This is a genomic window from Sphingobacterium allocomposti (assembly GCF_008124885.1).
Taxonomy (GTDB): domain Bacteria; phylum Bacteroidota; class Bacteroidia; order Sphingobacteriales; family Sphingobacteriaceae; genus Sphingobacterium; species Sphingobacterium allocomposti.
This window is the reverse complement of the sequence record NZ_VNHX01000006.1, coordinates 57,672-173,014: the sequence shown is the minus strand read 5'-3', so window position 1 is coordinate 173,014 and position 115,343 is coordinate 57,672. Positions and strand designations below refer to the sequence as shown.

Sequence of the window (115,343 nt, the reverse complement as noted above, 5' to 3'; positions counted from 1 at the left end):
CTTTTGCCTTGGCAAGGTACTTCTCGGCATCGCCACCGTCGTTTTTGATAGCTTCAAGCATTTCAATCACCGCCTGGTTGGCACCTCCATGCAGCGGCCCCCATAGCGCGTTGATTCCCGCTGATACAGAGGCGTATAAATTCGCGTTCGATGATCCTACAATCCGCACGGTAGAAGTTGAACAATTCTGTTCATGATCAGCATGCAAAATCAACAGCTTATGCATCGCGCTGATAACGACCGGGTCGAAAGTTGTTTCGCCGGTTACCTCACCGAAAATCATGGTTAGGAAGTTTTCTATATACCCAAGGTTATTTTTCGGGTATACGACAGGATGACCAAGCGATTTCTTCTGGATCCACGACACGATTGTCGGCATCTTCGCAAGAAGATTGATGATTGTCTTATTTTCTTCTTCGTCTGTAGCGTTTGGGTTCAAAGACTCGGGGTAGAAAGCCGACAAGGCGCCCACAAGGCATGACAGCTGACCCATAGGATGGGACTTGGAAGGAAACCCAGCGAAGAAATTTTTCATATCTTCATGGATCATCATCTGTTTCCGGATATCAGCCCGGAATTTCTCTAACACGTCTTTACTGGGAAGCTCTCCATAAATTAGCAAATAGGCCACTTCCAGGAAAGTTGATTTTTCAGCCAGCTGTTCAATGGGATAACCTCTGTATTGGAGAATCCCCTGTTCGCCATCTAAATACGTGATGGCACTTTTCGTAGCACCTGTATTTTTAAAACCCGGATCCAGGGTAATATATCCCGATTGATCTCTAAGTTTCGAGATGTCAATAGCTTTTTCGTTTTCAGTACCAATAACAACTGGCAGCTCATAGGAAGCACCGTCTAAATTTATTGTTGCTTTATCCGACATATGTAATAATCTAGTTTCTACAAATGTAAAAAAATAGACGATAAATCCGAATATGGCGGTTAATTAAAATGACATGAGTACGTCATTTTAGGTCGGTTTTATTCTGTTGCTGTCCTTTATAGTAGCCATCTTCGGACAATGGTCGCTGCCGCAGCCCAAAGATATGATGCGATCGATAGGGCGTTATACCGTGTGAAGGAGGTGGTAATATGACGGAGGAGCAGATACGGGCGGACCGTAAGCTAAAACGGCGGCCGGACCCTGTGATCGGTTACAAAAAATAATAGTGTTTGATTTTCTTACGATTTTTTCGTAACATTGCTATAAGTTAGTATGTTGAATATGGAAAAGTTAACAATGCAGGAAGAAGAAGCCATGCTGTCCATCTGGCAGCTGGGAGGCGGATTTGTGAAAGAAGTGCTCGATAATTTAAAAGGAGAGAAGCCGCCGTATACAACGCTCGCTTCGACGATAAAGAATCTAGAGCGAAAGGGATATGTTAAGGCCGTAAAGTACGCTAACGCAAAGCGCTACGAGCCGCTTATCTCGGAAGTAGAATACAAAGCGAAATTTATGAACAATTTCGTGAGCGACTATTTTAAGAACTCGTATAAAGAAATGGTCTCCTTCTTCGTAAAAGAGGAGAAGCTGTCCTCCGAAGAGCTGGAAGAGATTATGGATATGATCAAGCACAACAAATCGTAAAGTTATGGACTCATTACTCACCTATATTGTTCAGGTCAATATGCTATTGGCCATGTTATACATGGGGTATATACTTCTGCTGAAAGACCTGACCTTCTATTCCTTGAACAGGATATATTTCATTATAGGGGCGGGGTTCTCCCTGCTTTATCCGTTTTTGGATATTAAGGCTCTGTTCAGACGGCATGCGGAGCCAATAGGTGAGTTAATAGACTTTTTCCCGACTTTTTCCACAGGCCCAGACAATGTTTCCATCTATACGCTGGAAAATCTGATTTACGCATTTCTGGGGATGGGGGTATTGGTGTTTACGGGTAAATTGCTGATACAGCTTGTCAGTTTATTACGTATACATCATCACTCGGTAGACGCCTCGTGGAAATCGTATCTGTATAGAAATGTGTTTTTCCCCATTGTACCTTTTTCTTTTTTAAATAAGATATACGTAAATAAGGATCAGCATCAGGAACTGGAACTTCAGGATATTTTTGAGCATGAAAATATCCATGTTAAGGGGCTCCATACAATAGATATCCTTTTATTTGAAATTGTCCTGATAAGTTGCTGGTATAATCCGCTCGTTTGGCTCATGCGGAGAGCCGTGCGGCAAAATCTGGAATTCCTGACGGATCAACAGGTGTTAAGCAATGGGATCGACCGGCAGACTTATCAATATTCGTTGCTGCATGTCTCCAAACAGGGAATGGCCGTAGGAATCAGTAACCGGTTTAATTTTAAACTTCTAAAAAAACGCATTATGATGATGAATAAACGGCGGTCATCCCGGCTTGCGCTGAGTAAATACGCGTTTCTGCTACCGGTGATCATTTTTTTTGCCGGGGCATTTACCGTCAGTAAAGCTGATGATCATATTGCAGGAGCCGTACAGACCGCGAAACAAACGGACCTGGAGGATATCTTTAAGCAGGATTCCGCATTGCCGATAAAAAGGGAAGATACGACGCCAGGAGCATTTGTTGAGGGGCTGCCTATAGACACTATCGGCGGGGGAGGGGAAAGCCGGACAGACTCTACCAATAGTGTTGCCGGTACCCGCATGGCTGGAGACCGGATAGTGGCCACTATCGGAGCTGTCCCGTTGGTTACCGAACGGGATACGCTTGATCTACGGGCCTCCAAGAAGCGTGTCCGGTTGTCAGGGGAGAATGCTCCATTACTGATCATCGACGGCAAGATTGATCTAAAGAGGGATTTCGAGGCGATCGATCCGAACAGCATTCAGGAAATTCATGTCCTGAAAGGTACGGCCGCGTTGACAAAGTATGGTGCTCAGGCGAAAGACGGGGCGATAGAAATGACAACGAAGGGGTACGCCGCGACATTGTCGGGGAAGGTGGAGAAACTAAAGTTAGAAAGAGATACCGTTAGGTTGCGGAGTGTCGTTGTTAAGGGGTACAAGTCGAACGGTACGCAGAACGCTGCACAACCGGACACCAGTAAAGCGAAAGCGATCATCTTCCGCGGAGTAAAGAAGGACGGAGCACAGCCACTGATCGTCGTGGACGGTGTAGCACAGGCGAAGGCATACGATCTCGGAAAGGACATATCGCCGGATAAGATTGAGTCCATTACCGTCGTCAAAGATGCCAGTGCCGAACATTTATATGGCGAAAAAGGGAAGGACGGCGTTATCATGATCACTACAAAAGCGGGCAAACGTAGCTCTGTAAAGAGAGATGTCACCTATACAGATGACGACGTGTTCTTCGTGGACGGAACCCCCGTATCTAAGAATGAGTTTAAGGCAGTCCCTGAAAAAGATATTGCCACGATAGAAACAAGCGGCGATCCGGATAAAGGAGGACGCCGGATTGAAATAAAAACAAGGTAAGGAGGACGCCCCCAACACGAGGTACGCCCTTGTCTATTTGGTGTTCAGGTTTGTCATCGTGAGCTCAATGCCGATATTTACAAAACTGTTCACCATCTTTACGGCATGATCGATAAGCGCAGGCAATTCTTTCTGCTCGTCGCTATCGAACGGCCCCAGTACGTAATCTACCTGCCGCCCTTTTGGATAGTTGTCGCCGATGCCGAAGCGTAAGCGGGGATAATGCTGTCCGCCGCAGCTCGCCTCGATGGAGCGAAGGCCGTTGTGCCCGGCAGCAGATCCTTTAGGCTTTATCCGTAACGAACCAAAAGGAATGGCTAAGTCATCTACGATAACCAATACGTTCTGTATAGGGACTTTTAATTGCTGCATCCAATAGTTTACAGCTTTTCCACTTAAATTCATGTAGGTCGTCGGCTTAATCATATATACGTTTCTGCCGCGTTGCTTGAATTCCGTATAGTAGGCGAGCTTTAAGAGAGACCACGTTGCACCCGCTTGTCTGGCGACCTCATCGGCCACCATAAATCCTATATTGTGGCGCGTATCTTCATACTCCTTACCAATGTTGCCCAATCCGACAATTAAATAGTTCATGCGTGCAAAAATAGGGATTAGACTTTAGAATCGGGAATCCAAATGTAAGGAGGGAGGAGATAAAAAAAGGCGTTGAATATATCAACGCCTTTACCTGTTCCGATTTACAACGGTTATTTTTTACCGCCTTTTGCTGCTTTTGCTGCCTCTTGCTCTGCCTGACGCAATGCACGTGACATGATCACAGACACGATTGTGTCATCAGCGTTATTAAGAACTTTTGCATTATCTAAAACAACTTGACGTACGCGGAAGGATTTGCCAACTTCCAACGATTCCATTGGAACTTCGATCTCTTGCGGAAGGCTGTTAGGCAATGCCTTAACACGCAGTTTGCGTAATTTCTGTACAAGTTTACCCCCCATTTTCACACCAGGAGATGTACCGGTTAATTTGATAGGAATGTTTACCGAAACCTCTTTGTCATCGAATAACTCTAAAAAGTCAACGTGTGTGGGTAAGTCGGTAAGTGGGTGGAATTGTGCTTCTTGAACGATAGCTTTTGTTTTTTTGCCATCGATATCCAATTCTACAAATACAACATCTGGTGTATAAAGAACCGGTTTCAAATCAGCTGCGGACACAGAAAGGTGGGTTTGCTCTTTACCACCATAAAGAACTGCAGGAATCTTTCCTTCGTAACGCAATTCTTTTGCATCTCTTTTCCCTACGTTCTGTCTTACAGAACCGCTAATAGCAATTGATTTCATGTTAAAAATATTAAATTTTGAGGTGCAAAAATAGTGTATTTTTTTTATAAAAAAAACTTTTAAATCAGATAATGGGGTCGAACGGTTCCGGCAGGAGATCTTCATCCTCCCGTTTATGTCCGCCATGCCGTCAATTGCTGTAGACTTGACATGCGGACGTTGTTTGATCCGCTGTGAACGACTTCATGCAAAAGCGGAGCCTTTTATAAAGAAACGGGTAGCCGTTAAAAGCTACCCGTTTCTTTGCTAATACCGGCAATTATTTAATATCGAACAGGTCGGAAATAGAGCCGTGTTCGTTTACATTTTTTATAGCGCTGGCAAAAAGATCTGCTGTAGATAGTACCTTAATTTTACTGCAGAATTTGGATTTTTCGGGGTGTAGCTGAATGGTATCCGTTACAATCATCTCGGCTAACACGGAGTTTTCGATCGTTTCGTACGCTTTGCCGGAGAGTACCGCGTGCGTACATACGGCGCGCACCGAGTTGGCTCCGTTTTCCATAATTAACGCTGCCGCTTTCGATAATGTTCCTGCTGTATCGCAGATATCGTCGATCAGTACGACGTCCTGCCCGGTTACGTCCCCAATGATGGACATAGACTCAATTTCGTTTGCGCGTTTGCGTCGTTTGTCACATATAACCACTTCGGCATTGAAGAACTTCGCAAAGGTGCGGGCCCGGTATGATCCGCCCATGTCCGGAGAAGCGATCGTCAGGTTAGGGAGATTTAATGATTTAATATAAGGTACGAAAATGATGGAACCATCCAGGTGGTCTACCGGTATATCGAAAAAACCCTGGATCTGAGCTGCGTGGAGGTCCATCGTCATAATGCGGTGTGCGCCGGCTGCCATAATAAGGTTCGCAATGAGTTTTGCACCGATGGCCACCCGGGGTTTATCTTTTCTGTCCTGACGGGCGAAGCCAAAATAAGGAACCACAGCTGTAATATAATGGGCGGAGGCCCTTTTTGCAGCGTCGATCATCAGTAAAAGTTCAAGAAGATTGTCGGTTGGTTGGTTGGTCGATTGGATAAGGAAAACGTCGCTTCCGCGGACAGATTCATTGTAAAAGGGCTGAATTTCTCCGTCGCTGAATTCGGATAAGGTGACGTCACCGAGCGGCTTACCATACGACTTGGAGATTTTTTCTGCTAATTCTACTGTTCCCGACCCTGCGAACAGCTTAACCGTGTTAAATTGCAAAGGCATTATGCGTAATTTTATGTTGGATTAACTCAATATTTCCAATTGTTACTTGCCAAAAGCGATGGAGGAGTTGTCCGACCTGGATTCGAACCAAGACTAAATGAACCAAAATCACTTGTACTACCCTTATACTATCGGACAATATTCCAACGATCTGCTTTTCGTGTCGGGGGCAAAGTTAGCCAAATGTTTCTGAAATCAAAATAGTTTTTATGTGCTATAAAAAGTTCAGACTGAACGGATTATAATGAAAAAAGGAGAGCGTTTTCTGCTCCCCTTTTTGTTGTCCCACCTGGATTCGAACCAAGACAAACAGAACCAAAATCTGTCGTACTACCATTATACTATGGGACACTCTTTTGTTGTCGTTCCAAGCGTTAGCTTGTTTTGACGATGCAAATATACGGCTGTTTTTATTTTCTGCAAAACTTTTTGTGCTAAAAAATGTATCTAATCTGATTTTCAGTGCGATATTTTTTGTTGTTGGCAGGGATAAAATGCAGGGGCCATATTTTGGACGAAGCGCCTATTTGCAACAAACTTCGTTAAAATGTGCAAATAATATTTAATAGTCGATTTGTATTCCTTATTTTCGAGCCATAAATTTAGGATAACCTTATCAAAATAGGATGAATTATAAAAAGATTAACGACCTTTTAGGCTGGATCTGCGCTATTGTTGCGACAGTTATCTATATTATGACCGTGGAACGTACAGTGAGTTGGTGGGATTGTGGCGAGTTTATCGCCTCGGCGTATAAGATGCAGATCGTGCACCAGCCCGGAGCACCGCTTTTTTTGATGGTTGAAAACGTATTCTCGAACCTCGCGCTGGGCGACCCTACAAAAATAGCGTTCTGGATGAATGTCGGCTCTGCCGTCTGTAGTGGTTTAACCATTCTTTTCCTGTTTTGGACAATTACGGCGCTCGCGCGTAAAGTGTTTGTAGGCAACGACCGGAATGCTGCGCTAAGTACGTTACAGATATTTATGATAATGGCTTCCGGTGCCGTTGGGGCACTGGCGTATGCCTTTACGGACACGTTTTGGTTTTCTGCCGTGGAAGCAGAAGTATATGCTATGTCGTCGCTTTGTACGGCCGTTGTGTTCTGGGCAATTTTGAAATGGGAAGTCCGTGCCGACGAGCCACAATCAGATCGGTGGCTTGTACTTATCGCCTACGTAATGGGCCTGTCCATCGGCGTACACCTCCTAAATTTACTGGTTATTCCTGCAATCGCCCTGGTTGTCTACTTCAGAAAGACGAAGCAAAGTACAGGCAGCGGTATCTTAAAAGCGCTGGGTATTGGGGTGGTTGTGTTAGGGGTTATCTTATGGGGAGTAATACAATACTCGATAAAACTGGCCGCTTATTTTGATCTTTTCTTCGTTAACTCGTTGGGTTTTGGTTTTGGATGGGGAGCTGCGGTATTTGCTATTTTGGTGATTGGCGGCTTGGCATATGGCATTATTCATTCTATCAAAAAAGCTAAGCCCCTGCTAAACATAGCATTGGTCAGTGCCGCTTTTATCCTTTTTGGATATAGTTCCTTCGCGATGATCCTCATCCGTGCGAAGGCCGATCCGACCCTGAACAATAGCGATCCGGATAACGCCTTCTCTTTCCTAAGCTATCTAAACCGCGAACAGTACGGAGATGAGCCCTTATTTAAAGGGCGCTTTTTCGATTCACGTCCCACGGGAGTGGAGGATGGGAAAAAGGTATACCGCAAAGATGGCGATAAATACGTCGTAGCCAAACGTAATCCGGTTTATACCTACGATAAGGAGACATTGTTCCCCCGCATCTATAGTGAGAAAGGTGGGCACCCCGACTACTATAGGGAATACCTCGGGCTTGGACCCAACGAGACGCCTACGTTTGCCGACAACCTGAAGTTCTTTTTTGGCTACCAGATCGGGCATATGTACGGACGTTATTTTTTATGGAACTTCGCCGGACGTCAAAACGATCAACAGGGGCATGGATCCTTTACCGAGGGTAACTGGATCAGCGGTATTACGCCGATTGATAACGCTATGCTGGGAGGACAGTATAAGCTTCCTTCTTCAGCGAAGACAGACCCTTCACGCAATACATATTTCTTCCTTCCGCTGATTCTCGGTATCCTGGGCGCCGTGTGGCATTTCGGAAAAAGGCAACGGGACGCCGGTGTGGTAGGACTGTTATTTTTCTTTACAGGCATAGCTATTGTGCTGTATCTAAACCAGACACCTTTGCAGCCCCGTGAAAGGGACTATGCATACGCGGGCTCTTTCTATGCATTCAGCATCTGGATCGGTCTTGGTCTCTTCGCCATTGCCGACTTCCTGACGAAGAAGATGAAGGCCAGAACCGCTGCCTATATAGCAACAGCAGTCGGAGTGGTCGCGGGTCCTGTTATTCTGATCGCACAGAACTACGACGATCACAACCGCTCAGAAAAGTCGCTGGCGCGGGACATGGCCCGAAATTATTTGGAATCTTGTGCTCCTAACGCCATCTTATTTAGCTATGGAGACAACGACACCTATCCGCTATGGTATGTTCAGGAAGTAGAAGGTTTCCGGACAGACGTGCGGGTAGTAAACCTCAGTCTCCTCAGTGCTGATTGGTATATGAAGCAGATGATGAAAAAGGTGAACGACGCAGATGCTTTGCCTATTCACATTGATCCGGAATTGATTAAAGATGGCGTCCGTGATGTAATCTACTACCAGGATTATAGCATTCCTAATCACGTGCCTGTTAAGGATCTATTGAATGTGATGCTTTCTGATAACCCGCAAAATAAGGTGCAGCTGCAAAGCGGCGAGTTTGTCAATCTGCTGCCAACCAAAAAGATGGAACTGGCGATAGACAAAAAGGCGGTTTTAGCCAATAACGTTGTACCTAAGGAATGGGAGTCGGCGGTTGTCGATACAATGCGGTGGACATACAGTCTTAATTATGTCAGCCGCGCGGAACTATCCATGCTGGCTATTTTGGCGAACAACAACTGGGAGCGTCCGATTTACTTTACCATTACTACACCCGAAGACAATTATATAGGGTTGGATCGCTACCTCGTGAGCGAAGGCTTCGCGTACCGCTTGATGCCGGTAGACTTCGGTCTTAAAGAAGGCGATCCTAGTTCGATAGAAAATGTCGAGCAGACGTACGATAATATAGTCAACAAATTTTCATGGGGTAACATCGGTAACGCTTCGTATGTAGATCCGGACTCCTATCGTTATATCAGCATGTATGTGGGGACCATTTATGGGCAGACGGCGCAACAGCTGCTTTCGGCAGGAGAAACTGATAAGGCCAAGAAGCTGGTGCTTAACGCTTACGACAACATGCCAAAACGGGCATATTTGATGTCGGAAGTCATGAGTTATGTGCCGTTGCTGGATGTTATGTACAAAGTGGGGGAGACAGCGAAAGCAAATGAGATCACGCGACGGAACCTGACATTCATCCGCGAGAATATGGCTTACTATGAAGCGGTCGCGGAGACGAAATCCAATCTGGAATATCGGAATATGAGATTCGGGCTGGCTTCTATACAACGTTACAAGCAGTTATTGGACGAGGTGGGACCGCCGGAACTCAAAAAGCAGTCGGACGAGCTCTTTAACGTTTATCGGCACTATTTCGAGCAAAGCGAACAGTAACATAAAAAAAGCAGTCTAAGGGCTGCTTTTTTTATGGCCGTCCGGCGATACAAGGCGTGGGATAGTGGGTGGGTCTTCTAACTACGAATTGCGAATTACGGGTGCATAAATTGCCTTTTTTGGAAAAAATACCGTAAGTTTGCCCAAATATTCCCATAATGAAACAGTCGATTTTATTAGAAGGAGCAAAATTTCAGATTACAATCAGGCGTTTATGTCAGCAGCTGATTGAAAACCACGGTGATTTTTCCAATGCCGTGCTAATCGGAATTCAGCCCAGAGGTACCTATTTGGCCGAGCGGATCCAAAAGGAAATCCAACGCATGACAGGTAAAGAGGTCCAGCTGGGTATTCTGGATATCACGTTCTATCGGGACGATTTCCGGATGAAAGGAGCTAGCCCGCTGACTGCGAACAGCACAGTTATCGATTTTATTGTCGACGGGAAGGATGTTGTGCTGATCGACGACGTTCTATGGACGGGCAGAACCATACGTTCGGCAATGGACGCCATGCAGGCCTTTGGACGTCCCGCGAAAATGGAACTGTTGGTGCTGGTAGACCGGCGATTCTCCCGCCAGATCCCTATTCAGCCCGATTACATCGGCATTCAGGTAGACTCCATCGATTCTCAAAAAGTTATTGTAAGCTGGCAGGAAGTTGATTCCGGTGACAGCATTGTGCTGGTCACGGAAAAGAAACTTCCCTAGCAGCCGCCGGCTGCAGCGATGCATCTCATTGCAGCACACGATGTGGCCCATATTGCCTTACCGACGGAACACGCATAATAGATAGTTTAGCAGAAAATACATAAAGCGCCAGAAAATCCGAATAGCATGTCAACAACAACCGAGCAGCTCAGTACGAAACATCTTTTAGGGATAAAAGACTTAAACGAGAATGATATCCAGTTGATTCTGGATACGGCGGCTAATTTTAAGGAGGTACTTAACCGTCCTATAAAAAAAGTGCCTTCGCTCCGCGATATAACTATAGCTAACGTTTTTTTCGAGAACTCAACCCGCACGCGTTTATCATTTGAGCTGGCGGAAAAGAGGCTTTCCGCAGATATCATTAACTTCGCCGCGTCCTCGTCCTCGGTTAGCAAGGGCGAAACGCTGATCGATACGGTCAATAACATTCTGGCCATGAAAGTAGACATGATCGTCATGCGCCACCCGTATGCCGGAGCCGGCGTGTTCCTGAGCCGACATGTCAACGCACAGATTGTTAATGCGGGCGACGGCGCGCATGAACATCCTACGCAGGCTCTATTGGACTCCTTTTCTATCCGCGAGCGTTTCGGCGATGTTGCGGGCCGGAAGGTGGCCATCATCGGAGATATCCTTCACTCGCGCGTCGCGTTATCCAATATCCTATGCCTGCAAAAGCAGGGGGCAGAAGTTATGGTGTGCGGACCAACGACTTTAATTCCAAAATATATAAAATCGCTGGGCGTCCGGGTGGAGCACGACCTATTGGCTGCGCTGCAGTGGTGTGATGTGGCCAATATGTTGCGTATTCAGCTTGAGCGGCAGGAGATAGCTTATTTTCCTTCCCTCCGCGAGTATACGATGCTGTACGGCCTGAACAAACAGCTATTAGACTCGTTGGATAAAGAGATTACAATCATGCACCCAGGGCCTATCAATAGGGGGGTCGAGATCACTTCCGACGTTGCCGACAGTAAACATGCGATCATCTTAGATCAAGTGGAAAACGGCGTGGCGGTGAGGATGGCTGTTCTATACCTTTTGGCTGGGCAACGGGGCGCGTAATCCTGTAACGAAATCGATAATTGTGCCCGACTATTTGAGTTGGGCATATTTTTTGGACAAAAACTACGTTATATAGTCAGTTATTAACAGGTGTTAAGAACTTTTGAGGAAAACCTGCAACTTTAGTTTTAATTTAGTATCCTGAAGTATAGCGCCTTTTTTAGAGCGATCTTCATAAAGTTAACGCGAAGATTTAGTTGTTGAATAATTCATCAGTATGAATAAGAAAATTTATGGTGTAAGTGTAGCATTGAGTTTAATGGGCTCGGCGTCTTTTGCCCAACAGACCGCTTGGCAGCAAATTAATAATGCGTATAAGTCAGGGATGGAACTGTTTGAGCGAGGCAAGTACAGCTCTGCGGCAAAGCAGTTTGATCGGGTAGAAGATATCCGGACAAAATCTACTTTGCAGCTGGACGAAACAGAGGAGCTGACGCTGATCAAGGAAAATGTCCGTTTCTATCAAGCAATATGTGCGTTGGAATTGGGCGACTCGGATGCGGAAAATCGTTTTCTAAAATACATTAAAGATTATCCTGCAAGCGCTAACTCTAAAGCCGCCTATTTCCAGATCGGTAAGTCTTATTACACAAAAAAGGATTATACGAAGGCGATCGAATGGTTCCAGAAAATCGATAGCCGCAACTTAGCGGGCGCGGAAAATACGGAATACCGGTTTAAGTTGGCCTACGCTCAGTTTATGACAGGCGATTATAAAGCTTCGAAGCCGGCGTTTGAACGCCTTAAGGACGAAAGGGGGCAATATCAGGAAGCATCGATCTACTATTATGCTTATCTCAGCTATCTCGATGCCGAGTATAAAACAGCGTTGAATGAATTTGAGCGCCTTGACGGCTCTAAAACGTATGAGACAAGTTATCCGTATTACGTAACGGCGCTTTATTTCCTCGATAAGAGATACGACGATGTGTTGAGTTATGCTTTGCCGATCTTGGAACGTACCAAACAGGAGAATGAAACGGAATTGTTCCGTATCGTGGCGGCTACCTATTTTATCAAGGGCGATCTCAAAAAGTCTAAGGAATTCTACGATAAATTTCAGGCACAAGATCAGGGAAAAACGCAGAACAACCAAGATAGCTATCAAATCGGGTATATAGCCTATAAACTGGGAGACTACCAAAAGGCAATTCAGGAGCTGGAAAAGCTGAGCGAGCCGGACGCATATTATCAAAGTGCAATGATCACGTTAGGAGATGCGTTTCTGAAAACAGGGAATAAGCAAAGCGCGCGTAACGCGTTCTTCCGTGCATCTAAATTGGATTTTGACCCTCAGCTCAAAGAGGAAGGTTTGTTTAACTACGCTAAACTGTCTTACGAGCTTGAGTTCCACCAGGTGGCATTAGACGCGACACAAGAATATCTCGATACATATCCCCGTTCTGCAAAGCAGGAAGAGGCCAAGACCTTACTAGCTGAGGTGCTATTGAGTACAAAAAATTATCGGGCAGCAGTCGATATTCTGGAGAGTATAGGAAAAAGAGGGAGGGAAGCCAACGCGGCCTATCAGAAGGTAACCTATTATAGAGGACTTGAGTTCTACAACGAGCGTGCGTTTGAGAATGCTATTTCGATGTTCATGCGTTCGGAAGCGCATCGATATGATGAGGAGATTTACGCACTCGCTACGTATTGGAAGGCGGAGGCGATGTATGAGGTGCGGAAATATGGCGAGGCAGTGACTAATTTCAACAAGTTCCTGCAGCTCCCAGCCGCCCGTAAAACTGATGTGTATAGCTATGCGAACTATGCCCTGGCCTATGCGGCGTTCCGAAACGACCGCTACAACACTGCTGCCAACTATTTTGAACGCTTTTTAGCTACAGGCGGTAAAGAAGGAATTGAAGTCAACACCAAAAATGACGCCATCGCAAGGCTTGCGGATTCTTACTTTGGGATGAAAAATTACGGACGCGCACTGGAGTACTACAACCGGTTGATCAGCTCAAAAGCGCCAAGTCAGGACTATGCGCTGTTCCAGCGGGGTATCATCCAGGGTTTACAAGGGGATAACGCAGGTAAGATAGCTACTTTGAATTCTGTTGTAAAACAGTATCCTAAATCGAACTATGCGGACGACGTGGCTTTCGAGGTGCCTTACACCTACTTCTTAATGGGCGACTACGACAGGGCAATAGCAGGACTGCAGGCCATGGTCGAGCAGTACCCTCGAAGCAGTTATGTGCCACGGGCGTTGGTAACCATCGGTCTGGTGCAGTATAACAAAGACGACAACGATGCCGCGCTGGCAACTTTCCAACGTGTCGTAGATCAATATGCTACAACAGATGAAGCCAAGCAGGCGCTTATATCGATCGAGAACATATACCTCGATAGAGGAGACGCTACCGGCTATATCCGTTATGCCACGAGCACCAATATTGGCGACCTAAGTACAGCGGAACAAGATGCGCACACGTTCAGTGTCGCGAAAACACTCTTTGATCGTGGAAACTATCAGGGAGCAGTTGAAGCGGTGAACGCTTATTTCGACAAGTTCCCTAAGCCTATTCAGGAGAAGCACGCCCGCTTTATCCGCGGCGAAAGCTACGCGCAGCTGGGCAAGGATCGGGAAGCATTGCATGATTTTAATATCATTATGAACGACTGGACCAGCGCTTATACGGAACAGACGCTGATCAGCGTTTCAAAGCTTCATTTAAGAAACAAAGCTTACAACGAGGCGGTTCAGGTTTTACGTAAACTGGAGTTGACATCCGAATATAAAGCAAACTATGGCTATGCAATCAACAACCTGCTTGTCAGTTATTTCAACATCGGGGACTATGTGGAGACGCAGAACTATGCCAAGCTCGTAAAAGAATATGAGAAATCTTCGGAAGAAGATATCGCACTTGCGCACCTTTATTCCGGCAAAGCCTATGCAGCGGCCAACAAAAGCGCCGAGGCATTAAAAGAGTTCAATCTTGCTGCGTTAAAAAGTAAGACGGTCACCGGAGCCGAGGCAAGATATCGTGTAGGCGAGCAGCAGCTTAAAGCCAAGCAATACGACAAGGCGATCGAGTCGGCCTTCGATATTTCCAACTCGTTCTCATCGTACGATTATTGGGTGGCTAAAGGCTTTATCCTGATGGCTGATGCTTATGCAGGTAAAGGAGATAAATTTCAGGCGAAGTCGACGTTGGAAAGCGTAATAGACAACTACGACAACGACAAAGACGACGTATTGAAAGAGGCGAAATCCCGTTTAGAAAAGCTGAAATAAGAAAGAAGAGTGATGGCCCGCGTCCGATACGATGGCGAGCGGCTGTCAGCAACTGAAAAAAATAATTAGATGAAACCTGCCATAGTCGACGTCCCCTGAAAAGAACAGCGAACGTGCAGGTTCCATTAGACCATTAAGAATAATTTTCTGATGAAATTGCATAAAACAGTATTTAAGAATTACGCGGTTGCTGCGTTGTTGTTCGGTTTAAGTATAGAGGCATATGCACAGACCGATCCGGAAAAGCCGGTGACTATTGATTCTTTTGATGTGGTCCGCGATTATAGGCCTATTCTTGCGGACGCCGTTAAGATCCGCCGCAGTCCGGATATGACCAACAAGCGTAGCTATATGCCTAAGCTTACTTACGGAAATATTCCGGATAAGAAGCTGGACATCAATACCGGTTTGAAAGAACTGAATGTACAGGAGACCCCGTTTTCACAGATGACGGATCAGCGAAGCAACTACGTCAAATTCGGATTGGGGAATTTTAATACCATTTTGGGAGAGGGATATTTTTCCTACGACGAGTACGAGGACCTGCGCGTTGGTGGTTTCGTGAAGCATCTTAACCAAAAAGGAAGTTTAGAAGCACAGCGGTTTTCCCGCCAGGAAGTAGGTGTTTTCGGTCGCCGTATCTTGCCTCACTTTACGGTGGATGGCTTGCTGGGGTATAACCGGTACGCGACTAATTTTTACGGAATTCCGTTTGCTGATGATGGAGTGACATCGTTAAATCCGGTTAAAGAGAAGCAGGCGTTTAATGACATCTATTTTACCGGTGAGTTAACCAGCAATTTTGATCCCAACAACGAAGATGCATTTACCTACTCGGCGAAATTGGATGCCTATTCGTTTAGTGATAAGTACGACGCAAAGGAAACCTCTTTTGCTATCTCGGCTTACCTAAATAAAAGGGTGAGGGCATTTAACATAGGGGCTAATCTAAGTGTCGACGTTAACAATGTGGATGGCACCAGCAATACATTTAATGGCGGAAAGACGAACAACTCGCTGGCCACACTGAATCCATATATCAGTTTCAAAGGTGATAACTATGCGGTGACGTTGGGCGCGAACTTTGTTCCGGAATTTGGCGACAGCAGCAGCTTCAACATTTTTCCGTCTGCAGAGATTGACTTTGCGTTAGCTCCCGAGTACCTTCATATTTTCGGGGGTGTTAACGGGGGTGTTAAAAAGGCTTCTTATCGCGAATTTGCCCGGCAGAACCCGTTTTTAGGTCCTAGTCTGGGAATACAGAACATGGTCGAGCGTTTAAACTTTTATGGCGGTATAAAGGGAAATGCAGGAGCGACATTCGGCTATAAAGTAAAGGCCATTTATCGGCAGCTCGAAGGAATGCCTCTGTTCGTCAATAGGCCATCGGCGCCTTTCCAGTTTGAAATGGTCTATGATGGAGACGGAGACAAAGCCGTTAAGCATGTGGGGCTGGAGGGCGAAATCAATGTGCGCCTCTCCGAGCTGGTGAATTTAGGCGGCCGTCTGAATATTGACCAATATACCTCGGCGCAGGAAGAGGAGGCTTGGCACACGCCGAAGCTACGTCTGGCGGCTAACGCACGCTTTAACATTTCCGAGAAGTTATATATAGATGCTGAAGGATTATTTCACGGTCTTTCTTACGCAAAAGACTGGGACGATGTCGCCGTTGGGCAGCCGCTTGGCTACAGAAGAGCCGAAGTGCCATCGTTTTTCGACCTGAGCGCCGGAGCAGAGTATAAGGCAACCAAGCAACTTGGCTTGTTTGTCAAAGCCAATAATATATTCAACAATGAGTATCAGACCTACCTTTACTATCCAAGGTTAGGGTTTAATATACTGGGAGGTTTAAATTTTTCATTTTAAACACAGAAGATCATAACTTTGCAGTTAATTAAAATAGGATGAATTTAGGGAAGAACGTTTATAATCTTTTAAAAAGGCAGTCGGAGGTCTACGTGCGTGGGTTAGGGTCGTTCAGGCGGAACCACACGCCGGCCACCTATGACGAAAAACGTCATGTCTATCTTCCTCCTATAAGTTATATTGACTTTGACCGGTCCAGCACGGTGGGGTATGAATTTGTTCAATATATACAACAACTTCATCTGCTCGAAAGGCAGGAAGCGGAAAGTCAGGTCGCCGAGGCCGTTGACGCTTTACTGCAGAAGGTCAGCGACGAGGGGCAGGCCAAACTGGATGACTTAGGCTATCTGGTTAGTTACGGCAATAGTTATGTGTTTAAAGCGTTAGATCTATCGGGGTTTAACTACGAACCGGTAGAAGCACCAGGCGATTTATTTGGTGCAACATCTGGAATGCCGGATGAAGACAATCTGGTGCCGGATGAACCGTCTTCGTCGGACACCATGCCGGAAGAAGAGCGCAAAGTTGTTCAAGAGCAGGGCGACCTGCCGGAGGAACAGCCTATCGCGGCGGAAATTATTGATCCGCAAACAGAAGAAGTGCCTGAAAAAGGGAAAGGAAACGCCGTTTGGTATGTGGTTACGGCTATTGTGGCGCTGGGCATTATGGCAGCACTCTATCTTGTTAATAGAGACCGTACGCTTCCCAAAACGGCGGATACGGCCGCTTTAGCTAAAGATACATTACACAGTCGGACGGATACCTTGGAGAATACGCTACCCTCGGACACATCGGCCCGACAGGATTCGCTGGCACAACAGGTAGTGGATAGCAGTAGCGTAACAGTAAACGATAAAAAGGAGCTTATTCCAGCCCACCATACGTGGCAGATTGTCATCGGATCGCATAAGACCCTGGCTCAAGCGTATGAACAGGCAGAATCATATAACAAAGCGGGGTATCCTCATGTACGGGTTATCCCCAGCAACCTGGCGAAAAATCGAAAAAAAGTAATTTGGGATTCTTACGAAACCAAGGAACAGGTAGATTCCGCCCTGATATACGTGCAGAAGCATATTATCAAAGATGCTTGGCCGGATAAGATTAGATAATAAGTAAATAACCTGATAACAAATATATTACAAGATTATGTCATTCATGCAAGACAATTTAACGGTGGATTCTTTGAACACAGTTCAACAGCAAGCAGTAACGTTGGCAACAACCGATGAGAATTTAAATCTGATCCAGTTGTTGATGAAGGGAGGTTGGATTATGATTCCAATCGTTTTTCTTTTATTCTTGGCTTTAGTTATCTTTTTTGAGCGGTATATTACGATTCGGAAAGCGTCTAAAGCTGATTCAGGTTTAATGTCGCAGATTAAAAGTAACGTGATGTCCGGTCGGTTAGAGGCTGCTATCGCGGTTTGTCGGTCAAGCAATTCGGCCTTAGCACGGATGTTACAGAAGGGCCTGTCGCGGGTGGGCCGCCCTATAAAGGATATCGAGGGCGCTATTGAAAATGCGGGTAAGCTTGAAGTCTCCAAGCTGGAAAAGAACATCAACATACTGGGGATTGTTGCCGGTATAGCGCCGATGCTTGGTTTCGTCGGAACGATTTTTGGAGTTATCCAGATCTTCCGCGACGTGGAAGTGGCCGGAGGTATCGACATTGGATCGGTATCCGGAGGTCTGTACGTGAAAATGATTGCTTCGGCCAGCGGATTGACGGTCGGTATCTTGGCGTACATCGGCTACCACGTGCTAAACATGATGGTGGAACGTTTAATATTGCGTATGGAAACGGACGCTGTTGAGTTTATCGATCTGTTGGACGAGCCCGGGGTTTAAAGATTTAGCATTGGAAACTATCAGGATTGAAGAGTCTTAGCTTTTTGATTTTGAACTTTTAATTTGGAAGATGAACTTAAGAAATAGACGACATAAACCGACCGCCGAGGTACACACTGCTGCGCTGAATGATATCATGTTCTTTTTGATGTTGTTCTTTTTGTTGGCATCTGCTGTTGCCAATCCACAAGTAGTCAAGTTGTTGTTACCGAAGTCAAGTGCGGGGGAGCAGTCGGTTGCCAAGAAAACGATGACCGTTTCTATTACGGCAGATCTGCAGTACCATGTGGATAAGCAAACGGTATCTTTGGACCAGCTGGAGCCCGTGATCCAAAGTCAGATCGCCGGTGGTGAGGAACTCACCATCATGTTATATGCGGACAGCTCTGTTCCAATCCAAAACGTGATTTCAGTGATGGACGTGGCGAACAGGAACAAAGTGAAGTTGGTACTGGCTACAGAGCCTAAGAAAGACTAGTTGTTAAAGAAACTGCCGTTAAACGTCGGCGCGCAGGCGCTGTCTAGCGGTGAAAGGGCTTTCGGGCTCTTCTTTTATAATGTTGATTTTAAATTTTAAAAAGCATGTACTACCAGTCGCAAGAGGAAAATAATATGCCGAAGGCCCTAGGCCTGTCTACGGCCGTGATGGGGATTTTGGTTCTGATTGGCTTTTTTATTGTTTTTGGCGGAGATGTTCCCCGTTATGGTATGGGTGGGATAATCGTAAATTATGGAACGGCAGAAGAGGGAATGGGCGACGACTACATGAGTGTGGACGAGCCTTCGATGGACGAGAATGCCAACAACGTGAAACCCGACAAGATCGACCCGACGACGACTCCGGTGCCGACGCCTTCGCAGCAGGTGGCAGACAAAGTAGTTGCTACGCAAGACATGGAAGAGGCGCCGGCGGTGCCGAAAAATGAAAAGCCCGTTAAAGCCAATGCTGATGTTTCTACGGTAGAAAAGAAGGACGCAAAGCCAGCTGTAAATCCAAATGCATTATATAAAGGCAAGAAGAACAATGCTGTAGGAACCGGCGATGGTACGGGAACGACGGCCGGAAACCAAGGTAGTAAGCTCGGCGACCCGCTGGCGAGCAACTACGGCGAAGGAGGTTCGGGCGACGGCAACATGATGCTGACCATTGCGAACAGACGCTTTGAAGTTCCGCCGCGGATAGAGGACGATGGTCAACAGGCTGGCCGCGTGGCTGTCGAGTTCAAAGTGAACAGGAGCGGCGTGGTCACGTACGCGCGTGCAGGGGTCAAAGGAACGACAATATCCAGCCGCACATTGCTGGAAAAATGCGAGCGTGCAGTTATGGGTGCCCGCCTAAACCAGCTTCCAAACGCTCCGGACTCCCAGACGGGCGTCATCGTTTTCAACTTCAAGTTAAGGTAAATGATGAAAACATATGATGAGGTAATCGAGTATCTTTTCGCTCGGTTGCCCATGTTTACACGCGACGGATCAAGCGCGTTTAAGAAGGATTTACACAACACCATTGAGCTATGTAAAGCCCTTGGTAATCCCCATCACAAATTCAAGTCTATTCATGTCGCCGGCACAAACGGCAAGGGATCGACGTCGCATATGTTGGCTTCTATTTTTTCCGCTGCCGGTTATAAGACAGGGCTTTACACGTCGCCACATCTGGTCGACTTCAGGGAGCGCATACGGGTAAACGGCGCGATGATTTCGCAGGACCAGGTGATCGCATTTGTCAATACACATAAAGAACTTATAGAGAGTGTCGAGCCGTCCTTTTTTGAGGTGACGGTGGCATTGGCGTTTGATTGTTTTGCGAAGGAGGACGTGGATATAGCCATCGTAGAGGTTGGGTTAGGCGGACGTCTGGACAGCACAAATGTCATCGTGCCAGAACTGTCTGTCATCACAAACATCGGCATGGACCATATGAATATGCTGGGAAATACGTTGGCAGAAATCGCTTCCGAGAAAGCTGGGATCATGAAGTGCAACGTTCCGGCTGTTGTCTCCGAGCGCAATGAAACCATCGCGCATATCTTCGAAGATAAAGCGAAAGAAATGGAGGTTTCATTGCGGTTTGCAACGGACGAACGGCGGGCTGTTGAAGCCAGCCGGACAGGAGAAGGTCTACTCGTACGGGTAGAGGATCTATCCACGGGACGAATCGAGGAGTGGGAAATGGCCCTTTCGGGACTTTATCAGCAAAAAAACTTACTGGGAGTTTTGACGGCCGTCGATGTAATGCGTCTGCGGGGTTGGTCGATCGCTGACGCCCATGTACGGGAAGGCTTGCAGACCGTCAAAGCGCGAACGGGACTTCAGGGACGCTGGCAGACACTAGCCACAGACCCGTGGACAATATGTGATACGGGACACAACGAAGACGGTATTCGCGAAGTAGTAGCCAACCTGCAACAGCTAACGTATAATAGCCTTCATATCATCATCGGCGCCATGCGCGACAAAGATTTAGCGCATATGCTGCCCCAACTGCCCAAAGACGCGGTTTACTATTTCAGCAGCCCGGATATGCCGCGGGCGATGTCGTCTGAAGACCTTCAAGCTGCGGCATCCGACTACCGTTTATCCGGCGATGCCTATAACTCGGTTTTGGAAGCGCTGACCGCCGCAAGATCAGCGTATACCAACGGAGACCTTATCTTTGTGGGCGGCAGCACCTTCGTGGTGGCTGAAGTGCTGAAAGAGCATACGAGCGCGTAATAAGATTATGCGCTCATAAAGTTTTTCGTGTTCCGCGCCCCCGCTCTTTCCCTTGCTGTCGCACTATAGCTTTCCGCCGCAACCTATTTCGCTAAGTATCCGCCATCTACGGGGTAGTAACTGCCCGTAACAAAGCTGGACTTATCGGAAGCTAACCACAATGCCAGTTCAGCCACCTCTTCCGGCTTTCCTAATCTTTGCATGGCGTGCTGTGAAGCTAAGTATTGTTGTGTTTCTTCGTCAAGATTGTCGTCGATTAAAGGCGTGGATATAAATCCAGGGCCAATGGCATTAATGCGGACGCCCCGGGCACCATATTCCCACGCGGCTGATTTCGTAAGGCCGACGACGCCGTGCTTCGCGGCTACGTACGCGGAAGACTGTGCAAATCCCACGCTGCCTAATATAGAAGCCATGTTGATGATAGATCCGCCAACCTTTTCGATTTCCGGCAGCTGGTAATGCATTCCATAGAATACACCATTAAGGTTTATCGCAATAACTTTGTTCCATGAGTCTATGGGATAGTCGCCTACAGTGGCTGCGGCCCCTCCGATGCCGGCGTTGTTCACGGCGATATGTAAGGCACCGAAGTTTTCTATAGCGGCATCTACAATCTTTTTATTATCCTCGGGAGATGAAGCGTCGGCTTTGATGAACACTATATTTCCATCGCCGTCGCCATTGACCATTTCATGGCCCAGCTTTTCATTCAGATCGGCGACCACCACTTTTGCTCCTGCTTTTATGAACGTTTCTACAATCGCTTTGCCAATCCCGGATGCTCCACCGGTTACAAGAGCCACCTTGTTTTCTAGCTTTTTCATATGTGTCGTTATTGATTCGTGTTGTTAATCGTATTGATGAGAGCACTTCGTGTACGCCCTGATCTATACAAGCTACGAAAAAACGCGCCGAAAACACGTGCTGTTCGGTCCGGACGCGGTAAGATGATTGAAAACTAACAAATATCGAACCTTGTGACAATTTTTTGATATTCAGGGTTTTGTTGGAAGGAGGCCCTGTTTATGCAGGCGTATCAACGTTCGATGCCATAATTGTTCTGAATGTAAGGTTGATCCGCGGTGTTGTAACCTTTGTGGCCGGGGGGAGGCGATGTAACCAATGGTCCTGTGTCTGATCTTTCATCACCAAAAGGCTGCCGTGCTCAAGCTGCAGATATACTGTTTCTTTGGTTGTCTTATGCTTAAAGCCGAACCGGCGTTCTGCACCGAACGTGACAGAAGCGATCGCGCCATGCTTTTTGAGATCTTTTTCGCCGTCGCTATGCCAGGCCATACCTTCTGATCCATCGTGATAGAGATTGCATAGGCAGGAGTTAAAGCGCTCACCGGACAGGTCTTCAACCTGGCGTTTGATTGCCAGGAGGAGTGGATGCCAGAGGCTGGCACGTTTTAATATGCCGGAGTACGTATAGCTGAAAGGTTGGTCTCCATACCAGGCTACTTTGCGTTTGGTAACAATGTGTTTGCCGAAGATGATCGCCTCATCATGCTGCCAATCGAGCGCTGCTAACAGTTGTGTGTAGTAGTCGTCAGCCTCGTCGCGGGTGAAGATTCTGCCATAATAGTTTACGGTACCGTCCTGCGGGAGGTAGTTTTTGCCGGAGTCGGCCTTCTGATCAAAGAGTTCCATCTTCATTGTTTAGTGTTAAAGCACTTTCCCACGCTATGAGCGCTTTTTTACGTACCGTTCCCCACCGATATCCGCCCAGCACGCCGGACGTCTGAATGACGCGATGGCAGGGGATGAGATAGGCTATAGGGTTGCTGCCAATGGCGTTGCCAACTGCCCGTGACGCGCGCTTATGATGAAGAGTCTCGGCCACCTGCTGATAACTGGCGAGCTTGCCGGCAGGGATCTTTAGCAAGGCTTCCCATACCTTTAGCTGGAAAGTTGTTCCGCGGAGATGAAGTTTAATTTCCTGCAGGTTATCCCAATCTTTGTTAAAGAAGGTAAGCACGGCCTGATGCATTCCCTCCTCCTTATGGGCAAACGAAGCGTTAGGATACTTGACCCGTAGTTGCCGTAATGCTTCGCCCGCATCATCTTCAAATGCGACGGCACAGATACCTTTCTCCGTAGAAGCAATAAGTGTGTTGCCGAATGGGGTAGGGTAGTAGGCGTAGGTTAGATTTAGGCTCCGTCCGCCATGTTTATATTCGGCAGGTGTCATGCCCTCGATCTTAATGAAAAGATCATGCAGTCTGCTCGTGCTCGACAGTCCCGTGTCGAAAGCTGCTTCAAACAGGCTGTTTTTTCCTTCCGACAGAAGCATCTTGGCGTGTTGCAATGTGATATACTGTAGAAATTTCTTTGGACTTGTACCGGCCCATTCCTGAAACATCCGTTGGAAATGCTCCGGACTGATATGCACGTGCCCCGCTATATCCGACAGTGAAGGCTGCTCTTTGAAATGCTGCTGGACAAAGGCGATAGCAGAAGCTATGCGCTCATAATTAACCATATGTTGTAGCTTTTCCATATTCAAAGGTCGCTTTTAGCCAGCTTAAATAAAATCCATTTCTTGCTGAAAAGCAGAAAGTGCACGGGGGGGCTATGCTTCCAGGTCATCTTCAGGGTGCTCAATGGCATTTCTGACAACCCCTTTTCCGTATTCCTGGCTATACACTTTAATGAGGACACCAATCGACGAAAGAATCAGGGGGCCGAATATCAGACCAAGCATGCCGAACATATTAAGGCCCAGTAATACCCCAAAGACCGTAATCATGGGAGGAACGTTCCCGATAGTCTTCAAAATAGTGAACCGTAATACGTTGTCTATACCTCCAACAAGGATAAAACAATAAATAAATAGTCCGACAGCATTACCTGTCTGCCCCGCGGCCAGTGTGATGGCGCAGATGGGAATATAGATGGTCATCGTTCCCAGAATAGGCACAATAGACGATATTCCGGTAAGCAGGCCAAGTAGTACGAAGTTTTCAATGCCGAATATCCAATAGCCGATCATGGCGACAATACCCTGGCAAAATCCCAATATAGGAATCCCAATTGCATTCGATCGGACCATTAGATTCACCTCGTCCCAAATTTCCCGTTTGCTTTCGCGGCTGAAAGGGAGTGCTCTGTAGAGGGTTGCTTCCATACGTTTGGCATGTACCTGCATAAAGTAAAGGACGAAGAAGGTAACTATGATGTTTACGGCGACTTCCGCCACAGAGTTAATGATGTTGGGGACATAACGGGTCAGGCGTTGTAGAAAACCGAGCAGCGCCGTGTCGGACATGTCAATATCTTTTAAAAAAGGCTTATCGCTCATGTACGTCTTCAGCGTATTGAACTTGGCGACGATTTCTTCCTTGTTTTCGAGGGAATGATTTATCTGGGGTACCAGGTAGTCTATCAAAGCCCAAATGGGAAGGACGATAAAAATAATCGAAAGGATGATAAACAGGCCGCTGGTCAGCGAACGGTTCCAGCGTCTGATCTCTGTCAGACGGAAGTAGGATTTCCGGAAGAGGATATACAGTGTGGTGGCACCTAAGAATCCCGGTAGATAATAAAGAAGATTCTTAAAAACCAATATACAGATCAGGATGATGATAATAATCAGCATCACTTGGTTGATAGAATTGTTATTGATTTGTTTGTATTTCATGACGTGCCCTTGGTGGGGCCAAAATAAGGATTTTGTTGGGTTAAAAAAACGGACGGATTCAAGTTAATTGTCAATTTTTCTTCACGTGACGGCCGTTGATCATATTTATGCTTTTATGGCTGCTATCAAAACCTGGATATGTATTTCGGGAGAAGAATTAATGAACGTCGTCACCGTAGGAGGAACTCGGGGCGATGTCGCGGACGCCTTCTTCTTCGTGTAAAGTTGGCATTCCCGAGAACATAGCACGGGAGGGACTCCACGGGCTCTTTCGTGTAGGCGGTCCGTAGGCCAGCAGGCACCTACGGACCGCAAGAAACCTTTTTAGAGTTCCGCTTTGCCGGTTTTTAATATCGACTCCATTTTTGGTTGGATGATGTCTACCATCCTTTCGAAACCGACATCTGTAGGGTGCGTACCGTCAACGGTGCCTTCAGTATCGTCACCGATCAGGTGGTCTGTCGCGATATAATGCAGGTTTTTATACCCCGCCGCCAACAGCCGCTCATATTCTTTCCTGAAGTTTGCGTTCTGGTCGGCGAGTCGCTGTTTCCTCTGCATATTGTAGTTGCCCACCTGTCGGGTGATACTTTCGATAAGCAATATCGGAACGTTCGGATGAGCCTGACGGAGACGTTGAACGAACGCAAAGGTGCGATCGGCCACCTGTTGGGGGCTGCTATTTGGAACACAGTCCATAACGATCAAATCGGGCGCGTCTATGTCGTTAAGCATATCGGCGACAGCCGGTTCCATACGTGCGCTGCCGCTTACACCAAGGTTGACCACGTTGGCATTTAGTTTTCGGCTCAGCTTGGCTGGATAGGCAAGTCCGGGACGGCTTGCCGAGGCGCCGTGTACGATGCTTGAACCATAAACAACAACTTTTTTATCAAAAGACTGTGTGATTGGTTCGAACGACGCTCCCTCGTCAATCAACAGTTTGAAGTCGACCAGTTCCTTGTACAGCGGAAAGTATAGCAAAAACTCTTTTTCCGTGTTTTCCATGTGCTCTACCATCGTCGAGGTGCTTATCGCACTGTCTAGATCCGGACGGGCTACGCCGGCGAAGTGCCATCCATCGCTCTCTTTGACATAAACGTCAAAACCGCGGGACATGATTGGGGTAGCGTTGTTGCCCAACTCCGCATCTACCGTTTCCCATGCGATCGAAAGCTTGGTGGTATTGCTTTTAAACGAGGTAAAGAGACCGGCGGAATGCGTATACAGTTTTTTTACTGCGGGCGGCAGATTCCGGTATTTCGTGGTGTCTACACGGTGAAAACGCGGAGCCGACGAGAAAGCCCTCCCCTGAACAGGGAGTCGCGAACTGAGAATGGTCTGTTGAGCCGAGGCTGCGTAGATGGAAAGGCCAAAGAATATGACGCTTACTATCTGGATAAGGTTTGTTTTTTTCATGCGGTATATGTTTTATCAAAGCTAGAAAAAACATCCGAATAAAATAAAGCCCGTCTGCAGGACGGGCTTTAGAAAAAAGGTTTTACCTTCGTATAGGTTTGAGAATGCTTAAGATTAAGCGCCTAATTGTACACGTTTGAAGGCAGTGACAGTCAATCCTTTAGATACTGAATCCAAGAACTGTGCGATATTTTTCGAAGAGTCCTTAACAAATTCCTGATTTAATAAAGTAGACTCTTTATAGAATTTGTTCAATTTTCCAGCGGCGATTTTTTCAACCATTTCTTCTGGTTTACCTTCCGCGCGGATCTGCTCTTTTGCAATCTCAAGCTCGCGCTCGATGGTATGTGCATCTACACCGTCTTTGTCGATAGCTACAGGGTTCATAGCTGCGATCTGCATAGCTACGTCCTTACCAGCCTCGTCTGCACCCGCAGCGTCAGCTGAAAGACCAACCAACACACCTAGACGGTAGTTACCGTGGATGTATGCGACAACTTTCTCGGCCGAGATCGTTTCATATTTAGAAACGTCGATCTTTTCGCCGATAACACCGGTTTGTTCGATCAATGCGTCAGCGATTTTTTTACCGTCAACTTCCAATGATTTTAAATCGTCAAGAGAAGCAGGTTTGTTTGCTAATGCTACTTCTGCAATTTTCTCAGCAAAAGCGATGAAATCAGCATTTTTAGCTACGAAGTCTGTTTCGCAGTTTACTTCAACCACAATACCTGATTTAGCATCAGCTGTAGCTTTAGCAATGATCACACCTTCGTTAGAATCACGGTCCTGACGGCTAGCGGCTACTTTAGCTCCTTTTTTACGAAGGTAGTCAACAGCAGCTTCAAAATCACCGTTAGCTTCTACTAACGCTTTTTTACAATCCATCATACCGGCGCCAGTTTGTTGACGCAATTTGTTTACATCTGATGCAGAAATTTGTACTGACATGTTTTATTTCTTTAAAAAATTTTACAATCCGAAGCGTACAAGTATAGCATTTAAGCACTACTTGGACATTAACTTTTTGTTAAATAACAAAAAACCGGACAAACGTATGCTGGCGCTCCGAAGCTAAGCTTCAAAAATGCTAACACTTGTTTATCCGGTTTAATACAGAATATTATTCTCCGTCTTTCGCTTTACGAGGGCGTTTTCCAGCGTTAGCTTCAGCAGCGTCTCCGCTATCTACTGCAGCTTTAGCGGCAGCAGCTTCTTTTTCAGCTTCCTCTTCTTTATCACGTTTACGCTCTTCCAAACCTTCTTGAATAGCTTTTCCGATAATTCCAGCGATTAAGCTAATTGATTTTGTAGCGTCATCGTTAGCTGGGATTGGGAAATCGATGTTTGAAGGGTCAGAGTTTGTATCTACCATTGCAAAGGTAGGGATGTTCAATTTGATTGCTTCGGCAACAGCGATGTGTTCTTTTTTCACGTCGATGATGAACAAAGCAGCCGGTAAACGGTTCAGGTCAGCAATACCTCCTAAAAGGTTTTCTAACTTTACGCGTTCACGTTGAATCATCAATTTCTCCTTTTTCGACAATACGTCGTAAGTACCGTCTTTTTGCATTTTGTCGATGTTCGACATCTTCTTGATAGACTTACGCACTGTTGCGAAGTTTGTAAGCATACCGCCTAACCAACGCTCTGTAACGAAAGGCATATTTACCTCTTTCGCTTGTTGAGCGATGATTTCTTTTGCTTGTTTTTTCGTAGCTACGAATAAAACTTTACGACCTGATTTTACGATTTGTTTGATAGCAGAAGCAGCTTCTTCTAATTTCGTAAGGGTTTTGTTCAAGTCGATAATATGGATACCGTTGCGTTCCATGAAAATGTACTTCGCCATTTTCGGATCCCATTTACGTGTAAGGTGACCAAAGTGCACACCTGCATCCAATAGTTCTTGATAAGTTGTTCTTGCCATTTTTTGATCCTCCTTTGATTAACGTTTACTGAATTGGAATCTTCTACGTGCTTTGCGGCGTCCTGGTTTCTTACGCTCAACCATACGGTCGTCACGTGTCATCAAACCTTTTGCACGTAAAGCTGGTTTCGCCTCTGGGTCAAGCTCTACCAACGCTTTTGCGATTGCTAAGCGTACCGCTTCTGCTTGTCCTTTGACACCTCCACCTTGAACGTTAACCTTTACATCAAAATTTCCTGCAACACCAGCTACTTCTGTAGATTGTGTAACAATGTATTGCAAAGGCAATGTTGGGAAATATTCTTTATAATCCTTACCGTTTACGGTAATGTTTCCGCTACCAGCAGCTAAGTAAATGCGGGCAACAGCAGTTTTTCTTCTTCCTGAAGTGTTAGTTGTTGACATGTTTGCTCTCCTTAAAATTTAACTGGTTTTGGATTCTGTGCTTCATGTTTGTGCTCTGTACCCGCATAAACATAAAGGTTTTTGAATAATTGACGGCCTAAACGGTTCTTTGGAAGCATACCACGAACAGCTTTCTCAATGATGCGCTCAGGATGTTTAGCCATTAATTCCTTTGGAGAAACAAAACGCTGACCGCCTGGGTAGCCTGTGTAGCGAACATATACTTTGTCGCCTAGTTTGTTTCCTGTCAATCTAACTTTGTCTGCATTGATAACAATCACGTTATCTCCACAGTCTACGTGTGGGGTGAACGTAGGCTTGTGCTTTCCGCGAATTACTTTCGCAATTTCGCTTGCCAAGCGCCCCAAAATCTCTCCTTCAGCGTCAACAACGATCCACTCCTTGTTAACGGTGTTCTTGTTGGCAGAGACAGTTTTGTAACTTAACGTATTCACTTGCTTTTATTTAATTAATTAATAAATGTATAACTCCTCTTGTAATCCCTACAATGAGGTCTGCAAAGGTACGATAAATATTTTTAAATTTAAAAATGAAATATAAAAGAAGTGCATGCATTATTCCGCCGCGATAGGATGTTGATTCACAGAGTCCTGTCCTCGCTCTGATGTTTGCCGCTCTATCGCCCCACGGCGGGGCGATAGACAACATCGCCAACACCGTCGGTTTCGTCACAAGCTCTTGACATTGTCAATATTTAACATGTTTTAAGATGGAATAAGTAAACTTTTACTTTTTTTTGCCATCTTTATAATTATAGAGTGATAGCAAGAAGGACATTAGATGAATATTTATAGAAGTGTAGTTTGCCTGGGTATATTTGCAGCGGTGTGTCTTGCGGGACCCCAGAATGCGTACGCCCAGCAGCATGTAGCAGAAGATAAGCCCTATAAGCAGGAACTGGCAGCGGTGGAAAGCAAGCTTCGTACCGGTAACATTGCTGGAGCGATAGAAAGCCTCGACCAGGTGATAGCCAAATATCCGGAGGCGGCCGAAGTGCATTACGCGAAGGCCTTGCTGTTCGGACAGGCGAGAAATTTTGAGGTTGCTATTCCTCTGGCTGAAAAGGCGTTTGAGCTCGAGCCGAAGAACCTGTTGTTTGCGAACTATCTTGTTGAACTGCATAAAGGTAATGGAGATCTACAGGGCGCATTGCCGGTGGTCGACAAAGTTATAGAGGCGTATCCGGACAACAGCTCGCTTTATCGTGAGAAAATCATGTTGCTGCACGCGAACAGACAATCCGAAGCCGCCTTGCAGACCTACGATACAACCGTTTCGCGCTTCGGAAAAACGGATACCCTCGATGTTATTAAGGCTGAAATACTCGTGGATCTCGACCGTAAGGAAGAAGCCGAGACAACACTGATGCCGTGGTTCCGTGAAAATTCCGGCATCCGGCAAGTATATAGCACGTTAGGCTACCTCTATTTGGATAAGAAAAATGTGAAACAGGCTATACAGGTGCTTGACCGCGGGTTAAAAAATACAAACGATAACCTGCTGTATTTAGACCTGGCCGACGCCTACACAGCAGATAAAAAGGATAAGCTTGCATTTGATGCACTAAAAAAGGCTTTCGACGCAACGGATGTCAACTACGCAGACAAACAGCGTGTGATGTTCACGTTGCTTAGTGGCCGGTCTACGTTTACTCTCGACCAGATTCAGGATCTGGCGAATACGCTCGTTCTAAAACACCCACGCATAGCCGATAGTCATGTAGCTAAGGGAGACGTACTGTGGAGACGGGGTAATCTGCAGGAGGCCCGTTCCCTGTTCTTAACAGCGATAGGAATTAACAGAAACCATGTCGACGCGTGGCGCATGCTCATGAACGTCGAGCTGGCGCTGAATGACGCCGATCAGGCGATCAGCCATGGGTTTGAAGCATTGGAGGCCAATCCTAACAATCCAATATTGCTGTATTTTACGGGGCTGGCCTATATGGTGAAAGATGATACCGATAACGCAAGGAAGATGATGGAGACTGCCCTGGATAACAGCGGACACGAAAACAATTACCTTCAGTCTTTGATTTATGCCGGACTTGGGGATTTATACCATAAGCTAAAGATGGTTGAGGTCTCCGATGTAGCCTATGAGGAGGCTATAAAGCTGGACAGTACGAATGCGACAGCCATGAACAATTATGCTTATTATTTGTCCGAACGGAACGAGAAGCTGGAGCTGGCAGAGGAGCTATCGAGAAAGTCGAACGAGCTGGATCCAGCCTCATCCACCTTTCAGGATACTTATGCATGGGTACTATTTAAACAGGAGAAATATAAAGAGGCTCTGCAGTGGATGGAGAAGGCGATCAAGGGGGCTAATCCATCGGCCGTCCTGTACGAGCATTATGGTGACATACTGTCTAAGGTAGGGAATAGGAAAGAAGCAGTCAGGCAGTGGGAGAAGGCGTTGGCCGCCAGCGAGGGGAGCGGAATTGATGTGGAGAAACTAAAGACGAAAATAACAACAAGGGGTTATGTGGAGTAGAGTTTATTTTTTGATCGTAATGACATTTCTTTTTGCAGCCTGCAAAACGAAACAGCGCGTCACCCTTCCGTCACACGGGACGCCGAAGGCTGTCGATAACGCCAACGTGGCTGCTATAAAGACATTTGAGCTGAACAACTTGGACTTCCATACCTTTTCCGGAAGAGCGAAGACCAAAATAGAGATGAACAAACAGGTTCATGATGTCACCTTACATATGCGTGTACAGCGTGACAAAGCTATCTGGATGTCGGTAACGGCAATCCTCGGTGTTGAAGTGGCGAGGGTGCTGATCACGCCCGATAGTGTGAAGATCATCAATAAGCTGCAGGGCGAGTATATCGGAAAGCCTTTTTCGTATATTTATCAATACACCAACGAGGGGATTACCTTCGCTACATTGCAGGACCTGCTGCTGGCTAATGTTTCTTCGAACCTTTTGCGGACGGAAAATGTGCAGGTGGCCAGCGCTTCGGACGAGTTTATCGTTGTCGGTATAAAAGATCAGCTGTCTTTCCAGTACCGTATCAACAAAACAAACAGACCTTTTAATTTCGTTCTGCAGGAGGTCGGCGGAAGCCAAAACCTAGAGGCGTTCTATAGCGATTTTGCAAATACAGGCGGGTATAATTTTCCGCAAAATATAGCGTTAAATATCGTAGGAGGAGATGTTTCGCTAAAAGCGCAGCTAAACTACAATAGGGTAGCGTTTAACGAGCCAGTGGAGATGCCCTTTTCAGTATCAGCTAGATACAAGGTGCTAGACTAAGTGGGATTTGGAAAAAAGCACAAAAAAATGTGCGGGATAATAAGGTATATCCTTATTTTTGTGGGCTTGCGTTGGCCGACATTAAGATAAAATGGTTCATGGATTTAAAAAAACTTTTATTTAGTTTCTTAATTATATGTGGTTTAGGAATCGGAGCTGTCTCTGCACAGAGCAGTGCCGAATTGAAGAAGCAGCGGGAGAAAATTGATGCGGAAATAGCGGAGTTGACGAAGGTGCTGCGGGCTAAGACACAACAGAAACTACTTTCTCAAAAGGAAGTCAACGCATTGAGCCGCCAATTAGATCTTCGGGAGGATAAGATTAACACCATAAACTCGGAACTGCGGATCATCAACAATAACATACAGTCCAACACGAAGATTGTCAACCAGCTGAAGGCTGAGCTGGAGAAGATGCGGAAGGATTACGAGAAAATGATCCTGTTTGCTTTCCGTAATAAAAACGGATACAATAAACTGATGTTCATTTTTGCATCGAAGGACTTCAATCAGGCTTTTAAGCGGGTTAAATACCTCCAGCAATTCAACGACGCGCGGAAGATAAAAGCTGCTGAGATTGAGGCAACGAAAAAAGAGATTGAGTTGAAGATTGCACAGCTTGAACGCGATCGGGAGATGCAGCAGAAGCTGTTGAAAGAGCAGGAGGCGGAAAAGGCCATTATCGCCAAGGATCGGGCTGAGCACGCTAAGGAGCTGAGCGAACTTCGTCGCGAAGAGTCAAACTATAGAGGGCAGCTTAGCAAGAAGCAGCAGGAGAAGAAACGCATTGACGCCATGATTCAGGCTGCGATCCGAAGAGAAATTGAAGAGGAGCGCCGACGCGCGGAAGAGGCACGGCGTAAAGCTGCAGAAGCTGAAGCTAAACGCACAGGCAAAACGGTGGCCGAGGTAGAAAAGGCCACACCACGTAAATCGGACAGCGAGATCTTGAGATCAACACCGGAAGCAGCGAAGCTTTCGGCAGACTTCAAGTCTAACCGCGGCCGTTTACCGTGGCCGGTAAGTCAGGGGAATATCGTGCGAAACTTCGGATTCGAAACCGTGGAACGCAATGTACGCATAGATAACTCCGATATCGCCATACGCACGGCAAGCAATGCACCGGTGAAGGCCGTGTTCGAAGGGGAGGTTGTGCAGGTGATCGGTAGCTTTGTTGTCATTAAACACGGGGAATATTTTACTTCTTATTCTAACCTGAAGACGGTCTCCGTACGCCGGGGACAGAAGGTCGGACGAGGACAACAGATAGGTACCGCAGACGAGGATCCGGATGCCGGTTATTCGGTGGTGAACTTCGGTGTATTCCAGGGACAGACAGCAATGAATCCATCGTCGTGGCTAGCAAAATAGTTACACGGATTTAAATAATTAAATTATATATTTGTAAGACGTTGATAATGAAAGCAACGTTAAGATTTTAAAACTATGTACACATCGGGATTACTATTTATCGGAACACAGGAGATTATCATCATAGTGGTTTTGGTTTTGTTACTTTTCGGAGGTAAAAAAATTCCAGAATTGATGCGGGGGTTAGGACGCGGCGTAAAAGAATTTAAAGACGGACAGCGTGAAGATCCTAACGAAAATAAGAACGATACGAACAACAGTACGCAAAAGCAGTAACTGGTGTTGACAGGGTTAAAGAGTTTCATGGCGTCGCTATGAAGCTCTTTAATTTTTTATAGGCGGGCCACATACTAAACACGTCGTATTGACGTTTATAAATCATAAATTGATATTGTCTAAATCGTATACCTAGGTAGTGAATTTATTCATAAAATAAAGCCTTATGATAAAAAACCATTTATGGGTAATACCTTTTTGTGTCCTGAGTTTATCGCAATCTACCTATGCGCAGGACATGGCCAACACAGAAACAGAGGAATTCCCATTACACCTCAAGGAGGCAACGACAGCACAACGCGACGTTATCTTTTCGAGTGTTGATTCTTTAAAGCGCTTGTCATATGCAGATGCTGTCCATACGGCAGAAGACTCGGTAATTTTCCATCGGATGCGGAAGATTCAACGAACCGTTCCGCTGGCCTTTAACGAGAAGATAAAATCCTATATAGATAAATATATTTCGCGCAATTACCATCCTTATATGTGCAAGCTACAGGGGCTGGCCGATTACTATTTCCCGATTTACGAAAGTATTCTGGCGGAAAGCAACCTGCCCGACGAAATTAAATATATATCGGTCGTCGAGTCGTCCCTGGATCCACATCTGGTATCCCGGTCAGGAGCGGTGGGCCTTTGGCAGTTCATGTATAGTACGGCTAAGGTTTATGATCTGACCATTGATGGGTACGTAGACGAACGGAAAGACCCTTACGCGGCATGCTACGCGGCGAGCCGTTATTTTAAGGAGGCCTACGATGAGTTTAATGACTGGCTGCTGGCGCTGGCTTCTTATAATTGCGGGAGAGGGGCTGTACGCCGGGCCATACAGCGATCTGGGCTTGAACGGCCGGACTTCTGGCAGCTCAGTCCTTACCTACCTCAGGAAACGCAGAACTACATTCCTAAATTCATTGCGATGACCTATGCTTTAAAACATGCTAGAGAGTATGGTATCGAATCTGCGCCGACAGCATTCTCCTGGGCGGCGAAGCCAGTGATGGTGGAAAATAACGTAGATCTTGATCAGGTTGCCAAAGCTGTCGATCTGCCTGTAGAAACAGTAAGAATGTTTAATCCCTGGTTTAAGCGCTCGGTGGTTGCGGCGAGCGCGGACAAACCCAAACGGCTGATTATTCCAGAGACGACGACGCTTAACGATAGCTTATTATATGCGGCTCTGAATAACGCTCTAAACGCGACGCCGCAGCTGGCACTGGCAGAGAGAACTGGACCCGCCGAACGTAAATATCTCGTCCGTAAAGGGGAGACTTTAAGCGCTGTGTCGCAGAAATTCGGTGTGAGTGTGCAAGACCTGAAAGCGTGGAACAGTCTTTCTTCCAACAGCCTGATAGCGGGCCGTACGCTGATTGTTCAAAAGGAGGAATCTTCGACGCTCGCTGGTGCTCCTGTCCGGCAGGACAAAGATCGGAGCCGGCTCGCAGCTGTAACCTATACGACGTACACCGTCCGTAAAGGAGACACCTTATCCGGCATTGCAATGAAGTTTAAGGGAAGCACCGTAACAAAGATAAAGGCGGACAATAATTTACAGGGAAGCGCACTCCAGATCGGTCAGCGGCTTAAGATCCGGAAGTCGTAAGGGTATTTTAAAAAGTAGAGGTGCGGCTTAGGACAACCAGGCCGCATCTTCCTCTCCATCAAATTCGCTTAAAACAACCTCCACGTGTTCTTTTAGGATAGTGGACAGCTTTAGACCATAGTAGTCGCTGAATAGTGGGAACTGATGATGCGACCGGTCGATCAATACCGCCGTACGCATCTTTTTCAGCGGAACATCCAAAAACATGCCCAGCCCGTACGCGAGGGTACGTCCACTGTTCAACACATCGTCTACCAGTACGATCACTTTGTTTTCAGCGATCGTGATTGAGCCATCTACACTTGCTTCTAATTTCCTTTTTGTCTTAGCAATGGTTACCTTCAGCAGCTCAAAAGATTTTTGAGGTGCAAGATCCCTTAAAATCTGCTGTAATCGTGTCGCGAATACATAGCCCCGATCGGCAATGCCTACTAATACAATTGATTCTTCTTCGAAATTGTCTTCCAGAATCTGGTACGCAATGCGGATAGACTTTTGGTGAATTTGCTCTTTATCTAAAATAAGTGTTCTTTTATTAGACATGTTTTGTGCTTTGTATTACCGAGGTAAAAGTACTAAATCTTTTAAAGAAAAGAGAGACGTGACACGTATATAAGTAGGTCGATCAGTTGAGCCGGAAGCTGTCTGCCGGATGTTCTCGATGGAGTGTCGATAGTGCAAGGCACCGGCTTCGTTGCGGCGGATCTTCCTACAATGTCTTTTTTCGCATACTTCCTATAGGCGGGCGCAAGCCCACTGTTCCCGGGAGCGGTGCCAGTGACAGCGTGGTATATTAACGATAAAAGGTCTGGATGTATGCCCAGACCTTTTATCTTCAGTATTTGGAATTAAGAGAAACTAGTTCAGATTTTTGTTTTCGTCTTCTGCCCCGGCATTTGCGGTCATGATCTTCTCCTCCTCAAACGGCCGGCCGCCATTGTAGTAATAGCGTTTCCAGTAGGCTTCATTTAAGTTGCTTACCATAACACCTCTGCTTGATGAGGCGTGAGCGAACTTGTCGTCTCCCAGGTAAACGCCGACGTGTGTGATATGTCTGCTACGGATTTTGAAAAAGACCAAATCTCCGGGCTGCAGGTCATTTTTACGGATTGGTTTTACGTTAGCATATTGATTACGGCTGTTGTAGCCGATCGTGGTGTTAAAAACATTTTCGTAAACCGCCAAAGAGAATTTTGAACAATCAATACCTCTTTTCGAATCTCCGCCCAGCCGGTAGGGAGTGCCTAGCCATTCGTAAACAAATTGATATAGCTTCGTGTTAGCCATAGCGTTCGATGCAACGCCCATTATTTGTGAGAAATATTCTTTAGCTAGGTTATCAGGATCGGCTGAGGTAGATTTGGTTGTTTGTGCCTGCGACACTAGACATAAGCCTATGAAGAGCATTCCTGCTACTAGTTTCTTTGTATTCATTTGTTCGCTTTAATTACAACTTTACATTTGTCTTGTATTTTCTACACAGACTGAAGCAAATCTAATACATTAAGCTTATGCATCCAAACTATTTCACGATTATTTAACGCGACTTTAACGAATTTTAACAGTTTTTCACATCGCGAATCGATAAGCCGCCCGAATAGCCGCGTAGCTATTCAGCTACTTTCTTGATATTTGTTTTGTGAAATTTTTAAAAAAAATGAAATTTTATTTGATGGTTATGAATATTATCTCCTATATTTAGACTGTTTTTCAAAATAACATGGTTTTACACTCGATTATCATATCCATTATTATTACCACCGGCAATTGTCATCGGAGGAAGTAATTCTATTGTATAAGAAAGTGTACACAAATATAGAGCCTTCCTCCAACGGGGAAGGCTTTTTTTGTTTTCACATGCGCTATTAAAATTATAAAACACTATAAAATGAAAGTATTAAAATTTGGAGGAACGTCGGTCGGTACAGCAGAAAGCATACGCGCTGTGCTTGATATTGTCAAGAGGTCGTATGACGCCGGTGAAAGGCCGCTGGTTGTTCTTTCTGCTATGTCGGGAGTAACCAACTTGTTGACAAGGATGGCCGTTCATGCTGCGGAACGTATTCCTTTTGAGGACGATCTGAAATTCTTGGAGAACAGGCATTTCGATGTTGTGCGAGGCTTGATCGCCGTCAAATATCAAAACCCTGTCTTCACGAAGCTCAAACTCATGCTGAATGAGCTCGAGGAGATATTGCAGGGCATCAGTGCCTTGAAAGAGCTGAGTTTGCAGAGCCAGGATCTGGTTGTGTCGTTCGGCGAACGCCTATCCAATTATATGGTGTCCAAAATAATGGAGCAATACATTCCCACCGCCGAATTTATCGACGCGTCGCACTATGTAAAGACCGACTCCAGCTTTGGGAATGCACATGTGAATGAAGAGATCACCCAACAGCTGATCCAATCGTTGGGACATACGCATGCGGATAAGCTTTTGTTCGTAACAGGCTTTATAGGCTCCAACGATAAAGGACGTATTACCACGCTGGGCAGGGGAGGTTCCGACTATACGGCGGCCATTTTCGGATCGGTGCTCAATGCCACCGCTATTGAGATCTGGACAGACGTAAACGGTATGTTAACGGCTGATCCGCGGATTGTGAAGAAGGCCTTTTCGCAGCCGGTACTGTCGTATACCGAGGCTATGGAACTGTCTTATTTCGGCGCGAAGGTTATCTACCCGCCCACCATGATTCCTGCGTTCCTTAAAAAGATCCCTATCGTCATCCGAAATACATTTGAGCCCGAATTTCCGGGAACAATCATCCAATTCGAAAGCGGCAAATCAGCCTATCCGATAAAAGGTATCTCGTCGATATCCGACATCTCGGTGATTAACCTTGCCGGAAGCGGGATGATCGGCAAGTCGGGGTTCAGCGGGCGGCTGTTTACTTTGCTTGCCCGCGAACAGATCAACGTTGTGTTGATTACGCAGTCGTCATCCGAACATAGCATCACGTTTGCAGTGCACCCAGACGACGCAGTCAAAGCCGTCAAACTGATAGAAGCCGAGTTCGAACTTGAGCTGGAGGCCAACAAGCTGACGTCGCCCACCGTAGAAGATAATCTATCGGTATTGGCTATCGTGGGCGAAAATATGAAACGTACCCCCGGCATGTCGGGCAGGCTTTTCTATGCATTGGGAAGAAACGGCATCAACGTACGGGCCATCGCCCAGGGATCTTCCGAATTAAACATCTCGGTAATCATCGCAAAAGAAAATTTATCCAAGGCGCTAAATGCTGTCCATGATGCATTTTTTGCGCAGCTTAAAAAGACATTGTACGTGTTTAACGTGGGGACAGGAAACATCGGTTCGACATTGTTCCGCCAGATTTATGAGCAACACGACTTTCTCCTGGAGAACAACGATATTGAAATCAAGGTGGTAGGCATATCGAACTCCAGGAAGATGCTGTTCGACCTTAACGGTATAGATTTGGCAAAATGGAGCACTATGCTGGAAAGCAGCGGCGAAATTGCCGACCTGTCATCGTTTATCGAAAGGATGAAGGCAATGAATTTACCTAACTGTGTATTTATTGATAATACTGCCAGCAACCTCCCTTCGACGTACTACGAAGAAATTTTTAAATCCAATATTTCTGTCGTAACTTGTAATAAGATTGCCAATTCGGGGGAATACGCACAATATAAGCTGCTGCACGATACTGCCCGTAAACATGGTGTTGATTTCTTTTACGAAACGAACGTTGGAGCCGGGCTTCCGATTGTGCGCGTGTTGAAGGATCTGATGCTTAGCGGCGACCGGATTCTAAAGATTGAGGCGATCCTTTCCGGAACCATCTCTTATATCTTTAACAATTTCGTGGGCGATGTCTCCTTTTATGATATAGTAAAGCAAGCTCAGGAGCTTGGTTATACAGAGCCTGACCCAAGGGACGATCTAGGAGGAGTAGATTTTATGCGGAAGATGTTGATCCTGGCGCGGGACGCAGGGCACGTGATAGAACCTACAGACGTAAATTTAGGCGCGATTCTACCGGAGTCCTGCCTGCAGGCCGCATCCGTGGACGACTTTTATACCGAACTTTTGAAAGCGGACCAATATTTCAATAGCCTGAAAGAAAGGGCGGAGGCCGACGGGAAGGTTATCCGTTACATCGGAAAACTGGAAGAAGGAAAAGTGTCTATCGCCTTGGAGATGGTGGACGAGACGCATCCATTTTACGCCCTGTCGGGAAGTGATAACATCATTTCGTTTACTACCGAACGGTATAAGGAGCGTCCGTTGGTAGTCAAAGGGCCGGGCGCCGGAGCAGAAGTGACAGCTGCCGGCGTATTTGCAGATTTAGTAAACGTTGGAGCTTAATATACGATAATGGACACACTTGCAAAAAAATATAAACAGATTGATTTCGCTAAAATAGTGGACGAAGTAAGGGTATTTGCCCCGGCGACGGTGGCTAATATGATTTGTGGATTTGATATTCTGGGGTTTGCTGTCGACTATCCCGGCGATGAAGTGCACATGTATCGAGTACCTGAACCGGGTGTACGCATACGGTCTATACGGGGCGACGACGGAAGGCTTCCGCTGGACGCCGACCGTAACACCGTAAGTGCCTGTGTTAAGGCGTTGCTTGAGCACCTGGGCCTGCAGGGGGAGATCGGCGTCGAGATAGACCTTATCAAGCATATGCCCATAGGCAGCGGGCTCGGCTCCAGTTCAGCGAGCACCGTGGCGGGTCTTTTCGCCGTTAACAGTCTATTGGGTAACCCGCTTACAAAGGATGAACTGCTGCCGTTCTGCGTGGAAGGAGAGCGGCTGGCGTGCGGGCATGGCCATGCAGACAATGTGGCCCCGGCACTTATGGGCGGCATAACGCTTGTCCGCGGATACAGCCCCCTTGATGTTATCAAGCTGCCGGTTCCGAACGAATTATATGCCGGAATTGTATTTCCGAAGGTCGACGTGCCTACGCGCGATGCGAGGCAGCTGATCAAGGAAAAAGTGCCGCTGAAGGATGCCGTGACCCAGTGGGGAAATATCGCCGGACTGATTGCCGGCTTGTATGAGGAGGATTACCAGCTTATCAGCCGCAGCATGCACGACGTCCTTATCGAGCCGACGCGGGCGATCTTAATACCTGAGTTCTATGCAATGAAGGATATCGCATTGCAGGCCGGGGCATTGAGTTTTGGTATTTCGGGCTCCGGCCCGTCGGTTGTGGCGATTTCTAAAGGTAAGGAGGGGGCAGAGAAAGCCGCCGCTCTAATCCAGGCACATCTTACCCAATGTGAAATAGAAAGTCTTAAATACGTCTCCGCCGTAAATGTCGACGGACCAAAACTTATAAAGTAAGCTGGTAAGCCACTCGGTTTTTGGTAACCGGGCTGGCCCATGAAGAAATGGTATACATATGAACACTCATGTTTCCGGGATTGAACGGAGTGAGCACGTGAATGTCATTGAAAATAAACACCATTGAAATTATACATATATGAAACTATATAGTACCAATAATAAAGATTTGCGGGTCTCCTTTCAGGAGGCTGTTTTCAACTCTCTTCCTGCGGACAGGGGGTTATATATGCCGGAAGTCATTCCGCAGTTAGATGCCGCATTCATCCGCAATATACAGCAATATAGCCTACCGGAAATCGCTTTTGAGGTGTCCAGAGCGCTTATAGGGGATGACATCCCGGCCGGAGACCTCAAGGCTATCGTTGCCGATGCCATTAATTTTGATGCCCCCGTGAAGTTTCTCGATGCAGGAACAGCCGTACTGGAACTGTTCCATGGCCCGTCTTACGCATTTAAAGATTTCGGAGCCCGCTTCATGAGCCGGGTGATGGGGTATTTTTCCAGGGAGGGCGACGCCCTGCTGGACGTCCTGGTTGCAACCTCGGGCGATACGGGAGGAGCTGTTGCGTCGGGCTTTCTTGGCGTGGAAGGGACAAGGGTTACCATTCTGTATCCCAAAGGAAAGGTCTCCAAAGTGCAGGAAGAGCAGCTAACCACCAATGGACAAAATATACGGGCGTTGGAGGTCAATGGCACGTTCGACGATTGCCAGATGTTGGTAAAGACGGCTTTTAATGACACCGAACTGAACGGCGAACTGAGGCTCACCTCGGCGAATTCCATAAATATTGCACGGCTTATCCCACAGACATTTTATTATTTCTGGGCATATGCACAGCTAAAAACGCAAGGCGTGAACGACGTAGTATTCAGTGTGCCGAGCGGAAACTTCGGAAACATCGGCGCCGGACTGTTAGCATATAAGATGGGGCTTCCCGTTAAGCATTTTGTTGCGGGCACGAACGTGAATGATACGGTGCCCCGCTTCCTAAAAGATGGCCGGTACGAGCCGCGCCCGTCGGTCCAGACGCTGGCCAATGCCATGGATGTCGGAAACCCCAGCAACTGGGTGCGGATACAGGATATGTTCGACAATGACCTACAGACGTTGCGTAACGTCATCTCGTCGTATACCTTTACGGATGAAGAGACAAAAAAAGCGATGGATAGCCTTTACACGACTTTTGGCTATATCGCGTGTCCGCATACGGCTATAGCCTACTTGGCCGCGAACGCCTATAAGCAGGCGTATCCAGGCGAATATGCTTCTGTCTTTTTGTCGACGGCTCACCCTTGTAAATTTCCGGAGGCGATATCAAGCGACGTGTTCGAGCATGTCGTGCTACCGAAAGGTGCAGAAGTTCTGGCGGGCAAGCCGAAGCTGGCGACGCCGATGGAGCCTGACTATGCTGTATTCAAAGCTTATCTATTACAGAACAAATAATATGTTTGCTTTTTCAGCTATACGGATATAAGACGGTGCATTGTGGAGGACGTGTGTGTTTAGCCGTGTTATATTACCTGCGTCCGGCTATGCTTTGTGAGTCGGAAATTCAATAGCCATGTCAGGTAAAGACGCCTTCGTACAGGCCTATCCGGGATAAGTCGAGCGAAGGCAACGCAGCTTGGCGTAGCTATTGGATTAGATTCTTTGTCAACTTCACTTTGAAACGGCCGTCATCTTCCTGAAAACGCCTCGAAATAGCCTGCTATTGCTTGGTAATTTCCGGTCGAATCAGCCATTCAAGAATCGAATGCAGCTTATTAAGGGCCGACCATCCTGTTTATAGATGAAGAATGTAACTTTTCAGGTCCAGTAATAAAAAGGAAAGACTATTTTTGCAGGAATGAACGAAATAACGCTACATAAGGGAAAAGATAAAGCCGCATGGCAATTACATCCCTGGATATTTTCCGGAGCGATAAAGCGGGTTAACGGAAGCCCTGAAAACGGAGCTGTAGTTAGCGTTTTTAATGCCGAGAGCGAATTTATAGCTTACGGAGTCTATAATGCCAACTCCCGCGTTGCGGTAAGGCTGCTGGAATGGAATCCCGACATCGCGATTGACGAGCTCTGGTGGCGGGACCGCTTGCGTCGGGCGGTGCACCTGCGGAAGCACCTGTTGACCGAAGAAAACGACACGGTGCGCCTTGTCTTCGCTGAGGCCGACTTCCTTCCGGGACTCATTGTCGATAAATACGCTGATTATCTATCAATTCAGGTGCATTCGTCGGGGCTGGAAAAAGTAAAATCGGTGATCGTCGATGAGTTGGTCGGTTTAGTCGCTCCCATGGGAATTTATGAACGTAGCGATTTAAAGTCGCGTGAGCACGAGGGATTGGCAGACGCCAACGGCCTATTGTACGGCGAACTGCCACCGGAATTCGTCCGCGTCGTTGAAAACGGCATACAGTATCAGATTAACATCGTCGAAGGTCAGAAGTCAGGCTTTTACTGCGATCAGCGTGAAAACCGCTGGCTGACTGCCCAATATTCCCGAGACAAGCGGGTGTTGGATTGTTTCTGCTACTCGGGAGGCTTTACGTTAAACGCCATCCGCCACGGAGCGTCGGCGGTAGTGTCTGTTGATAGTTCTGCCTTAGCCGTAGAAACGCTGCGAAAGAATATCGAGACAAATGGATTCGACGCATCCAACCATACCGCGATTCAGTCGGACGTAAACAAGTACCTCCGTCAGCTCGGCGAGGAGGGGCAGCGATTTGATGTGATAATATTAGATCCTCCAAAATATGCACCTTCACGCTCCACGCTGGAAAAGGCGTCGCGGGCTTACAAAGATCTGAACAGACGGGGCCTCATGCTATTGGAAAGCGGAGGATTGCTTGCTACATTTTCCTGCTCGGGCGCCATGGATATCGACACTTTCAAACAGGTGATTGCCTGGGCAGCGCTGGACGCGGGCAAAGAGATCCAATTTATCCGCCAGTTTACGCAGCCTGAGGATCATCCTATCCGAGCCTCTTTTCCCGAGGGCGAGTATCTCAAGGGTCTTTTGGTGAGAGTCGTTTAGTGCTGATGCAAATCGGGTGATCTACGCAAGGCACCCAGAGAAAGAACGATTTAGCGAAAGGCTATGGACCTGCAGGCCCATAGCCTTTCTTTATGGTTATTTGATAACATCAAGCCAGGCCTGCGCCATCAGGTTAGCTCCTGCCAATGACGTATGAACTCCGTCGGTCGTCCAATAATCGCCGCTGCCACGGCTGGCGGCCTTATCGAAAACAGTTTGATAAGGCAGGAATATCGCGTTGAACTCCTTTGCAACTTCTTTTGCGGCTTGCTGATAACCTAAGAAGTCGGGATACCAGTCGTCGTTCACGTGCTTAACCCCTTTGACACCGAAAGGTTCACCGATAATCAACCTTACATCGGGAAGCGCTTTTAATGTGCGTTCTATAAGCTGTTGATATTGCTGCTTATATTGGGCAGGTGTATTCTGGGCACCTCTGTCCTTTGTGCGCCAGAAGTCGTTGACGCCGATAAGTATGCTTAATACGGTCGGACGCAGCGCGAGGGTGTCCGTATCCCAGCGGTCAAGCAGATCAGGCACACGGTTGCCGCTAATACCGCGGTTGTAAATCTGGATGTTCTTATCGGCGTATTTATTCAACAGACAGCTGCCGGCGATCATGGCGTAGCCGTTTCCAAATGCTGCTGTGTTATTTGCCTCAAGGTTATCCCTCTTCCGCCCTGCATCGGTGATGGAGTCGCCCTGAAAGAGGATGACATCGTTGGGCTTAACGGTAATTTTTGAAGCCGGTTTGAGCGACGCGTCAGCTGCCAGAAGTCCTTCTGACATGGTCATTGTTGCCCCCAGGGCCAACAGGCCTTTAGCGAGAAATGTTCTTCTTGATTCCATAGACTAAGTAGGTTTACGTTAGCCTAAGTTAGGCTTTTTAGCAGAACTTTTCAATCCCTTCCAACACTATTTCACATGCCTCACGGATTTCCTGTTCGGTAATAGTGAGTGGGGGCGCCACGCGTAAAGCTGTGTCACAATGGAGATACCAATCGATCATAACCCCTTTTTTCGCGCAGTAGTCGCTGACGGCGTACACCTGCTCGAAGGATTCCAGTTGAAGGCACATCATTAGTCCCATCCCGCGGATCTCCCTGATTTTTGGTGTGTGAAGGAGTGTACGGAATAGGTTGGCTTTATCGTCTACAGACGCCAGCAGGTTGTTGTCCCGAATAACGTTGAGCGAAGCGAGCGCTGCTGCACAGCTCACCGGATGTCCGCCAAAGGTCGTGATATGTCCCAACATCGGATTGTCTTTGATGACGTCCATAATCTCCCTGCGGGCAACGAACGCTCCCAAGGGCATCCCGCCGCCGATTCCTTTAGCGAGCATGAGTATATCGGGAACAATATCAAAGTGCTCGAAAGCGAACATTTTACCTGTTCTTCCGAACCCTGTCTGTATTTCATCGAATATAAGGACGGCGCCAACCTCGTCACACCGCTGCCGTAGGGCCTTCATAAACGTCTTCGACGGTACGCGGACACCGGCCTCGCCTTGTATCGCCTCCAGAATAACAGCTGCGGTGTCCCCGCCGATCGCGGACAGCGAACTGCTGTCGTTAAACCTGATGAAGCTGATGTCGGGCAGCAACGGTGCATAGGCTGTTCTATAAGCCTCATTACCAATTAGGCTTAAGGCTCCTTGCGTGCTTCCGTGGTATGCTTTTTCGGCAGCAATGATCTGTCGGCGGCCGGTGAACTTCTTAGCGATTTTCATGGAGCCTTCGACAGCTTCGGCGCCGCTGTTGGTGAAATATACCGATTCAAAAGAAGAGGGGAGGTTCTCCAGAAGCTTGGTCGCAAATTGCACCTGCGGCGCCTGAACGAACTCGCCATAAACTGTTACATGTAGATATTTTTCCAGCTGTTCGTGGATGGCTTCGATAACCTTTGGGTGGCGGTGTCCGATGTTGCTGACATTAAAGCCCGACACAAGATCGAGGTAACGTTCTCCGTTAGGACCATATAGATAGACCCCTTCGGCTCTGACAATCTCGAACAAGCGGGGGGTAGCGGAAGTTTGGGCGGTATTCTTAAGAAATAGTTCTCTGTTACTGATCATCATCTGTAAAAAGACAAAAATACGAATAAAAGCGAAGGATAAGTACTGTATTGTTGCCGCGGACAGTTTAGGATTCCTCTACATAAAAAAAAGAAGCCAAATTAGCTTCTTTTATCTATTTCTTCTTTGTAGCTCCTTGTAGAGTAGCTCTCGAAAGTTCTGTTCAATGACAAAAAATTGCGACGCCCGTGAGTTTCCGATCACCTCGGCGAACTTCTTCCGAAATTCTTTTTTTATGTTCAGTTCTTTTGCGTCGTACGAGAGTACGTCACGACTGCCGGAGCCATTGAACGAATTTACACCGCGGGGCGCGGACGTGCTGTTCCCTGTCTTCGCCGATTTTAAAGCCCACATCTCTTTATTATATTGATTATAAAGGGGGAAAAAACGCTGCGCTTCCGACTGCGACAGGTTTAATTCTTTGGTGATATAGGCCACCTTTTCATTTTCAATGGCAGCGAAACGCTTTGAATCGCGAGGCTGTCCCTGCGATGGCAACGTGTACAGGATGATAGCACATAGGGTAACCAAAATATGTTTAAAACGTAACATTATAACATGTAATTTAAATAGTCCTCAATATCATCTTCTTTTATATGACTACCAACTCCTTCCGACTCTTCGGGCTGGTAGAGGTATTCCGTGATATAAAGAATATCATCACTGTCGTTTGATGACGCTAGATAGTTGATAATTTCCTGCTCCGGTATAGAAGCTAAATGAGCTTCAATATTGTCTTCGTTTTGTTCTTCTTGGTTTAAGACCGCATTATAGGAAGCTGTACCCAACACGGTGGCTACACAGGCTGCTGCTGCATAACGTATCCATTGGTCGATTCTCAGGGAACGTATAACAACAGGTTCCTTCGGCTTTTCGTTTTCCGGACTCGTCTTTGAGATAATGCTTGACGTAAGGCCGTCGAAATATTGATCTGGTACAACAAAACCGGCCGCGGGGATGTTGCTTCTTAATTTCTCTTCAAATATCCTCGCTTGAATCCGGTCCGGCAGATGGTCAAAATAATCCGCTGGCGGCGACGGCAGATCCTGTTCCGAAGGCAGGATCCTTTCGAGGCGGGTCTGCTGCTGGATGTTGGACGTTAACGCAGCAAAATAGCCCGCAGGCACTTCCCATGGCTCCGCCTTACTTAGCTGGCTCTCTAGCCGGATCTGGGTCGTAATACGCGCGTCTAATAGATCAAAATAATCCTCCGGCACCGTGAAGCCGTGCCTTTCCACGCCTACATTTTTTTCTAAACCTACCTGAGCATGTATAGACAACGATAGCCCGTCGAAGTAATTTTCAGGTACGACGAAAGGATTCAAACGACATGATTCGGGTACATTTAAACCGTCCATTCCCTCATGATATGTGTTATTTTCCTTCATAGTCCTTATTTAGAGTACAAAAGTTCTGCAGGGTTTAATCGTTCGATGCAAAAAAGTGCTCTATTTTTTTTACCGCTAGATGATAGGAGGCTTTAAGGGCTCCGACGCTGGTTCCCAGGATCTCCGATATCTCGTCGTATTTTAGATCTTCGAAATATTTCATGTTAAATACCAGCCGTTGCTTTTCGGGGAGTGTCAGTAAGGCTTGCTGCAGTTTCATTTGCGCTTTATCGCCATTGAAATAGCTGCCTTCCGCTAAGGTGTCGGCAAGGTAAGCAGAACTGTCGTCATCCAACGACATGTTCTGCTTTTGTTTTTTCTTGTTAAGAAACGTAATACACTCGTTCGTAGCGATGCGGTAAAGCCAAGTGTACAACTGAGAGTCTTCCCTGAATTTATCCAAATTCCGCCAAACCTTAACGAAGATATCCTGAACAAGATCATCGGCGTCGTCGTGATTTATAACCATCCGACGTACATGCCAGTATATCTTCTGCTGGTATTTTTTTAGTAAATAGCCAAACGCTTCCTCGCGTGTGCGTTCATCCGCAAATTTTGATATGATTAGGGCATCCTCCATTTGTCTATTACGGATTTCTTTCTTATTTTCTGGTTATCACTTTTCGTGCCGCCGCAACGATAGAAGTGGCGTTTAAGCCATATTTTTCCATGAGCTGAGCGGGTGTTCCGGACTCGCCAAAACTATCGTTTACCGCAACGAACTCCTGCGGTGCCGGATGTTTGGTCGCTAATAGCTGTGCAACACTGTCCCCTAGCCCGCCAAGACGGTTGTGTTCCTCGGCCGTCACGACGCATCCTGTTTTTGTCACCGACGCCAATACCGCTTCTTCATCCAGTGGCTTAATGGTGTGGATGTTGATGATTTCGGCCTGAATACCTAATTTTTCAAGTTCTTCCCCAGCCTGAATAGCTTCCCATACGAGGTGACCGGTGGCTATAATGGTGACATCGGTGCCTTCGTTAAGCATAACAGCTTTGCCAATTTCAAACTTCTGATCGGCAGGAGTGAAGTTAGGAACCACAGGGCGGCCAAAGCGTAGGTAGACGGGGCCTTCATGATCTGCAAGTGCGATGGTGGCAGCTTTTGTCTGGTTGAAATCACACGGGTTAATAACAGTCATGCCGGGTAGCATTTTCATCAATCCAATATCCTCGAGGATTTGGTGCGTAGCGCCATCTTCTCCGAGGGTAAGTCCCGCGTGGGAAGCACAGATTTTTACGTTTTTACCCGAATAGGCGATAGACTGACGGATCTGGTCGTAAACGCGTCCGGTAGAAAAATTCGCGAACGTTCCTGTGAAAGGGATCTTTCCTCCGATCGTTAAACCTGCCGCAATGCCCATCATGTTGGCTTCCGCAATACCGATCTGGAAAAAGCGCTCGGGAAATTCTTTGATGAAATCATTCATTTTTAAAGACCCGATAAGGTCTGCACATAGCGCCACAACGTTCTCGTTCTGCCGGCCAGCTTCTAATAAACCAGCGCCAAACCCCGAACGTGTGTCTTTTGATTCTGTATAAGTATATTTCTTCATTTATGTTAAGTCTGTAGATATTAGTACTCGGTATTTTGGAAACCTAATGTCTATTATCTTTTATCTTACATCTACTGTTAATAATCTCCGATGGTTCTTGGTAATTGATTAAGAGCCGATTCGAGCTGTTCATCATTGGGAGCTACTCCGTGCCATTTGTGCGACCCCATCATGAAGTCGACACCTTTACCCATTTCTGTGTGAAGAAGAATAATAACAGGCTTTCCTTTGCCGGTGCGCGATTTTGCTTCGTCCAATCCCTGAACGACCGCAGCCATATCATTTCCCTTTTCAACTTCGAGCACGTCCCAGCCAAACGCTTCCCATTTCGCGCGAAGGTTTCCTAAGGACAATACCTGATCTGTCGAGCCGTCAATCTGAGCGTTGTTATAATCTACTGCAGCGATAATGTTATCCATCTTGTTGTGCGGCGCATACATCGCAGCTTCCCACACCTGGCCTTCCTGCAGCTCACCGTCGCCCATTAAAACGTAAACAAGACTGTTGTCTTTGTTCAGCTTTTTGGCCTGAGCAGCGCCTATCGCGACGGACAACCCCTGTCCTAATGAACCGGAAGCTACCCGGACGCCCGGAAGATGTTCATGTGTCGTGGGGTGGCCCTGAAGACGGGAATTGATCTTTCTAAACGTTGCCAGTTCGCTTACCGGAAAATAACCGGCTCTGGCCAGCGTACTGTAGAATACCGGTGAAATGTGACCGTTCGACAGAAAGAATAAGTCTTCGCCGATGCCATCCATATTGAAAGATGGATCATGCTTCATCGCATGGAAATATAGGGCGACGAAATAATCCGTACATCCTAAGGAGCCGCCCGGGTGTCCAGACTGACAAGCGTGTACCATACGAACAATGTCACGTCTTACCTGTGAAGCGATCTGCTCAAGTTTGTTGATATCTGCACTCATTTTAAATATAATGTTTCGAATATTTTGTTGGTAAAGTTAATGATTTTTAAGGGAGTAGTTGGATAAAAGTTCAATTTCGTTTAAGAATGCAGGGGTATATGTCGAACCTTGATCCGACCTGGCTTGATTGTGGAGAGAAATCTTCGCCGACGCGCGGAAATGAGAGCTAACATGCTTCTTCATAACGGTGTTAATACACAATAGGTAAGCGCACAGTTATAAGAAAAGCGTTATTGCCAGGCAATAACGCTTTTCTATCGTTTGGGTAAATATCCTTCTATGCTCTGACGCAAGCCGTACGGGAGGAGATCCGCAACAGCCGCTGCTATCTCACTGCTCGATTCGCAATACAGAACCCCTCTACCGGCAGGACAATCTATACTGTAATCCGTGATCGCTTACAGCGCTTCTGCCACGACTTCTTCTACCTCAGGTACCATACGTTTTAATAGCCCTTCAATTCCGGCTTTTAAGGTGATGGTCGACGATGGGCATCCACTGCAGGAGCCGCGTAGCTCTACCGTGACAATACCGTTGTCGAACGATTTATAGGCTATGGCCCCTCCGTCCTGCTCCACAGCTGGACGAACGTAGTCGTGAAGTACCTGTTGTATCTTCACTTCAACATCTGATCCTTCAAAGTTTACGTCTTCGGAATGGGCAACAGGTTTAACTGACAGTTCCGACTCCACAGCCCCTTTGACGAAGTCTTTCAGTAGCGGTTCGATGTCTGACCACTCCACACCTTCTGTCTTGGTTATGGTCACGAAATTGCTTGCGAAGAACACGCCTTCTACAAAATTAAATTTAAAAAGCTCCCTCGCGAAGTCAGACTCCTGTGCTTTTTCTCTGGAAGGATAATCCAAACTTCCGTTGATTAAGAGCTTGTTAACCAAAAACTTCATGGTCGAAGGATTCGGTGTAGATTCGGTATATACGTTAATTGTTGCCATAGTTATATATTAATGGACAAAGATACATGAAAAGTGAAGTACGCCCGTCATCTGCACGTCAAAGCTATAGTGATACACCGGTGTAGTTGCCTGGAGTAATCGATTTGATCTCAGCTTTAACTTCATCGGGAACATTTAGTCCGTCAACAAATGTGGCAATCGTTTCCTGCGTTACCTGTGTATTTGTACGGGTCAGGTCTTTTAAGGCTTCATAAGGTTTCGGATACCCTTCCCGACGTAAGATCGTCTGGATGGCTTCCGCCACTACGGCCCAGTTGTTCTCCAGGTCGGCTTGAAGCGCAGCCTCGTTCAGAATGAGCTTGCGTAGGCCGCGGAGTGTAGATTTTATGGCTATAAGTGTATGGGCAAACGGAACGCCTATATTTCGCAATACAGTGGAATCGGTTAGATCGCGTTGTAAGCGCGATATGGGAAGTTTGGCAGCCAGGTGTTCAAAAAGTGCATTGGCGATGCCTAGATTTCCTTCAGCGTTTTCGAAATCGATAGGATTAACCTTATGCGGCATAGCCGACGAACCGATCTGTCCCGCGGTAATCTTTTGCTTAAAGTAGTCCATGGATATGTACGTCCACATGTCGCGGCATAAATCGATTAAAATGTTGTTTATGCGTTTCAGTGCGTCGCAGCTTGCAGCAAAGTTGTCGTAATGCTCTATTTGGGTAGTTGTTTGGGACCGCGATAGTCCTAATGTTTCATTCACGAACTTGTTCGCGAACGCTACCCAGTCTGTGCTGCCGTAAGCTACATGGTGGGCGTTGAAATTTCCCGTAGCCCCGCCAAACTTAGCAGAAAAGGGGATTTGTCTGAATAGCTCTATTTGCTTTTCGATACGTTCGACAAAAACCTTTACCTCCTTTCCGAGGCGGGTTGGCGACGCCGGCTGTCCGTGTGTCCTGGCGAGCATCGGCACTTCCTTCCAGGAATCAATAAGTCCTTTCAGTTCGGTGATAACTTCGTCTATCTGCGGAAAGTATACCTGGTTTATCGCTTCCTTCCACGAATAGGGTATAGCGGTGTTATTGATGTCCTGGGACGTGAGCCCGAAGTGGATGAACTCAAGCGAGTCGTGCAAACCGAGCTTCTCGAATTCGTTTTTCAAGAAATACTCGACAGCCTTAACGTCGTGGTTGGTGATTTTTTCCTTCTCTTTGATCCACTGCGCGTCCTCAATAGTGAAATTTTGGTAGATCGACCGCAGGCGCTCGTTTAAGGACCCGTCAAAGTGAGCCAGCTGTGGTATGCCGGATTCACATAATGCTATAAAGTATTCTACTTCTACCAGAACGCGGTATTTAATCAGTGCGAACTCCGAAAAAAAGTTGGCAAGCTCGTGGGTAGCGTTATAGTAACGTCCATCAATTGGGGTGACAGCGGTTAGGGGCGATAAACTCATGATCAAAGTGAAACTAATATGTTAACAAAATTTCGTGTTGCAACGGCATCTGTTTTGCCGGTAGCGTTATGGCAAAAGTAAGAAAAGTCGGTGACGTACCCTAAAAACTTTCATGATTGCACGGTAAGGAGTGTGGCGAAGTCAGAGAAAGTTACAGATGAGAACATGGTAATGATGTAAAGTCGTTGATTTGTGAAATCGTCGATCGTGAAGAGCGCTGCGTAGTGAGGTGAAGGATGCCTAAAAAAGTGCAAAAGCCGTCGTCGCGAGGAAGTACGACGACGAAGCAGTCTAATCGCTAATCATGAATCAGAAGGGACATTTTTTACCTCTCTTGACATTGTCTATCCTTCGGCAGGCTCCGGATGACAATGTCGGGCTGAGCGTGTTGAAGCCGAGTGGGCCGAACTCGTACGATGGACCCCCAAATAGTTTTCATCTGACGTCTAACTTCTGATTTCTCACATCTCACATCTCCCATCTCTTATCTTGTTTTTAACACAAACAAAAATGAAATATACTTAAAAAATGGAGTTTTTTTGGCCGAAAAACGTTTAAAAAAAAATGACCGTGGCCACTTTTTCAACTCAAGGTTCGTTTTTGCAGAATGACCGCGGTCATTTTAGAAAATGAACGTTCCATTTTTTTATTGACCATGGTCATTTTTGGGTTAAGAGCACAAAAAAAGCGGTGTCCATTTGGACACCGCCTTCATAAAGTATCTTTAAATACTGTTCGGATTATTGAACGTTGTTTAAAGAATCAGCGATAGAATCACCAGTAGATTTTACTGAATCAGCAACGTTGTTTAAAGAATCAGCAATAGAATCAGTAGAAGCTTCTACTTGATTAGCCAATGAATCAGCAGCTTGCTCAGTTTTAGTTTCTGCACCACCACATGAAGCGAAAGCGATAGTCAAAGCTAAACCTAAAAATCCGAATTTAAATAAATTTTTCATTTTTAATTGTCTATTTTAATTGAAACAAATTTGTTTATTTATCCTTTAATACCCAGGTACCGAAAAGGTAACCCAACTTTGATAAAAAAAACGAAAAAAAAGCTGAACATCTTGGTTATCACGCTTTTAATTATTTTCTTCTCCAAAGACAGGCGCAAATATAACACTGTTTTGTTGAATTGCAACAATAAAAGCATTTTTTTGTAAAATCCTTTCCGTATTAGGGTTCAAGTCCATCATTTCCGTAAGAAGGCACCTCGTCATGGCTATATATGAGGTGTTCCTGCAGGAGCACTGAATGGTCGGAGATGGTGGCACTTTTTGACCGACGAAACAAACACTTCCTTTAAAAAAATGTTACTTTTATAAATAAAGCCGTATAAAACCATGATAAAAAAGCTAAAGAATATTATCAGATTATTGAGGTCGGTCGACTTGGAGCAACTGGAGAAGGTAGCGAAAAAGGTTGATTTGGCGGCCGTGATGCAGGCTGTTTCCAAGATGGACGACGCGCAGCTGAAAGGCGTGATGAAGATGTTAACCAGCACGGGAAAGAAACGGGAAACACCGCCCGTGAACGCAGATTTTTATGAAGTAGAGGCGAAGCTTTCGCCCGAGGACAGGGCTCTTCAGCTAAAGGTACGTGACTTTTTGGAACGTGAGGTTAAGCCTATTGTGAACAAATATTGGCTACACGACGAATTCCCCTTTGAAATTATCCCGAAGCTGGCCGGGCTTAACGTCTGTGGATACGTGTACAAAGGGTACGGCTGTGCCGGCGGTTCGTCGCTTATGGACGGTATAATAGCGGCCGAATTCGGGCGGATAGATCCTTCTATCGCTACCTTTTTGGGAGTGCAAAGCGGACTGGCGATGGGGTCTATCTATATGTGCGGTTCGGAAGAACAGAAACAGGAGTGGCTGCCCAAGATGCAGCGTCTGGAGAAGATCGGGGCCTTCGGTCTCACCGAGCCGGAGGTAGGCTCGGCCACGGCGGGAGGGCTGACAACGACATGTCGCAAAGCCGAAAACGGCTGGGTGTTGAATGGTCAGAAGAAGTGGATTGGAAACTCGACCTTTTCCGATATCACAATCATCTGGGCGAGGGATGTTGACGATGGACAAGTTAAAGGTTTTATCGTTCGTAAGGAAAATCCGGGCTTTATGGTTGAAAAGATCAAAGGGAAAATGGCACTACGCATCGTACAAAATGGATTGATAACATTGACAGACTGCGTGGTGCCGGAAAGTGATCGGATGCCGTTGGCTAATAGTTTTAAAGATACGGCAAAGGTGTTGCAGATGACACGCGCAGGGGTGGCATGGATGGCCGTGGGATGTGCACGTGGTGCTTACGAGAACGCGCTGGATTATACGCTTAAACGTAAGCAGTTCGGAAAGCCGATAGCGTCGTTCCAGCTGATCCAAAATCATCTGGTCGAGATGTTATCCAATCTGACGGCCATGCAAACCCTCGTATTCCGGCTATCAGAGCTGCAGGATGAAGGCAAATTAAAAGATGAGCATGCTTCGTTGGCGAAGGTCTTCTGTACTCTTCGGACAAGGGATATTGTCTCGCGGGCAAGAGAAGTGATGGGAGGGAACGGAATCTTGTTGGAGTATAACGTGGCCCGCTTTCTTGCTGACGCGGAAGCCATCTATTCTTATGAGGGAACAAAAGAAATCAACTCGCTGATTGTAGGCCGGAGCATAACAGGGTTTAGCGCTTTCGTGTAACAGGAAACATAGAACACAAAAAAAGGAAGCCCAGATATCATCCGGGCTTCCTTTTTTATTACATATTTATTTGTTTTTCTTTTGCTGAGCGGCCTGTTGCTGGCGCATCATTTCTTCCATCTTTTGTTGGAAAGAAGACTTTTTTTGCACCTTTGGAGTCTTCTTATTTTCTTCGATTTTCGCCAGTATTTTCTCGTCATCGATGAACTGACGGATGATAACCTGGGTCAAAAATGTGAAGACCGCGGCAAGGAAATAGTAGTAATTTAATCCGGCAGGGAAGTTGTTCAGAACAAAGAAGAAAATCAGTGGCATGATATAGCCGATGTACTTCATCTGATTGTTTGCCGCTCCCGATGTCGCGTTGTTGTACCACGTTGTCAACAGGGTGGTCAAGGTCATCAGCACGCACATCAGGGAGATGTGGTTTATTCCAAATATAGCCGGGAAGGTAACCGGTGCGTCGTAGGTGGACAGGTCTTTGACCCAAAGGAAACTCTCTCCTCGCAACTCAAACAAGTTGGGGAAGAAGAAAAAGAACGCCAGCGTGAAAGGCATTTGCAGCAGCAGAGGCAAACATCCTCCCAACGGGTTGACGCCGGCTTGCTTATAAAGTTTCATCTGTTCCTGTTGGAGCAGCATCGGGTTGTCTTCTCCGACTTTTTCTTTGATCTCGTCCAATTGAGGTTTCAGCACGCGCATTTTAGCCATAGACTGGTAAGACTTATATGTCAGCGGGAAGAGAAGACCTTTTAGGAAAATGGTCAGAATTAGAATTATAATTCCGTAACTCAGGTGAAAGCCGTCTAGAAAGTCAAAAATAGGTACGGTAATAAACTTGTTGATCCATCCCATTGGCCCCCATCCCATGTTGATGATTTTCTGGAAGTCGTTGCCTTGGGCTTTTAATACCTTATACTGATTTGGCCCGAAGAAAAAGTTAAACGTGTAGTGGTTGTCTTTCTGTCCGGAGAACGCTAAATCGGCAGAGGCTTTATAGTGTTTGACAACATTTGGGCTGCTATCGAATTTTACGGCCAGCTCAGCGTTGTTTAACGGTTGGTTCGACGCAAGTACCGTGGAGAAGAAGTGCTGCTTAAAGGCGATCCAGTTAATTGTCTCGTCCAGCTTCTCGTTGTCGTCGCTTGTTTCCGAAAGGTGGTCTACGTTACCGTTTGCCTCTTTAAAGAATATTGTGGATTTTTCACGCTCGGACGTGCCGTTTAGTTCCTTCTGTAATAGGGTGGTTTCCCAGTTGAGCACAATACTGCTGGTCTTTACATCCATCAGATGTTGGAGGCCTACCGCTTTAACGTCAAGTCCTAAGTTAAAGTCGTTGCCCTTAATGGAGTACGTATACTCGAGGTATTGGTTGGCGCTATAGTTGGCGCGGAATGTCACCGATTGTGCCGATTCGCCGGACACGGAGATGTTTCCTCCCTGCGGGGCGAAATTCAGCTCGCTGGTATTGACGTTTTCGCCGTTTGCTTTGAATACGAAGCCGAACTTATTGTGGTTCTCTTCCAAAAGCATCAGCGGTTTGCCGTCGAAGTTCGTTTCGTTTTTTAGCTGAACAGATTTTACCTGTCCTCCACGCGAACTGATCTTCGCGATAAGTAATTCATTTTCGAGGGTGACAACCTGTTCTTCACCGAGGCGTGCTTCGCCGAAAGGTTTGCTTAAAATAGCTGAAGAGTCTATTGTATGCTGCGTAGCGACTTTTGCCGTATCCGATAGTGGTGGAAGCCCTTCCTTGACTCTTTTCAGCGAATCCTGCAGCCGCTGTTCTTGTTTTAGCTCCTGTTCGGAGGGTTTCATCAGGTAAAACGAACCTGCTAAAATTCCGAAGATAAGTACTAATCCAATTAGGGTATTTCTATCCATTTTTTACTGTTTAATTTTCAATATAACATTCGTTCCTGTTTAGCTTTTCTTGTTAGCCAAAGAAGCGGCTACAAAGCTAACAAAAAGCGGGTGAGGATTTGCAACTGTTGACTTTAATTCCGGATGAAATTGTCCGGCAACGAAGAACGGGTGGTTTTTGAGTTCAACGATTTCCACCAGTCCCGTGGTTGGGTTTATTCCAGAAGCAATCATACCTGCTTCTTCGTATTGCTTCAGGTAAGCATTGTTAAATTCATAACGATGTCTGTGCCTTTCTGAAATTTTTGTTTTTCCGTAGATGCTGTGTGCTTTTGTTCCTTTCTTGATTTCACAATCGTAAGCCCCAAGACGCATGGTCCCGCCCATATTTTTGATAGACTTTTGCTCCTCCATTAAGTTGATAACCGGGTGGGCCGTTTTGTCATTCATTTCAAAGCTGTTCGCATCGGTTAAACCCAGCACATTACGTCCGAACTCGATAACGGAGCACTGCATGCCCAAACAGATGCCGAAAAAGGGGATCTTGTTCTCCCGTACATATTTAATAGACGCCAGTTTTCCGTCGAGGCCCCGTTCGCCAAATCCGGGCGCTACTAAAACACCGTCCAGGTCTTTGAGTTTTTCATGTACGTTTTCTTCGTTTACGCTTTCGGCAGCTACGTACTGCACTTTAACTTTGGTTTCGTTGACAGCACCCGCATGAACAAAGGCTTCTACGATAGATTTGTAGGCATCGGGAAGCTCCACGTACTTTCCGACGAGGCCGATGGCGACTTCGTTTGTCGGATTTTTTAATTTACCGAGGAAGGTCTTCCAGCTATCTAAGTCAGGTTCGTTCTTCGTGGAAAGCTTGAGTTTGGCGAGTGCCGTTTTATCGAGCTGTTCTTTCAGCATGTTTAAGGGAACGTCGTAGATCGTTGAGGCATCTATTGATTCTACAACGGCATTGATATTCACATTACAGAACTGTGCCAGCTTTTTGCGGATCTCGTGTGTTAATTTGTGCTCGGTACGGCAAACCAGGATATCAGGCTGTATACCATATTCTAAAAGCGTTTTTACAGAGTGTTGTGTGGGTTTTGTCTTTAATTCGCCAGCAGCAGCGAGATAAGGCACAAGGGTAAGGTGGATCACAAGCGAGTCGCTGTTGCCTAACTCCCAGCGGAGTTGTCTTACCGCCTCAATGAACGGAAGCGACTCGATATCCCCGACCGTTCCCCCTAATTCGGTTATAACAATATCGTATTCACCCGTCTGTCCAAGGAGCTGCATACGACGTTTGATTTCGTCTGTTATGTGCGGGACTACCTGTACCGTTTTCCCGAGGTAGGCACCGGCCCGTTCCTGTTCGATGACATGCTGGTAGATACGCCCCGTTGTTACATTATTTGCTTGAGATGTCGGAACGTTCAGAAAGCGTTCATAGTGGCCGAGGTCCAGGTCAGTTTCCGCACCATCTTCTGTAACGTAACATTCTCCATGTTCGTATGGGTTGAGGGTTCCCGGATCAATATTAATATAGGGGTCGAACTTTTGAATGGTCACTTTAAAACCGCGAGCCTGGAGGAGTTTGGCAAGAGATGCTGCAATAATGCCTTTTCCTAACGACGAGGTAACGCCGCCCGTAACGAAGATATATTTACTCATAGCAATAATGGAATTTCAACTATTTTGAACCCAAAAAAAGGTTCTAAATCTGCTTTATGTACGGGATACAAAGATATGATTTTTTCGAGACTAACCGAAATTAAAAAACTTTCTTCGGTGTCTGCCGGGCGTTTTTGTTACTTCCGATCTCCGTCGCTCGGGGAAGCGCGGCGCCCGGATGGTAACCGCGCGTGGCAATGCATTTGTTGAGAGCCTTTGGCAGTGCGCCAAAGGCTCATTTAATACTTATCTTATCGATCGTAATAAATCGATCGTTGGCTGATCGAAATCAGTTTCTCCAAAGAGGGAAATGCCGGCCGCACCGTTGTTTTTGGCGAGGATGATGCCTTGCTTCAGCTCGTCAATAGAACGGAAATCAGGGATATATAATCCGGCATATAACGGGAATTTTCCGTTCAGCGTCTGCACACCTTCGGCCACCGCCGTACCGATCCAATGGATGGGCTCCTTGTAGAACCCGTGGTAAATCATGGGAAACACGGCCGACAGGTTCCAATTCGCCCAATCCTGGCGCACAATCCGTTTGGCGAGATCAGGCGTCGGGAAGACGGCTGCGGTCACGGGCTTCTTGTAGTCTTCCGCTGCGGCGCAGATACGGTTGACAATCTTATTAATCTGTCGATACCGGAAGGAGCGCCATGATAGACTCTGTTCGGGCCGCTCAACCTTGTCGATGTCAATGCCGGTTTCCTTCAGGAATGCGGCTTTACTGTATGTGCTATAGCAAAAATCATAGTCAGGAAGTTCTGTAGACTGATCCAGGTTGTAGTTTTCCCACAGATTTACGGGAAGAACAACATCTGGGTAGCGGATGTAGTCCAAATGTAAGCCGTCTATATCTTCTTTCTCCAGCTGTTCTCGCGCTTTTTCCTCCAGATAGGCAGGAACATCGGGGTGGGATGGACACAAAAACCGGTAATAACCTACGTACGGTGGGTTGGTGGCACATGACTTTCCCGACCTGCTGACGGCATAGTATTCGGGGTGTTGAGATAAGAGCTCTTTTTCGCCCCGGTTCATTGTCCACATCCAGCGGTGTGTCTCAAGGCCCTGCTCTTTGGCTAACTGAAAATGCTTCTTGCTGTAGCTTTCAAAGAAGATGCCACGGACGCCGGCCTCCCGATAACTTTTATAACGGGTCTTCAATTGAAGTTCTGTTTCCTGTTCTCCCGGCCTTGTCCACAGCCAAAAATCGAATGTAAAGGGAAGTTTGGTGTTTTCGGCTTTTGCTGAAACCCCGCTCCATTGTAGTACGGCCAGTCCCAGCCCTGCGTGCTTGATAAAGTTTCTTCTAGTAGTCATAGTTTATGTGGTAATTTCCATAGCTATCAATGGTAACAGTGGTATTCGACGCGTCGTCTTTAACTCTCAATAAATAAAAGGATTTAGCAGGGTTTAACGTGATGGAATGTGCGGTCTTTTTGAGGCCACCGGCGACCAGGTCGGTATACGCAGGTAAGGTTGTCAGCCGATCGGTGTATTTTCCGTGCTGCTTTTTGTGGATCTGCTGTAGATGGAAAATGTTCCATACCGTTTTTTCGAGGTCGGCTGTCGCCGGTAAGAGAGAAGGGTTGGTATTCTCGGTAAAACGGGGATAACCCCAGCGTTCGGGGTGATGCATGTTGATGACGCCGATAGGAGACCATACCCAGTTGTCTTCTGGAACAAGCCGGCCGTTTGCCTTCTTCCGTTGGTAGGAGTTTTTCACGATGTCATGCTGCCATTGAACCCTTGAGAAATTAATCCTCCAGAATACATCTTGTTTCGGAGGCATTTTCTTGCCGAACGTGGTTAAAGAACTGAACGGGATGGCCATCTCTATGGCCCAATATTGGTCCACATCGGCGGGATTGTTGTTCGTTCCTTCAACATGAACGGCACTTCGTAGCCCCTTGACATCCCAGTGCATAATCGCTTCGCCGCCGAGGCGATACGTCTTTGGCATCATGAGATCCATAACCGTATTCAGGGTGTTGATCTCAATCTCAAAGTAGAATGGATGCTGATCGAAAGGCTTAATGAATATTTCGAAGTCGTTGTTGTGGTAGATGATGGTGTCGCGCTGGCGCAGGTTTCCCCATACGTGCGGCTCCTCCAGCTGGGCGTAGATGTAAAGGTTATCGTCGTCCCACAGCATCTTGGCTTTGGTGTTGTGTCTGGGGACCGGCCTCGTCGGCCCCTCGATATCAATAAAGTCGGTTGTCCACGATGCTGTGCTCCATGCCTCTTCGTCTGCTTTTCCGTCAATGTGAATGGATGTGCGGGCTTTTAATGCGTTATATACGGCCGGCGTTGTCTGCATATTCTTTATCTGCTCGACGTTGAGCTGTCCTTGTGCTTCGCTTGGAAGGTGTAGAATAATAGCTGCTGTTAAGGATATTAATATGTGCTTCATGTTTGGGGTTAAAATACATAATTAAAGGCGGAGAAAGCGATTGTAACATAAATTTTGTAAGGTCTTCGGCGGAAGAGACAGAAGGAGGGGGGGTAAAAAAAAAGCTTCCACAAATGTGAAAGCTTTTTTTATGTCTTGAAGAACGAGCTGATTAAACGCGTCTACTTTTAATACGAGCGGCTTTACCGGTAAGGCCACGTAGGTAGAATAATTTAGCGCGACGCACTTTACCGTAGCTGTTTACTTCTATCTTTTGAATGTTTGGTGAATTTACAGGGAAAATACGTTCAACACCCACACCGTTGGAAATTTTACGAACGGTAAAAGTAGCGTTAGCACCTTCGCTGTTTAATTGGATCACTACACCCTGGTACACCTGAACACGCTCTTTATTTCCTTCGCGAATTTTATAATGAACGCTGATGGTATCTCCGGCTTTGAAAGCGGGAATTTCATTTTTTACTACCGCTTGTTCTTCTACAAATTTTACTAAATCCATGATTTCGAGTAATTATTAACGATTTATATCCTGTAAAAATCGGACTGCAATATTACAGCTTTTTTCTTAAATAAAAAAATACTTTAAAAGAATTTTCGCCACTCTTTTACAAGTGCGTGCAAAGGTACGAAAAAAAAATCAGCCGTACCATGGTTTCTTTTTAATTTTTTATTTTCTTCTGACGGGTTGACGTCCGTCTGTTGTTAAAATTATCTATCACGCTTTGAGCTCGTTAGCGAAATATTCGTGTATAGCTCTTGACGGAGACAAAATATGCCGTATATTTGTGCCACACAAAACAAAGGTGATACCTTTTCGGGGTGTAGCGTAGCCCGGTATCGCGCCACATTTGGGATGTGGAGGTCGTAGGTTCGAATCCTGCCACCCCGACAAAAAAGCTCGACGAAAGTCGGGCTTTTTTCGTTTCGGGGCAGGATGAGAACCGTGGGTTCGATTCGCGGCCATGCCGAAATTTTTTTGCTGGGGTAGTGTTTTTTTTAAGCATACAATTTCATCCTCCGATGTAGGAAAAGGTTGTGTCCCTTGCTTCCCCTAGATGCTTCTAACAGCTTTTAATTTAGCATTGAAAGATTCTGTTGAGGCATTTGTACGTCTATTGTCGATGTAATGCGGAATATTTTGGTCGGCTGTATATCTGGTTACATTCTTAAAAGATGTTATACCGCATTCTCAACAGTTGTGCCATAGGGTCAGTTTGGTAAAAGCTACTTTCTTGTCTTTGCATTTATTGAAGATATCGCCAAGGGTTATTCCCAGGTCATGTGCCTTTTTTAGGAGAGGAAACCGTAGAAATAAGAGTTCTGCCCGGTGTTTCTGACTCTCCGTCCATCTTGTGGGATGCTTGAATAGCAGGTATCTTGACCTTGCCAGCAGCTGTTTGAGGGTATCACCATTGGGCAGTACTTCAGGATCATAAGGAACACCGTTTTTACGTGCCCGGGCAATCTTTTTACTTTCTTCATCCAGCACCTGCCAGCGGTATCTGATACGTAGTTCCTGAACAGCATCATAAGCAAGCTTCTGTACATGAAACCGGTCAATAACCCGTCTGGCATTCCTGAAACACCTACGGATAGCCTTTGCCATATTGGGAGCCATATCCATCGTTACTTCCTTAACTTTGTTTCTTAGCCTGAGCGGAATACGTTCTAATACAGCGATAATATCTTCTGCCCTTGTTCCTTTAATGGCAGCTACAATGGTTCCCTTTTTGCCCTTGCAGGCTTTGCTGCTTACGATGGTGTAGAGTTCGCCATTGCTAAAACTGGTTTCATCGATACCCAGCTGCGGGGATATATTGTTAGGGAATACAGTCCAGTACTCCGCATGAGGTTTCTGGTCCCAGTCATGAAAGTCGCTCAGGTGATTCTTATACTGATCCTGGAGCTGTTTGCCATCCAGCTGGAACAGAAGCCCCAAAAGATGGGCACTGATCGGATAGTTATCCAAATATCCCCTTTAAAAAAAGCCCGAATTCCGTAGTCATTCGAGCACCTTCACGCACCAGGTTCCAATCCCGGGTAATGATCTTCTGTGTATCCAGCACCGTCCAACGCCTGCGTCTAATATGAAGTGTAACTTTCTGACCCCGAATGGGAAAGTCTTTAATCTCTGAAACAGGCATGAAACCCTTGGATTCCAGTTTACTGTTTTCATAACCTGAAGGAACAATATTTTTTTCGTCCAGGTGGATATGGAGTTCTTTATCCTGTTGGACAACTTCCATGATATCGAAATAATCTAACAGCCCTTCGGGCATTAATAAGGCCAATAGTCTTCGCTCAGCGTCTTGCAAGGTAATATATTTTAAGACTGCTAAACTAAGAATTTATTTATATCCCCCCAAGAATTCTGCTTGATCCGAGTTTGGGTCCTGTGGGGCTAAAGCAATCCTGCCACCCCGACAGCACGCGCTTAGAAAAGAAACTTTGCGTGCTTCTTTGCGAGACTGGTCAATGGCGGTGTCGCAGAGATAAAAGAAGAAGTTTCGCTAGATCCACAGGATACTCTGAGCAGGTAGGGATAGAGCGGTAAGGTCAACAATCACATTTATTACCGATGCATAACTTTAACGTTTGACGAACCAAGGCCCGTTGCTTTCTGATTGATTCATATATTTAATATATCAAATTAACATTTGTAATAATAATGGTGGATTGGAGTCGAGGTGTCTTTGGTTTGGATTATTGATACCCAGATATTAACAAAGTCTTCTTGTATTTTAACATTTTTTATTTTTTTATCAAAATATAATGTTATTTCGTTATCTTTCGAATAATTAGCGAAATAACGGTATTGTCGGCAATTCAAACCATTTTTAGCTACCTACTAACAAAAAATTAAAGTTATGAAAAAGAAATTGAAATTATTCACTTTTGCTATCGCAGTAGCGGCTGCTGTGGTAGTCTCCATCGACGGTTCAATGAGTTTTTTTTCAACTGCATATGGGCAATCAAATCCCAAAACTTGGACTGCAGTTGGAGTTACCTGCTACGATGGTGATGGCAGAGCCTATGCAATCGCTGTAGGGTGTTTTGAAGGAACATTAACGAGTTGTACTCCAATAAATTGTCCACCTCCAAAACCGCCGACACCACCGAACCCACCGCATTAAAATTTAGCCGGACAAAAGTTCGGGGCGCCGGCTTGATTATGATATAGTATTGTTGAAGCTGGAAGGGTCCGGTTGATCATGATATAAATCGCTTGCCGTTTTTTCTTTAAGAATTTGTAATTTTTTACACTTTGTTATCTTCATTTGAACGGTTAAACCTCGGACAATATAATCTTGAATTTACATTTTTTTAAAAACAGTATATTATTCACTATGTTTCGAATAGTTATCTAAAAGTTATTATTGCCGACAATTCCAATACTATTTTGGCTACCCTAATTAACAATTCAAATTTATGAAGAAGAAACTAAAATTACTCGCATTTGCCACTGGAACAGTAGTTGCTGCGATGGCATCCCTTAACGGATCAACCAGTATTTTTTCAAACGTATATGGACAATCAGGCTCTCAAACTTGGAAAGCCGAACAGGTTGATTGTTATGATGGTACGGGTAAAATCGTCGGAACTGCCGTAGGTTGTTTTAATGGGCTTTTACCTTTTTGCACTCCACAAAATTGCCCACCTCCGAAACCACCGACGCCACCAAATCCGCCCCATTAGAGAATCTGGCCGGTCGACCATGCGGTTCGGCTGGCTTTTCCAAAGATAAGGCAATGTAGAAACATATTTAATGCTTGATTTGACTGCTATCCGAATCGGTACCACTGTCCGGTACTTCTCGAATTTTACTAAATAAAATTGAACATGATTGATGTTTTATTAGCAATTTATACATTGATATCTGCGAATGGATTTTGATGGATGAATAATATATATATGTTTTGCTATAATATGCTTTTAGTCAAGTTGTTATCAGTGTATTTTTATATTCGACTGCTTAATAAGACCTTGTGTTCTCGACAATTCAACTCTATTTAAATTATCTTATTATTTTAAAATTTCCTAAAAATTTAGATTGACTCGATGAATAAAATTTTTGTACTTATATGCGCGTTGTTTACATTGTCCTGTTCGAATAAACCGGTAGCTAATGAAGACAAGGAGGTTTATACCATTAATCTAGATAATGGAAAATCAAACAGATCCATTGCACAAAAAGTGGGTGTTACAAACATTCTCAGATTAAACTGCTCGGATAGTGTATCCCTATCCAATTCTAACTATATCAAACGGATATATCATGTAAAGGGGCGTAATTATATTTTTGATTCGAAATTTATGGCTATAAACGTATTTGACACTATTGGAAATTACGTTGGCCAGATAGGGTCGCTCGGAACAGGATATGGCCAATTTAGCAATCTCCAGGATGTGCAATATGACAAAAGAAGTAACACGCTAGTAGCTCTTTGTAACTCTCCGAGAAAGATAATAGAATTCAGTCCAACAGGAAAAGTCCTAAAAGAAATGCCGATAAGTTTTTTTGCATCGAACTTTACAATAAACGAGTCTAATTCGTTTTACTTCTTCCGTAACCAAAATTTCGGCGAAAAGGAGAATCCTACGAATTTAGTGCGAACAGATAATAAATATAAGATAAAAAGTGACTTTTTTGAAATTAGAAATGGTCTTAATATGGCAGTAGGTTTTGCCGGCGCTGTATTTGGTAACGGGACGGAAGTCTTCTACAATCCGCCATTCGAGCGAACGATATACGAAATTCGAGACGATCAAGGCTATGCACAGTTTAAAGTTAACTTCGGATCCTTGCATAATATAGATTATTTTACGCCCGATTCGGCTATGTTGTATTTGATTAATAAAAGTATAATTACCAATAATTTACTTTGGATCAACGATTTTTTGCTTTTCAATTACACCCGAGAGGGTCAAAAAAAGTTGGCGATTTTTGATAAAAAGATTAAAATTACGTACTCGAGTGAAGCACAGGACCCACTTGATAATCTTTTTAACGAAAGTGTCTTTTTTGACGGAAATCGCTTAGCTCTACTAATCACCCCGAGTTATAAATATAGAATTTCGGACCTTCAAAAAAAAGAGTTAGAAAAAAGATTTCCATTACTCTATGACGAGTTATCTAGAACCGACAGCTGCGATTTTCCACTAATTGCGTATTTATCTATTAACCGATAAATAAATAAAATACATCATCTATTTATTCTATGAAATACTTTTTATATCTCATTATAGCAATAAGCTTAGGGATAATAATTTATGGTTTTGTTAAAAAGTCGTTTAACAAAAAGAATCCTAAAGTAATGGAATACAGCTTATCTAAAAGGCTTATTACAGTGGGAGAACATAAGCAAAATGTCCCAGTGAATGCTGAGTTTTTGCTAAAAAATTTAGGCGAAACTCCAATAGAAATCCGGGCGGTACATCCGGATTGCCATTGTACTACATATCACGTTTCCAATAAAAGTATTAATCCGGGAGACACGAGTGTGATATCACTAGAATACAATGCCCGGATACCTGGAGTCTTTCAGGCCTCGGCGACACTCGATTTGCATGGGGAGAATGATAGGCAAGAACTGCTTGTTTTCAGAGGAACAATAATAAGCGATTGATTAAATCATACTTAAAACGACTACGACATGATCAGAAATAGAAGATTCCTATTAATACTACTTTATAGCTTTTTCTTTATTATTCTTCGATCTCAAACCGCTAACGAAACAATACGGATTGATCCCGATAATGCGCTGGGCGCTACAGTCTCAGATTTTTTTGACCACGTTGATATCATTCCCTTGGAAACCACAAAAGAGAGTGTGTTCGGAAGAGTTTATCAGCTAAAGGTAATTGATAATCGGCTTATAATAGGAGATAACGAAACACTTGCTCTTCTAATTTTTTCAAGCGACGGAAAATTTATAAAAAAGCTGAAGCTGCAAAAAGATTTTACAATCGACCGAAAAAACAAAGAGATTGCCGTATTAGATGGAGACAACAAAATCAGTTACTACGATCTCAATGGTAAATTGTTGCGTTCGAAAAAACTCGAAGGTGAATTTACTGCGCTTTTTAGCTTTAATAATGGAGGATTCGCATTAAGTTCTCCCAGGCCATCACAACCTGCCAGATTACAGGGCATTAAACATGATGTATTTTTAGTTGACAATTCGCTAAAACGCGTGGGCTCCCTTTTTCCTTACGATGCAACATTCGGAATTATGGATTATAATCAGTACTACGACATGTTTAACGATCAGGGGAACGGGACCACCATTTACTCCTTACCTTATCGCTATACTGCATTTGAAATTGATGAAACTGGAATAAGTAGAACATATAAATTCATATTTCCGGAGAAATACTCGCTTCCTAAAGATTTTGATAACGACAGTATCTTTTTTAACAAGCGCAAGGATTATATATTTAACCCGAAAAGTGATCAGGACTATTATAGGTTCAGAGGCTTAAATCCATTCTATCGGCATCAAAATTTGCTCTTTTTTAACACCAATTCTGTATACCTGACATACAATAATGATCTCGTATACGATCTATCCTCCAGGAATATTTTCTCTTTAAACAGAATTGTTGGCGACAGCACATCGTTCTATCTTCCGATACTACATGCCCAATCACAGCAATCGTTAAGAGCAATTGACGAAAACAGTATATATACCACTATGCCGGCAGGGGCATTGTTACAGCTGAAAAAGGAGATCGATCTTTCGGGTAAATCACCAACTCGTCTGTTCAAGATTACTGAAATGGTTAAATCTACGGACAACCCCATTATAATCCGATCGAGATTCAAAACAAATGATAAATAAAGTTGCTGTCATTTTCTTGCTGCTTATCGCCGTGTATTCCGTTTCCGCTCAGGTCAATACGCTTCGTAATGGCTTGGTAGAAGGGCAAATCAAAGATACAGTCCTCAATCGTGTATTGCCAACAGCGACAGTTTCGGTTTATTCAGAATCGGAATATAAACTATTGGGTTATACATTGACAGATCGAGAAGGTGTTTTTAAGATAGCAGATCTCCCTGCTGAGCAGGCTTTAAAATTGGTCGTCAGTTATCTAGGCTACACGCAGCTTCAACGTAGCTTTACGCTACGTGATGGTGAAAAGCTAAAGTTGGGACTATTAAATATGCAGATACAGCCGAATATGTTGGAGGAAATAGAGATCACTGCTGTGCCACCTGTTCGAATGAATGGCGATACGTTAGAGTTCAATGCGAGTGCTTTTCACCTTGATCCAAATGCAGTAGCTGAAGATTTGTTAAAGAAGTTACCGGGCGTAGTTGTTTGGGGAGACGGGATGATCACCGTAAATGGCAGAGAAATAGATGCCCTCCTGGTAAACGGAAAGCCTTTCTTCGGCGGCCACAGCAAAATAGCCACGCAAAACATTGCCAAAAACGCTATCGAAAAAGTTCAGGTGTACAAAAAAAACTTGATGGCAAATGCAATAGACTCAACAACGGCAGTGAATCTCGTTTTGAAGGAGCCGAACGCCATTGGATACTTCGGAAAAGGAAGTATCGGAGCCGGATTTACGAATAGGCATGACCTCACGGCAAATCTAAACGCATTTTCTGCTGTCAATCAGTTTTCGGGAATCATTGGCTCAAATAACATCAACAAGGAAAGCAACGATATCGGGGTTCTGATTAGGAACAACACTTTTAAAGGCAGTAACCTGCAAAGCGAGTACGAAACTGATTTTTCGAAAATGGGTGACATACGATCCAGGAAAGCAGGTTTTTTTGCGGAACATTTTCTTAGGTCCGATTTATCGAATCAGAACATGAATAAAATCAAGATCGATTACTTACGTAACATAGTGGATTTGGATCTACGAAGAGATATTGATGCTATAACGGCAATTAACGAAGATGAAGATCAGCGACGGAAATCCGCCGATCAAACGGAAACCAATCAAAAAGCACATCTCACCAATGGAAGCTATTTCAATAAAATCGGGAATTTCTCGATTGATTTAACTGCAAAAATAGCAATAGAGAGAGATAACAGCCAAACAAACTTAATTGATTCCGTCATGAGCACCGCATCTGGTCTGCTTAGTTCACGGAGGCAAGGGAAAAATATTGAGACAGATAGAAAACTATTGGACTTGAACTTTTCGGTAGGCCATGACAAAGATCAGGATAGGAGCTTTTTGATCCCCGGAGACTGGAAAATAGATTACGGACTTAAGACTGTTGATAAGTCAGAATCCAGTCGGAACGTTCTTGATTTTACGGCTGTTAGTCAGTCATTCCGTCAAGACTTTGATCGCTTATCAGACTATCGGCATCGTGCGATAGAACATCGGTTCGCTGGCCGATATGGTAATCTTTTAAAAAGCATCTTACGGCGGCAGATCTACAACAATAGTATTGAACTCGTAGGCGATCTTACCCTTGGAGATAGAAGAATTTCTAATATAGTTGCCGACATTTCCGGAGGTGGCCTATTGGCAGATAATAATAATCTTTCGTACGATCGGAAGGAGGATTATGTCGATTTACAGGGGGGGATTGTATGGACGTACAGTGGAAGGAAACAGCTTTCGGGGAGGTTTAGCACGAGAAATACGCTATCCATCGACGTACGTAATCAGATATTTTCTTTAAATAACACGTCTAACAGATCCTTTCAAAATTTGTCACTAAATTATAGCCGTATTTTGCCTAAGATATCTTATTCCATCACGCACCACAAAGATAGACGGTTCCAAAACTCCTTTAAAGCTGACTTGCTTTCAAAATTCAATTATCCGGAGATCGAAAATCTTGTTCCTATTGTCGATAGTGCGTTGGTGTTTGATGTCAATTTGGGAAACAGAAGTCTTAAACCAAGTAACAACCGTGAGCTTCATCTATCGTTTACACACAGAAGATTAAAGACAAATGCCTTCGTTTATTCCCTATACCTAAAGTTATCCGATATTATTGACCCGCTGGGATTCTTCACCTCTATTGACTCCACAGGAAAATCAAGTTACTATATGGATAACTTTGACCGAAGTCATGTTTTGGATTTCGGATACGAAACCAGCCAATCTTATAAATTTGACAACGATCAGTTACAAATTAGGAGTAGCGGCAATCTCAATTATTCCTCATTACCCAACCGATTAAGGTTGCCGGATCAAAGTGTTTTCATGAACACGACCCAAAGCGTCCGTTTGCGCGTTAATGCAGATCTATATTACAGCTTTCATGAAATAGTAGAGGCCAGTATAAAGTATGCATTTTTACAGAACAGGATAACCCACGAGGCTTCTCGTACCACGCTTACCAACCGCTCTCATAAAATCGGTGCAGCTGCGCTAGTGAAATGTGGGAAGAAATGGGTGGCAGGGGTAGAAGCCACCCATAATAGCGTTACTTTTTGGGACATGCCGAGCTCATTCAATATCGTAAATTTAAAACTCTCCAAACGATTTCTTAAACAGGATAATTTAGAACTGACCCTATCGGGAAGTGACATTTTCAATCAAAATCAACGATTATTTTTTGAAAACACGTTGTATACAAATAGCCAGGAAAGGCAAAATATGCTACGGCGGTACTACTTGTTATCGGTGGCCTACTACCCGAGAAAATTTACTAAGTAACTTCCCCTGATTTGAGTTGCCTGGCCTTATTTCATTTTGCTGGCTTTATTCATCAATTACCTAAGTGTTTTATAAGAGTTTGTTTTCGGGATTGATAGCGAGGCGAATTTTGTTTTGGGCTTAATCGCTGACAAATAAGCGGAGTCTTTTTGTTCCCTATATTCGTTAAAAACTATCCCGAAGCTAAACATGTTCAAAAATGCCAGTTTATGGCGTTCTATCTTCTTTTAAAACTGCTTAAGGGGAGAAGTACACTTGCCACTGCTGTTCGTCCCCTGAGTCTGTAACTTCTGTTAAACGTCATGTTTGGAGCTATCATGATAGAGCTATTCTCACGTTCGTCCAAAATATTATTTAATGCAAGCTCGTATTCCATGGAAACAGGCCTTTTGGAAACGACGCGGATAGAAGCATTTAAAAAATTTAAATTTACTTTCGATACATCGTTTTTCAACCTGAAGGTGTTTCCCTGAATCGACCAAAATATATTGTTTCTGATATGAAAGGTCACTTGGCCGGCGTGACGTTGTATCTGTGTTTTTTCGTCAGCGGATAAAACCTCAGCAGTTTCTCCTTTCATCCAGTTTAGTGAACCTGTATAGTTCCAGTGCAAAAAGGTTCCCAGCTTGCCCTGCAGGATAGGTGAGAGGCTCATGTTGTTAACCTTGAAAGGAAGCATTTCGTCGTTTATGATCCGCTCGGAATGATTCGTCCTGTGGCTGATCTGTATAGAGGAGGTTCCATTTAAAAAACCTAAAAATTTACTTGCCGACAATTTCAGGTCCCGCGTTTCTAATTTGTTATCCTCTTCGATAAAGAGACTTCTGGTATTATTCTCTTCAATTTCCAGTTTATGGGTAAGATTCAATCTTGCGGTGCTGTAGCTATAGTGGATATTCAGGAACAGCATCTTCTCGACGAAATCTAAACCATAGCCTAACTGGTAATCGTGTTTTAAGGTATATGGAATGACGGGTATTCCGCGGCTTAATGTGCGAAAATCAGACATTATTACGTTTGAGTAGATGTCGTCGATCCGTCCGAACAGTTGTTCTCTGGAAAACTCCAATTTCAAATGTTGTTTTCTCGAGATGATGTATCGGAGGTTGGCCGCAGGTGTAAAAAGGAGGTACGACCGTGTATCAGCTTTTTTTTCGGTATCATCCCGTACGTAGATGTGCTGGATGCCGACAGGAACCCGAACGTTAAACCGGATCGCCTTGCGGTTCCATTGTAACTGCGTATGGAAGTTGCCCTTTATCTCGTTCCAATGACTGTTGTTTAGTATTTCCAGGGAGCCTTCCGCGGCATCAACTGATCGTAAGTTCGAGTTAAGTTTACTGACGTTTAAGCCGCCCTCTACCCCATACGTGTGATACAGGTTCCGCCATCTTGATCCTGTAAAGTCTGCTAAAAGAGAGGATGAAAATTCTTGTTTCCTCACTGCTTGCCTGGCCTGCTCGAATAGGCCAAATATCTCTAATACGTTGAGTGTACTATCTGAAAGATAGTGTTGGATTTCCGGCGAATCCGAAAAGGAATTGAGCCATCTAAAATTCCAGACGTTTTTGTTTTTTGTGTTTGGGATAAACTGGGTGCTATTACGTAGGCTGAAAGACCGCTGTTGTAACTGTTCTTGTATTGTAAATGAGTTCGACGATAACTGGTCTGAAGTTCGGTGGTTTTTTAACGAGGCGAAGAGCTCATTGCTTAGGTAAAGAGCCTCCGTGTTCTTTGTTAAGTTGGCCGAAAAGTCCGTCTGAAGTGGTTTGAAAGTAATATCTGTGCTTTCGGTGTTTGTTACCTCGTCGTCGATCAAGACATATTTTTGCAGCGCAAACGTATTCATGATCTTTCTATCTAAATAGGCTCCTCCGTTGACTTTTAAATTCCAGTTACCTTTTGTTTTGAATAGCAGATTGGAAGATATCCCTGTGCTGTTGTTTCGGTTGAAATTGCCTGTAGGCTCGTTTGGCACATCTGTCATACCGGTTTTAAGAATAGGGAGGGACTGATTTTCTTTGCTCCTTATAACCAAATCCCTGACTGCGAGCTCAACATCTTCTTCAAGACTTGTCGTTTTGACGTCATTTAACATTTTGAATCCTTTATTCAGATAGATGTTGCTCAGATGGACGTGATATTGCCCCGGTATTCCGCCTCCTGCTTTGACTTCGCCGAGTAGTTTTGCCTTTGCAGTTTCCTTTATGCTTAGATTAATCGCTACATCATTTGAATTTAGTTTATCTTTTAATGCCCGTATCTCCTGATGATTTTTATAGACCTCGACTGTCGTCACCAGATCGTGGGGGATGGTTTTTGCACCTATCCCATACCTGTTTCCCAACAGATCGTCCCCGTCAATATAAAATTTTGAAATCGTTTGTCCGTTATAAGAGATCGCCCCGTTGTCGTCTACATGAAAGCCTGGCATTTTCCGCAGCACTTCGCCGATGCTTCTGTCTGACGAATCTGCAAAATTTTGTACTTGATAGATTATTGTGTCCCGGTTTTGACGCATAATGGGAGGCTTGCCGATCTGCACTGCTTCTAGCAGATTTTGCTTTGGGTGTAAAGTCACGGTTAAATCGCTTTCTAAACGAAATGGAATCTGTAGTCGCACATAAGATACGTGATTAATCTCTATGGTAGCGTTCGCGTTACGTAGGTTTTCGGCGTATTTTAAAATGAAATGGCCGTCTCCTCCTGTAGATGCGAAGGCGATAATTTTTTCCTTTGTTTTTAAGAAGACGTTCGCATTGGCGATGCCCATGCCTTCCTCATTTACGACACGACCGTTTATGTTCGATTGTGCGATTGTATATGAAATTTGGCAAATGGAGATCAGCCAGATTAGTACTTTTTTTGGCATCTGATGTTATCTGCTGTTTTGATCGGCCGTTAAATCGATTGGATTTGATATGACGGCCGACCAGGAGTAAGGGTTGGATACGCCGTAGTCTAATGTTCCGCCGAGTTCATGCATGGCATGAATTTGCGTTATCTGAAAGCTTCGGATATCCTTTCTCGCAGTTTGTTTCAATTTAAGTAAGTCCTTTTCGCTGGCTAGCTTCGTTGCCCGGAACCCGTTGGTCAGTTGGATCACTTTGTATTCGGCCATTCTTTCAAAAACCGGGTTGTTTGTCGCGGCCTCTTCAAGGGCCTGTAGTGTAAATTGGACTTCTCCTTTGTCGTCAGATGCCGAAACGATCAGACCGGGTAGACCTCTCAATAGCCATGGGCCGGTAGGAAATGCTATTTCGGGAGTGAACCAAACTTGCCAGGTCCGTCCTAAATAGTTTAATGAGGCTTTATAGCAGTTCAGGCCTAAAATCTGTTTTTGCTCTGTTGAAATTGTCCAGTGAGGTGCCGTGATTGTTTTAGGGTAATAGAAATGCCGTGCCAGATAGGTGTTGATTAAAATGTCGTTCGTGGCATAATCGGTTAATATCTCTTCCGGCGTGATAATTTTCGCAGCCTTAATTTTAACGTGTTCTTCGCCCTGTGCCAATTGTTGCTTGACGTAGTCGTCTATAGCGACGTGCTCTAATAGCTTGTCATAGCTGAAGTACAGGGCGTGCTTCTCTCCGAAAAGTAAAGCCATTTTTTCTAGTTTCACGTTTTTCGTTGTTGTATCTTTAATATGGGCATATTCATAGTAAGCCCGATACAGCGGTTTTTCCTTTACTATGGCTAAATCTTCCTGTGCGGAAATCTGTGTAGTGAAAAAGAGGAGGGCGATGAATGAAAAAACAGTACGGTTGAGCATAGCTAATTAATTTTGGATGGGTTTTACATATACATCGTTGTTGACAATTTTTTTCATGGAACTGGGAGACGGCAACCTCATGTTTTTGTTTATGAAACAGGTTCCCTGCTCGGCGGTGCGCAAGGTATCCAATCCCGGAATAAGAATAGAAGTCCTTTTCTAAGAGGGTCTCGTAATCTTTTCTGTTCTATTTATAAGCTTCCGGCCCCGCTAGCTTTTTTGTCCCAAGAATTCGTACCGGTTCATGGTAAATAGCAGCAATGTTCCTCGAACAGCTGCTAGGAGAATCTTTGATTTTTTCATGTTTTAAGTCTATACCTCAAATATATGTGAAATTAAAATAACTTGACGATTGAAACTTATTTTTGCATTTAATCTGTTTTAAGTTTTTGATTTTCAGATTGCTGTTTTGATTTTATTCGTCCTGTGTGCGGTGGTGAAACACAATTGTGTATCACTTATTGTGTTTTTAGTGAGTTTAAATTCTTCTTTTGAACTTGTGAAATGGCGTTTATATCTTTTAAATAGCATTGTTTTTGATTATTCGACCTTTAATCATATCATTTTTAATTGAAAAAATATTAGTTTATTTTTCGCCTGTTGCTGCGAAAGTCCCACCCGTTTATGTCCGGCGGAGCGTTGTTGAAAAAGCGTACCGTGCGGTCGGCGAACTTAAAAATATTGTTAAAGCCGCTACTCAGGCTATGATCCATGAAACGTTCTTAAAAAATGATGGGCGTCTAAAACATTTTGATCGTTTTTCTATTTTTTATTTACGTTGATGGATAAAATTATATGCTCCTAAAAAGTAAGATCTCGATATGGGACTTTGTCAAAACGATAAAGTCTGATTTAATTGCGATTACTGTTTTCAGTATAGCGGTAGGTCTGATCGCAAAGGGACACTACCTGGAATCGCTGGTTATCCCGTTGGGGCTTATTGCCATTGTGGGAACCGCCATCTCGCTGTTGCTGGCGTTTAGGACCGGGCAGTCTTACGATCGCTGGTGGGAAGCCCGGATTATATGGGGCGCTATAGTAAACGATTCAAGAACTTTACTTCGGCAACTAAAGGAATTTCTTCCTGAAACGTGCTTGGCGGATATCCGCCGGTTTGCCGAGCGTCAGATCATATGGAACTACGCGCTCAGTGAGTCCCTGCGCGGAACGGCATTTTCGGATCGGGTAACAGCGTATATACACGAACACCAGATACAGGACTACAACGTGCCAAACGCGCTACTGGGGCTGCATGGGACACATCTTCGGGAGCTCGCCGAAGGCGGAAAAATAAGCGAATTCCGTCAGGTGCAGATAGATTCGACGTTGAGCCGCCTTTGCGATTCAATGGGAAAGTGTGAACGCATTAAAAACACCGTGTTCCCCGTTTCCTATGGTACATTGATACATTTTTTAATTTACCTTTTCACGCTTTTGCTGCCCTTCGGCCTGGACGACGATTATGCGCTTATAAAGGCTGTACTTACGGCCGGTATTCCGACTATTTTTATCATTATAGAACGAACAGCCATCCTTATGCAGGATCCTTTTGAAAACGGACCGTTGGACACGCCTATGACGAGCATCAGCCAAAACATCGAAGTAGCCTTACGGCAGCAGCTAGGCGAGCGGGTTGAGAGGCCCGCTCCGCCGGCTCCCGATGCGTACTATATATTGTAAGACGGCGCCTCGGAGAAGCATACGGCTGTCAAAGTCGCCGCCTCCCGTGGTATTCGAATATCCATTTTTATTTATATTTTTATGGCAATAAGTTTAAAACAACGTGTATGGCCTCAGGTATTTTTGCGGTATTAGATGATATAGCAGCTTTAATGGACGATGTAGCGGTGACAAGTAAGATTGCCACGCGGAAGACAGCCGGAATATTGGGAGATGATCTCGCCGTTAATGCCGAGAAAGCGACCGGTTTTCTGGCTTCCAGAGAACTGCCCGTCTTATGGGCGATTACAAAAGGGTCGTTGATCAATAAGCTTATTATCGTGCCGATTGCCCTGTTGCTGAATGCTTTCTTTCCTGCTGCCATAAAGGTGATTTTGGTGCTGGGTGGTTTCTATTTAGCTTATGAAGGCGTAGAAAAAATCATCGAATACTTTTTTCATCGTCCGAAAACCGGCCAGGAAGTAATTAAGGAGAAAGAACAGGACAACGCCGATGCAGAACGGGCGAAGATAAAGTCAGCGGTGACGACAGACTTTATTTTGTCCGTCGAAATTGTCATTATCGCGCTGGGCACCGTTTTAGATCGAAGTCTGACAATACAGATCGTTACGGTATCTGTGGTTGCACTGATTGCAACTATTGGCGTCTATGGTATCGTTGCGCTTATTGTGCGGATGGACGATGCGGGCTACCAACTTATCAAACGATCTCAGGACAGAGGGCTGGTATCCAGTTTTGGACATTTGCTTGTCCGCGCGCTGCCCATTATTATCAAGTGTCTGGCTGTTATTGGCACCATAGCGCTGCTCTTGGTATCCGGAGGTATTTTTGTACATAATATAGACTATCTACATCATTTGTTTCCCTCGTTGCCTTCCATTGTTAAAGAGTTTCTGATAGGTTTACTGGCCGGCTTGGCGGTCGTCGTGCTACTTCTGCCGTTAAAAAAGCTCTATTCGGCGTTTGTGCGGCGCAACGAGACATCGTAATAATTAGATAAAGTTAATTTAATACGCTGTTTGTAGGCGAGCGTTATTTTTGTTGGTAGAAGTTTACCACTTATATCGGAGGTGCGTTATGACAAAGGCTTTCAAACATTCACAACGTATTGCCCAGCTAGGATGCGCTGCCGTCCTGGGCGTAATAATGATAGCCTGTCAGGAAGATCGTTCCGGTGCCCTCAAAGCATCTTGGAACCGGCAGGGACAACCGGAGCACCGCCGCCCCCATGTTCGCTTGGAGCAGGCCGATAAAAGTTTAGATGCGCCGCATGGAAAAACGGTGCTGTTGAGAGGCAAGTTAGCCTACGAATACGACGATGCCGCGATCTATCCATTAAATGATCATACCAGCTTTAAACCTGTCTGGTTGCATCTTGACGAGCAGGACGCCGATCTACACCACTTTTTATTACAGCACGATGGCGCCGTGGTTGCTGTCATAGGCGAGCTCGACACGGCGGGGTGGTTTAATCCGCTCGAATATGGCGGCGCCTTGAGGAATATTTTGGAAGTAAAAGCATCGCAGCCCGTAAAAACACGCTAGCCGCCGCCTTCGGGTTACTGTAATAGATAGCTGACAATCCACTTCTCTTATTACCTGTTTAAGTAGGCCGGACAGATGCGCCATCGTATTAGCCACTGCTGTCGACACCCCTCTACATCTACGTTTTCATTCCCGTCAGGTTGTTGTTGCACCTAAATACGCCGGATTGCTTTTTTTTGTCAATATACGGTGAAATCCGGTTAAAAAGCGGGCAAACGGCTGACAAAAATCTTCCGAGATTAGACATTAAATTGATCAACTAAACTAAACCACCACTACATGAACAAAAAGAAAATTGCCTTTTTGGCAGCAGGTCTTTTCTTCTCGGCGGCGCTGTTTGCCCAAACACAGCTAAGAGGCCGGGTAGTAGACGAGAAAGGTGCGCCCATAGTCGGCGTAACCCTGACACTTAAAGATGGAACAGCGACTCAAACAGGAGCCAATGGCGAGTTCTCCATCACCTATCAACAAGCCGGGCCACTCACCGTTTCCGCGGTAGGGTATAACCGTAAGCAGGTTAACCTTTCTGCGGAGACCACCCTTGAGATTGTCCTAAACCCAGATAGTGAGAGCTTGGATGAAGTTGTTGTGACTGCTATGGGAATATCCCGCGAGAAGAAATCCTTAGGCTACACAATTCAGGAGGTGCAGGCCGAAGAGTTAACCAAAGCAGGTCAGCTCAGCGTGACTGGATCTTTATCGGGCAAGGTTGCTGGCGTACAGGTAAACCAATTCGGCGGGACCGTAGGAGCCTCCTCGCGTATTTCTTTACGAGGAAATTCTTCTGTGAATGCTGACCAGCAGCCCTTGATCGTTGTCGATGGTATTCCAATTTCCAATGATACGCAACGCTCGGGCGACAATACGTATAGCGGCGTCGACTACGGCTCCGGAATCAACGATATTAATCCTGAAGATATAGAAAGTGTAACGGTACTCAAGGGCGGATCGGCAGCGCTGTATGGAATGCGAGCAGGGAACGGAGTAATATTGATTACCACAAAGTCAGGAAGAAAAGGGCAAAAAGGGATAAACTTCGCGTATGACGGCAACTACACGATTGACCAGGTATCGACGTTACCAAAGTACCAAAACCTGTACGGACAGGGATACAACGGTGATGAGTATCATTTTGGTCTATTCGGCGAGGGTCGCTCTTATCAGCAATATGCCCAAGAGGAGGCTTTTTCTTATCTAGACGGAACCGGCAATGGAATTTACGACGGCTATGATGAATCCTGGGGACCCCGGCTTGATGTAGGATTGAAGCTGTCACAATTTGACAGTCCAATAGTAAATGGACAACGGCAGGCGACTGACTGGATATCGCACCCGAATAACGTGCGTGACTTTTTTCAGCTTGGGCAGTCCATGAATCATAATATCTCCATGACCGCCCAGTCGGAAAGATCCAGCACCCGTGCATCGCTTTCTTTCCGAAATCAGGTAGGGACCGTTCCCAATACCGATCAAAAGAGGTACGGAGCGCAGCTTAATACAAACATGATGTTATCGGAAAAATTTTCGTACGACATTAGCACAAGTTATACTCGTACCGAAAGCGATAACATCCTTAACCAAGGATATGATGGTAATAATCCGATGAATGGTTTTATCTGGTTTGGTCGGCAGGTAAACCTAGGTGCACTGAAGAACAATTGGGATCAGCGAGATGATCGCGGGGATTACACCTATTACAACTGGAATACTAATTACCATGTGAATCCTTATTTTAATATATACGAGAATACGAACAGCTACCAAAGGGATCGGTTTTTCGGAAAAACATCGTTGTTTTATCAGCCTTACGAGTTTTTAAAAATCGAGGGGCGTGCCGGATTGGACTATTATAATGCTAAGACGTTTGAGCGCAATTACTTCAATAGTGCCTTTCCCTTCGGCGGTTTTAGAAACGCAAAAACCGATAACGCGGAGCTCAATTTAGATTTGATTGCAACCTTTAATAAACAACTGGGCGATTTTAATTTAATGTTACTTGCGGGCGCAAACTATAGAAATTTAAAATGGGACAGATCTATGTTAGGTGCCGACGCATTAACGGTTTTGGGAGTGTATACCATCGCCAATAAATCGGGGGACGCTATCACGGAAATGGACCATAGCCACATTCGTTCAAATTCGGTGTATGCATCGGGATCTATAGGTTGGAAAGACCAGGTTTATCTAGATGTAAGCGCTCGAAACGATTGGAGTTCGACTATCATAGAAGATTTTTTTTACCCCTCAGCGAGCTTAAGCTGGCTTCCCACAACGACGTTTGAGAATTTAAAGAGCGATATACTAAGTTTTTGGAAGTTGCGTGCTGGCTGGGCCGAAATTGGTGCTGGAACCACTGCTTATCGGAATAGGGTATATTATTATCCTCAGCCTCAATCTTTTAAAGGGGTAGCTCAAGTTTACAAAACAATGACCTATCCAAATGAGAATCTTAGGCCCGAAAGTATTAGAACCTGGGAAATCGGGACAGAAATTGGCCTATTCAATGATAGATTACACGCGGATGTCGTTTATTATTATAAAAATACCCGGGACCAAATCCTTGAAGTAGCAACATCCAATACCGTGGGCTTTAACCGAATGCTTCTGAACGCGGGAGAAATAGAGAATAAAGGTATAGAACTGCAATTGAGAGGAGACATTCTTAAAAAGGAAAGCGGATTCAACTGGTCAACAACTGTAAACTATGCAAAAGATAATAGTAAGATTATCGAGTTGTATCCGCAATTAGAGTTAAACACGTATCAGGTAGGGTGGACCTGGGGCATCGCAAATCAGGCTCGCAAGGGCGAGCGATGGGGAACATTGGTAGGAGGTGGATATGATCGTGTGGAAGAAGGATCGATGGCTGGCGCAATAAAAGTCAATAATAGGGGGCTGGTTGTTAATAAGGCAGCACAAAATATTGGTAACGTAACGCCTGATTTCTTAGCGAGCTGGCGAAACGATTTTCGCTATAACGACTTCTCCTTTGGGTTTTTACTCGACCTCCGCGTGGGGGGCGATATATGGTCGCAAACCATGAACCATAGCTATGTGGCCGGTGTTGCAGAAATTACAGCAGAGAACGGTATACGCGAGCGCGCTATCGTTGCCGGAAGGGACGTCATGACCGACGAACGTTTTGCTATGCAGGATGCCGATGGCAATTGGGTGGAGAATACGATTGAGACAAGTGCCCAAACTTGGTATGAGCAGGGCGGCGTATCAGAGATGTATGTTTTCGACGGCTCGTTTCTCAAACTTCGGGAAGCTTATCTGACTTATAACGTACCTTCAAGATACCTGCAACGGTTAAAAGGCGTAAGCCGGGTCAATTTTTCTTTGATCGGTTCAAATCTGGCGTTGTTATGGACGCATAAATCCAATACGATGCGGTTGGATCCTGAAACCGGTGGTGTCTCAAGTGATAGCCGTGGTGTCGGGTTTGAACAGGCATCTGTGCCTACAGCAAGAAGCTTTGGACTAAAATTAGGAGTAACATTTTAAAGCAAAATGAAATAAAGCAATGAAGAACAAAATAAAAACATATATACTAGCTCTGTCTGTTGCCACCGCTAGTTTTGTACTGGGGGGCTGTACCAAGTCCTTTGAGGACGTAAATACCGACCCCGATGCCTTCTCGGACGTGCCAGCTACAAATATTTTGGCTAACGTCATCCGAAACACCGGAGAATCATTTGGAGGAGATATAGATGGATATGGGACTTTCGCTGGTTACATAGTGAAGATTCAGTATTTAGATTATATGAGCGGGCTTATTCCAACAAATAACACCTACGGTAACCGCTGGTACGCTTGTTATTATAATCTCACCCAGCTAGACGAATTGTTAAGGATGACAGAGGAAACTGCTGAAGCTAACAAAAACATCAGAATAGTGGCACGCATATGGCAAAACTATATGTGGTCTTACCTTACGGACGGTTGGCGGGATGTTCCATTTTCTGAAGCGTTAAAAGGGGCTGAAGAAGCGGGGAGCATTGTTCGGCCCAAGTACGATAAGCAAGAAGCGATTTATCCGGCGGTATTGAAAAGCCTGAAAGATATAGCAGATGAACTGGCCGAGGGCGCGGGGCCAGATGAAGTAGGGACAGGCGATTTTATTTACGAGGGAGATATGGAAAAATGGCAGAAGTTCTGTAATTCCCTACGCCTTCGACTTGCGATGCGTATTTCGGCCGTCGCACCCGACTTGGCTAAAACGACAATTGAAGAGATCGCAAATAACCCAAGTAGATATCCTGTCATAGAGACGAATGCCGAAAATTGCTATTTGACCTATCCCGGGGCGGCGCCCTATTGGGAGCCTTGGTATACCACTGGCTATACGGGAGACAAACGCGTGGATAATTTTGGAATATCCGATATTTTTATCGATCACTTACTAGAAATGGAAGATCCTCGAATAGGCAAAGTGGCTAACAAAGCAAACGATGGCCAATATCGGGGTTATCAAAATGGAGCAGCATCAACGCCAACGCCGCTCACGAGCATCTCTTTTATCGGAGACAAGTATATGAACGATCCCGTGGGCTTTACGCCTTTCTATAAGTCCTGCGAGACCTTCTATATTCTTGCGGAAGCTGCGATGTTAGGCTATAATGTAGGTATCACTGCGGAGGACGCCTATGAGAAAGCCGTGCGTCTGTCGATGGAAGATAATCAGATTGACGCTGAAGCCACTGACGCATATCTGGCCGGAAAGGGAAAGTGGAACAACACAAAGGAACGTATCTGGTGGGACATGTGGGTAGCCTTGTTTAAGGAGAACTTTGAGGCGTGGAGCCTATATCGTAGAACGGGAATCCCCTCTACCAACTATCCTTCCCTTAATTCTGTTTACGGCGACGCCCACAATGACCAGCCCTTCCGTTTGCCTTATCCCAATAACGAGTACCTGTATAATGTAGATAATTTAAATGAAGCATTGACAGGTGTCAAGGACTACGTTTGGGGAACGCAGATGTGGTGGGATAAACGTACAGGCGTGTACTAGTAACCTGCGCTCGATTCTTATTTTCAGCGCAGAACGCTTTGACATAGATTCAACTGAAAAAGACGAAGCAAATAGTGGGCTATTTCGAGTTGGCTCTAAAATAACGAAAAGGGACTTCCTCTAACAGGAGTCCCTTTTTCGTACGAACCAGAGTTCGATTATAAGGAAGGCTCATAAACAGGAGTCTCCGTCATCACGAGGAGGGACGACGAAGCGATCTTAAACAATACGGGAGGATTACACCCCCGCTAACGCTCGTTGAAGCTCCTGTCTATCCCCCGACAGTGGAGGCTGAGCTCGTCGAAGCCTAGGATGACAGGGACAAGCGTGGGATGACAGCCCCATCCTGTCAGTAGCGGTAGCGAAGTAGTCTCTACGGATCTCATAAACAGGAGTCTCAGTCTCCCTTTTTATCGTACTATCCTTAGTGACGCTCTGCTTCACACCAAGGATAGTGCTGGCACTTCGGCAAGCTCAGTACGGTTCCGCGATGCATGCCCCTTTTTTAAAAAGAAGGGTGCTCTTCTGGATGAAGGCACCCCTACTCAAACTAAACAAACAATAACCAATTCTAGTAGGATTTCTCCGGGTGCAGTTTAACCGTGTTCACGTTGCCGGGTATCACATAACGGCCGAGTTCATCTTTCTTTATGCCTGTTATCGTGTAAGGCCCCTCGATACGAAGGAATAGGTTTGGGGACAGCGGGCTGGGCTGTATGGCGATTTCTATTTCCCTGGAGTTTGTATCGTATACCAGCGTTTCCATTGTTCCCGCGTCCGCCGTCAGCCATACTTTTTCTTCAGCCAGGAAGATACGCCCTTTTGATGCGGTCGTTATATCTACATGGATTTTAGCGTTTTTTTCGTCCACCCGCCCGCTGAAGGCCAGCCAACCAAATTCCGGGTGGCGGATAATGTATGTTCCCGAGTTTACAGCATAACCGTAAAACCCGCTCCCGTAGTCGCCAGATATACCATCGTTGGCTAAGGTAGACGGATAGGAGTGGAAAGCACCGGGCGCGAAGCCATCTTGTGTCACGTTCGCAAGCGCACCCATCATGCCTGCATGTCCTACGCGTAAAAGGTAAAGGTCGTCGGGATGAGCGCGGTATTCGGTCAGCACCGGTATCGCATTTAAAGCCGATCCGTAATGGTGAAGCTGCCGCTCGATACGGGCCAGTTTACCACCGTACACGAAATCCCAATATCGTCTCGCACTTCCGTTGTATCCCCAGTGCGGTACGGTAGGCATGTAAGCTAGAATCGCGTTCAGTGTAACCTGCGCCTTTTCATCGAATCCAAAATATCTGGACCACAGGTATACTTCCTCTTGACCGGTGGAATCCCACGGCATCTCACTGCCAAAAGGATAGGCGAGAGACTTCCAATGCAGCGCCCTGTTTTTCATGATGGTTTCCAGTCTTGCTGCTTCAGCCACCAGCCCTTCTCTCCGCAGATCTGTCAGAATGAACAAAAATACGCTTCCTTCCATCTGGCCAAATTGGGCGTAATGGGGAGCCTTCTCGACCATGGCCACCGCTGTCTCGTACGCGCGTTCCAGATAGATCCGCCACGACTCTTCAAATCTAAGTTCTGTGTAGTTCCGCGCCAGCCGGTATAATACCCAATGCGCTGCCGCAACGTGTGGGTAATTATAAGATCTGCCCACGTTGTCAGCCTCTTTCTTTGGCCAGGCTGCCCACGTCTTATAATTGATGGAATCGCTATAGGTGCCCGCGGGCATCGAGTCGGGTTCATAATAAAACAAACTTTTCACCACGCCATATTTATTTTTCCCCGCTGTATGTTGGATACGTCCGAACATGGTTTCGGACGTAAACCGTTTTAACTTTTCTATTTCCAGCGTGTCCGGTAATAATAGCTGTTTCATAATAGCTGCCAGCCAACTGGCGGCGCCGGCCTCGTCGCTCAGGCCGGCGAACCAGGCATTTTTATGTTGGGTGACATGGCTCTTGGTCTCATAATCGTAGGTGATCACCGACGGAGAGCGACCGAAGGGGTCGTCCGGATTTTCATACCATTGTGCCGTTGTGAGAAAGTGCCCGAGGTCTTTAACTATTTCCCGCTCAGATTTGATGACTTTATAAGAGATAGTCTGTACGAGCCCATCGGCATAGGTGATCTCCAGTCGGGAACGTCCCCACGTGTTTCCTTTGATCAGGTAAGTAGACCACTTTCCCGCGGTTTTTCCAAGGGACTCTATAGATAAAGAACCGGCGGGGAATACCTCCAATCGTTTTACCTTTTCAGGATATTTTAAGAACAGTTTTGCAGGATTGTCCAGTGGTACCAAATAGCCGGGGATACCCATCGCGACCGGCCGTTTCCGGCGGATAAGCTCGTCTTCGACCTGTTTGACACCAGGGGCGAGCACAAACCGCAGTCCGTAGCTTCTTGACTCGCCGGGCTTCAACGTGGTAGAGGTAGGCCTATTCCATTGCTCGACGCCTCTCCAGTCCGTCTCCGCAAAAGCCTTACTATGGACAAGCCATTCATGGAAGCCTTCAAAAGTAATGCTGCGGGGCGTCGGATCGGTGTTCAACGGATTGTATGCCTCAAAGGGCGTATTGTTTTCAGGCAGTACTAAAAGACTCGGCCCCAGGCCATGTAGCCGGTTTACCTGCAGGTAACCGGCGTCCTTTCCGATATAAGGGTCAAAGAAGACGTTGTCCGCGTGTGCACTGTCCAGACTTTTTCCGTCCATATTATTGTTGAAGATCATTGGAATGCCCAATGCTCCGATCTCGAAAACCTGCTTGGTATTGTTCCGGACGACAAAGCGGAGACAAAGATCGCCATCTCTTTCTTCCCAAAAGCGGTCAACCTGCAACGGAATATCCCCGAGCGAAGCGCTTATATTGGCGGCGGCAAGAACTTTTCCCGATGTCTTTAGCGGAGTTACAGCGCGTCGCTCTTTGGCGGATGAAAAGGACGTCCACGATGTCTCGCCCTCGGCGCGGATAGCGAGGTTGATGTCTCCAAGATGGTAAAACCCGTTGCGGTCGCGTCGATGAAGGAGCTCATCCGGCGTATAGTCGAACGCGTCGTCGTCGTTCAACTTTAAGGAGGAAACCGTCTGGGACGCCCGAAGTAACTTCACGTTGAGCTTTGATAACTTGAAATCATGCGTACCTCTTTCCACACCAAGGGTGGCCGGTTGTTTGTTTATTTCTTCCCAAAAGCGGCTTTGACCCGACAGGTTACTACCCGTGCAAACCCACAGAATTACGAGCAGAAAAAGATGTTTGTTATCCGTATGCATATGTTGTTTAATCGTTAACATGAGGAATGTTTTCCTCATCGTTTTCTTAAAAGACAGTATTGAAAAAAGTGCGATTTTTATTTATAGAGGCAAAATTGTGCCGTTACTTCGTCAGGAATGAGGAGAATTTTATGGCGTCGCACGTTTTCTATTCTATAATACCCCCTCTATCCATATAGGAGTTAAAGGTAAAGCAGATCTTAAGAATTCTTTTGTTAAATATTAACCAAATATTGCCTTATTTTCACCAGAATGTAAAGGGGCTATTGTTAATATTCTGTTAATATCGTAACTTTCAATCATACTAATCACGGAGTGCAAACAAGCGTGCTAACGATCTAAGATGTTCTATTATGAAAATGATTCAATTTAATGTTCCTGCTCCCAAAGATAAGTCTGTTTATGTTCAAGAAGATAGGCTGACGGATTTCTATCCTTATTTTCACAAACACGAGGAGTACCAGTTCATGTGGATTGTTAAGGGAGAAGGTACGTTGTTCCTTGCAGATAGCTTTCATCCCTTTCAGGCTGGTGATATCTTTCTCCTAGGGCCTAACCAACCGCATGTCTTTAAAAAGAATGCAAACTCCCTGAACGATACGGAGGTGGAAAGCGTATCTATTTTCTTTCATCTTAAGGGTTCACTATCTAGCTTATTTCATATGCCCGAGCTGAGCGGTATACTGGAGTTTATTTTACATAATACGAATGGATTCAAGGTGCCACATGCTTATACCGGCCGGGTCAAGAGGCGGATTGCACTCCTGAAGAAGGCGAGTATGATGGATCAGCTGGTGAGTTTCATCTTTCTGTTAAAGGAGCTGAGCCTGGTGGCCCACGAATTGAAACCTCTATCCATTGCTTCTGTATCGGGCAATGACGATGGTTACCTGCGTATTCACGAGGTATGCCGCTATATCAAGGAGAACTTCCGAAGGACCATCACGTTAGAGGAAGCGGCCGACCATGCAAACCTTACGCCACAGGCTTTTTGCAGATACTTTAAAAAGCATACCGGTTTGACATTTGTGGGATACCTAAACGAATTACGGATACAGGAAGCCTGTAAACTTATAACGGCTCAGCGTTACGAAAGTATGGGACTCGTAGCTTATAATTCGGGGTTCAATAGTATCACGAACTTTAATCGTGTATTTCGGTCGATAACCGGATTTTCACCGAAGGAGTATTACAGCCGCTATAAAAACAACATTTGATTTCGCCCGATAGCTGCTAAAATACGGTCACTTTTGATTAAAAGACGATTAGCAATTCCCTTCCATAGCACATAGTTTTGAAGAAAACATTTATTATTTATGGCTAATTTAAACTGGAGTGGAATCTTTCCTGCAATGTTAACACCCTTTCACGAAGACGGGACGTTGAATTTCGAGATGCTTTCTATAAATATTGAAGCGCAGCTGGAAGCAGGAATACACGGGCTAATCTTTGCGGGGTCGTTGGGCGAAGCGAGTGTGCTGACGACGGACGAGAAATTTGAACTGTTGACATACGCGTTGAAAGCTGTGCGTGGCCGTGTGCCCGTGCTGTTGAATTTAACAGAAAACACAACCGATGACGCAATAGCGTTTGCTAAGAAAGCAGAGCAGCTTGGGGCAGACGGTCTGATGGTTTTGCCGCCCATGCGTTATCGGGGAGACGACCGTGAGGTTGTCGCCTATTTCCGTGCGGTTGCACAGAGCACGGCACTACCCATTTTGGTATATAACAATCCGGTCGACTATGCTACCTATATTTCCCTGGATATGTTTGAGGAACTGTTGGAGGAACCGACAATTCAAGCTGTGAAGGAATCGACCAGAGACCTGACGAATATTACGAGATTACGGAACCGGTTTGGTGACAGACTGAAAATTCTGGGCGGTGTAGATACCATTTTTCTGGAATCGCTATTGCTCGGTGCAGACGGCGTCGTCGGCGGTTTGGTCGACGGCTTTCCCAAAGAAACGTTTGCAATCTACGATCTGGCCAAAAAGGGGGAAGTTGCCAAGGCTGTGGAAATATACCGTTGGTTTATGCCGCTTTTAGAGTTGGATATCCATCCCAAGCTTGTCCAATATATTAAACTCGCTGCGAGCAAAGTAGGACTAAGTACTCCCTACACCCGGGCTCCGCGTTTGGAACTGATAGGCGAGGAGAAAGAACGGATAAATAAGATTATTGATGATGCCTTGGCATCCAGACCTAAACTTTAATGGATATACCTATGGAAATGTCTAATGAACAAATCCATGCTGTCATTTCAGACTCGCTGGCGGGATACAGCTATTTACAGTCGCTTACACCCACGGAGCGGGCAGGCCTGATGTATGCTGTTGCAGATGAGATTGAGGCGCTGGATGATACGCTGTTGCAAACTGCCCATCGGGAGACGGCACTGCCGCTGCCCAGGCTGCAAGGCGAGAAGGGGCGCACAGTAAACCAATGGCGCTCATACGCCGCCGCCCTAAAGACGGGGCTTTATGCAGAGGCGCGCATCGACAGGGGAGACGGCGCTGCCAAGGCGGACATCCGAAAGTATAATAAAGGAATCGGGCCGGTGGCCGTTTTTGGAGCCAGCAATTTTCCGTTTGCCTTCTCTACGGCAGGCGGAGACACGGCGAGCGCCATTGCGGCAGGATGCCCTGTTGTCTATAAAGAGCATCCGGGACATCCCGCGACCTCCAGGCTGATGGCGGACGCGATACAGCGCGGTTTAGCAAAATTCGGTGCGCCTAAAACGGTATTTGGGTATTTGCAGGGCAGTACAAATGCAGTAGGAGAGGCACTCGTCGTGCATCCTGTTATTAAGGCGGTAGCATTCACAGGGTCGTTCCGCGGCGGAAAGGCGCTGTTTGATCTCGGTATGTCGCGTACAGAACCTATTCCGGTATTTGCCGAGATGGGAAGCGTGAACCCCGTAATAGCTCTTCCTGTCTACCTGCAGGAACATGCCGCTGTCCTGGCCGCTCAGTACGTTGGATCGCTTACCTTGGGCGTAGGGCAATTCTGTACGAATCCGGGCCTCCTTATCGTTGTCAAAGGGGAGGCTACAACGTCGCTAAAAGAGGCTTTGCGGCTGGAGATACAAAAAGTGGGCGACGCGACGATGCTTCATGCCGGTATCTGTAAAGCCTATCTGGAGGGCAAGACAACATTGGCCGCGCAGGAGCACGTCTCGCTGCTGGGAGAAGGAGCACCTGGTAACGGAACGACTGCAGGGGCGGCCATCTACGCCACATCAGGGAGAGCCCTTCTGCAAAATGAAGTATTAGCTCACGAGGTATTCGGACCGACAGGCTTGCTGATTGAATGCGACAGCATGAACGAGCTTTATGACGTGGTGCGGTCATTAGATGGCCAGCTGACGATCACGCTCGCGGCGACTGCCGCAGAGGCACAGCAAAATATGGCCCTGCTCCAGGCCGCGCAGGAGAAGTGCGGGCGTCTGCTGTTTCAGGGTATGCCCACGGGAGTAGAAGTCGTATACGGCATGCATCACGGCGGCCCGTTTCCCGCGACGACAGATAGCCGCTTTACTTCGGTAGGGCCGGATGCCGTAAAAAGATTTTTGCGCCCGTTGAGTTTTCAGAACTGGCCTGACGCACTGCTTCCCGCAGAGCTGCAGGAGGGCAACCCATTGAAAATAGGACGTATAGTAGACAACGTGTATACAGTAAACTAAATGGATCCGCGGGGGCGACAGGTCGCTGATTCCGGTAAACGGCATATAAATATTGTTGTTAGAAACACCCAAAATGCAAGGTGAGGCTACACGTCCACGAAGTAGTTACATATGAAAAAAACCTTTTTTTGTATAGATTCCCACACATGTGGTTGTCCTGTGCGGCTAGTTGCAGGAGGAACACCGATCTTGAAGGGTGGTTCCATGATGGAAAAGCGTCTGCACTTTATGGAGGAATACGACTGGATAAGAAGAGGGCTGATGTTCGAGCCCCGTGGACATGACATGATGAGCGGGAGTATGCTTTATCCGCCGGCTGATCCTCAGAACGATATCGGCGTACTCTATATTGAAACCAGCGGATGTCTGCCCATGTGCGGACACGGCACAATAGGTACGGTGACGATAGCGATTGAAGAAGGGCTTGTCGTACCGAAGGTGCCCGGAAAACTCCGGCTAGAGACGCCTGCTGGATTGGTGCTGATAGACTACAAACAGACCGGTACAAAAGTAGAGTCAGTAAAGCTCACGAACGTACGCTCTTTTTTGTATAAAGAGGATCTCTGCGTAGACTGCCCCGACCTCGGTGAAATACACGTAGACGTCGCTTACGGAGGCAATTTTTACGGAATAATTGATCCGCAGGAAAACTTCGAAGATATCCGTTCTTTTTCGGCCAGCCAGTTAATACATTATGGCAAACTCATCCGGCGGTTACTTAACGAAAAGTACGAGTTTGTTCACCCTGAAGATCCCAATATTTACGGCTTAACCCATATTCAGTGGACGGGAGAGCCAACGCAGCCGGATTCATCGGGACGCAATGCGGTGTTGGTCGGCGAAAACGCGTTGGACCGCTCTCCCTGCGGTACAGGCACCTCTGCGCGCATGGCTCAGTGGTATGCCAAAGGAAAACTCCGACCGGGAGAGGCGTTTGTCCATGAAAGCTATATCGGCTCTCGATTTGTAGGGAAAATTGAAGATACCGCCACAGTGGCCGGCAAACCTGCTATTATCCCCTCCGTAGAGGGCTGGGCACGTATAACCGGTTACAACACGATTTTTATCGATGACAACGACCCCTATAAAGAGGGGTTTCAGGTAATATAGAACGACAAGACATCAGTCACATTGAAAACACATAAAGGTACAGTATTGATTATAGGGGCAGGGATAGCAGGGCTATCTTCTGCATTTTACCTCACACAGGACGGATGGAAGGTCATTGTTCTCGAAAAGAATACGTTGGCAGACAACTGTTCTTATGGCAACGCGGGGATGATTGTTCCAAGTCATTTTACCCCTTTGGCGGCTCCAGGTATAGTGGCCCAGGGGGTGAAATGGATGTTTGATAAAAAAAGCCCGTTTTACGTCCGGCCAGGTTTGAGTTGGAATCTATTCGACTGGGGGATCAAGTTTTTGCGCCATGCAAACAGACAGCATGTCGACCGCCATGCGGAGGCCATCCGCGACCTAAACCTTTACAGCAGCACATTGTATGATGAGCTATCAAATACGCCGGGGTTCGATTTCGAACTGGAGCAGAGCGGGATCCTGATGCTGTATAAGCGTAAAGAGGTCGAACATGAAGAAGCGGAGCTTGCTAAACGCGCACGCGACCTGCAGTTGGATGTGGAGTTGCTTGACAGAGACGAGGTACAGGCGCTTGAACCCGCACTGCGCCTGGATGTGAGGGGCGCTGCCTTTTACAAATGCGATGGCAAACTATATCCCCCGAAACTGATGCAGCAGCTTGTTGCCTATCTAAAAGATAAGGGTGTCGAATTTCACGAACAGGTAACAATTGCCCGCTTCTTACGCTCAAACCGGAGCGTTAAGGAAGTCGTTACGAACAAGGGCAGCTTTATAGGAGACGAAATTGTCGTAGCCACCGGCGCCTATCTGCCGCAGCTGACCTCCAAACTCGGCGCAAGGACTCCTTTGATGCCGGGCAAGGGCTATTCTTTTATGTACAATCCAGCACAAGATGAACAGCTTCGGCACGCTGCCCTGCTGCTCGAAGCCCGCGTCGCGGTGACACCGATGAACGGGCAGATCCGTTTCAGCGGAACGATGGAATTGGGGTCGGCCAACGACACTGTCTACCACAGCAGGGTGCAGGGAATTGTAGAATCTATACCGAAATATTTCCCCGATATACACGTGCCCTATCCGGATAAGGTCTGGTTCGGCTACCGTCCCTGTCCTCCAGACGGGTTACCCTATCTCGGCCGCCTCCGTAAACTCTCCAATGTGACTATTGCCGGAGGTGGTGGGATGATGGGCCTCAGCTTGGGTCCTGCATTTGGAAAAGCAGTTGCGGATCTGCTGAGTGGTAGACAGACAACGACAGACATCCGCGCGTTTGAGCCGGAACGATTTGACTAACAGTATGTAAACGACTTAATAATGAAAAGACTTTATTTATATGTCAGGAAAACAACGATCTGCTTTTTTCTTACCCTCCTTTATGGCGTTATTATGGCACAAAAATACGACCTATATCATCATACGACACCTATAGAGCCGTTGATTGTACAGTATGGGCACGACGTGCAGGCTGTCAATTATTTTTACGGCCCAATGCCTAAAGGCTGGGGAAGTCAACCCGCTGCAGCTTCACCAGAGCAGCTGCAGCGGCTGCTGGACCTCGATCGGGACTATCTCGATAAGCTAAAGGCATTCCCGTTCGGTGCCCTGAACACCAATGGGCAGGTAGATTTTGTGTTGTTAAACCGAAGAATAAAGCGCGACATTACAGAGCTTACCCAGCGACAGTCGGATTACAACAGGCTCGCTGCTTATCTTCCTTTTGCGGAAGAAATTTTTGCTTTCGAGAAGCTGCGGAGGCGTGGAGCAAACGTACAGGGGCAAGCCATTGCCGGTATGTTGGAAGAGGCGTCCCGTAAGGTGGACGTTGCTAAGGAAAAATTAGCGACCATGTCCTCTTTACCTTATCAGGATGTCAACTTTTTAAAGGATATGATACAGTCGCTTTCCTTGCGTTTGACCAGTTCCTATGACTTCTATAATGAGTATGAGCCGTCTTTTACGTGGTGGGTTCCGGCGGCTTATAAGCGGCTGACGGAACAGCTCAATGGCTATATGGAGCTGCTGTCGAAAAAGAGCGATTGGAAGGTATTCGACGATGGAAGCCAGATTGGTGGTACACCCATCGGAAGGAACGAACTCAATAGGCTGCTGAAAGAGGAGATGATCGCCTACTCCGCGGATGATCTGCTCCGGCTGGCTGATCAGGAGTTTGCCTGGTGTGAAGCGGAGCTACTGAAAGCTTCGCAGGAGATGGGATTTGGAAACGACTGGAAAGCGGCTCAGGAAAAAGTCAAAAACGCTTACGTTCCGGTAGGCCAACAGCCCGAACTTATTCTTAGATTATATAATGAAGCACAAGAGTTTATTAGGGAAAACGAATTGATGGACATCCCGCCGTTGGCCGACGAGACATGGGGGATGATTATGATGACGCCGGAACGGCAGTTGGTGAACCCTTTTTTTACGGGAGGGCGCGAGATTAGTATTTCCTATCCAACGATAGGCATGACGCAGGAGCAGAAGCTGATGAGTATGCGCGGAAATAATCCTTATTTCTCCAGAGGCACCGTTCAGCATGAGCTGAATCCCGGCCATCACCTGCAGTATTTTATGAACCGGCGCCACAAGCCGTACCGCGAACGTGCATTTAACACACCTTTTTGGACGGAAGGCTGGACCTTATACTGGGAGCTGCTACTCTATAGCAAGGGGTTTGCGAAGACGCCCGAGGAACGTATAGGAATGCTGTTCTGGCGTATGCATCGGTGTGCACGTATTACGTTTAGTATCAAGTTTCATCTCGGCGAGTGGACACCACAGCAATGTATAGATTATCTGGTAGATCGTGTCGGCTTTGAGCCGGCCAATGCCCATGGTGAGGTAAAGCGCTCGTTCGAAGGGAGCTATGGCCCGCTTTATCAGCTGGCTTACTTGGTAGGCGGTCTGCAACTAATGCGCATAAAGCATGAGGTCGTAGATGCGGGAAAGATGTCCTACAAGGAGTTTCACGACAAAGTGATCAAAGAAAACTATATGCCGATGGAGATGCTACGGGCCATTCTGACTGATCAGCAGCTGTCTCCCGATCACGAGGCATCTTGGAAGTTTTATACATTTAAGTAGCATGGAAAACACACCGCAATCTTTTCGCAAATCCATGGGGCTTCTCGATGCGACCATGTTGGTAGCAGGCAGCATGATTGGATCCGGCATATTTATTGTATCCGCAGATATTGTACGGAATACCGGATCGGCAGGGTGGATGATGGCTGTCTGGATAATAAGCGGCTTCATGACACTTACAGCTGCATTAAGCTATGGCGAACTGAGTGCTATGTTTCCGAAAGCAGGAGGGCAGTATGTATACCTCCGCGAGGCCTACAGCCCACTGGTAAGCTTCGTGTTTGGATGGACCTTTTTCGCCGTGATACAGACGGCGACCATCGCTGCGGTGGGCGTAGCGTTTGCCAAATTTACAGCTTACCTGTTCCCTATACTCGACGAAGACGTCTATCTCTTCGCCGTAGGGAATTATAGCGTATCTTCGGCGCAGCTGTTGGCCATCGGCGTCATTGTGTTGCTAACAGGAATTAATGCAAGGGGTATTAACAGCGGAAAGCGTGTGCAGACGACCTTGACATTGATAAAAATCCTGAGCCTGTTATTACTGATCCTGTGCGGCTTTTTGGCCTATAAACACGCGATATGGAACGCCAATTGGAGCGCTGCTGGCGACCTTTGGCAATTACGACGGCTGCATGCAGATGGATCATTCGGCGAATATTCTACCTTTGGAGCGTTTGGCGCGGTTTCCGCAGCATTGGTGGGGGCGTTGTTTAGCAGCGATTCCTGGCACTCTTCCTCCGCCGTCGCGGGAGAAATTAAAAATCCGCAGCGCAATATCGGGCTCAGCCTCGCGCTAGGAACCATCATCGTGACAGCTATCTACCTGCTGACGAACCTGATGTACACAGCCGTGCTGGATCTTCATCAGATGGCGACCGCACCAAAAGACCGCGTCGCCATGAGTGCCGCCCAGGAAATTTTTGGCACCTTCGGCATCGGCATTATAGCGATCATGATCATGATCAGTACTTTCGGATGTAATAATGGCATTATCCTGGCCGGAGCGCGCGTTTACTATTCTATGGCGCAGGACGGACTGTTCTTTAAGAAAGTGGGAACCCTAAACAAAAGTGCTGTACCGGCGTATGCTTTGTGGTTACAATGCGTCGTGGCGTGCTTGTGGTGCCTCAGTGGAAAGTATGGCGACCTGTTGGATATGATTACCTGTGTGGTGGTAATATTCTATGTGCTGGCTATTGTCGGGGTGATACGTTTACGTTATACCCGTCCAGAGCTCCCGCGGCCGTATAAAGCGTTAGGCTATCCTTTTCTGCCTGTTATTTACATAGTGATGGGGTTAGCGTTTATCATTCTAATGTTGATCTATAAACCCTATTATACTATGCCCGGCGTTTTGATAGCGCTCGCTGGTGTACCTATTTTCTATTTTGTAAACAAGAAAAACAAGCAACATGTGTAAGTCGTTTTTGAACATACTTTCATTGGTGTGCTTACTGTCTGTAAACAGTGTGGCACAAGGAACAATCGAAGATTACCAGCGCGCAAAAGGTTTTCGGGCAAAGATCGCCAACAAGCTTTATCACGTGCCTTCCCACATAAAATGGGACAGCGATGGTCGTCTCTTTTGGTATGAAAAGAACACAAAAGAAGGTCGCATGTTTATCTTGGTTGATCCCAAAAACAGGTCGAAATCTACTTTTTTTAACCCGAAAGCAGTGGCATCTGCATTGAGCTCTGCTTTAGGGCGTACCGTAGACGAGAAGGCGTTAACCGGTGAAAGGCTCACATTAAGAGGGATCGACACTGTCGCATTCGAATATGAGGGATATACGTGGAGCTGGAATAGATCCACCAACAGACTGGCTAAAGAAGAGCAGATAAAGCGGGATAGAAGAGGCGGATATTGGGGGCAGCGCTTCGACGATAGCAAGGGCGAGCCTGTTGAATCGCCGGACAAGACGCAGATTGCTTATATCAAAAACAGCAATATCTATGTGGCGATGAAGGCCGATCCCGAGTCGGAACGGCAGCTAACATTTGATGGAAGTCCGGGAGAATATTATTCGGCACACTTGCACTGGTCGCCGGATGGGAGAAAGCTTGCGGGCAGTAAGGTTAGGAAAGCCGAGGTTCGGGTGTTGACGTTGTTGGAATCATCCCCGTTGGATCAATTGCAACCTAAATTGCAGACGCGCGACTATCCGAAGCCGGGAGACGCCTTATCTCAGTATTACCCCATAATTTATGATCTAGGGCGCGATACTTTAATGGCTTGCGATCCGCATTTGGTCGAGAATCAATTTTCCGTGAGCAGGATCAGCTGGCGGGAGGACAGCCGGGCTATTACGTTTGAGTTTAACAAACGCGGACACCAACAATACGCTGTGGTAGAATTAGACGCTTCCACTGGCCGGAGCCGTTATCTGATTAACGAGGTCAGCAAAACATTTATCGACTATAGCGGAAAGCGTTACAGACAAGACCTTAGCGATGGAAAGGAGATTATCTGGGCCTCGGAACGTGATGGCTGGAACCATTTGTATCGCTATAACGGACAGACAGGGGCAGTAATCAACCAGATCACGAGGGGAGACTGGGTGGTGCGCAGGGTCGTACACGTGGATGAAGCGCGAAAGCAGATTATTTTTGAGGCTAGCGGACAATACAAGGATGGAGATCCTTACCTGATTCATTATTATAGTATTGGGTTCGACGGGAAGAACTTGCGTGAACTGACGAAGGAAGACGCAAACCACACGGCATTTTTCAACAAGGACTTTAGCTATTTTGTAGACATCTATTCCCGTATCGATAAAGCTCCGACGACAGTCTTGCGGGACAGGGAAGGAAAAGTTGTCATGGAGTTGGAGCGTGCAGATAACAGCGACCTGTTGGCTACAGGTTGGAAAGCACCGGAGGTATTTACGGCTAAAGGACGTGATGAGCAAACAGACATCTGGGGGATTATTATCCGGCCAACGAACTTCGATCCGCATAAAAAGTATCCCGTCATCGAGTATATTTATGCCGGACCGCATAGTTCATTTGTGCCCAAAACATATATTCCCAACCCAAGTGGTATGCAAGAGCTGGCAGAGCTTGGTTTTATCGTCGTACAAATAGACGGAATGGGAACATCTAACCGGTCAAAAGCTTTTCATGACGTATGTTGGAAAAACCTGAAGGATGCCGGATTTCCGGATCGCATCCGCTGGATGCAGGCGGCTGCTGCCAAATACGCGTATATGGACCTTGAACGTGTTGGTATATACGGCACCTCGGCAGGCGGACAGAGTTCTACTGCTGCGATGCTGTTCCATCCTGAGTTTTATAAGGTCGCGGTATCCTCATGCGGTTGCCATGACAACCGGATGGATAAAATCTGGTGGAACGAACAATGGATGGGATGGCCTGTAGGCCGTGAATACGCGCAGTGCTCGAACGTGGAGAATGCGGCGCAGCTTCAGGGGAAATTGATGCTCATTGTCGGCGAGCTTGATGATAATGTGGATCCGTCTTCTACTTATCAACTGTCTAATGCATTGATCAAAGCGAACAAAGACCACGAGTTGATCGTGGTTCCCGGCATGGGGCATTCTTCTGGTGGAGAATATGGCGAGAAAAAACGTCGCGACTTTTTTGTTAGGCATTTGATCGGGACTGAACCTCCTTCGTGGAACAGCTACTAACTTTCCCCCGAAGGACACCGCCCTTTCTTCACCCTTTTTCCTACCGTCCTGCGGGTGGTGAGGAATATTTTATAAAACTTCAAACGTAGGTGTCCTTTGGGCACCTCCTTTTTTGTCTGTATGTGTAAGATGGGAACGTCGTGTTGTTTCGGTTTTAGTGAAATAGCAGAAATAGTCCCAACACTATCCTTAGTGTGAAGCGGAGCGTCACTAAGGTTGTTAGGATAAAAGGGGCTGAGACTCCTGTTTATGGGTCTATCCTTAGAGATCGCTTGGCTAACTCTACGGACAGTGTGGGGTACCTACTTTTTTTGTAGAGATGTCGATTTTACATTTCCAAGTAGCGATCAGCTCGGCAGACAGGAACCACGAAATTATAAAATGTTATACTGACGGTTAAAATCGTGTTTGTATTAGCGAAAATGCGACTGAAATGGCAGGTGATAGGCGCGTAAATTTGATGTTACAATAATGTAAATCTGATTTATGATACCTCTCAGAACAATAATCTACATTTTTTGTCTCTTTTTGCTTTCCCATGGAGCAAGGGGACAGGAGCGGACCCAGCTTAAAGGAAGGGTTCTCGATGCCGAAGGAAACCCGGTAGCCCACGTGAGTTTGAGGATCCAATCGTCCGATACCGGTACAAGTAGCGACTCAGACGGTAATTTTAACCTGCTTTATAGACGCGGCGATACGCTCGGGGTGTCGGCAGTAGGCTACATTTCACAAACGATCTCCCTAATGAGCCAGACCGATCTTACGGTAACACTTTTGAAGTCGCAAGATGCTTTGGACGAAGTCATCGTCGTTGGTTATGGCACCCAAAAGAAAGGGGAGGTCACGAGTGCCATAGCCAGTGTGAAAGCTGAAGACTTTACGCAGGGTACGGTAAAGGATGCTGGACAGCTTATTCAAGGCAAAGTTGCGGGCTTGCGTATTACAACACCCAACGGCGACCCGAATAGTACTTCTCAGATAAATCTTCGGGGACTAAATTCCATCAATGGCTCGCAGAATCCGCTGGTAATCATAGACGGGATACCGGGCAGCCTCAACACAGTAGCGCCGGAAGATATTGAATCAATCGACGTCCTGAAAGACGGTGCTGCCGCAGCGATCTATGGAACCCGGGCGACAAGCGGGGTTATACTTATCACAACACGTAGAAACAATGCCACGGAGAACCGTACCGCTATAACCTACAATAATTATGCAAACATTCAAACCCTTTTCCGTAGGCCGGATATGCTTAGTGCAGCAGACTATCGAAGACTGATAGCGGAGGGTGAAGCGTATACGGATCTTGGGGCCACTACCGATTGGATTGACGAGGTAACCCAGCAACCTTTTAGCCATAATCACAATGTGGCATTGTTCGGAGGAAATAACAGAACCAATTTTACGGGTTCAGTCAACTACAGAAATTGGGAAGGCGTATTATTGAAAAGCGGGCAGGAACGGCTTAATGTACGTGCGGAACTTAATCATGACATGTTTGATGGAAAGCTGAAATCGAATATGCAGGTTATTAACCAAAGCATAAAGGCATTGCAGGGGGGGGCTTCTGACTATATGTGGCGACAAGCTATCATACGGAATCCGACGGATCGTGTGTTTAACGAAGACGGCAAATGGCAAGAACGTGATGCATATATGTATGATAACCCTTTGAGCATGATCCATGAATCTGTCAACGATCGGGTTTTCCGTGAAACGCGGCTCAATGGCTCTTTGGATTATAGGCCAGTGGACGGACTAAGCGTTAAGATGTTACTGTCTCGTGTACAGGAAAATGATTTGTATGGCAGCTCAACCTCATTCGACCATGTTAACACCACCAAAAACAACCTCAACGGGACGGCTTCACGAACGACATATGCCGCTACGGAAAATTTAATGGAGCTTACCGCAACTTACAATAAGACCTTTGGACAACATAAGGTGGGAGCTTTGGCTGGATATAGCTGGCAGGATAGAACTTCCGAGAATTTTTATGCTTATAACTTTGATTTTCCGACAGACAATTACAGCTATAATAAGCTGGAGTCCGGAATGGCTTTGCAACGCGGTATGGCGCAAATGACCAGTTACAAAGACAAATGGAAGCTGGCTGGCTTTTTCGCAAGGCTGACCTATAGTTATAAAGAGCGGTATATGATCATGGCGAGCGTCCGACGCGAAGGCTCTTCCACTTTCGGTGAAAACTATAAGTGGGGAAGTTTTCCTGCAATTTCCCTAGGTTGGGATATGGCTAAAGAAGAGTTTCTTGCAGAAAATGAGCTTATTGGACAACTAAAGCTACGTGCCGGGTTTGGCGTTACAGGAACAATTGCGTCCTCCTCGTATATGTCCCAGACTAGTTATAACTTCCAGCAGGGGCAGGGTGCCTATATTAACGGAAGATGGGTGCCCGGGTTCGTGCCGTCGCGTAATTTCAACCCCGATTTGCGGTGGGAAAAGAAATATGAGTACAATGTCGGGGTAGATTTCAGCATGCTTAATAACCGGGTGTATGGATCATTGGATTATTACTCCCGCAGGGTGAGGGATTTACTTTACCAATTCAATGTGCCGTCTCCTCCGTACTTGTACAGTAGTATGATGTTGAACGCAGGAGAGATGAGCAACCAAGGATTTGAAGCTTTGATCAATGTTGACGTGATCCAGCGCGGCGACTGGAAATGGAAGACTACACTGACGTTCGCAACGAATAAAAATAAGTTGATAAACCTGTCCAACGAGCAGTTTAATGTGACTGTCCCGTTCTTCGAGGCTGGATACACAGGAGAGCCGATACAGATGTCTACACACCGCGTGGAAGTTGGACGCGCCATCGGCGATTTCTTTGTGTGGAAGACTGTGGGGGTAGATGAAAACGGAAAGTGGCTAATAGAAAATCGGGCGGGGGAAACTATTCCCATTGCAGATGCCTCACCCGATGATCGCCAATATTATGGGAACGGTATTCCAGATGCAAACATAGGTTGGAATAACAGCTTTTCTTTTCGGAACATTGATTTTAGCTTCAGTTTTCGAGGAGCGTTCGGACATCAGGTGCTCAATATGACGCGGATGTATTATGAAAATCCCGTAAATAAAGCGTATAACGCTTTGAAGACGGCGTACGATCCCGTTTACGGAAAGAGATTAACCAATGATTTGGTGTACGTGTCGCATTACATCGAAGACGCCGACTTTCTGAAGCTGGATAATGTTACGTTCGGATACACCTTTAAGCCGGGAATAGTCAAGGGTATAGATCGTCTTCGGATATATGTGTCGGGGCTAAACCTACTTACGATCACGGGTTATAAGGGACTTGATCCGGAAGCGACGAGCTACACAGGTGATTTCACGTTTGCGCCCGGTATAGAGCATCGGGACCGTTATCCGACAACGCGAACCTTTACGGCTGGTTTGAATGTTTCATTTTAAACGTTATAAATATGTCAAAGTTTAATACAATACAATATAAAAAGTGGATAGGCATGCTCTTGTCCTGCTGTCTATTGTGTCAAGGGTGTACCGACCTTAGCGAAGAGGTTTTCTCTGAAGTCTTGGAAAAAGACTATCGGCCTGCGGAACGCGATCTGCCCTATATCTTGGCGCCGGTGTATGCGTCGTTTCGTTCGCTCATGTTCGGTTGGCAAGGATATTTCGACCTGCAGGAAGAATCGGCGGACCATATCATTACGCCAGTTCGTCCGAACGGCTGGGACGACGCCGGTACATATAGAAGGATGCACCAACATACGTGGAATGCGGTGCAATGGCAGCCCTATAATACCTGGCAACAAGCCTACGCCAGTATTACGAAAGCTAATCTCGTCATCATGCAGATCGAGGATGGCTCGTTACCTCTTCCAGCGGACGTCGGAAATGCCGCCATTGCGGAATTAAGGGCGGCGCGCGCCTTGGCGTACTATCTGTTGCTGGATAATCACGGAAATGTGCCGATTGTTACCGACTATAGAGATGTAAGCCTGCCCGATCAAAAAAATAGGAAACAGCTATATGAGTTTGTGGTAAATGAATTGCAAGAGGTGATCCCGATGTTGTCGGAAGATGTCGAACCTATGTATGGGCGGATGAACGTGTGGGCAGCGCGTGCGCTATTAGCTAAAATCTTTCTTAATGCCGAGGTATATATAGGAACGCCCGCGTGGGAAAATGTTATCGAACAGACGGATATCATCATAAACGCCAATAAGTACCGTTTGGACACCGATTACAAAAATGTTTTTTCATCAACGAACCACGGCTCGCCTGAGATTATTTTTGCTGTTCCGTATGATGAAGTATACGGACACGGCAGCCAGATCCATATGAAAACGTTGGATCCGCTTAGCCGGTTGGTATATAACATGGCGGCAGGTCCTTGGGGAGGCAACTGTGCCGTACCTCAGTTTATCGATACATACGACGCCGACGATCAACGTCTCTACGACAGTTGGATACAGGGACCGCAGTATCATGCTACGACGGGAGAACTAGTTATCAACTATGTAAAATCCGTTCCCGGTATCGGCGGTGATGGAACTGTTGCTCCGTCCAATGCCGGCTATAGAATAGGAAAATACGAAATAAAAAAGGGGGCGACGAACAACTTGGATAACGATTACCCCATGTTTCGATACGCCGACATTCTAATGATGAAAGCTGAGGCTTTACTTAGAACGGGAAAGGAGAATGCCGCCGCTGAATTGGTGTCGGCTGTACGCGAGCGCGCGTTTAGATCTAATCCCGAAAAAGCCGTTGTAACAGGTGCTGATCTATTGAAAGGAAGTGTGTATAACTACGGATGGCAGGATAAAGATGGGACTGTCTCGGGTACCGGAGGAGGAGATATTCGGTATGGACGGTTTTTGGATGAGTTGGGGTGGGAATTTACCGCAGAGGCACATCGTCGGCAGGACATCATCCGGTTTGGCGTATTCCAGACGAAATCGTGGTTCAATCATAATCCGCACCCTAATGCGATCAGCCGGACGTTGTTCCCGATTCCGAACGATGAGCTTAACAAGAATCCCAAACTAACGCAAAACCCGGGCTATTGAGTGCCACGAATGACATGAGATTTGATGCTGTACAATGATGAAGGTAGACCCTTTGGTATAGGAATAGAGGTCTCGGTCTCAACTATCACCGAGCTGCTGGGATTAAATGTCTCGGTAGTGAACGTTGTCGGAACAGGCAGCCAGAAATAGCAGGCATCCGATAGGAAGGCGGATGCGAATGAACCGCTGGATGGCATCAAAAGGATTATCTGAAGGCAGCACCGATGTCTAGTAACACTGCGAGGATAAGCCCATGCGGCATCTGTCGCGACGTGAAGGGAAAAACCGAAAGCAGCAGACATTGCAAGAGGCAAAGACGGATGCGTGGCGCAGGGACGGAAGGCCGCACATTCGTGATGAAGTCCCTGTAATGGGGACGCGGCGAAGGGGGCGTATTATCTATCACTTCGGGGACGGAAACTGTTAAAGGGATCATACCCCGAGCTGGATGTACTGAAATGAAAGGAATGAACCATTCGTTATTGACCAAGGGAGCTGTATCGTGCTTACCGTAAGTACGGTCGAACCGTGTCAATTGAGGGGACGACTGCGTCCGCCTGCCAGCTTTCCGCCAGGACTAAAAGCACCATCTCTACTTGCCGTAAAAAGCGTATGAGCTCCGGTGCTACATGCCGTGGCGGTCAAGCTTATCGAGATACTGAAGAAAAAGGACGGTAATGGTCAGGCGTTTCTTAGGTGTCCTTCGGGTGGTATGAATATTTTATAAAACTTCAAACGTGGGTGTCCTTTGGGCACCTACGTTTTTTTTCTGTATGTGTAAGATGGGAACGTCGTGTTGTTCCGTTTTAGTGACATAGCAGAAATAGTCCATTTCCCTCCGCCAGCGAAGCGCTACGTGAGCGTTTTTTAACACTGTTTGATTCCATATATCATTGTTAATTTATGGTTGTAAATGGTTAAAATCCAGCGTTTAGCGATGTCTTTTGGTTGTATCTTTGGAAGAAGAAAAGGGTCATGGTTCAGCTCAAATCGTGTGCTGTTGAATATCGTATGTAGCTCCGACCTTGCCTAATAACTAACCAAAAAAACAGATGCCATTCCTAAAGGGAAGTCTACTAGATCGGTCAAGTGGTAATATAACATAGCTGTTTTATCCATTTGCCTGAGACATGGTGTGTGCGGGACAGATAGCTATTAAATTAAACTTTAACGTCAAAATTATGAAAAAACAGAAAAGAAGACCTCCTAAAATTATTCTGCACGGGGTGATTTCCTTTTTGACACTACTGGTGTCCACCGTTGTCTTCGCACAAACAACGTCCTATTCGGGGACGGTAAAAGACGAGCGTGGAGAACCAATTGCAGGGGTCAGCGTAAAAGAGAAAGGAAGTTCAAACGTGGTTCAAACAGACGGATCGGGAAACTTCAGTATCAGCCTCAGTAAACAACAGGCGACGTTGGTTTTTACCTTTGTCGGGTATAAGCAACAAGAGCGGACGGCAATGCAGGGTACACCGTTACTCGTTGTGTTGAAAGAAGATGAAAGCAGTCTGGAGGAGGCGGTAGTTATAGGCTACCAGTCCGTAACGCGAAAAAAGAACACAGCTGCGGTTTCCACGATTTCCGGTAAAGAGCTGGAAAATATTCCTGCTGCGAGTTTTGAGACCATTTTGCAGGGCCGGCTTCCCGGCGTGAACGTACAGAACGTTAGCGGGGCACCTGGAAGTATGGGAACGGTTTATGTACGGGGGTCTACCGGACTTAGTAATACGTATGATGAAGCACAGATTTTGAGTAGTCCTTTGTACGTAGTGGATGGTATTCCACAGCCTACCGAACAATATTCCAATCTTAACACCGGTACGGGGACAAATTTTCTAGCCGGATTAAATCCGAATGATATCGAGTCGGTCTCTGTTCTACGTGATGCATCTGCCGCCGCTATTTACGGTTCCCGTGCGGCCAACGGCGTGATACTGATTACGACCAAGAAGGGCGGGGTTAGGGAGCCGACGGTTTCCGTTAACGGCTACTCAGGACTTACTATGCGACCTGAGCTACGCGATGTGGCACTCGGAAGCGCTGAGCGTGCCCAGAAAATGTCGATTATAGAAAACCAGCTCAATTATATGGAACGCGCTAATTTGCCGTTTATTCTTACGGATAGTTTAAATCCCGCGTTTAACGGAAACACGAATTTTCAGGAGATGTTCTATCAAAAAGGGCTCTTGAAGAATCTCGATCTAAGCGTTAATGGTGGCGGTGGCAACTCGACATACCGTTTTAGTGGTAACTATTATGATGAAGAAGGGATAATTAAGCAGACTGGATTTACCCGGTTTGCAACCCGACTGAATCTTATGACAAAGGCCGTAAAAGAAAAGGTCAGCATTAATCCGATTGTCTCTTATACGCTTATCGATAGGCCGAGAGGAAACGGTAGCGACACCAACCCTTTTCCCTGGAACGCGAATAATATGCCTTCGTCTCTTTATAATCTTTCGGACGCACGCCGTGATTATTATATGGGTGTATACGACGGCGATCTGGACAAGAACATAACGAGCCAGTTAAGCCTCAACCTGAATGTAAACGTCAATCTATTGCCAAAGTTGATCTTCACCTCGCAGACGGCTTTTCAGTATAATACTGGGCGAAGAGATTTCAGCCGGCCGAGTATGCTCAATAATTACCTAGGGAACTCTTCCGACTCATGGACCTCTGCACAGGAAAACTGGCGTACATCTAATTATCTTAACTATGTCGACAAGTTTGGAAAACACTCGCTGTCAGTGCTGCTCGGACAGGATATTGAACACGATAAATATCAGGTAACCTCGGCATGGGGTTATTATGGTAGCTCTGATCAGGTAAAAGTAGTACAGGGTTTTATGCAGGATTATCAGGGCGGATATTCAGATTATCAGGCGTGGGGATTGCTGTCGTATTACTCAAGACTCAGTTATGATTTCGATGAACGCTATATTTTGTCTGGAAGTATACGGACTGACGGGTCGTCGCGGTTCGGGAAAAACAATAAGTTTGGTTGGTTTCCTTCGGCTTCCGCGGCCTGGCTACTATCCGAAGAAGCATTTCTCGAGGATCACGCCAGCATTTCTCTGTTGAAACTGAGAGCTAGCTACGGTACTACCGGCAATTTACCCCGGCAGAACTATTTACCGTATAATATGTATAGAGTAAATGCTGGAGGCTACGCCGGAAACGACAACGCGCCCTCTTACAACGGAGTGATTGCCATTACTCCCAATTTCGTTAACGGCGTGGCTCAGGATAATCTGACCTGGGAGAAAGGTAGAAGCTGGAATATCGGAACAGATGTTGAGCTTTTGAACGGCAAATACAGTTTAAGTGCGGATATATATAACAAGGAAACGTATAACCAGCTTTTTGCTGTGCAACTGCCGGTGAGTACCGGCTACGATTACGCGATGACCAATTCGGTGGGTGTCCGGAACGCAGGTGTGGAGCTCGTGATCGGGGCAAACCCGCTGTCGCGGACCAGCCCAGTGAACTGGAGATCCAATTTTAACATTTCTTATAACCGAAATCAGATCATGAGCCTTCCTAACGGTGGACGGGACCTGGTGATGTCAGGAGACCGATTCGACGCATCGCACATTCTTTCTATCGGGAGTCCTATTAACGCGTTCTATTTGTTTCAGACATTAGGGGTGTATTCTTCCATTAATGATGTCCCCGTGAACCCCTATTCGGGCGAGTTATACGGTAACGGAGGCCCATACGGAGCCGGAATGTTTCATTTGAAAGATTTAGATGGAGACTACTTCCTGGATTCGTATAGAGACGGTATTAATCCGGACAAAATGCCGATAGGCGACCCTAATCCGAAATGGACAGGGGGGTGGACCAACACATTTTCGTATAAGAACTTTAGCCTTTCGTTTTTTCTGAACTTCACATTAGATAGGGACATTTTGAACCTGTACGAGGCAGATGCTTTCGCGACAGTGTTTGATAACGGCCAATTTGCCGTAAAAGCTTATCCAGATCTAAGCAAATATGATATCTGGCGCCAGGACGGCGACAAGGCAGAATACGCAAAAATTGATATGGGAACGTACCGATATTATTATACGTCAGCGCAGACATTCTTTTTGGAAAATGGAAGCTACATCCGCCTGAAAAATGTAATAGGATCTTATGACTTCGGTCGGGCGCTGTTATCCCGGCTCGGTATTAACCGCCTTCGGGTGTACGGTATCGTTGACAACTTGTTAACATGGAAGGCTTCCAAAAAATTGCCGGATCCTGAAGCGGTAAATCAATATGGCGAATATAATGGATTTGGCTATCCCATGCCTAGGAAGTTCACATTTGGATTGGAGATCACTTTATAACATACAATCATGAAAACGAAATTAATACAGATATTGTCCCTCTTGTTGTTTGCATCTTTATGTTCTTGTAAAGACTTTCTCGAAGAGTTTCCCCGAAACTCGACGCATGTGGGAGAATTTTGGCAATCGGCAGATGATGTCAGCAGCGCCGTCGCCGGCAACTATGCCCTGTTACGCGATGCGGTTACCAGCGGCAATGCAAGTAATGTGCCTCGATACTATTTATACGGCGATGGTGTGCCAGCCAGTTACTTTGAAATTCAGTATTCCGGAGACGGATTGGAAGGAGTGCAGACAGGCGACTTTACATGGCGCTATACAATCGAATCATACGGAGACTGGACGAAGTATTATAAGGCCATTGCCATGAGCAATCTTATCTTAGAAAAGGTGTCAGCAATGGATGTCGAGTCTTTTACACAGGTAAACAATCCGATGCGTTTTAAAAACGAAGCTTTAGGACAGGCTTACTTTATCCGCGCTCTGTGTTATTTTATGCTTACTCGCGTGTGGGGAGACGTGCCTCTGGTATTACATAGTGAGGAAGATCCTATAGGAGCACAGCAATTGGGAAGGAGACCGAAGTCGGAAATATTATCACAGGTTGAAGGCGACTGTCACCGAGCCGCGGGCTTGCTCGACTGGAGTTACAGCAGTCAAGGAGCAGCTAAAGTCACAGCTAACAAAGGAGCCGTGTATGCGTTATTGGCGCATATGTATCTATGGAGGGCAACAACGACAGAGCTTGCATCTGCCGAGCCTATTATGTCCGATGTTAACAGCGCTGATTCTACTATTGCAGCTATAAAATCGTTCGGCGGCTACGCGCAGGTGGATACCGCAAACTACTACAGAACCTTTGTTGGTAAGTCCAGCGATGGTATCTTCGAAATCGCTGCAAGCGAGGAACATTTGGAGGGCTCGTCTACCCATATCGGGATGTTCTTTTTACGCGAGGCTCATGTACCCTTTTACAGTGCAACGTATTCTCGTTTTTTTGTTAAGCCAACCTACTTATCACAGCACTACAAGCCAATGCCAACTGGTCCGGAGGATTGGGTATGGGTAGACGGCCACTGGTGGTGGAATGAGCCAGCTTGGAGGTGGGATTGGATTGAGGGGCAGTGGGTGTTGCAACAGGTAATGAATGATCGTGTCACGGACGTCCGTTACCTGAAGAACTTTACCGATCTGGGAGGTTCGCAACCAACTTGTATCAAATATCATAACGTCGTGCCAATAACTCAAAACAGCGTGCGATTAAGCAACAATCTCATTATTTTCCGGTACAGCGACATGCTGCTGCTGGAAGCGGAGATAGCCCTTTATAAAAACAATCTACAAAAGGCCGCCGACATCATAAACGGCTTTAGAGAGCGGAATGATCCGTACGCAAAGTGGAGTCCGATTGACTGGACAACGACGACAAAGGATAATCTGATGTATGAATATGTTATAGAGCGAGGTAGAGAGCTGTATCTGGAGGGCCATAATTATTACGACCTGATCCGAACACGGCAATATCCTCAGTTCATTACCTGGTTGTCGCCGGCACGCTTCGTTCAGGGCGGATTTTATTGGCCGGTTTCTCCTAACTTATTTAAGAATAACCCAAACCTTACCCAGACGAGCTATTGGATAGGCAAGATATAGCGGATCTGACACTTAAAACAGCAAAGAAATGAAAAAACTACAAATAGTATTGATATCGCTTATAGTAGTCCTGTTTCACATGGTTTCATGTGAAAGCGATGATTATATTAATGACGGTGGAAAATCGCAGAGGTACGTTGATATGACGACGTATGATTTTCTAAAGTCTCATGGAAAGTTTGACTCGCTCGTTGCGATTATCGACCAAGCAGGGTTGAAAGAAATGGTTAATGCTCCCAATACTACATTTTTTGCTTGTACCGACTATAGTGTTGCTCCTTATGTAGCGGCCAAAAAGCAAAAAAGGGTTGTCGAGGTAGGAGATGAAAACATCCAGTTCGGTATTAAGAATATCTCGGCACAGGAACTGGATTCCCTAAAAATGTACATGTTTGAAGGAGCTTTTATTCGTGAGTTTCTCACCCGCGAGAATCAATATTTTACGAGTCGTTACGGGACCATGAATAACACCCGGTTTTTAATAAAGCTACGACGTGTCACAGCTTACAGTGATTACTTGGACTATGTCGACTATGTAAATTTCACGCGCGTGAGAGGAACCTTGGATAGCGAACTTCCCCCTGGACAGGTTATTCTGCCACAAGAGCAGGATCAGTCGTTCGATTGCCAAACGTCCGACATCATAACAAAGAACGGCGTAGTAAACGTGCTTTCCGATAACCATCGTCTGATGTTCAATGGCGAATCTACGGGAGGTAATTGATGTATAACTTAACTGTTGTAAAAACTATTTACATATGAAAATAAAGAGCTTTGCGGTTTTGATGATAAGTTTATCGTTGGGACTCGTGTCGTGTGAAAAAATTGAAAAAGGATTTATGAGTGATAACCCGCGCTACGTAAACGGAACCATTATTGTCCCCCGCGGCAAAATCTATGCGGCTTCGGAACGGATTAATGCGGACGGATCCACACCTCCATACAGCTTCAAATTGTTGAATCTCCGGCATAAAGATACCGGCGAGCCCGCACCAACCGAATTTTTTACAAATTATGAGGTGCTTATGTTTAAGCAGGGGGAAGTGTTCGATGCAGCGAAAGATACAACTGTGGAGCTTTTGAATGCTAAACGGGAGACCGTAAGCACACCCCCTTTCGTATTTAACAATGTAAGCGGTCAACTGGTATTTAACCGCTCCTCGGCTAATTTGCCACTGGGCGATTACATTTTTGATATAGAGATGTCGAATGTGAAAGCGACAAGATTATTCCCCGAGTTCGGCGCAATTAAGGTCGTGGATCCTTCTCTAACTGATTTCTTTGAGGTGACCTATCAAGCTGCCACAGGATCAGACGATTCGGAAACGTTTTTTAACACAACAGCTCCCCAAGTTTCATGCGAACGCATATCCGGGGAAGGGGCACGGGTGATCTTGAAGATCGTGGATAAGAACGGTGTCCCATTTGACCCTTCGGGCGGAGAGGTTATCCGAAGGGGAGACAGACCTACGTTTGAAAGCCATGTTAAGTTTAATCCGGTGGTAGAAACTGATACTGCGCTGATTTGCGACTTTGAAGTGGCTCCGTTTCCTTTAACTATTTACCATGATGGTGTTACAGATTGGGGTTATCTTATATATTATCGGATTCCGAAAAGATTTGCCAAGATAGATGAATATAATACGTCCCTGAACATCAACCCGGTTTTTGGTTTTCGGGTATTGATGGAAGGCACTTATATCGTTACGGTAAGGCTACCGTCCGTCACGCGAATAGGGGCGGGTACATGAGCCACCTATTTGCAAACATAATCTTACTGCAAAACTCGGTTTCTCCGCCGAAGAGCTGCCCGGCTCTGGAAAGAATATGAATGGTTTAAAAATATACCAAGAAAATGAAAAAAAAGATATTTTATATTTCGCTGACAGTATTTGTCGCTACTATGATACTGTCTTGCAAGGATACAGAAATTGATGAAATAGCATATGATATAAGTAACTTGCAACGACCAGTGCCGATAGGCAATGGGACTGGAGACCAAAAGCAACTGTATCTCCCGACGAGTGGTATTTGGGACGTTCCGGCCAATAACGATTTCAATGATTATAACAGCAAATATAGCTTGAGCCGGCGTTTTGAATCTGCTAATCTGGCTTTGCTGTGGGATAGGGAATTTGGGAGCGATCTCGCCGCTACAACAGGTGCGAATGTGGCGAACGTATTAGGTGCGCTGGAGGGCTTTTACGACTACTATGCAAACCAATTAAAATTCGTTGACGTGGGAAACTCCTTGACGGATAAGTATAAGATGGTTTGTTTCGTCCGCGGAGGTACCGACGGTACGGCTTACGGCGGAGGTGCCGCGGATTCGGTAGGCATGTTGTGGATGCCGGCTTCGAGGCTCGGCGCTCCGTATACTACGTTGGCACACGAACTCGGTCATGCTTTTCAATATATGGTACATGCGGACGGTAATTGGGGATTCTCTAACAATCCTGTAGGCGGCATTGGACAGTCTATTTTTGAGGTAACCTCGCAGTTCATGACCATGATGTTATACCCCGATTTAATGACGATTGAAAATTGGCATCTGGTAGAATTTATGAACAATACGCATCTGGCATTTCTGCACGAAAACATGCGTTATTCTTCACATCAGGTACTGACATATTGGACCGACAAATACGGACTAGATATGGTTGGAAAAGTTTGGCGGCAAGCTGTTCGGCCTGAAGATCCTGTCGCCACGTACAAACGTATACAAGGTATGAACCAAGAGCAATTCAATGACGAAATGTTCGATGCGCACCGTCGGTTTATTACTTGGGATATACCCTTGATAAGAATCGGAGAGCGAAGAAAATATGCGAATCAGCATTTTACGACGCTATACGATGTAGGAGAGGGGTGGTATCGCATAACTCCGGCGAAATGTCCCCAAAACTATGGATACAATGGGATCCGATTGAATGTGCCCCCCGCGAACACAACAGTACACCTCGATTTCAAAGGCTTAGCCGGTGCGGCCGGGTATCGATCGATAAAAACAGATAAAGCCGGATGGCGTTACGGCTTTGTTGCTTATAAGAGCGATGAGTCGCGGGTGTACAGTGATACGTTTTCCGCCAGCGAGGGAACTGCGTCATTTGTAGTTCCTGAAAACACGACGTACCTATGGTTGGTGGTGAGTGGCGCTCCTACAGAACACTGGGAGCACATATGGGATGATAAGGATGAAACAGATGAGCAGTGGCCTTACCAGATTAAGTTGACAGGAACAAGCTTGTCGCCGGCTATGATTGAATAACGGGATGACAAGGGGACGTCAAAGAACATCTGTGGAAAAATCAGTCATCATCCGGTTGGGCGTATTCGAGACGAAACCGTGGTTCAATCATAATCCGCACCCTAATGCGATCAGCAGGACATTGTTCCCGATTCCGAACGATGAGCTTAACAAGAATCCCAAACTAACGCAAAACCCAGGCTATTAATTGTGCTGTCAGATTTTTTATTTGATAATAAATTGATAGTTAGATAGAAAAGCAATTCTTCTTATCTTTAAAGTATGAGAATTGCTTTTTTTTCGACCCAGCCCTACGACCGCGTGTTCTTCGAACGGGAGAATACCGCAGGATATTTTAACTATCAGTTTTACGAGACGCACCTAGGCCCACATATTGTGCAGGCCGTAGAGAACGTTGATGCCGTTTGCGTATTTGTGAATGATCGCGTGAATGAAAATGTTATTCAGGTTCTTGCAGAGAAGGGCGTCAAGGTTATAGCGTTGCGGTGTGCGGGTTTCAACAATGTAGATCTGGAGGCTGCAAAGAGGTATGGAATGGCGGTCTGCCGTGTGCCAGCCTATTCGCCCGAGGCGGTGGCGGAGCATACAATGGCGATGTTGCTAACATTGAACAGAAAAATACATAAAGCGTATAACCGTGTGCGTGAGCAGAATTTTTCCCTAAACGGCTTACTGGGGTTTAACCTCTATGGGCGTACCGTCGGTGTCATCGGAACCGGGAAGATAGGAAAGGCGTTTTGTAGAATAGCTTTGGGATTCGGCTGCCGGGTAATGGCTTTCGATCTGCACGAGGATGAAGAACTTAAACAGGCAGGGGTGTCGTATGTACCGCTTGAGCAGGTATATAAGGTATCCGACATCCTTTCTTTACACTGTCCCCTGACACCGGAAAATAGGCATCTTATCAATAAAGAGTCGCTGGAAATGATGAAAGAGGGTGTTACTTTGATCAATACAAGCAGAGGCGGCCTTGTCGACACGTGGGCAGTGGTGGAAGCCCTTAAAAGCCGGAGGCTCGCCGGGTTGGCTATAGACGTATATGAGCAGGAAGAAAAACTGTTTTTTAAAGACTTAAGCGGCACTATCATCGAGGACGATACGATCCAGCGGCTGATGAGCTTTCCGAACGTGCTGATAACGGCGCATCAGGCCTTTTTCACCGAAGAGGCGCTAACGCAGATCGCCCGTATCACCTTGCAAAATCTTCAGGAGCTGGGCAGGGGGGAACGTCCGTCGATTTCCCAGGCTTTGCTGGCTTAATCGACCGAGCTATATGTCTGTCGACGCCCGAAAAGTAGTCGTCGATGCCAGCAGGAAGTTCTGATAGGGGATATTCCGTCTATCATTTTTGCTGTCGATGAGTTTTAGCAGCAGTTCAAGGGCAAGCTTCGCCATTTCGTGTGTGGGCTGCCTGATCGTCGAAAGAGGAGGATTAAGATAATTGCTGACGTTAGTATTGGTGAACCCAATTACGGCCACATCATGGGGGACATGGAGCTCCAGAGAAGCAAGTACGCCCAATATTTTTATGGACAGGGTGTCCGTAGCACCCACTACGGCATCCGGCAGATGCCCCTGCTCCCGAAAGCCATGGAATATCTTTCGTAAATCGCTATCGATATCTTCACACGGATCTTGATAGTCGGCGTAAATAATATACTCTTCACGCACAGGAATCGCGTAGTTGTGCAGTGCGTTTTTATAACCACGTATGCGGTCCTTCGTATTCCCAATGTCTTTTCCACACAGTAGCGCAATTTTTGTACGGCCTTTTTTTATAAGTTCTTCTGTTGCTTTATAAGTTTCCATACTATTGTGAATACCTATCTTATAGGTGTTCAGTCCGTGATGAATGCGGTCAAAGAGAATAATGGGGCAGCTGTGGTGGTGGATGTGTGTCATCAGTTCTGTATTCGAAGTTTCGTGGGCAGGCGAAATGATGATCCCCGCTACGTTTTGATGTAACAGAAACTCCAGCGCCTCCTTTTCCTGTGTTTCGCAGTTTTGCGTCTGAAACGGCAGCAGCGTATATGAACGGGGCAGAACCTGTCTATACATCTCATCGACAAAGTCGAGAAAAAACGGACTGGAGAGAAAGGGTATAACAACCCCGATAAGGTTTGTCCTGCCTGTTTTTAGGTTCTTTGCGAACGTATTGGGACGATAATGATGTTTCTCAGCGTAAGCTAACACTCGCTCCCTGGTCTCTTTTTTGATCTCATGGCTATTATTCAACGCCCGCGAGACGGTTGCCGGCGAGATATTTAGCGCTTTTGCGATGGTTTTTATATTCACTAGGCCCATAGTGGAGTATTTTTGTTTACAAGCACACAACTGCCAATGCATTCCACTCTTTTCTAACGATCAATAGATGCCTCTTCCGTCACGTTAAGTGTTTGTTTTACGTTTAATTTAATTTCTATATGTTGGTCAGGAAAGAAAGAGCAGCTAAGCTATTGGCTAACCTACGATTCAAAGATATAAACAAATATGATATGTTGACCAAGTTCATGACTTTAGGCCTGTTAAGTATCGGTTTGCATACAGTCACCGGCGCTCCGTCAGTATAGACGTTTATACTTAACAGGACGAGGAACAGGAACGCGCGTACAGATGACGGGCGAGGGGCAGTGCAGTAAGCGTTTTACGCAACAGGTACATTATGGCCTGGAATTTGTTTGTAATTATAGAGAGAGAACAGCAAAAGCACGGCGGAGTAAGTACGCTTTACGCCATATGCTTGTTAAAGTGTAACTAGAGAATAATTGATGAAAAAAATTTTAGGATTTATGTTGGTAGGAATGATCGTCTTAAGCCTGTCATCCTGCTACACACACAGACACCCCCACGGACATGTACCTCCGGGAAAGGCAAAAAAAATTTATGGCAGTAAATCTGCAAAGCGGCACGCGCCTGGCCAGAAGAAAAAGAGACACAAAAAAGGTAGGCATCACCATAGACATGACGTATACATCCCTATTGGGTGGTAGTACAGGGGTCTTCCCCTGCTTCCCCGTATCAACTTTCGGACAACAGCCATCAGTCGAAAAACAAGGGTTAGAAATCTGATATCAGCACAATCAAAAATCCTTTCCTCAGGCCGAAACATTGGCGGCAGGAGGAAAGGATTTAAGTGTAAGGGGGTGACGAGTTTAAGGACTTAGTTTATTGCGCCCAATTTTATGGAAGACCCAAAATTACAAGCGCTGCAGCCATCTTGGCCAAATAAGCCATCCGTACCCGAACAGGCGTTGAAATTCCAGTAGTCGCGGTTTCTGTATAATGGCCCCTTACCGACAGTGCCCCAGTTGCCGTTGAAACTAAAATGTGGGTTGTTGCAGTCCATGTGTACCAGGTTTCCTGCGGTTGTCGTTTCATCTTGCGGACCGGCCGGATTCCGATAATCTCCCCAATAACTACATTCGTATCCCGGTAATGTCCACGATCTGGAGTTGTGGTAGGAGCCATGGGCCAATTTGCCGACGAACACGGTGATAATATCGTTCACATTTCTATTTCTCCAATCTATAGTATACCAGCCCCCGTGTTGGAAATACGTCACGGAAATGACCTTATTAGCTTCCGTGTCGACCTGTACAATGACGTGTTCCCAATCATAGTCATGCCCACCTAGGTTTGAAAAACAGTTACTTTGGATGTTATATGTCCACCAATAGTCGATAAACACCCGGTTAGGCCGGCTGGGGTGCTGCTGCACTTCATAATATGTAGGAAAACTCAGGCTGCTTGGCGAGTTTCTGTTTACCATAACGAGCTGCCCGTCGCACACGATGCTGGCTGGATCGCTGTTAGCCCAGACGGTCTCTACGCTCGTCGGATAATCCGGAGCTGCCCGGTCGAATTTTAATAACGGAGCAAAATTCTGCGCCAACAGTTGTGCCCTGTTTCCGGTTATTTTCGTGTTGCTTTCTGTACATTGTGCGCAGCGGAATTGGGCGCCGGTTTGTGCAGCCTCGACAAATTCGGTTGTGTATCTCTCCTCTAACCTGACGTTGAGGTCATCCATTTTGTTACATTGAACAAATAAGAGTGCTGCTATCAAAGCACCGACAATTGTGATCTTCATTTTTGATGTTAGGTAGTTCATTTTTTTTGTTTTTATAGGTGATTAATATCCGTTGTTCTGTGTTAACAGTGGGTTGATAACGCGTTCGCTATTAGGAATAGGAAACAAACGTTTATTGACATCTTTGTCCTTTTTATACCCCCAGGAATCCTCAAA

General features: G+C 46.0%; 90 protein-coding genes and 2 tRNA genes (2 of these 92 cut by a window edge). 52 read left to right on the top strand and 40 right to left on the bottom strand.

Going from position 1 to position 115,343, the window contains the following annotated elements:
- A protein-coding gene (locus tag BC792_RS06730; RefSeq protein ID WP_148908217.1) for a citrate synthase crosses the window boundary here: on the bottom strand, positions 1 to 883 show its 5' portion. Its footprint begins 404 nt before the window's first position; the window shows 883 of its 1,287 coding nt (coding positions 1-883); it begins with the start codon at positions 881 to 883; its stop codon lies beyond the left edge, outside the window.
- A 342-nt stretch (positions 884 to 1,225) separates the two neighbouring features.
- Here BC792_RS06730 and BC792_RS06725 point away from each other — a divergent pair, with 342 nt between their 5' ends.
- Positions 1,226 to 1,588 carry a BlaI/MecI/CopY family transcriptional regulator gene (locus tag BC792_RS06725; RefSeq protein ID WP_148908216.1) on the top strand — a complete coding sequence of 121 codons (363 nt, stop codon included), beginning with the start codon at positions 1,226 to 1,228 and terminating at the stop codon, positions 1,586 to 1,588.
- Positions 1,589 to 1,592: 4 nt separating this feature from the next.
- The gene (locus tag BC792_RS06720; protein ID WP_148908215.1) at positions 1,593 to 3,440 is read left to right on the top strand and encodes a M56 family metallopeptidase; all 1,848 of its coding nucleotides are present in this window, start codon (positions 1,593 to 1,595) and stop codon (positions 3,438 to 3,440) included.
- 33 nt (positions 3,441 to 3,473) lie between these two features.
- Here BC792_RS06720 and pth read toward each other — a convergent pair whose 3' ends face one another.
- From pth to BC792_RS06700, 4 genes are all read right to left on the bottom strand, one after another.
- Complete coding sequence (pth, locus tag BC792_RS06715; RefSeq protein WP_148908214.1) at positions 3,474 to 4,037, bottom strand: aminoacyl-tRNA hydrolase; 564 nt, start codon at positions 4,035 to 4,037, stop codon at positions 3,474 to 3,476.
- A gap of 113 nt (positions 4,038 to 4,150) precedes the next feature.
- Positions 4,151 to 4,747, bottom strand: coding sequence for a 50S ribosomal protein L25/general stress protein Ctc (locus BC792_RS06710; protein ID WP_148908213.1), 597 nt, complete (start codon positions 4,745 to 4,747; stop codon positions 4,151 to 4,153).
- A 259-nt stretch (positions 4,748 to 5,006) separates the two neighbouring features.
- Positions 5,007 to 5,963, bottom strand: coding sequence for a ribose-phosphate pyrophosphokinase (locus BC792_RS06705; protein ID WP_148908212.1), 957 nt, complete (start codon positions 5,961 to 5,963; stop codon positions 5,007 to 5,009).
- A gap of 280 nt (positions 5,964 to 6,243) precedes the next feature.
- A tRNA-Gln gene (locus BC792_RS06700) sits at positions 6,244 to 6,314 on the bottom strand.
- Positions 6,315 to 6,589: 275 nt separating this feature from the next.
- Between BC792_RS06700 and BC792_RS06695 the strand changes: the two genes are divergently transcribed.
- The 10 genes from BC792_RS06695 (at position 6,590) to BC792_RS06650 (ending at position 21,079) form a co-directional block, all read left to right on the top strand.
- A complete protein-coding gene (locus tag BC792_RS06695; RefSeq protein ID WP_148908211.1) occupies positions 6,590 to 9,619 on the top strand; it encodes a protein O-mannosyl-transferase family in 3,030 nt (1,009 codons plus the stop codon).
- A 158-nt stretch (positions 9,620 to 9,777) separates the two neighbouring features.
- The gene (gene pyrR, locus BC792_RS06690; RefSeq protein ID WP_148908210.1) at positions 9,778 to 10,329 is read left to right on the top strand and encodes a bifunctional pyr operon transcriptional regulator/uracil phosphoribosyltransferase PyrR; all 552 of its coding nucleotides are present in this window, start codon (positions 9,778 to 9,780) and stop codon (positions 10,327 to 10,329) included.
- Positions 10,330 to 10,455: 126 nt separating this feature from the next.
- The gene (locus BC792_RS06685; protein WP_148908209.1) at positions 10,456 to 11,397 is read left to right on the top strand and encodes an aspartate carbamoyltransferase catalytic subunit; all 942 of its coding nucleotides are present in this window, start codon (positions 10,456 to 10,458) and stop codon (positions 11,395 to 11,397) included.
- A 217-nt stretch (positions 11,398 to 11,614) separates the two neighbouring features.
- Positions 11,615 to 14,644, top strand: coding sequence for a tetratricopeptide repeat protein (locus BC792_RS06680; RefSeq protein WP_148908208.1), 3,030 nt, complete (start codon positions 11,615 to 11,617; stop codon positions 14,642 to 14,644).
- A gap of 150 nt (positions 14,645 to 14,794) precedes the next feature.
- Positions 14,795 to 16,513, top strand: coding sequence for a TonB-dependent receptor (locus BC792_RS06675; protein WP_246154886.1), 1,719 nt, complete (start codon positions 14,795 to 14,797; stop codon positions 16,511 to 16,513).
- Positions 16,514 to 16,551: 38 nt separating this feature from the next.
- The gene (locus BC792_RS06670; RefSeq protein ID WP_148908206.1) at positions 16,552 to 17,625 is read left to right on the top strand and encodes an HU domain-containing protein; all 1,074 of its coding nucleotides are present in this window, start codon (positions 16,552 to 16,554) and stop codon (positions 17,623 to 17,625) included.
- Positions 17,626 to 17,662: 37 nt separating this feature from the next.
- On the top strand, positions 17,663 to 18,364 hold the full coding sequence (locus BC792_RS06665) for a MotA/TolQ/ExbB proton channel family protein (protein WP_148908205.1): 702 nt from the start codon (positions 17,663 to 17,665) through the stop codon (positions 18,362 to 18,364).
- A 70-nt stretch (positions 18,365 to 18,434) separates the two neighbouring features.
- Positions 18,435 to 18,842 carry an ExbD/TolR family protein gene (locus tag BC792_RS06660; protein ID WP_148908204.1) on the top strand — a complete coding sequence of 136 codons (408 nt, stop codon included), beginning with the start codon at positions 18,435 to 18,437 and terminating at the stop codon, positions 18,840 to 18,842.
- A 104-nt stretch (positions 18,843 to 18,946) separates the two neighbouring features.
- The gene (locus BC792_RS06655) at positions 18,947 to 19,768 is read left to right on the top strand and encodes an energy transducer TonB (RefSeq protein WP_148908203.1); all 822 of its coding nucleotides are present in this window, start codon (positions 18,947 to 18,949) and stop codon (positions 19,766 to 19,768) included.
- Complete coding sequence (locus BC792_RS06650) at positions 19,769 to 21,079, top strand: bifunctional folylpolyglutamate synthase/dihydrofolate synthase (protein ID WP_317131708.1); 1,311 nt, start codon at positions 19,769 to 19,771, stop codon at positions 21,077 to 21,079. It abuts the gene before it with no gap.
- An 83-nt stretch (positions 21,080 to 21,162) separates the two neighbouring features.
- Here the strand turns inward: BC792_RS06650 and BC792_RS06645 are convergent, their stop codons facing one another.
- From BC792_RS06645 to rplM, 9 genes are all read right to left on the bottom strand, one after another.
- Positions 21,163 to 21,906 (bottom strand): SDR family NAD(P)-dependent oxidoreductase, encoded by a 744-nt coding sequence (locus BC792_RS06645; RefSeq protein ID WP_148908202.1) that lies wholly within the window; start codon positions 21,904 to 21,906, stop codon positions 21,163 to 21,165.
- Between the two features lie 199 nt (positions 21,907 to 22,105).
- Complete coding sequence (locus tag BC792_RS06640) at positions 22,106 to 22,741, bottom strand: alpha-ketoglutarate-dependent dioxygenase AlkB family protein (protein WP_317131707.1); 636 nt, start codon at positions 22,739 to 22,741, stop codon at positions 22,106 to 22,108.
- Positions 22,722 to 23,585 (bottom strand): bifunctional transcriptional activator/DNA repair enzyme AdaA, encoded by an 864-nt coding sequence (locus BC792_RS06635; RefSeq protein WP_211357486.1) that lies wholly within the window; start codon positions 23,583 to 23,585, stop codon positions 22,722 to 22,724. The genes BC792_RS06640 and BC792_RS06635 overlap by 20 nt, the downstream gene beginning before the upstream one ends.
- 72 nt (positions 23,586 to 23,657) lie before the next feature.
- Positions 23,658 to 24,725, bottom strand: a complete 1,068-nt coding sequence (locus BC792_RS06630; protein WP_148908201.1) for an AI-2E family transporter — start codon at positions 24,723 to 24,725, stop codon at positions 23,658 to 23,660.
- Positions 24,726 to 25,049: 324 nt separating this feature from the next.
- Positions 25,050 to 26,144: an SGNH/GDSL hydrolase family protein gene (locus tag BC792_RS06625; protein WP_148908200.1), complete on the bottom strand. Its 1,095-nt coding sequence runs from the start codon at positions 26,142 to 26,144 to the stop codon at positions 25,050 to 25,052.
- A gap of 114 nt (positions 26,145 to 26,258) precedes the next feature.
- Positions 26,259 to 27,095 carry a translation elongation factor Ts gene (gene tsf / locus BC792_RS06620; RefSeq protein WP_148908199.1) on the bottom strand — a complete coding sequence of 279 codons (837 nt, stop codon included), beginning with the start codon at positions 27,093 to 27,095 and terminating at the stop codon, positions 26,259 to 26,261.
- Between the two features lie 172 nt (positions 27,096 to 27,267).
- Complete coding sequence (gene rpsB, locus BC792_RS06615; RefSeq protein WP_148908198.1) at positions 27,268 to 28,074, bottom strand: 30S ribosomal protein S2; 807 nt, start codon at positions 28,072 to 28,074, stop codon at positions 27,268 to 27,270.
- 18 nt (positions 28,075 to 28,092) lie between these two features.
- Positions 28,093 to 28,479, bottom strand: coding sequence for a 30S ribosomal protein S9 (gene rpsI / locus BC792_RS06610; RefSeq protein ID WP_148908197.1), 387 nt, complete (start codon positions 28,477 to 28,479; stop codon positions 28,093 to 28,095).
- Positions 28,480 to 28,490: 11 nt separating this feature from the next.
- Positions 28,491 to 28,934, bottom strand: coding sequence for a 50S ribosomal protein L13 (rplM, locus tag BC792_RS06605; RefSeq protein ID WP_148908196.1), 444 nt, complete (start codon positions 28,932 to 28,934; stop codon positions 28,491 to 28,493).
- Between the two features lie 346 nt (positions 28,935 to 29,280).
- Between rplM and BC792_RS06600 the strand changes: the two genes are divergently transcribed.
- The 5 genes from BC792_RS06600 to BC792_RS06580 all read left to right on the top strand — a co-directional run bounded on the left by BC792_RS06600 (position 29,281) and on the right by BC792_RS06580 (position 35,014).
- Positions 29,281 to 30,996 carry a tetratricopeptide repeat protein gene (locus BC792_RS06600; protein ID WP_148908195.1) on the top strand — a complete coding sequence of 572 codons (1,716 nt, stop codon included), beginning with the start codon at positions 29,281 to 29,283 and terminating at the stop codon, positions 30,994 to 30,996.
- Complete coding sequence (lolB1, locus tag BC792_RS06595; protein ID WP_148908194.1) at positions 30,986 to 31,765, top strand: lipoprotein insertase outer membrane protein LolB1; 780 nt, start codon at positions 30,986 to 30,988, stop codon at positions 31,763 to 31,765. Before BC792_RS06600 ends, lolB1 begins: the two co-directional genes overlap by 11 nt.
- Positions 31,766 to 31,863: 98 nt before the next feature.
- Complete coding sequence (locus BC792_RS06590; RefSeq protein WP_148908193.1) at positions 31,864 to 33,135, top strand: murein hydrolase activator EnvC family protein; 1,272 nt, start codon at positions 31,864 to 31,866, stop codon at positions 33,133 to 33,135.
- Between the two features lie 75 nt (positions 33,136 to 33,210).
- Entirely contained in the window at positions 33,211 to 33,411 is a 201-nt protein-coding gene (locus BC792_RS06585; protein WP_148908192.1) for a twin-arginine translocase TatA/TatE family subunit, read from the top strand.
- A gap of 166 nt (positions 33,412 to 33,577) precedes the next feature.
- Complete coding sequence (locus BC792_RS06580) at positions 33,578 to 35,014, top strand: lytic transglycosylase (protein WP_148908191.1); 1,437 nt, start codon at positions 33,578 to 33,580, stop codon at positions 35,012 to 35,014.
- Between the two features lie 27 nt (positions 35,015 to 35,041).
- Here BC792_RS06580 and BC792_RS06575 read toward each other — a convergent pair whose 3' ends face one another.
- Positions 35,042 to 35,557, bottom strand: a complete 516-nt coding sequence (locus BC792_RS06575; RefSeq protein ID WP_148908190.1) for a phosphoribosyltransferase family protein — start codon at positions 35,555 to 35,557, stop codon at positions 35,042 to 35,044.
- A gap of 315 nt (positions 35,558 to 35,872) precedes the next feature.
- The gene (locus BC792_RS06570) at positions 35,873 to 36,448 is read right to left on the bottom strand and encodes a C40 family peptidase (protein ID WP_148908189.1); all 576 of its coding nucleotides are present in this window, start codon (positions 36,446 to 36,448) and stop codon (positions 35,873 to 35,875) included.
- Between the two features lie 454 nt (positions 36,449 to 36,902).
- On the opposite strand from BC792_RS06570, the gene thrA reads away from it, so the two are divergent.
- From thrA to BC792_RS06550, 4 genes are all read left to right on the top strand, one after another.
- Entirely contained in the window at positions 36,903 to 39,350 is a 2,448-nt protein-coding gene (gene thrA / locus BC792_RS06565) for a bifunctional aspartate kinase/homoserine dehydrogenase I (protein WP_148908188.1), read from the top strand.
- A 9-nt stretch (positions 39,351 to 39,359) separates the two neighbouring features.
- Positions 39,360 to 40,343: a homoserine kinase gene (locus BC792_RS06560; protein WP_148908187.1), complete on the top strand. Its 984-nt coding sequence runs from the start codon at positions 39,360 to 39,362 to the stop codon at positions 40,341 to 40,343.
- Positions 40,344 to 40,482: 139 nt separating this feature from the next.
- Complete coding sequence (gene thrC, locus BC792_RS06555) at positions 40,483 to 41,790, top strand: threonine synthase (RefSeq protein WP_148908186.1); 1,308 nt, start codon at positions 40,483 to 40,485, stop codon at positions 41,788 to 41,790.
- 403 nt (positions 41,791 to 42,193) lie between these two features.
- Entirely contained in the window at positions 42,194 to 43,378 is a 1,185-nt protein-coding gene (locus BC792_RS06550) for a class I SAM-dependent rRNA methyltransferase (protein WP_148908185.1), read from the top strand.
- Positions 43,379 to 43,474: 96 nt separating this feature from the next.
- Here BC792_RS06550 and BC792_RS06545 read toward each other — a convergent pair whose 3' ends face one another.
- The 10 genes from BC792_RS06545 to BC792_RS06500 form a co-directional block, all read right to left on the bottom strand.
- Entirely contained in the window at positions 43,475 to 44,227 is a 753-nt protein-coding gene (locus BC792_RS06545; RefSeq protein ID WP_148908184.1) for an SGNH/GDSL hydrolase family protein, read from the bottom strand.
- A gap of 37 nt (positions 44,228 to 44,264) precedes the next feature.
- The gene (locus tag BC792_RS06540) at positions 44,265 to 45,455 is read right to left on the bottom strand and encodes an aspartate aminotransferase family protein (RefSeq protein ID WP_482240269.1); all 1,191 of its coding nucleotides are present in this window, start codon (positions 45,453 to 45,455) and stop codon (positions 44,265 to 44,267) included.
- A 108-nt stretch (positions 45,456 to 45,563) separates the two neighbouring features.
- Positions 45,564 to 46,004 carry a hypothetical protein gene (locus BC792_RS06535; protein WP_246154885.1) on the bottom strand — a complete coding sequence of 147 codons (441 nt, stop codon included), beginning with the start codon at positions 46,002 to 46,004 and terminating at the stop codon, positions 45,564 to 45,566.
- The gene (locus BC792_RS06530; RefSeq protein WP_148908182.1) at positions 46,004 to 46,840 is read right to left on the bottom strand and encodes a hypothetical protein; all 837 of its coding nucleotides are present in this window, start codon (positions 46,838 to 46,840) and stop codon (positions 46,004 to 46,006) included. Before BC792_RS06530 ends, BC792_RS06535 begins: the two co-directional genes overlap by 1 nt.
- A gap of 34 nt (positions 46,841 to 46,874) precedes the next feature.
- Positions 46,875 to 47,420 (bottom strand): RNA polymerase sigma factor, encoded by a 546-nt coding sequence (locus tag BC792_RS06525; protein WP_148908181.1) that lies wholly within the window; start codon positions 47,418 to 47,420, stop codon positions 46,875 to 46,877.
- Between the two features lie 22 nt (positions 47,421 to 47,442).
- The gene (locus tag BC792_RS06520) at positions 47,443 to 48,396 is read right to left on the bottom strand and encodes a transketolase family protein (RefSeq protein ID WP_148908180.1); all 954 of its coding nucleotides are present in this window, start codon (positions 48,394 to 48,396) and stop codon (positions 47,443 to 47,445) included.
- Positions 48,397 to 48,473: 77 nt separating this feature from the next.
- The gene (locus BC792_RS06515; protein WP_148908179.1) at positions 48,474 to 49,322 is read right to left on the bottom strand and encodes a transketolase; all 849 of its coding nucleotides are present in this window, start codon (positions 49,320 to 49,322) and stop codon (positions 48,474 to 48,476) included.
- Between the two features lie 398 nt (positions 49,323 to 49,720).
- Positions 49,721 to 50,275 carry a NifU family protein gene (locus BC792_RS06510; protein WP_148908178.1) on the bottom strand — a complete coding sequence of 185 codons (555 nt, stop codon included), beginning with the start codon at positions 50,273 to 50,275 and terminating at the stop codon, positions 49,721 to 49,723.
- Positions 50,276 to 50,339: 64 nt separating this feature from the next.
- Positions 50,340 to 51,689, bottom strand: a complete 1,350-nt coding sequence (gene purB, locus BC792_RS06505; protein ID WP_148908177.1) for an adenylosuccinate lyase — start codon at positions 51,687 to 51,689, stop codon at positions 50,340 to 50,342.
- Between the two features lie 740 nt (positions 51,690 to 52,429).
- Positions 52,430 to 52,648 carry a hypothetical protein gene (locus BC792_RS06500; protein ID WP_148908176.1) on the bottom strand — a complete coding sequence of 73 codons (219 nt, stop codon included), beginning with the start codon at positions 52,646 to 52,648 and terminating at the stop codon, positions 52,430 to 52,432.
- A gap of 387 nt (positions 52,649 to 53,035) precedes the next feature.
- Here BC792_RS06500 and BC792_RS06495 point away from each other — a divergent pair, with 387 nt between their 5' ends.
- On the top strand, positions 53,036 to 54,385 hold the full coding sequence (locus tag BC792_RS06495; protein ID WP_148908175.1) for an acyl-CoA dehydrogenase family protein: 1,350 nt from the start codon (positions 53,036 to 53,038) through the stop codon (positions 54,383 to 54,385).
- Between the two features lie 66 nt (positions 54,386 to 54,451).
- Here BC792_RS06495 and yidC read toward each other — a convergent pair whose 3' ends face one another.
- The 5 genes from yidC to rplS all read right to left on the bottom strand — a co-directional run bounded on the left by yidC (position 54,452) and on the right by rplS (position 60,831).
- Positions 54,452 to 56,269 (bottom strand): membrane protein insertase YidC, encoded by a 1,818-nt coding sequence (gene yidC, locus BC792_RS06490; RefSeq protein ID WP_148908174.1) that lies wholly within the window; start codon positions 56,267 to 56,269, stop codon positions 54,452 to 54,454.
- Between the two features lie 39 nt (positions 56,270 to 56,308).
- Positions 56,309 to 57,916 carry a CTP synthase gene (locus tag BC792_RS06485; protein WP_148908173.1) on the bottom strand — a complete coding sequence of 536 codons (1,608 nt, stop codon included), beginning with the start codon at positions 57,914 to 57,916 and terminating at the stop codon, positions 56,309 to 56,311.
- A gap of 246 nt (positions 57,917 to 58,162) precedes the next feature.
- Positions 58,163 to 59,239 (bottom strand): family 10 glycosylhydrolase, encoded by a 1,077-nt coding sequence (locus BC792_RS06480; protein WP_148908172.1) that lies wholly within the window; start codon positions 59,237 to 59,239, stop codon positions 58,163 to 58,165.
- A complete protein-coding gene (locus BC792_RS06475; protein ID WP_148908171.1) occupies positions 59,229 to 60,332 on the bottom strand; it encodes a carbohydrate-binding family 9-like protein in 1,104 nt (367 codons plus the stop codon). Before BC792_RS06475 ends, BC792_RS06480 begins: the two co-directional genes overlap by 11 nt.
- 151 nt (positions 60,333 to 60,483) lie before the next feature.
- Positions 60,484 to 60,831: a 50S ribosomal protein L19 gene (gene rplS, locus BC792_RS06470; RefSeq protein WP_148908170.1), complete on the bottom strand. Its 348-nt coding sequence runs from the start codon at positions 60,829 to 60,831 to the stop codon at positions 60,484 to 60,486.
- A gap of 316 nt (positions 60,832 to 61,147) precedes the next feature.
- Between rplS and BC792_RS06465 the strand changes: the two genes are divergently transcribed.
- Positions 61,148 to 61,221: transfer RNA gene (locus BC792_RS06465), tRNA-Pro, on the top strand.
- 300 nt (positions 61,222 to 61,521) lie between these two features.
- On the opposite strand, the gene BC792_RS06460 is transcribed toward BC792_RS06465, so the two are convergent.
- Positions 61,522 to 62,301 carry an ISAon1 family transposase gene (locus BC792_RS06460; RefSeq protein ID WP_246154884.1) on the bottom strand — a complete coding sequence of 260 codons (780 nt, stop codon included), beginning with the start codon at positions 62,299 to 62,301 and terminating at the stop codon, positions 61,522 to 61,524.
- On the bottom strand, positions 62,294 to 62,647 hold the full coding sequence (locus BC792_RS06455) for an ISAon1 family transposase N-terminal region protein (protein ID WP_148908169.1): 354 nt from the start codon (positions 62,645 to 62,647) through the stop codon (positions 62,294 to 62,296). The genes BC792_RS06460 and BC792_RS06455 overlap by 8 nt, the downstream gene beginning before the upstream one ends.
- Positions 62,648 to 63,199: 552 nt before the next feature.
- Here BC792_RS06455 and BC792_RS06450 point away from each other — a divergent pair.
- From BC792_RS06450 to BC792_RS06425, 6 genes are all read left to right on the top strand, one after another.
- Positions 63,200 to 63,466 carry a hypothetical protein gene (locus tag BC792_RS06450; RefSeq protein WP_148908168.1) on the top strand — a complete coding sequence of 89 codons (267 nt, stop codon included), beginning with the start codon at positions 63,200 to 63,202 and terminating at the stop codon, positions 63,464 to 63,466.
- 295 nt (positions 63,467 to 63,761) lie between these two features.
- Positions 63,762 to 64,028: a hypothetical protein gene (locus BC792_RS06445; protein ID WP_148908167.1), complete on the top strand. Its 267-nt coding sequence runs from the start codon at positions 63,762 to 63,764 to the stop codon at positions 64,026 to 64,028.
- Between the two features lie 363 nt (positions 64,029 to 64,391).
- Complete coding sequence (locus tag BC792_RS06440) at positions 64,392 to 65,522, top strand: 6-bladed beta-propeller (protein ID WP_148908166.1); 1,131 nt, start codon at positions 64,392 to 64,394, stop codon at positions 65,520 to 65,522.
- A gap of 29 nt (positions 65,523 to 65,551) precedes the next feature.
- Positions 65,552 to 65,959 (top strand): DUF1573 domain-containing protein, encoded by a 408-nt coding sequence (locus BC792_RS06435; RefSeq protein WP_148908165.1) that lies wholly within the window; start codon positions 65,552 to 65,554, stop codon positions 65,957 to 65,959.
- Between the two features lie 27 nt (positions 65,960 to 65,986).
- On the top strand, positions 65,987 to 67,174 hold the full coding sequence (locus BC792_RS06430) for a 6-bladed beta-propeller (protein WP_148908164.1): 1,188 nt from the start codon (positions 65,987 to 65,989) through the stop codon (positions 67,172 to 67,174).
- Positions 67,164 to 69,971 carry a carboxypeptidase regulatory-like domain-containing protein gene (locus BC792_RS06425; RefSeq protein ID WP_148908163.1) on the top strand — a complete coding sequence of 936 codons (2,808 nt, stop codon included), beginning with the start codon at positions 67,164 to 67,166 and terminating at the stop codon, positions 69,969 to 69,971. The genes BC792_RS06430 and BC792_RS06425 overlap by 11 nt, the downstream gene beginning before the upstream one ends.
- A 217-nt stretch (positions 69,972 to 70,188) precedes the next feature.
- Here the strand turns inward: BC792_RS06425 and BC792_RS06420 are convergent, their stop codons facing one another.
- Positions 70,189 to 72,843: a hypothetical protein gene (locus BC792_RS06420; RefSeq protein WP_148908162.1), complete on the bottom strand. Its 2,655-nt coding sequence runs from the start codon at positions 72,841 to 72,843 to the stop codon at positions 70,189 to 70,191.
- A 6-nt stretch (positions 72,844 to 72,849) separates the two neighbouring features.
- On the bottom strand, positions 72,850 to 73,740 hold the full coding sequence (locus BC792_RS06415) for a GLPGLI family protein (RefSeq protein WP_148908161.1): 891 nt from the start codon (positions 73,738 to 73,740) through the stop codon (positions 72,850 to 72,852).
- A 795-nt stretch (positions 73,741 to 74,535) separates the two neighbouring features.
- Here BC792_RS06415 and BC792_RS06410 point away from each other — a divergent pair.
- From BC792_RS06410 to BC792_RS06390, 5 genes are all read left to right on the top strand, one after another.
- Positions 74,536 to 75,420 (top strand): bestrophin family protein, encoded by an 885-nt coding sequence (locus tag BC792_RS06410; protein ID WP_148908160.1) that lies wholly within the window; start codon positions 74,536 to 74,538, stop codon positions 75,418 to 75,420.
- A gap of 107 nt (positions 75,421 to 75,527) precedes the next feature.
- Positions 75,528 to 76,409: a DUF808 domain-containing protein gene (locus BC792_RS06405; RefSeq protein ID WP_148908159.1), complete on the top strand. Its 882-nt coding sequence runs from the start codon at positions 75,528 to 75,530 to the stop codon at positions 76,407 to 76,409.
- 88 nt (positions 76,410 to 76,497) lie between these two features.
- Positions 76,498 to 76,965, top strand: coding sequence for a hypothetical protein (locus BC792_RS06400; RefSeq protein WP_148908158.1), 468 nt, complete (start codon positions 76,498 to 76,500; stop codon positions 76,963 to 76,965).
- 279 nt (positions 76,966 to 77,244) lie between these two features.
- A complete protein-coding gene (locus BC792_RS06395; protein ID WP_148908157.1) occupies positions 77,245 to 80,472 on the top strand; it encodes a SusC/RagA family TonB-linked outer membrane protein in 3,228 nt (1,075 codons plus the stop codon).
- Between the two features lie 19 nt (positions 80,473 to 80,491).
- Positions 80,492 to 81,982 (top strand): SusD/RagB family nutrient-binding outer membrane lipoprotein, encoded by a 1,491-nt coding sequence (locus BC792_RS06390; protein WP_148908156.1) that lies wholly within the window; start codon positions 80,492 to 80,494, stop codon positions 81,980 to 81,982.
- A gap of 248 nt (positions 81,983 to 82,230) precedes the next feature.
- On the opposite strand, the gene BC792_RS18315 is transcribed toward BC792_RS06390, so the two are convergent.
- Complete coding sequence (locus BC792_RS18315; protein ID WP_170249980.1) at positions 82,231 to 82,368, bottom strand: hypothetical protein; 138 nt, start codon at positions 82,366 to 82,368, stop codon at positions 82,231 to 82,233.
- A gap of 185 nt (positions 82,369 to 82,553) precedes the next feature.
- Complete coding sequence (locus BC792_RS06385; RefSeq protein ID WP_148908155.1) at positions 82,554 to 85,286, bottom strand: DUF5695 domain-containing protein; 2,733 nt, start codon at positions 85,284 to 85,286, stop codon at positions 82,554 to 82,556.
- A 332-nt stretch (positions 85,287 to 85,618) separates the two neighbouring features.
- Between BC792_RS06385 and BC792_RS06380 the strand changes: the two genes are divergently transcribed.
- The 17 genes from BC792_RS06380 (at position 85,619) to BC792_RS06300 (ending at position 112,360) form a co-directional block, all read left to right on the top strand.
- Entirely contained in the window at positions 85,619 to 86,482 is an 864-nt protein-coding gene (locus BC792_RS06380; RefSeq protein ID WP_148908154.1) for an AraC family transcriptional regulator, read from the top strand.
- 99 nt (positions 86,483 to 86,581) lie between these two features.
- Positions 86,582 to 87,481 (top strand): dihydrodipicolinate synthase family protein, encoded by a 900-nt coding sequence (locus BC792_RS06375; RefSeq protein ID WP_148908153.1) that lies wholly within the window; start codon positions 86,582 to 86,584, stop codon positions 87,479 to 87,481.
- A gap of 11 nt (positions 87,482 to 87,492) precedes the next feature.
- The gene (locus BC792_RS06370; RefSeq protein ID WP_148908152.1) at positions 87,493 to 88,950 is read left to right on the top strand and encodes an aldehyde dehydrogenase (NADP(+)); all 1,458 of its coding nucleotides are present in this window, start codon (positions 87,493 to 87,495) and stop codon (positions 88,948 to 88,950) included.
- A 111-nt stretch (positions 88,951 to 89,061) separates the two neighbouring features.
- Positions 89,062 to 90,060, top strand: coding sequence for a 4-hydroxyproline epimerase (locus tag BC792_RS06365; RefSeq protein WP_148908151.1), 999 nt, complete (start codon positions 89,062 to 89,064; stop codon positions 90,058 to 90,060).
- Between the two features lie 21 nt (positions 90,061 to 90,081).
- Positions 90,082 to 91,338, top strand: a complete 1,257-nt coding sequence (locus BC792_RS06360) for an NAD(P)/FAD-dependent oxidoreductase (RefSeq protein WP_148908150.1) — start codon at positions 90,082 to 90,084, stop codon at positions 91,336 to 91,338.
- Between the two features lie 21 nt (positions 91,339 to 91,359).
- A complete protein-coding gene (locus BC792_RS06355; protein ID WP_211357485.1) occupies positions 91,360 to 93,126 on the top strand; it encodes a DUF885 family protein in 1,767 nt (588 codons plus the stop codon).
- 1 nt (position 93,127) lies between these two features.
- Positions 93,128 to 94,549, top strand: a complete 1,422-nt coding sequence (locus tag BC792_RS06350; protein WP_148908149.1) for an APC family permease — start codon at positions 93,128 to 93,130, stop codon at positions 94,547 to 94,549.
- 49 nt (positions 94,550 to 94,598) lie between these two features.
- The gene (locus BC792_RS06345) at positions 94,599 to 96,779 is read left to right on the top strand and encodes a S9 family peptidase (RefSeq protein ID WP_246154883.1); all 2,181 of its coding nucleotides are present in this window, start codon (positions 94,599 to 94,601) and stop codon (positions 96,777 to 96,779) included.
- A gap of 486 nt (positions 96,780 to 97,265) precedes the next feature.
- A complete protein-coding gene (locus BC792_RS06340) occupies positions 97,266 to 100,217 on the top strand; it encodes a SusC/RagA family TonB-linked outer membrane protein (protein ID WP_148908147.1) in 2,952 nt (983 codons plus the stop codon).
- A gap of 11 nt (positions 100,218 to 100,228) precedes the next feature.
- Positions 100,229 to 101,839, top strand: a complete 1,611-nt coding sequence (locus tag BC792_RS06335; protein WP_211357484.1) for a RagB/SusD family nutrient uptake outer membrane protein — start codon at positions 100,229 to 100,231, stop codon at positions 101,837 to 101,839.
- Between the two features lie 1,181 nt (positions 101,840 to 103,020).
- Complete coding sequence (locus BC792_RS06330; protein WP_170249979.1) at positions 103,021 to 106,179, top strand: SusC/RagA family TonB-linked outer membrane protein; 3,159 nt, start codon at positions 103,021 to 103,023, stop codon at positions 106,177 to 106,179.
- Positions 106,180 to 106,188: 9 nt separating this feature from the next.
- Positions 106,189 to 107,832, top strand: a complete 1,644-nt coding sequence (locus BC792_RS06325; protein ID WP_148908145.1) for a RagB/SusD family nutrient uptake outer membrane protein — start codon at positions 106,189 to 106,191, stop codon at positions 107,830 to 107,832.
- Between the two features lie 28 nt (positions 107,833 to 107,860).
- The gene (locus tag BC792_RS06320) at positions 107,861 to 108,556 is read left to right on the top strand and encodes a hypothetical protein (RefSeq protein WP_148908144.1); all 696 of its coding nucleotides are present in this window, start codon (positions 107,861 to 107,863) and stop codon (positions 108,554 to 108,556) included.
- Between the two features lie 34 nt (positions 108,557 to 108,590).
- Positions 108,591 to 109,583 (top strand): DUF5007 domain-containing protein, encoded by a 993-nt coding sequence (locus tag BC792_RS06315; RefSeq protein WP_148908143.1) that lies wholly within the window; start codon positions 108,591 to 108,593, stop codon positions 109,581 to 109,583.
- Between the two features lie 104 nt (positions 109,584 to 109,687).
- On the top strand, positions 109,688 to 111,100 hold the full coding sequence (locus tag BC792_RS06310) for a DUF6055 domain-containing protein (RefSeq protein WP_148908142.1): 1,413 nt from the start codon (positions 109,688 to 109,690) through the stop codon (positions 111,098 to 111,100).
- Between the two features lie 31 nt (positions 111,101 to 111,131).
- Positions 111,132 to 111,287, top strand: coding sequence for a RagB/SusD family nutrient uptake outer membrane protein (locus BC792_RS06305; protein ID WP_211357483.1), 156 nt, complete (start codon positions 111,132 to 111,134; stop codon positions 111,285 to 111,287).
- A gap of 74 nt (positions 111,288 to 111,361) precedes the next feature.
- The gene (locus BC792_RS06300; protein ID WP_148908140.1) at positions 111,362 to 112,360 is read left to right on the top strand and encodes a 2-hydroxyacid dehydrogenase; all 999 of its coding nucleotides are present in this window, start codon (positions 111,362 to 111,364) and stop codon (positions 112,358 to 112,360) included.
- 9 nt (positions 112,361 to 112,369) lie between these two features.
- Here BC792_RS06300 and BC792_RS06295 read toward each other — a convergent pair whose 3' ends face one another.
- Positions 112,370 to 113,404, bottom strand: a complete 1,035-nt coding sequence (locus tag BC792_RS06295; RefSeq protein WP_170249978.1) for a LacI family DNA-binding transcriptional regulator — start codon at positions 113,402 to 113,404, stop codon at positions 112,370 to 112,372.
- A gap of 579 nt (positions 113,405 to 113,983) precedes the next feature.
- On the opposite strand from BC792_RS06295, the gene BC792_RS18475 reads away from it, so the two are divergent.
- Positions 113,984 to 114,169 (top strand): hypothetical protein, encoded by a 186-nt coding sequence (locus BC792_RS18475; RefSeq protein WP_211357482.1) that lies wholly within the window; start codon positions 113,984 to 113,986, stop codon positions 114,167 to 114,169.
- Between the two features lie 91 nt (positions 114,170 to 114,260).
- Here the strand turns inward: BC792_RS18475 and BC792_RS06285 are convergent, their stop codons facing one another.
- Positions 114,261 to 115,208 (bottom strand): hypothetical protein, encoded by a 948-nt coding sequence (locus BC792_RS06285; RefSeq protein WP_148908137.1) that lies wholly within the window; start codon positions 115,206 to 115,208, stop codon positions 114,261 to 114,263.
- Positions 115,209 to 115,229: 21 nt separating this feature from the next.
- Positions 115,230 to 115,343, bottom strand: partial view of a RagB/SusD family nutrient uptake outer membrane protein gene (locus BC792_RS06280; protein ID WP_148908136.1) — the end only. 1,467 nt of this gene lie beyond the right edge of the window; 114 of the gene's 1,581 nt are visible here — the last part of the coding sequence; the start codon falls outside the window, past its right edge; it ends in the stop codon at positions 115,230 to 115,232.

What these genes read in the sequence shown, in the direction of transcription:
- BC792_RS06390 (WP_148908156.1), top strand. Translation starts at nt 80,492, where the DNA reads ATGAAGAACAAAATAAAAACATATATACTAGCTCTGTCTGTTGCCACC.
- rplS (WP_148908170.1), bottom strand. Translation starts at nt 60,831, where the DNA reads ATGGATTTAGTAAAATTTGTAGAAGAACAAGCGGTAGTAAAAAATGAA.
- BC792_RS06510 (WP_148908178.1), bottom strand. Translation starts at nt 50,275, where the DNA reads ATGGCAACAATTAACGTATATACCGAATCTACACCGAATCCTTCGACC.
- BC792_RS06420 (WP_148908162.1), bottom strand. Translation starts at nt 72,843, where the DNA reads ATGCCAAAAAAAGTACTAATCTGGCTGATCTCCATTTGCCAAATTTCA.
- pth (WP_148908214.1), bottom strand. Translation starts at nt 4,037, where the DNA reads ATGAACTATTTAATTGTCGGATTGGGCAACATTGGTAAGGAGTATGAA.
- BC792_RS06670 (WP_148908206.1), top strand. Translation starts at nt 16,552, where the DNA reads ATGAATTTAGGGAAGAACGTTTATAATCTTTTAAAAAGGCAGTCGGAG.
- BC792_RS06395 (WP_148908157.1), top strand. Translation starts at nt 77,245, where the DNA reads ATGAACAAAAAGAAAATTGCCTTTTTGGCAGCAGGTCTTTTCTTCTCG.
- BC792_RS06375 (WP_148908153.1), top strand. Translation starts at nt 86,582, where the DNA reads ATGGCTAATTTAAACTGGAGTGGAATCTTTCCTGCAATGTTAACACCC.
- BC792_RS06385 (WP_148908155.1), bottom strand. Translation starts at nt 85,286, where the DNA reads ATGTTAACGATTAAACAACATATGCATACGGATAACAAACATCTTTTT.
- purB (WP_148908177.1), bottom strand. Translation starts at nt 51,689, where the DNA reads ATGAGTTTATCGCCCCTAACCGCTGTCACCCCAATTGATGGACGTTAC.
- BC792_RS06570 (WP_148908189.1), bottom strand. Translation starts at nt 36,448, where the DNA reads ATGAATACAAAGAAACTAGTAGCAGGAATGCTCTTCATAGGCTTATGT.
- BC792_RS06525 (WP_148908181.1), bottom strand. Translation starts at nt 47,420, where the DNA reads ATGGAGGATGCCCTAATCATATCAAAATTTGCGGATGAACGCACACGC.
- BC792_RS06580 (WP_148908191.1), top strand. Translation starts at nt 33,578, where the DNA reads ATGATAAAAAACCATTTATGGGTAATACCTTTTTGTGTCCTGAGTTTA.
- BC792_RS06330 (WP_170249979.1), top strand. Translation starts at nt 103,021, where the DNA reads ATGAAAAAACAGAAAAGAAGACCTCCTAAAATTATTCTGCACGGGGTG.
- BC792_RS06665 (WP_148908205.1), top strand. Translation starts at nt 17,663, where the DNA reads ATGTCATTCATGCAAGACAATTTAACGGTGGATTCTTTGAACACAGTT.
- BC792_RS06415 (WP_148908161.1), bottom strand. Translation starts at nt 73,740, where the DNA reads ATGCTCAACCGTACTGTTTTTTCATTCATCGCCCTCCTCTTTTTCACT.
- BC792_RS06450 (WP_148908168.1), top strand. Translation starts at nt 63,200, where the DNA reads ATGAAAAAGAAATTGAAATTATTCACTTTTGCTATCGCAGTAGCGGCT.
- BC792_RS06560 (WP_148908187.1), top strand. Translation starts at nt 39,360, where the DNA reads ATGGACACACTTGCAAAAAAATATAAACAGATTGATTTCGCTAAAATA.
- yidC (WP_148908174.1), bottom strand. Translation starts at nt 56,269, where the DNA reads ATGGATAGAAATACCCTAATTGGATTAGTACTTATCTTCGGAATTTTA.
- BC792_RS06680 (WP_148908208.1), top strand. Translation starts at nt 11,615, where the DNA reads ATGAATAAGAAAATTTATGGTGTAAGTGTAGCATTGAGTTTAATGGGC.
- BC792_RS06710 (WP_148908213.1), bottom strand. Translation starts at nt 4,747, where the DNA reads ATGAAATCAATTGCTATTAGCGGTTCTGTAAGACAGAACGTAGGGAAA.
- BC792_RS06430 (WP_148908164.1), top strand. Translation starts at nt 65,987, where the DNA reads ATGATCAGAAATAGAAGATTCCTATTAATACTACTTTATAGCTTTTTC.
- BC792_RS06655 (WP_148908203.1), top strand. Translation starts at nt 18,947, where the DNA reads ATGTACTACCAGTCGCAAGAGGAAAATAATATGCCGAAGGCCCTAGGC.
- BC792_RS06310 (WP_148908142.1), top strand. Translation starts at nt 109,688, where the DNA reads ATGAAAAAAAAGATATTTTATATTTCGCTGACAGTATTTGTCGCTACT.
- BC792_RS06285 (WP_148908137.1), bottom strand. Translation starts at nt 115,208, where the DNA reads ATGAACTACCTAACATCAAAAATGAAGATCACAATTGTCGGTGCTTTG.
- BC792_RS06575 (WP_148908190.1), bottom strand. Translation starts at nt 35,557, where the DNA reads ATGTCTAATAAAAGAACACTTATTTTAGATAAAGAGCAAATTCACCAA.
- BC792_RS06495 (WP_148908175.1), top strand. Translation starts at nt 53,036, where the DNA reads ATGATAAAAAAGCTAAAGAATATTATCAGATTATTGAGGTCGGTCGAC.
- BC792_RS18475 (WP_211357482.1), top strand. Translation starts at nt 113,984, where the DNA reads ATGGCAGTAAATCTGCAAAGCGGCACGCGCCTGGCCAGAAGAAAAAGA.
- BC792_RS06590 (WP_148908193.1), top strand. Translation starts at nt 31,864, where the DNA reads ATGGATTTAAAAAAACTTTTATTTAGTTTCTTAATTATATGTGGTTTA.
- BC792_RS06485 (WP_148908173.1), bottom strand. Translation starts at nt 57,916, where the DNA reads ATGAGTAAATATATCTTCGTTACGGGCGGCGTTACCTCGTCGTTAGGA.
- BC792_RS06635 (WP_211357486.1), bottom strand. Translation starts at nt 23,585, where the DNA reads ATGGAAAAGCTACAACATATGGTTAATTATGAGCGCATAGCTTCTGCT.
- BC792_RS06380 (WP_148908154.1), top strand. Translation starts at nt 85,619, where the DNA reads ATGAAAATGATTCAATTTAATGTTCCTGCTCCCAAAGATAAGTCTGTT.
- BC792_RS06350 (WP_148908149.1), top strand. Translation starts at nt 93,128, where the DNA reads ATGGAAAACACACCGCAATCTTTTCGCAAATCCATGGGGCTTCTCGAT.
- BC792_RS06425 (WP_148908163.1), top strand. Translation starts at nt 67,164, where the DNA reads ATGATAAATAAAGTTGCTGTCATTTTCTTGCTGCTTATCGCCGTGTAT.
- BC792_RS06325 (WP_148908145.1), top strand. Translation starts at nt 106,189, where the DNA reads ATGAAAACGAAATTAATACAGATATTGTCCCTCTTGTTGTTTGCATCT.
- thrA (WP_148908188.1), top strand. Translation starts at nt 36,903, where the DNA reads ATGAAAGTATTAAAATTTGGAGGAACGTCGGTCGGTACAGCAGAAAGC.
- BC792_RS06475 (WP_148908171.1), bottom strand. Translation starts at nt 60,332, where the DNA reads ATGAAGCACATATTAATATCCTTAACAGCAGCTATTATTCTACACCTT.
- BC792_RS06500 (WP_148908176.1), bottom strand. Translation starts at nt 52,648, where the DNA reads ATGAAAAATTTATTTAAATTCGGATTTTTAGGTTTAGCTTTGACTATC.
- pyrR (WP_148908210.1), top strand. Translation starts at nt 9,778, where the DNA reads ATGAAACAGTCGATTTTATTAGAAGGAGCAAAATTTCAGATTACAATC.
- BC792_RS06660 (WP_148908204.1), top strand. Translation starts at nt 18,435, where the DNA reads ATGAACTTAAGAAATAGACGACATAAACCGACCGCCGAGGTACACACT.
- BC792_RS06480 (WP_148908172.1), bottom strand. Translation starts at nt 59,239, where the DNA reads ATGACTACTAGAAGAAACTTTATCAAGCACGCAGGGCTGGGACTGGCC.
- BC792_RS06520 (WP_148908180.1), bottom strand. Translation starts at nt 48,396, where the DNA reads ATGAAGAAATATACTTATACAGAATCAAAAGACACACGTTCGGGGTTT.
- BC792_RS06320 (WP_148908144.1), top strand. Translation starts at nt 107,861, where the DNA reads ATGAAAAAACTACAAATAGTATTGATATCGCTTATAGTAGTCCTGTTT.
- BC792_RS06300 (WP_148908140.1), top strand. Translation starts at nt 111,362, where the DNA reads ATGAGAATTGCTTTTTTTTCGACCCAGCCCTACGACCGCGTGTTCTTC.
- BC792_RS06585 (WP_148908192.1), top strand. Translation starts at nt 33,211, where the DNA reads ATGTACACATCGGGATTACTATTTATCGGAACACAGGAGATTATCATC.
- BC792_RS06645 (WP_148908202.1), bottom strand. Translation starts at nt 21,906, where the DNA reads ATGAAAAAGCTAGAAAACAAGGTGGCTCTTGTAACCGGTGGAGCATCC.
- BC792_RS06530 (WP_148908182.1), bottom strand. Translation starts at nt 46,840, where the DNA reads ATGAAGGAAAATAACACATATCATGAGGGAATGGACGGTTTAAATGTA.
- BC792_RS06535 (WP_246154885.1), bottom strand. Translation starts at nt 46,004, where the DNA reads ATGTTACGTTTTAAACATATTTTGGTTACCCTATGTGCTATCATCCTG.
- BC792_RS06625 (WP_148908200.1), bottom strand. Translation starts at nt 26,144, where the DNA reads ATGAAAAAAACAAACCTTATCCAGATAGTAAGCGTCATATTCTTTGGC.
- BC792_RS06295 (WP_170249978.1), bottom strand. Translation starts at nt 113,404, where the DNA reads ATGGGCCTAGTGAATATAAAAACCATCGCAAAAGCGCTAAATATCTCG.
- BC792_RS06600 (WP_148908195.1), top strand. Translation starts at nt 29,281, where the DNA reads ATGAATATTTATAGAAGTGTAGTTTGCCTGGGTATATTTGCAGCGGTG.
- BC792_RS06675 (WP_246154886.1), top strand. Translation starts at nt 14,795, where the DNA reads ATGAAATTGCATAAAACAGTATTTAAGAATTACGCGGTTGCTGCGTTG.
- BC792_RS06315 (WP_148908143.1), top strand. Translation starts at nt 108,591, where the DNA reads ATGAAAATAAAGAGCTTTGCGGTTTTGATGATAAGTTTATCGTTGGGA.
- BC792_RS06550 (WP_148908185.1), top strand. Translation starts at nt 42,194, where the DNA reads ATGAACGAAATAACGCTACATAAGGGAAAAGATAAAGCCGCATGGCAA.
- BC792_RS06340 (WP_148908147.1), top strand. Translation starts at nt 97,266, where the DNA reads ATGATACCTCTCAGAACAATAATCTACATTTTTTGTCTCTTTTTGCTT.
- BC792_RS06515 (WP_148908179.1), bottom strand. Translation starts at nt 49,322, where the DNA reads ATGAGTGCAGATATCAACAAACTTGAGCAGATCGCTTCACAGGTAAGA.
- BC792_RS06685 (WP_148908209.1), top strand. Translation starts at nt 10,456, where the DNA reads ATGTCAACAACAACCGAGCAGCTCAGTACGAAACATCTTTTAGGGATA.
- BC792_RS06545 (WP_148908184.1), bottom strand. Translation starts at nt 44,227, where the DNA reads ATGGAATCAAGAAGAACATTTCTCGCTAAAGGCCTGTTGGCCCTGGGG.
- BC792_RS06695 (WP_148908211.1), top strand. Translation starts at nt 6,590, where the DNA reads ATGAATTATAAAAAGATTAACGACCTTTTAGGCTGGATCTGCGCTATT.
- rpsI (WP_148908197.1), bottom strand. Translation starts at nt 28,479, where the DNA reads ATGTCAACAACTAACACTTCAGGAAGAAGAAAAACTGCTGTTGCCCGC.
- BC792_RS06440 (WP_148908166.1), top strand. Translation starts at nt 64,392, where the DNA reads ATGAATAAAATTTTTGTACTTATATGCGCGTTGTTTACATTGTCCTGT.
- BC792_RS06720 (WP_148908215.1), top strand. Translation starts at nt 1,593, where the DNA reads ATGGACTCATTACTCACCTATATTGTTCAGGTCAATATGCTATTGGCC.
- BC792_RS18315 (WP_170249980.1), bottom strand. Translation starts at nt 82,368, where the DNA reads ATGAGATCCGTAGAGACTACTTCGCTACCGCTACTGACAGGATGGGGC.
- BC792_RS06365 (WP_148908151.1), top strand. Translation starts at nt 89,062, where the DNA reads ATGAAAAAAACCTTTTTTTGTATAGATTCCCACACATGTGGTTGTCCT.
- BC792_RS06400 (WP_148908158.1), top strand. Translation starts at nt 76,498, where the DNA reads ATGACAAAGGCTTTCAAACATTCACAACGTATTGCCCAGCTAGGATGC.
- BC792_RS06640 (WP_317131707.1), bottom strand. Translation starts at nt 22,741, where the DNA reads ATGAAGATGGAACTCTTTGATCAGAAGGCCGACTCCGGCAAAAACTAC.
- BC792_RS06405 (WP_148908159.1), top strand. Translation starts at nt 75,528, where the DNA reads ATGGCCTCAGGTATTTTTGCGGTATTAGATGATATAGCAGCTTTAATG.
- BC792_RS06540 (WP_482240269.1), bottom strand. Translation starts at nt 45,455, where the DNA reads ATGATGATCAGTAACAGAGAACTATTTCTTAAGAATACCGCCCAAACT.
- BC792_RS06410 (WP_148908160.1), top strand. Translation starts at nt 74,536, where the DNA reads ATGCTCCTAAAAAGTAAGATCTCGATATGGGACTTTGTCAAAACGATA.
- tsf (WP_148908199.1), bottom strand. Translation starts at nt 27,095, where the DNA reads ATGTCAGTACAAATTTCTGCATCAGATGTAAACAAATTGCGTCAACAA.
- BC792_RS06705 (WP_148908212.1), bottom strand. Translation starts at nt 5,963, where the DNA reads ATGCCTTTGCAATTTAACACGGTTAAGCTGTTCGCAGGGTCGGGAACA.
- BC792_RS06445 (WP_148908167.1), top strand. Translation starts at nt 63,762, where the DNA reads ATGAAGAAGAAACTAAAATTACTCGCATTTGCCACTGGAACAGTAGTT.
- BC792_RS06630 (WP_148908201.1), bottom strand. Translation starts at nt 24,725, where the DNA reads ATGAAATACAAACAAATCAATAACAATTCTATCAACCAAGTGATGCTG.
- rpsB (WP_148908198.1), bottom strand. Translation starts at nt 28,074, where the DNA reads ATGGCAAGAACAACTTATCAAGAACTATTGGATGCAGGTGTGCACTTT.
- BC792_RS06335 (WP_211357484.1), top strand. Translation starts at nt 100,229, where the DNA reads ATGTCAAAGTTTAATACAATACAATATAAAAAGTGGATAGGCATGCTC.
- BC792_RS06650 (WP_317131708.1), top strand. Translation starts at nt 19,769, where the DNA reads ATGATGAAAACATATGATGAGGTAATCGAGTATCTTTTCGCTCGGTTG.
- BC792_RS06370 (WP_148908152.1), top strand. Translation starts at nt 87,493, where the DNA reads ATGGAAATGTCTAATGAACAAATCCATGCTGTCATTTCAGACTCGCTG.
- BC792_RS06355 (WP_211357485.1), top strand. Translation starts at nt 91,360, where the DNA reads ATGAAAAGACTTTATTTATATGTCAGGAAAACAACGATCTGCTTTTTT.
- lolB1 (WP_148908194.1), top strand. Translation starts at nt 30,986, where the DNA reads ATGTGGAGTAGAGTTTATTTTTTGATCGTAATGACATTTCTTTTTGCA.
- thrC (WP_148908186.1), top strand. Translation starts at nt 40,483, where the DNA reads ATGAAACTATATAGTACCAATAATAAAGATTTGCGGGTCTCCTTTCAG.
- BC792_RS06725 (WP_148908216.1), top strand. Translation starts at nt 1,226, where the DNA reads ATGGAAAAGTTAACAATGCAGGAAGAAGAAGCCATGCTGTCCATCTGG.
- BC792_RS06435 (WP_148908165.1), top strand. Translation starts at nt 65,552, where the DNA reads ATGAAATACTTTTTATATCTCATTATAGCAATAAGCTTAGGGATAATA.